Below are 113875 nucleotides of genomic sequence, written 5' to 3'. Positions count from 1 at the left end.
GCGATAGAGCACGGTCAGCGTGTTGCTGTTGGCGGCAGTGGGCACCAGTTCGAAATCGAGCTTGGCCGAGGGCGTGGCGCGGCCGGCGCGGGCGTAGTAGCTCACCGTCTCGAAACCGCCGGCTTCGCCCTTCCACGGCTCGAATACGCTGTCGTCGCTCAGCCAGGCATCGCCGGTGCCGGACAGCGGCGCGCTGAGGAACTCGCTGCCGCGCTGCAACGCACCGGCCTTGCCGGCCGTGCCGAACACGGTCGGCTTGACCACGCGCTTGATCTCGTCTTCGCCGTGGTCGAGTGTTTCCTGCGCCGGCTCGCCGAAGAAGATCCGCACCGGGCCGCTGCCGTCGCGCTCGATCCAGATTTCATGGGCCTGGGCAGACAGACTGATGCTGGCCAAGGCCAGGCAGGACAGCAGAAAGGACTTCATCGCGGCGACTCCTCGTAAGCGGGACCAGGCGAGGCGAGAACCGCGTCACCGTGGGTTGATGGGAATGATACGCAATTCCACGAAACGAGACCAACGCGCCATCCGGCACCTGCGGGGTTCGACCAGCGCCTGGTCATCACGCGGGCAAGCGGGTTCGGCCGCGGAGGGGGTAGTGCCAAGCGGCCCCGTCATGCGGCATCGCGGCAATTTGCCGGCGGCACGCCAGGTGCCTGCGCACAAGACGTACAGCCCGCCAAGCTGCAGGACGCATCGCGGCGATAACTGTCATGCACAGTGGCCAGACTGGCGCGAACTGTGCTCTATACTCCGGCGCTAGCAGAGGTCTTCGACCAACAGCCAGGGGTGAGCGCGTGCGGAATTACGACCTCGAGTTCCTGAAAAAATTCTCGATGGTGATCGGACTACTGGTAGTGATCACCCTGGGCCTGATCGCCCTGGCAGCCTATTTGCAACGCGCCATTCCCGACGAAGTCTCGCCCACTGCGGCCAAACGCGTGCAGCAACGCATCGCCCCGGCCGGTGCGGTGTATGCCGGCACCACCGGCGCGTCCGCACAAGCGGCGGCTCAGGCAGCAGCACTGGCCAAGGCCTCCTCGCAGTCCGCCTATGGCGGCAGCACCGACGGCAAGACCATCTTCGACAATCTGTGCACCGCCTGCCATACCACCGGCGTAGGCAAGGCGCCGACGCTGGATCACTCGCATTGGGACGCGCGCATCGCCCAGGGCAAGGACACCTTGTACAAGCACGCGATCGAGGGCTACACCGGCCCGGACGGCGGCATCATGCCGGCCAAAGGCGGCAACCCGGCGCTGACCGAAGAACAGGTCCGTGCCACGGTCGATTGGATGCTGGGCAATCTAAAGTAGGCGCCTCAAACAAGCGCCTCCACGCACCATCTGGTCGCAGTTCGCAGCGGTTTGTTAGCCTGTTGCAACGCTCAGCCGCTCATGCGCCGCCTTCCGGGCGGCGCTTGCATTTTGGTCTACGTCTTTTTGGAGTGTGTCGATGTCGCGTTGCTCGCTTGTTGTGCTCGGTGTGATCGGTCTGCTGGCTCCGCTGCTGGGCAGTGCCGCCGATGGCGCGCCGCAACGTCTGTCGATTGCCGATGTGCAGGGCGAAGACACGCGTAGCCCTTACGACGGCCGCGTGGTGGAGGTCGAAGGTATCGTCACTGCCGATACCCGCATCGGCCTTGCCGGCCTGTTCGTGCAGCAGCCCGGGTTTGAGCCGCGGCGCTCGCACGGCCTGTTCGTCACCGGCACCGGCGATGCCGAGGTGGCAGTGGGTGATCGCGTGCGCGTCATCGGCACGGTGCGCGAAGTGTCGGCAGGCGGCGAGGCGAGCCTGACCACGGTGGATGCCAGCAGCATCGAGCGGCTCGCCAGCGGCCAGCCGGTACCGGTGCGTATGCTCAGCGGGCCGCCGGCCAACTGGGAAGCGCTCGAAGGCGAGCATGTGCGCATTGCTGCGTTGACGCTCAACGGCAGCGATCGCCTGGAGACTTATGGCGAGCTGGTCGCCGCCTTCGGTGGGCGCTTGTGGCAGCCGAGCGAAGTGGCCGCGACCGGCACTGCGGCTTTCACGCAGCTGGAGGCGGAGAACACACGCCGCCGGGTGCTGCTGGACGATGCACGCAATGGCCGCAGCCCCAAGACGGTGGCCTATCTGCCGGCAGATGCGGTGTTGCGCACCGGCAGCCTGCTCAAGTCGGTGGATGGCATCGTCGACCAGCGCTACGACGGCAACTACCGCATCCAGGTGCTGAATCCGCTGACGCTGCCGGCGATGCCGACTGCGGTAGCGCCGCAGGTCGGCGGCGATCTGCGCATTGCCTCGTTCAACCTAGAGAACTTCTTCAACGGCAATGGCCGAGGCGGCGGGTTTCCGACCAAGCGCGGTGCGCGCACGCATGAGCAGTTCCAGGCGCAGCTGGCCAAGCTGGTGTCCACCATCGTGCCGTTGCGCGCCGACGTAGCCGCGTTGATGGAGCTGGAAAACGACGGCAACGGCGCCGATGCCGCAGTGGCGCAACTGGTGGCTGCGCTCAACGCTGCCGGCAATGACAAGGACTGGCAGTTCGTCGACACCGGCAGCGGCCCGGGTGATGACGCGATCCGGGTTGGCATCGTCTATCGCAGCACCCAGGTCACCCCGGTCGGCAAGCCGGCCACTTTGACCGGCGGGCCGTTCGACAGCCACAGCCGTGTGCCGTTGGCGCAGGCGTTTCGCAGCACCCGCGGCGCGACCTTCGTGGTGGTTGCCAACCACTTCAAGTCCAAGGGGTGCGGCACCGCCAGCGGCGCCGATGTCGACCAGCGCGACGGCCAGGCTTGCTGGAACGCCACCCGCACCGAGTCGGCCAAGCGCCTGCACCAGTGGCTGCAGACCGACCCCACCGGCGCGCAGACCAAACTTGCCGTGCTGCTGGGCGACTTCAACGCCTACGCCATGGAGAGCCCGATGCGCAGCCTGCGCGCCAGCGGCTGGCAGGATGCGTTCGCGGTGGCCGGAGTGAAGCAGCCTTACAGCTACGTCTACGATGGTATGAGCGGCCGGCTGGACCACGCCTTGCTAAGCCCGGCGATGGCCAAGCAGCTGCGCGGCGCGGTGGAATGGCATATCAACGCCGATGTCATGGACGATGCCGGCTACGCCAAGCGCAACCTGGCCGGTCCGTGGCGCAGTTCCGACCACGACCCGGTGCTGCTGGGCTTTTCGCTGTAGCGCAAGCTGGCGTTCGAATCCCGATGCAGGCGCGTGCGCGATACGTGCTGTCTGCAACGTGTTTTCGCGCGCTGCTGCGCTGCCATGGAAAAAAGCAGGCCGCGAGCGCGCGCGGGGCTTGCACCTAGCTCGCGCAATGCCCCGCGCGGCGACGTAGCCGCAGATTGACCAGATGCGTGCTGGCCAGCAGCATGCTGCCGGTCACCGTGATCGGGGTTTCCAGCGTGCCGCCGGCCACCCCGCTTGCGCCGAGCACCAGGCCGGCCAGTCCGAATGCTGCCAATGCCCACACCGGCGCGGGCAGTGCGTGTCGGCGATGGCTGCTCCACAGCGCGTAGCCGCTGAGCGGCACGGCGGCGGTGGCGAACACCACATGCACCCATTCGGCCCGGCTCCAGGCGCCTAGCAGCGGGAGTGCGGCGGCCAGCAGCGGCAGGGCCAGACAGTGCAGCAGACACAGGCTGGACAGCGCGATGGCCGAGCGATCCAGCACAGAAGCGGTAACGCGCATGGAGCATGTCCTGTCGAGTAAGTGTTATATAGTAACACTTCACTCCAGCCAGGCTCTCAGGATGTCCCTGTCCCCCAAGCGCGATTCACGTCTTCCCGTCACCGTGCTGTCCGGCTTCCTCGGTGCCGGCAAGACCACCTTGCTCAACCGCATCCTGCATAACCGCGACGGCCTGCGCGTGGCGGTGATCGTCAACGACATGAGCGAGGTCAACATCGACGCGCAGCTGGTGCGCGACGGCGGCGCGGCCTTGCGACGCACCGAAGAGACGCTGGTGGAATTCAGCAATGGCTGCATCTGCTGCACGCTGCGCGACGACCTGTTGCAGGAAGTGCGGCGGCTGGCCGAGCAGAAGCGCTACGACTATCTGTTGATCGAATCGACCGGCATCGCCGAGCCGATGCCGGTGGCGGCCACCTTCGCGGTGCGCGATGCCGATGGCTTCAGCCTGTCGGATATCGCGCGGCTCGACACCATGGTGACGGTGGTGGACGGCAGCCGCTTTCTGCAGGATTTCGGCTCGGCCGCCACGCTGGCCGAACTTGGCCAGCAAGCCGGCCCGGACGATACGCGCGGGCTGGTGCAGTTGCTGGGCGAACAGGTGGAGTTCGCCGATGTGCTGGTGATCAGCAAATGCGACCGTATCGATGCGCAGCAACTGATGCGGCTGCGCGCGGTATTGCGTGCGCTCAATCGCGAGGCGGCGATTGTGGACGCCACGCATGGCGAGGTGCCGCTGCGTACCTTGCTCGACACCGGGCGCTTCGATTTCACCCGCGCGCAACTGGCGCCGGGCTGGATGCAGGAACTGCGCGGCCAGCACACGCCGGAGACCGAGGAATACGGCATCAGCAGTTTCGTGTACCGCGCGCGCCGGCCTTTCCATCCGCAGCGCTTCGCGCGCATGGTGCAAAGCGGTCTGCCGCAGGTGATTCGCAGCAAGGGCTTTTTCTGGCTGGCCAGCCGGATGGATTGGGTGGGCGAGTTGTCCAGCGTGGGCGGTGCCACCCAAACCAACGCCGCTGGCTTCTGGTTTGCCGCACGCCATCGCGTGGATGCACACGCGATCGGCGAGCCGCTGCAGACCAGCATCACTCCGCTGCCGTACACCGACATCGGCTGGCAACGTCAGCAGGCCGACTGCTGGACTGCGCCCTTGCCGCAATTGCACGAAGTAGGCGATGCCCGCGAATACGCCGCGATGCAGCGGCTATGGCATCCGCTATGGGGCGACCGCCGCCAGGAGCTGGCGGTGATCGGCGTGGACATGGATGCGCCGGGCACGCGCGCTGCGCTGGACGCGTGCCTGCTCAGCGATCACGAACTGCGCCAGGGCCCGGCGCAATGGCAGCTGCTGGATGATCCGTTTCCGCATTGGGAGCGTTGAAGCGACTTGGTCATACTGCCAAAGTCAGCCCGCCGGCAGACCGTATGTCATCGGCTACACGCTGTGCAAAACCTTTCGTGGCGTGCAGGATGCAAACCACATGGGCGCCTATTGCTGGCGGCATCTGCGCTGACCGCGTGGCTGCAGGGGCGTGCCGAGTTTCGACTCTCACAAATAACCATTGTCGATTGCCTCTTGATGATCGTTACGTTCTATGTCGTAGGACCGCTTACGCTCTTGCGCTGTGGTTGGCATCAATGACATCTGTCGCGGCGCTCCAATTTTATGCAGATGGTTGTCTGTTTGCTCGGTGATATTCTTCAGAGAAACCAGATTCTTGTAGCCCTGCATCATGCGTCGAAGACGCGCTATCCCGGGGGAGGGCATGGCGCCTTCTTCAAGGGACTCCAGGTACCGCTCGGCGAGCGCATAATTCTTCTTTAACATATCTCCATCGATGTTTTTATTGATGAACTCCCATAACTTGGCGCTGTTGAAGTTCACCGCGACTGCGTTGTCTTTGACCCATGAATTGGCGCTGTTGAAGGGAAGAGTGATGGGTTTCGGTGCAGGAATGTCTTCAACTGGTGCGAGCGCGGCCAATAATGTTTCGAGCTGAGGAACGCGGCCTTGCGATAGTGTGGGTGCGACCGGTACGAGCTGTGGTGTTGGCACGGTATGCTGCGGATGCTGCCTCTTATCAGGGCGCACGTTGTTGGAAGATGCCAGTTGCACTTTCCCCGCTTCCTTCAGGGCAAGCATGTTCTGGTAACCCTGCATCATGCGCTTCAGTTGGCGCATCTTAGCAGGCGGTGCGCCGCTTTCCTCCAGACTGTCTAGGCGCCGCGCTGCGCGCGTGTAATATTTTTTCAGCACCTCTTGGTCAACAAACTGGAGTTCTTTCTCAAGCGATTTCAACTCGCGCTGATTATGTTCCCTGGCAAACTGCGGTATCGCGCCGGTCGTGGCGTGTGGTGCAGAGATGTCTTGCATCGGTGCGAGTGCGGCCAACAGTGCATTGAGCTCGCTGTCGCGGACTTCATTGCGCTTGGCGAGCAGCGCATAACGCTGCTCTATCACCTGCTCTTCTGCTGGCGTTGCATCGCGATCCTCAACAAACAGCTGTTTGCTGATCTCGTTGTAGCGTTTGTTGATCTCCGCAAAATCCTGAGTCAAGCGGCGTAGCGAGGGTTGCCGTTCCATGTGCGCGCGCGGAGAGGCCACTGTCGACGACGCTGGCTCTACTGCAGGCGGCACAGATCGCGCACTCCCCGCGTTGTGTCGCGGCTTCGGCTGCTGCGGGGTTTCGCGATGCCTTGCGTTGGAAATGGGTCCTTGCAATCCGTGTTCGGTGCGAGGTTGCCGCTGCTGTGCCTGCTGCACATGCCCGGGTCCGGGCATGACCGGCGATGTCGCCAGTGGCGGAGAAACTATCGGGATAGGTGCCTGCCTGATCGGAGCTGGCCGCGGTATCGGGGCAGTCCGCTGTGGTTCGGGCCCTTTGACGCGCGCCGGCCCGGTGGCCTGTGGAGCAGGCTGCTGCCGGTGTGCATCGACAACGGGCTGCGCGCCATGCCTTTGCGGTGGGCGAGCTGGCGTGGCCACCTGCGTCACGTAAGGCCTGGGCGCAGCTGAGGTGCGCGTTGGCCGTAGCGCTGAGGAATTCATGTGCATTGACGGCAGCTGCTTGCGCAAGGACTCGAATGATTTGCGCGCGGACGCAAGAAGGGCTTGGGTAGACGTTTTCGCCGTGCCCTGCGGTTTGCTGCGCTTGTGCCCTTGAGACAGCAGATGCTGCGTGGTCGTCTCAAGGTTCTTTGTAGTAGTGGTCGAGGCGGGGCTGAGCGGTTCTGGAGCGATCTGACTGCGGCTGCTCGAAAACAGTTTCAGGCGCATGACGAACTCCTGTCGGTCGTATGTGCCCACAGTAGCGACCGCCTCCGATGGCGTGATGCGGGCTGCGAACCGGCGTCGCGCAAGCCGAAATGTCACTCTAAATCGATGTGCACGCCGCAGGCGATCGCCGTGCTTGCAGGTGCCGCCCTCCGCTCGGCATCAAGCTATCCAACAACGTGGTCATGCATGTCCGTCGCCTTGCTTCCGCTGTTGGCAGACTTCCTTCAGGTCATTTATCGGAGCCGACAGTCGTAGCCGCCAGGGTGCGGTAGCGCTGCATGAGCCGTTGCAGTTTCAGGATCCGCTCGCACGGCGCAGCGCTTTCCTGCAAGCCATCCAGCTGCACTTCGGCATGCCTGAAGACCTCGGCCAGGCAGGTTGAGTGAGCCATCGCGTGCAGTGCCAGCGATCGCACGTGAGCGCGCTGTATCGCATCGTTATGCGTATTCGTCAGCTGGTCGGCTGTCGTGGTCGGGGCATCCACTTGCTCCAACGGTGCAAGTGCCTGCAGCAGAAACTCCAATTGACTGTCGCGTACCTGATTGCGCCGTGCCAATAGACGATTGCGTTGATCGAGCACGCGTTGTTCCTGCGGCATTGCCTGGCGCTCCTCAAGAAACAAGCGCGTGGTAATGGCGTGGTATTGCGTGTTGAGTTGTATCAGACGGCGGTTCATGCCTTGCAACAGCGACCGCATTCCAGCGCGCGGCAATCGTGCATCGCCTGGCGGTGATGCGTGGGACGCAACACCAGCCAAGCACGGCGATGATGGAAACCAGGCCTGCGCTGCCTGTTGCTGCGTCCGTTGAAGCGCGCAGGCAGGTGCTTGCTCCTGTCGTGCGGCAGCCGCATGCCGCAAATTTACGCCGCCAGCTGACGCAGGCAGCCTGCGCGGTTGGGCAAACAGCCGTGACGTGCCTGAGCCGGAGGCACCGGTTGCATCTGCGGCAGCGCTCGTTGCCTGCCGTTCTTTCAACCAGGGATTCAGCCGCATGACCCACTCCAACCGGACGACAAGCCCTGTGTGTGGTCGCTACGGTATCGAGCTTGTTTTACCGAACCCGGTACGCTGCGAACAAACGGCCCACTAACCGAACGGCTGATGTTTTCAAGCGGTGTACATGCCCCATGCGATGGCGGCGATCGCCGGGACCGCCAGCAGCAGACCCACGCGTACGCGTGTACCGAGAGGCTCCTTGAACCCGAGCGCGCCCACCAGCACGCCAAGGACGACCACGCCGATGTTCATGCTCGCAAAGACCGTAGCGGGGCTGTGCGGCAATGCTTGATGGGCGCGCACATAGCAAAAGATGTTGCCGAAATTGAGCATGCCCAGCAGCACGCCGGCCACGACGTTGCGGCCGTCCATCCGCACACCGCGTGTCCAGCGCAGCCCCTGCAGCAGCGACATCAGGACGAAGGCGATGGCGAAGCACAGCGTCAGCGAGGTCAGCGACGACGTACCGGCCTGCGCGATGGTCTTGAGCAACAGATCGATCAGTGCAAAGCCCATCCACACACCCAGTAGCCACAGCCACGCAGCCGAGGGAGCTGGCGCAGCGCGGTCGCGCGGATCTGCGCGTTGCACGATGCATACGATGGCCAGCAGGCCCATGCCCAGTCCAGTCAGCTTCCATCCGTTGAACGGCTCGCCGAACAGGGTGAAAGCCGCCGCCAACGACAGCAGCAACGACAAACGTTGTGCCATCTCGGTACGCACGATGCCGGCGGTGGTCACGGCGCGCGCCAGCACCATGAAGATCGACGGCAGCGCAACCGAAAGCGCCAGCAATGCTGCCCACGGTGTGGACGGCGCATGCAGCGTGTCCAACGCAGGATCCAGCAACAGCCACGCCAGGACGGCAGCGGTGGCGTAGTTCCAGGTGATGGTCTGGGCAGCATCCAGGCGATAGCGCGGCACCAACTTGAGAAGCACCGACACCAGGACACTGCAGACAACGGCAAACAGCAGGAAATACATAGGCAACGCAACGAAGTGTGCAGGCAGGGCGATGAACGCGGCCGGCGGGACGGCTATTATGAGGGCATGTCCAATCTCCCATTCCCCACCGAATCGGCTGCGTTGACGTTGGAGGGGCCGGTCGGCCCGCTCGATATCGCGGTCGATCTGCCCGAGCCGGACGTCGCTGTGCAACCGGTCACCGCCATCGTCTGCCATCCGCTCTCCACCGAGGGCGGCAGCATGCACAACAAGGTCGTCACCATGGCCGCGCGCGCGTTGCGCGAGCTGGGCATCACCGTGGTGCGCTTCAATTTCCGCAGTGTCGGCAGCTCGGCCGGCAGCTTCGATCATGGCGACGGCGAGCAGGACGATCTGCGCGCGGTTGCCGCGTGGGTGCGCAGTCAACGCCCGGGCGACACGCTGTGGCTGGCCGGTTTCAGCTTTGGCGCCTACGTGTCGTTGCGCGCTGCGGGCTCGCTCGAACCGCAGGTGTTGATCTCGATCGCGCCGCCGGCCGGGCGCTGGGATTTCAGCGACATGCAGCCGCCTGCGCACTGGTTGGTGATTCAGGGCGATGCCGATGAAATCGTCGACCCGCAGGCGGTCTACGACTGGCTGGACACGTTGGAGCAGCAACCCGAGCTGGTGCGCATGCCCGACACCAGCCACTTCTTCCACCGCAAATTGATCGACCTGCGCGGTGCGATCCAGCATGGTGTCCGGCGCTGGTTGCCGGCCGCAGTCTGACCGCGGCATGGCCCACGCATAGGCGTATCGCTCTGCGATGCGCCGTTAAGCGGGCTTGGCAGCAGCCGGCCCGCGGAGAACACGATGACTGAGATGACCCCGTCGCAGCGCTACGCCGCCGGCGTACAACGCGGCGACTGGCGCGCCGATCCAGCGCAGCAGGCGGCGTTGGCGGAGCTGGACCGTATCCACGAGGCCTTGGTGGACAGCGCGCAGGATGGCTGGCTGGACCGGCTGTCGGCCTTCTGGAAAAAGCCCGAGCCGGTGCGCGGCTTGTATTTCTGGGGTGGGGTGGGGCGCGGCAAGACCTTCCTGGTCGACCTGTTCTACGACGGCCTACCGATCAAGCAGAAATATCGCACGCATTTCCATAGGTTCATGCGCGGCGTGCACGAGCAATTGCGCGAGCATGCCGGGCAAAGCGACCCGTTGGCCAAGATCGCCCAGCAGTGGCGCGAGAATCTGCGCGTGCTGGTGCTGGACGAATTCTTCGTCACCGACATCGGCGATGCGATGTTGCTGGCGCGCTTGCTGGAACGTTTGTTCGCCGAAGGTGTGACCCTGGTGACCACCTCCAATACCGCGCCGGAAAACCTCTACGCCAATGGCTTGCAGCGCGACAGCTTCATGCCGGCGATCGGCTTGCTGCAGAAGTTCTGCGTCGAGCTGTATGCCGAAGGCACCGAGGATTACCGCATGCGCGCATTGACGCGTTCGCCGGTGTACCGCGCGCCGCTGGATGCGAAGGCCGATGAGTGGCTCAGCCAGCGCTGGAGCGAATTGAGCGGAAATGCCGAGGCACGTGGCGGCAATATCGAAATCGAAGCGCGCAAGATCGCGGTGCGCGCACGCGGCAAAAGCATCGCCTGGTTCGACTTTGCTGCGCTGTGCGAAGGCCCGCGCGGCCCGGGCGACTACATCGAGATCGCGCGCGAATTCACCACGGTGCTGCTGGGTGGCATTCCGCATTTCGACCGCATGAACGAGGACGCGGCGCGCCGTTTCGTCAATCTGATCGACGAGCTGTACGACCGCCACGTCAATCTGGTTTGCACCGCGCAGGACGCCCCGCCGGCGTTGTACAGCGGCCAGCGCCTGGCCGGCGCCTTCGAGCGCACCGCCTCGCGTTTGATCGAGATGCAGAGCGCCGAATATCTGGCCACTGCGCATCGGGCATAACATGCAGACGCGTCCTGGCCCCGGATTCCACAGGATTGTTGTCAGCGATTCGGACTGCGGCCTGGGCCAGTTTGGCGGCGGTGCATGGCTGGACGATGTAGCGCTATGGCCAACGGACCCATCGACTGGTCAGCCGATGCTGCCCATCGTCATGCTCACCGCGTTGTTTTTGCCGACTCCCTATCTGCCCGACGACATGGCGATGACTGTCTTTGCATCTGTTGAACGGTCGGGAGATGGATACAACCGCTCGTCGCTACGCAGGCTCGCCGTCAATCAGCAAAGCGAATGCGACAAGACTGCGCTGGGGCATAGCAAGGTGCTGCTGCATCGACATGCGACACAGGAGGTGTGCGTCGGTGACAGTGCGCTGTTGCTCGGGCGTCACTGCGTTGGTCTGCAGCCGTTCGATGACGTCGACACGGCCGAAGAGCTGGAAGATGAGGACAACGGCGCAGGGATGAGCAAACAACTCGGCCGACCGTGCTGGTTGCAGGACCCAATCCATACGAATCAACGCTATTACTTCCTTGCCCAGTTCGTCGAGTCGGAGCTGCGCCGGATAGATCCCGACTATGACGGCATCTTCGGTGATGGCACCGGCTATCTGTTTGCAGACCAGCGTGCCAGGAAACTGGGCGAAGGCGATGCGGCGGGGCATTTCTTTATCCAGTTCACCTGAGTCGCTGCGCAGTGCGGTTGCATGCGAGCGTATTGCAGCCACTTCCCTTGGAGAGCTAGCTCCGTTCAAAATATAGCTTGCAATTAAATAGTGCACTATGTAAATTGCAGCCATGGACACCGCCACAGCCACTACCGCCCGGACCAACGCGCTGCTGCAGCTCGACAACCAGCTGTGCTTTGCGCTGTATTCGGCCAACCTGGCGATGCACAAGCTCTACCGCGGACTGCTGAAGGCGCTGGACCTGACCTATCCGCAGTACCTGGTGATGCTGGTGCTGTGGGAGACCGACGGGCGCAGCGTGTCGGAGATCGGCGAGCGCCTGTACCTGGACTCGGCCACGCTGACGCCGCTGCTCAAGCGCTTGCAGGCCGCTGGCCTGGTGACGCGCACGCGCGCCGTCAGCGACGAGCGTCAGGTGATCATCGGGCTGACCGACGCCGGTCGCGCCTTGCGCAGCAAGGCGGGCGCGGTGCCGGAGCAGGTGTTCTGTGCGTCGGCGTGTTCGTTGGACGAACTGCGTCAACTCAAGCAGGAACTGGAAAAGCTACGCTCCAGCCTCGGAGCGGCGTGAGTCGATCCACCCGTGCCTACGTTCTTGATTTACATGTCGCACGCGATTCAATCGTCAACGATTCAACTACATCCTGCGCCGCGAGCGCTCACTCTGGAGAACCACCATGGCCTCACCTGAAAAGATCCTCTACACCGCCCACGCCACCGCAACCGGCGGCCGCGAAGGCCGCGCCGTATCCTCGGACAAGGCGCTGGACGCCAAGCTGTCCACCCCGCGCGAGCTGGGCGGCGCTGGCGGCGACGGCACCAACCCGGAGCAGCTGTTCGCTGCCGGTTATGCGGCCTGCTTCATCGGCGCGATGAAGGCCGTTGCAGGTCAGGACAAGCTCAAGCTGCCGGGCGAAGTGAGCATCGACAGCAGCGTCGGCATCGGCCAGATTCCGGGTGGCTTCGGTATTGCGGTGGAGCTGCGCATCGCGGTGCCGGGCATGGACAAGGCCGAACTGCAGGCGCTGGTCGACAAGGCCCACCAGGTCTGCCCCTACTCCAATGCCACGCGCGGCAACATCGACGTCACCCTGACCCTGGCCTGATTGATCCACGCCAGTGCTGCCGCGCACATCGCGTAGCAGTGTCAGAAGCGGCCCGGCGCATGCGTCGGGCCGCGCTCGTTTGGACGTGCTGGCGATGCCCGCAGTCGCGCGGCACACTACGGCGATGACAGTGCTTGTTTCGCCGGCGCCGACCGGAATCTTCTGCGCATGAGCGCGCCGCGTCCCACCTTGTTGCTGCTGCCGGGCCTGCTCAACGATGCGCAGCTGTGGCAGGCGCAGCGCGTGGCATTGGCCGACGTTGCCGAGTGCGTGGTCGGCGACATCACCCAGGGCGAGAACATGCGCGCGCTGGCGACGCAGGTGCTGGCGCAGATGCCGCCGCGGTTTGCATTGGCCGGTTTCTCGTTGGGCGGCTATGTGGCGCAGGACATCCTGCGCATCGCGCCCGAGCGTGTGGAGCGCCTGGCCTTGCTTGATACCTCCGCACGTGCCGATTCGCCCGAGCGTGTTGCGCAACGGCGCGCGCAGGAAGCGAGCGTGCGTGGCGGAAAAACGTTTCTTGGATTCGGCGAACGGCTGATGCGGCACTACGTGCATCCATCGCGCTGGCAGGACGAGGCCTTGCTGGAACACGTGCGCGGCATGACCCAGCGCCTCGGGGTGGAGGTCTTCGTGCGCCAGAACCGGCTGGAGCGGGAAGATGGTCGCGCGTTGCTACGCGCTTACACCGGTCCGCTGCTGGTGCTGTGCGGCCAGGACGATGCGATCACCCCGCCTGCGTTGCACGAGGAAATGGCTGCGCTCGCCGTGCAGGCGCAGTTGGTGCAAGTGCCTGCGTGTGGCCATCTTTCGCCATTGGAGCAGCCGCAGGCGGTATCGGATGCGCTGCGGGAATGGCTGCTGGCCTGATACGCGCTCTCAGTGCGCAGCCGTCACCACCACGCTGTTGGAAGCCGGCGCATCGTCTTGCTCGTTTTGCTGATGCGTCTTGAGCTCCAGCATCTGCAAGCGCTCGCCTTGAAAGCGATAGTCCAGTGCCTGTTGCACCGCGTACAACGCTTCTACCTGTGTGCATAAGGTGTGCGCTTGCGCCTCCAGCGCTTCGCTGCGTGCCTGCATCTGTTGTTCCATCCGCGCGTCCAATTGCTCCCCGCGGCGCTCCAGCTGCGCGGTGCGTCCGGTCATCACCGTCCACATCACGCTGTGGGTTAGGCCGCCGGCCAACTCTTCTGCGGCCTGTTCGACATTGGCTTCGAAGTGTTCGTCGAACGGCTCCTGCTCCCAGCGCCCGCGCCCCAGGGTGGTATCGACCTGCGCAAGTGCGGTGACGCGCAGCCGCTCCACCTTGCGCTCCTGGCGCGTGCTGCCGGTGAGCATCTGCACCACGCCGGCCAGCGCATCGAAGGTGATGTCGACCACCGACCGGGCGATGTCGGTCACTGCCGGCATCAGCGTGCGGGCGCCGTACTCGATGTCGCGCAGACGTTGCGCGTCTGCAGCGCTGACCGGTTGCGGTTGGCGATCCACGTTGAGCTCGCCACCGTGGAAAAAGATCTCGCGCGGCACGCCCTGTTTGCGCCGTAGCCAGATGCCGCCGCTGTCGGCCAGCACGTCGTAGGACGTACGGACCTCGCACTGCTGCGAAGACACCTGCGGTTTGGCGGTTTCGGCCTGCGCGCTACAGGCCGCCAGCAGTAACAGCGGCGCGAGAAAGGCAGTGGGGCGCATGGCGGCGGCCTGGGAATCGGAGGACCCCAGCATTACGCGTGGCGATGCGCACCGCCATGGGCAGGAAGTCAGGGTGCCGCACCCCTTTATCCGAACAAACGGCAACTGCAAAAGCGTGAAACGGGTCGAGCACCTGCACGCTGACATCTTTTTAGCGGCTGGCTCACTTGACTCTCACGGCGTATGGTGTGAATTATGTTGCACAGCAGCATCGGAGCTCCGCAATGCTCGACTCACGCATCGAAAAGGTTGATCTGGCGCTGACCGAGATCGCCCAGAATCCATCGGAAAAGGTGGCGCTGTGGCAATGGGCTTGCCGCGAGATGTTGCACGAGACGCTGATCGGCATGCACCAGCTCTCGCATCTGGCCGGCATCGCCCGGCAGGTGGCCAACGACTGGCGCGAACCGGTGGATGTGATCGCTCCGGCAAAGCCCTATCTGGCTGCCTCGGCGTTGGCCGATCGGCGTCTGCCGCAGGTGCTGGACGGCCTGGGCAGCACCCACGACGACAACGACCGCGCCAACTTATGGCGGCTGCGGTATGCCAGCCTGATCGCTGCCACCCTGCAAGGCATGCAGGCATTGGCCGAAAAACATCGCATCGATCGCCAGGCGATGGCGATGGGGCAGTTGAACTAAGCGTTTATTGCGGCACTGCGTGGCTGAGCGGCTGCGCAATTGTTCGAGCCGCCGCTTCAGTGCCGAACGGCCGCCTCTTCCATATGCCGCCAGGCATGCCGCACGATCCAGCGCGCCTCATCCCAGGGCACCGACAGCATCGGTTGATAGTGGTAAAAGCCGTCCTGCAACACGCGGTAGAGCTGCGCCTCGGTAGCGCGCGGGTAAGCCAGATAAATGTCGTAGCCGAGCTTAAGCAGCCGGGCATAGTCGGCAAAATCGTAGCCGCCCAGATGGCCTTCGGCGTGGACATCGCGCCAATAGGCGATCTCTGCGTCGAGGTTGACGACGCGGCGGGTCAAGACGGATGCGGTGTGCATGGGTAGGACTCCGTTGTCGAGACTTACCCCCCTGTGGCTGGCACCGTAGCAGCGCCTGTCACGTGCAACCAGCACGCGACGACGAGCGGTCGTCGCGGCGGTTATGCCCCGTACCGGGCGATGCCGATACGAGAAAAAACCGAGAACTCAATCCCAGTCGGGTGCAATCGCCTTCGGATTGGCCAGGCGCTGACCGCGGTCGAGTGCGGCAATCTCGCGCATGTCCTGCTCGCTCAGCTGCAACGACTGCGCCTTGAGATTGCTTGCAAGATTTTCGCGCTTGGTCGAGGACGGAATCACCGAATACCCCTGCTGCAACGCCCAGGCCAAGGTCACCTGTGCCGCAGTGGCGTCGTGGCGCGCGGCAATCGCCTGAATCACCGGATCCTTCAACACCTCGCCGACCGCCAGCGTCATATACGAGGTGACATGGATGCCTTGCTCGCGCAGGAACGCGATCAGGGTGCGATTCTGCAGGTAGGGATGCACTTCGATCTGGTTGGTGGCGATGGCGTCGGCGCCCAGGATCTCGATGGCCTGCTTGATCAGTGCGATGGTGAAGTTGGATACACCGATTGCGCGGGTCAGGCCCTGCTGCTTTGCCTGCGCCAGCGCTTCCAGATACTCGCGCATCGGCACCTGATCTTTCGGCGAGGGCCAGTGAATCAGGGTGAGATCGACATGCTCGGTGCCGAGCTTGCGCAGGCTTTCCTGCAGGCTCGGCAGCAAGGCATCGCGGCCGAACTTGTCGACCCAGATCTTGGTGGTCAGATACAGCTGATCGCGCGGCACGTTGGAGGCGGCAATGGCCTGGCCGACCTGTTCTTCGTTGTCGTAGATCTGTGCTGTATCGACGGCGCGGTAGCCCAACTCCAGTGCATTGCGCACCGAGTCGATGACGATCTGGTCCTTGAGACGAAAGGTGCCGAGGCCGAATGCGGGGACTGTCATGGTGTTCCTTTGTTAATCGGGAATAGGGAATGGGGAATCGTAAAAGCGGGGGTATGCGAGGCGCTGTGAGTTATTTAGTCGAGCGCGACGACGGCCTTGCCGAAGTTTTCGCCACGTAGCAGGCTGATCAGGCCTTGCGGTGCGCTGTCCAGGCCGTGCAGCAGGTGTTCGCGATACTGAATCTGGTCTTCGCGCAGCCACTGGCCCATTTCGCGCAGGAAGGCAGGCATCAGGCGAATGAAATCGTGCTGGATGAAGCCGCGCACGGTCAGTCGTTTGCGCAGCACCTGACCCATGAACTCCGGCAGACGGTCCGGCCCCGGCAGCGCCTGGCCACGGCTGTTGTAGGTGGCGATCACGCCGCACACCGGGATGCGTGCGAACGCGTTCAATTGCGGCAATACCGCGTCGAACACCTTGCCGCCGACGTTTTCGAAATAGATGTCGATGCCGTCCGGCGTGGCGGTGCGCAACTGCTCGGCAAAGTCGTCGGCGCGGTGGTCCAGTGCCACATCCACGCGCAACGTCTCGCGCAGGTAACGCACCTTTTCTTCGCCGCCGGCAATGGCCACCACGCGCAACCCTTGCAGGCGTGCCAGCTGCGCCACGGTGGCGCCGACCGGGCCGCTGGCCGCCGCAACCACCAGGGTTTCGCCCGCCTGCGGCTTGCCGATTTCATGCAGACCGGCGTAGGCGGTGAAGCCGGGCATGCCGTATACGCCGAGGGCGGTGCTCAGCGGCAAGGCATCGTCCTTGGGCAACTTGCGTAATGGCGCGTCAGGGGTGAACAGGCTATGCGTCTGCCATCCGCCCGGCAGCACCAGCAGATCGCCGGGTTGATAGTCGGGATGATGCGATTCGAGCACTTCGCCCACGGTGCCGCCTTCCATCACCGCGTCGATCTCCACCGGTGCGGCGTAGGACGGGCCTTCGTCCATGCGTCCACGCATGTACGGATCCAGCGAGAGAAAGCGATTGCGCACCAGAATCTGTTCGTGCCCGGTGGGCGGCAAGGCGACCTCTTCCAGGCGGAAGTTGTCGGCGCTTGGCTCGCCGTGCGGGCGTGAGGCCAGCACGATGCGGCGGTTGGTGATCGATGTCATGCGGAATTCCTCGCGGAAAGGACCACGCGTGCGCGGTCGAGGGAGCACAGCCGCACGGCGGCTGCGCGAGGGAGTGCGTGCGATGGGTTACATGCGCTGTAGAGGCGAAGCGTCAAGCAGCTTCGGAAGGATCCGGCGCGCTTGCGCTATCCAGCTGCGCAATCTGATCGGCGCTCAGCGACACGCGCGCTGCCGCCAGTACGTCGTGTAGCTGGGTCACGCTGGTGGCACTGACGATCGGTGCGCTCAGGCCCGGCCGCGCGATCAACCAGGCCAATGCGATCTGCGCGGGCGTGGCGGTGTGCGTGGCGGCCAGATCGTCCAGCGCCTGCAGGATGCGCAAGCCACGCGGATTGACGTACTGCTTGACCACCGACGCACCGCGCGCGCTGCTCTTGCTGGCATCGTCTGCACTGCGGTACTTGCCGGTGAGAAAGCCGCTGGCCAGCGAGTAATAACTGATCACACCCACCTCGCGCTCGCGTACCAGCGGTTCCAGCTCGGCTTCGTAACCGACGCGGTCGTAGAGATTGTATTCCGGCTGCAGGCTTTCGTAGCGCGGCAACGTGTACTGCTCGGAAATATCCAGTGCATCGCGCAGGCGTGCGGCGCTGTAGTTGGAGGCGCCAATCGCGCGCACCTTGCCTTGTTCGATCAAGCGGCCAAATGCGGCCAGCGTGGCTTCCAGCGGAACCGATTCGTCGTCTGCGTGGGCCTGATATAGATCGATCACATCGGTCTGCAGACGCGTGAGCGAATCCTCCACAGCTGCGACGATGTTTTCCGGCGACAAGCCCGGATGCTCGCTCCACTTGCCCACCTTGGTGGCGATCAACACTTTGTCGCGCTTGCCACTGCGCGCGAGCCAGCGCCCGATGATGGTTTCCGATTCGCCGCCATGGTTGCCAGGCACCCAGCCGGAGTAGGCATCGGCGGTATCGATCAGATTGAAACCGGCGTCGACGAAGGCATCGAGCAGCGCAAACGAGGTTGCTTCATCGGCGCTCCAGCCGAATACATTGCCGCCGAAGACGATCGGTTGAATCTGCAGGCCGGAGCGGCCCAGCGCGCGGGAGTGAGTCATGGTGAAAGCTCCTGATTCCAAACTGCCCAACAGGATAGTCATGCGCGCCGGCGTTGCGTGTGACACCAACGTGGATTCAGCGTTCCGCCCAGCTGCCGCAATGCCTCACAGAATTTGAACATGTGGTGCGTCGCGCGCAGTGCAGCATGCGAAGTCCTGCACATGGCAGGCTCCAAATCGCATGCTAGGCTCGCGCTACTTTTTCCCGTAAAGGGCGCTGTGATGATCCGCAACAAGCTGGTGTGTGCATGTGTGGTGGGGATGGCAGTGGCGATGAGCGCGCCGCTGGCAATGGCAATCAAACCGGCCGATAGCGCAACCCTGCCGGCGCCCGATGCGGCGCTGCAGGCGGCCATCGACGGCAACTGGCGCGACCGTGTGTATGTGCAGCGCGACGTGTATCGCCATCCGGGTCAGACGCTGGCGTTCTTCGGCATCAAGCCGACCCAGACCGTTATCGAGATCACACCGGGCGGCGGCTGGTACTCGGAAATTCTGGCGCCGTATCTGCGCGAGAAGGGCAAGTACGTGGCAGCAGTGGTCGACCCGGCGGCGGTCCCGGAAGGCCGTGGCCGCGACTCCGCGCAGCGCGGGCGCGACGAGTTGGAAAAGAAGTTCCAGGCCAAGCCGCAGGTGTATGGCAAGCCCGCGTTCGTGTCGTACGTGCCGAAGACGCCCTCGTTCGGCGTGGACAATTCGACCGACCTGGTGCTGACCTTCCGCAACGTGCACAACTGGCGCATGGCCGGTAATGCCGAGGCGATGTTCAGTGGCTTCTACAAGGTGCTCAAGCCCGGCGGCGTACTCGGCGTGGTGGAGCATCGTGCCAAGACCGACGTACCGGCGGACGACAAGAGCGGTTACGTGGGCCAGGCGCAGTTGATTGCGATGGCCGAAGCGGCAGGTTTCAAACTGGCCGGCAAGAGCGAGGTCAATGCCAACCCGCGCGACACCAAGGACTATGCCGGTGGCGTGTGGACGTTGCCGCCGAGCAACAGCCACGACAAGGCCGACGATGCCAAGTACAAGGCGATCGGCGAGAGCGACCGCATGACCTTGAAGTTCGTCAAGCAGTGAGGCAGTGCCTGCATGCCGGCGCGCAGTGCGCGTTCGGCATGCAGCTGTTTGCACACCGCCAACCAACGCATGACGCCACGTACGCACATTGCGTCTTGCCGGCGTTGTGCATCGCTCTGACGCAACAGGATTGGCATGTTGGTGTTGTTGAATAAACCTTATGGCGTGCTGTCGCAATTCAGCGACCGCTCGCAGCCGCCCAAACGCACGCTGGCCGAATTCGGCTTGCCGGCCGACGTGTATGCGGCAGGCCGTCTGGATCACGACAGCGAAGGCTTGCTGCTCCTGACCGACGATGGCGCATTGGCGCATAGCTTGACCGACCCGCGCCACAAACAACCCAAGACCTACTGGGTGCAGGTGGAAGGTACGCCTGCGCCTTCGCAGTTGCAGGCCTTGCGCGATGGCGTGGTGCTCAACGACGGCCCCACTCGTCCGGCCAAGGTACGCAGCATCGATCCGTCACCGCAGGTGTGGCCGCGCGATCCGCCGGTACGCGTGCGCAAGACCGTGCCCGACGCATGGCTGGAACTGCAGATCACCGAAGGCCGTAACCGTCAGGTGCGGCGCATGACCGCGTCGGTTGGCCTACCCACCTTGCGTCTGATCCGCGTGGCGATTGGTGACTGGACGTTGGACACTCTGGCGCCTGGGCAGTGGCGCGCGGATGAAACCCATCACGCGCGGCCAAGCAGAACGCGGCGCTAAATCGTCGCGGATGCGGTTGAATCCAGATCCACAAACGACAACGCCACGGCGCAGGGCCGTGGCATTGTCTGATTTACCTGAAGAGATGGCTTATTCGATGCCGTCGCTCGGGGTCACTGCACCGCGACGCTGGTAGGCCGCGCGACGTGCGCTGGCGTTGCCGGCGTTTTCGCGATCGAAACGATGCACGTTGCCGCCTAGCACCTGCTGATCACGCTGGCGCTTGCGATACACCGCATAGCCGATCAGGCCGAGGCCGGCGACGGCCGCTGCCACGGTGATGGCGGGGTTGCGCTTGACCGCCTTGCTGACGACCTTGCCGCCGGTACGCACGGCACCCAGCGCGGCGCCGGTCTTGAGCCATTCGCTGGCACCCGGGCTGAAATGACGCAGGCTGCTGCCCGCGTTGCGTGCCTTGTCGCCCGCATCGGACGCAGCGTGACGCAGGTGGTCGCCGGCAGTGCCAGCCAGTTCCAGGGCACGCTCCAGGGCGCGTTCGGTGATCACAGTCAGCTTGCTCATTGGAGGCGTTTCCTTTCTGAGTACGTGGGCCGCAGTGTGTGGGCTGGTGCGTATAGACCGTGTTAGCGGTGGTGGAGCTTGTTTGGGTTGCGGTTAAGTAATGCTGCGGGGTGTCGGTGCATGGGAGTTTGAGGTAGCGATAAAAACAGATCTGATGGGCATGTGCGGCACTTCCCTTCTCCCATCGGGAGAAGGTGCCCCGAAGGGGCGGATGAGGGTACGTGCGAAGCCGCGTGCAGTTGAGCAACGCGAGTGCTTCGCCCGTACCCTCACCCCAACCCCTCTCCCGACGGGAGAGGGGCTATTACGTGCCGCGCGGTTTTGCTCTGTGCGTTGCGGTGGCGGTCCACGGATCGTCGGGCCATGGGTGTCTGGGATAGCGCCCCTTCATCTCCTTCCTGACCTCCGGATACGTCGTCACCCAGAAGCTTTTCAGATCCTGTGTGACCTGCAACGGTCGCCCACCTGGTGAGAGCAGGTGCAAGGTCAATGGGACGCGGCCGTCGGCGATGCGCGGGGTTTCGGCCAGGCCGAACAGTTCCTGCAGCTTGACCGCCAGCACCGGCGGCAACGGTTGCCCGGCGTGATCGACGGCGTAGCTGATCTGCCGCTCCATGCCCGAGGGCACGCTGATCCGGGTGGGCGCGTGGCGGTCGATGGCCTGGCGGCGGTCCCATGGCAAGGCGGCCTTGAGCGCTTCGCCCAGGCTGCTTTCGTCGAGTGCGTCGAGCCGGGTCTTGCCGACGAACGCCGGGCGCAGCCAGGTCTCCAGCGTGGCCATCAGGGCTGCATCGGAGAGATCGGGCAACGCAAGCTCCGGCATCCAGGCGCACAGCGACTGCACGCGTGCGCGCCATTGGCGCAGGCCGTCGGTCCAGGGCAGGGCATCCAGACCCAGTTGGCGCACCGCCTCGGTGAGTGCGCTGGCGGCTTGGGCGGGATCGACGCGGCCGGCCGGGCGGCTATCGAGCACGATGCGGTCGAAGCTGGATTGCCGGCGCGCGACCAACGCGCGCTTGTCCGCATCCCACTGCACCAGATCCTGCTGCACGAAGCGCTCGGGCACGCTGCGGCGCAGATAGCCTTCGTCCACCGGCGCGGCGCGCAGCAGCAGCGCGTCCTTGGCTTCGTAACGCAATTCGCTGGCGACCAGCCAGGGTTCGCCGCGCAGGTCGCTGTGGTCGAACAGGCGCGCGCTGCGGCCGTTGGCGAGCAGGTAACGCAGCGGGTCGGCAGGATGGCGCGCAGCGATGCGGTCGGGGAAGGCGTGCGAGAGCAGATCGCCGAGTGCATGCGCCTCCACGCTGGCGGGCGGTGCGCTGTCGCAACGCAGCCGGCGTCGCCATTGTTTGGCGGCGCTGTCGATCGCGGCCAGGGCGCCGCGGTTCGCGTCGTGCCCACTGCGGCCCTGGCGGAATGCGGCCAGCGCACGCCAGCGGGCAGCCAGCCCATCGCCGCCCTGACGCAGCGGGTCGCGCGCTTCCAGCAAGGCGGCCAGGTCGCAGGCCAGCGCTACGCGCGGGGCATCGCCGGCCTGCGCCAGCATCGCGGCCAGACGTGGATGCGTGCCCAGCGCGAGCATGCGCCGGCCCACGGTGGTGATGCCGCCGCTGTCGGTGAGTGCGCCCAGCCGTTGCAGCAATTCGTGTGCGGCGGCGAGCGCGCCGGCGGGCGGTGCATCGACAAAACGCAGCGCGGCGCTGCCCCAGGCGGCCAGTTCCAGTGCCAGGCCGGCCAGTTCCACCTGGGTGATCTCGGCACGCCGCTGCGGTTCCAGCCGTTGCGATTGCGGCCACAGCCGGAATGCCCAACCGCTGGCCACACGCCCGGCGCGGCCGGCACGTTGGTCGGCCGAGGCTTGCGCAATAGTGGTGATGTCCAGCCGCGAGAAGCCGCTGTTGGGGTCGTAATGCGGCTCGCGCGCCAGCCCGCTGTCGATCACCACGCGCACGCCGGGCAGGGTCACCGAGGACTCGGCCACGTTGGTGGCCAGCACCACGCGCCGGCGCCCTGATGGGTCGGGCTGCAGTACCTGGCTTTGCGCCTCGACCGGCAGTTCGCCATGCAGCGGCAACACCTGCACCGCCGGGTCCAGCACCTCTTGCAACGCGCTGTGCACGCGCGCGATCTCGCGCTGGCCGGGCAGGAACACCAGCACATCGCCAGGATGGGTGGCCAAGGCCTGTTCCACCGCGCGCCGCGTCTGCGGCTCCAGCGCTTCGTCGTGCCGCGCGGGAAAGTGCGCGATCTCCACCGGGAAACTGCGCCCGGCGCTGCTCAGGCGCGGTGCGTCGAGAAAGCCGGCCAGGCGCTCGCCATCGAGCGTGGCCGACATCGCCACGATGCGCAGGTCCTCGCGTACCTGTGCCTGCACATCCAGCGCCAGCGCCAGACCGAGGTCGCCGGCCAGATGGCGTTCGTGGAATTCGTCGAACAGCAGTGCGCCGATGTGTTCCAGCATCGGGTCGTCCTGGATCAACCGGGTCAGGATGCCCTCGGTGACCACCTCGATGCGGGTGCGCGGTGAGGTCTTGTTCTCGAAGCGGATGCGGTAGCCCACGGTCTCGCCGACCGGCTCGCCGAGCTGGCGCGCCATGAACATCGCCGCGCTACGGGCGGCGACGCGGCGCGGTTCGAGCATCACGATCTTGCGACCGGCCAGCCACGGCGCGTCCAGCAAGGCCAGCGGCACTTGGGTGGTCTTGCCGGCGCCGGGCGGGGCTTCCAGCACCAGACGCGGATGGGCCGCCAGGCTGTTGCGGATTTGCGGCAATAACGGGGAGATCGGAAACGCGGGGTCGGTCATGCGCGGGAAGGATACGGGGCGGCCCGAATCGGCGCGATGGTCGGGTTGCTGGGTGAAGGCTGTCAGGGAATGCCGATTGGCGAAGTCTCTGCCAAGGCATACCTGACTATTTTGAAGGCCGGGCTTGCTTCAGACCCGGGCAGGGGTGTCGATAACCGGTGTAATCCCCTCTCTGGATTCACCATGTCTGCTGCCACCCCGAAGTTCGTCAGCCTGCAAAGCAAACTGCTCGGCGCCCTTGCGCTTGGCCTGGCGGTCATCTTGCTGTGTGCGCTCGGCGGCTTGGGGACGGCGTGGCTGAGCCTCTCGGGCAAGGTGCCGCCAGAAGTGGCGCAGGCCTCCAGCAGCGAGGAGATCAGCCGTGATTTCCGCTTGCAGGTACAGGAGTGGAAGAACGTGCTGATCCGCGGCCGCGATCCGGCGCAGCTGGACAAACACCTGAGCGCCTTCCGCAAGGACGGCACCAAGGTACAGGCAGGCACCGAAGCGCTGATCAAGGCAACCCAAGACCCGCAGGCACGCGCGCTGGCGCAGGACTTCGCCAAGGCGCATCTGGCCTTGCAGAGCAATTACGAAGCGGCGCTGGGCAAGTTCGCGCAGGCCGGCTACGACACCCAGGTTGGCGACCGACTGGTCAAGGGCATGGACCGTGCGCCCAGCCAGACGCTGGAAGCGCTGGTAACGCGCAGCAAGACCCTGGCCGATGCCGCCGTGCTCGCCAGTTCGCAGGCGGCGCAGCACAAGCTGGTGCTGTCGGCGGTGGCCACGATGTTTGCGGCGCTGTGTCTGGTGGTCGTGTTGGGTTGGTGGATCCGCCGCTCGATCGTGCGCCCGATCGAAACCGTTGCACGTGCGGCACGCTCGGTGGCCGCCGGCGATCTGTCGGCACGCGCGGTGGTCAGCAATCGCGATGAAATCGGCTTGCTCGGTCAGGCCATGGGGCAGGTGGTCACCACGCTGACCGACGTCTCCACCGCACAGGCCGACATGGCGCAGCGCCACGAAGCCGGGCAGATGAGTTACCGCATGGACGCGCACGCCTTTCAGGGTGCTTACGGCCGCATGGTCGACGACACCAATGGTTTGATCGGCGCGCAGGTGGAATTGATCGGCAGCATGCTGCAGGTGATGCAGCGTTACGCGGTGGGCGACATGTCGGTGGATATGCCGCGTTTGCCGGGCGAAAAAGCGCAGATCACCGAAGCGATGGACGCCACCAAGCGCAATCTGGCAGCGATCAATGGCGAAATCCGTGGCCTGGTCGAAGCCGCTGCGGCGGGCGACTTCGCCACGCGCGGCAATGCCGAGGCCTACCAGTTCGAATTCCGCGGCATGGTCACCGGCCTCAATGGCTTGATGCAGAACGTGGACCAGAATCTGGCCGAGTTGTCGCAGCTGCTCAAGGCGATTGCCGAGGGCGACCTGACCGCACGCATGCACGGCAACCAGCAGGGCGTGTTCGCGCGCATGCGCGACGATGCCAATGCCACCGTGCAGCGCCTGACCGATATCGTCGGCGATATCACCGTGGCCGCACAGACCATTCGCACCGCCTCGGCAGAGATCGCCGCCGGCAACAACGATCTGGCGCAGCGCACTGAACAGCAGGCCGCCAATCTGGAAGAAACCGCCGCTTCGATGGAAGAACTCACCTCCACCGTGCGGCAGAATTCGGACACCGCGCAGCAGGCCAGCCGCGGTGCGCAAGCCGCCGCCGAGATCGCCGGCCGCGGTGGCGAGATGGTGGCCAGCGTGGTCGACACCATGGGCGAGATCGAAGTTTCGTCCAAGAAAATCGCCGAGATCATCAGTGTCATCGACGGCATCGCGTTCCAGACCAATATCCTGGCGTTGAACGCAGCGGTGGAAGCCGCACGTGCGGGCGAACAGGGCCGTGGTTTCGCCGTGGTCGCTTCGGAAGTGCGCGCGCTGGCGCAGCGCTCGGCTGGCGCCGCCAAGGAGGTCAAGCAGTTGATCGAGGCCTCGGTGGCCAGCGTGGAGCGCGGCAGCGCACGCGTGGATCAGGCCGGGCAGACGATGCAGCAGATCGTGCAATCGGTGCAGCAGGTGACCACGTTGATCGCGGAAATTTCTTCGGCGTCGCGCGAGCAGTCATCCGGCATCGAGCAGGTCGCCCGCACGGTCAACGACATGGACGAAACCACTCAGCGCAATGCCGCGCTGGTGGAAGAAGCCTCAGCGGCAGCACGTGCGATGGAAGAGCAGGCGGTGGAACTGAGCGAGGCGGTGTCGGTGTTCCGCCTGGATGCACGCCGGCCGCGGTTGGCGGCTGCGGCGTAAGGCTCCAGATCGCCGTGTCACTGCTTGCCGAAGCACTGACGCACCACTCTTGCACTCACGTTGAGTGCAAGAGTGGTGCAGCACAACGTTTGGGACAGCGCGGCGCGCAGTCGATATCCGTCTAGATGCAATCAAGAGCTGAGTTCGTCGAGGGCGCGGTGCCCTCACCGCTCGCGGGACACGCCGTGAATCCGTCCGTGGAGGCTCGGTGGCGGCATCCATGCCGCCACACGGTCCCGCAATCGGCGAGGACACCGCACCAGAATGTTGGTCGGTCGCCGGGTAAAAAGCTGAGCGTCTCGGAAGTGCGTGGGCTTGCTGGTACGGGTCGCAGAACGACACGATAGCTAGCCAATCAGAAGAACGTCCTGCATTGCTTGCACTATGCATACCGACACTCTCGCCTGGTCCTTGCCCGCCCACCGTCGCGGGACCTTATGCGGCATGGATGCCGCAGAAGAGCCTACACGGACGTACTTGCGGCGTGTCCCGCGATGGTGGGCGGGCAAGGGCCCTGCAGCCAAGCAGCAGATCATCCGCTCTGCAACTGATCTATCCGTGCTAAGCAATCACTTCGACACACTAGAACTGAGTCGTAGCGCCGTTTAGATGCAATCAGAAGCTCAGGTAAAAAGCCTTGTCGGTCGAGTGCACGGTGCCCTCACCGCACCAGAGAATTAGTCGGTTGCTTTGTTGAAAGCTACGCAGACCGACCATTTCGACGAGTCCTTGTCCGCCCACCGTCGCGTAAGAGCCTACATGGACGTACTTGCGGCGTGTCCCGCGATGGTGGGCGGGCAAGGGCCCTGCAGCCAAGCAGCAGATCAGCTGCTCTGCTACTGACCTAGCCGCACCGCGTTGAAAAGTTCCAAGCTGCACCGGCAACCGGCAACCGGCAACCGGCAACCGGCAACCCGTTGCTCGTGACACGCGGCAGACGGCCAGGCCAGGCCAATCTCACCACCCAGGCATCAACCCGCTTCGCGCATCCGGGCGGTCAGGCCTTTGAGGAAGGCACGCAGCAACTGGTCCAGGCAAGGGCGGAAATTCTTGTGGCCGGGCTGGCGGAACAGCGCAGACAACTCCGGCTTGGACAACGGGAAGCCGGCGCTGGCGAAGATGGCGTGCATGTCCACGTCCTTCAGCTCGAAGGCCACCCGCAGCTTCTTCAACACCAGGTTGTTGCCGACGCGGGTCTCCAGCGGGCGCACCGGCTGACTCTCGTCGCGGCCGCGGAAGCGCAGCACCAGACCATCGAGAAAGCGCGCCATCATCGCGTCGGGGCAGGGTTCGAAGCCGGGCTCGTCTTCCTTCTTCAGCCAGGCCTGCAACTGCGCCTTGTCGAGCGCGAACTCCGGGTCGGCCAGGTGGGTGATTTCCACCACCTTGTCGTCGCTGAGGTCGAGCATGTAACGGATGCTGCGCAGTACATCGTTGTGGATCATGACAATTCCGGGGCCCCGGCCTGTCGCCGGAAAGGCGTCATTCTACGGGGCCGATGCGCAACGCGGCATATGCCGACCCTGTCCGTTGCGGACCTGAAGTCGCTCAGCTGCCGCGATAAGTGGAATACCCGTACGGCGAAAGCAGCAGCGGCACGTGGTAGTGGCCCTCGTCGGCGATGCCGAAGGCGATCGGCACCTGCTCCAGAAACGGCGGGTCGGTCAACGCTACGCCGGTTGTGCGCCAATACCCGGCTACCTCGAATTCCAGCCGATACCGGCCCGGTTGCAGCGTGAGCGCGGCCAGTTCCGGGCAGCGCCCATCGGCATTGGTGACACCCTCGAAGCGCAGCGTCTCGCCAGCGAACAGGCGCAACGCGATACCTGCGGCGGGGCGGCCGCTGGCGGTATCCAGCACATGCGTAGAGAGCGTGCTCATGCCACCGCCTGGGTCGGTTGCGGCCATTGGCCGATGAATTCGGGCTGGTCGTAGGCCAGGTAGCTGTCGACGATGGCCTGGCGATCGTCCAGGAACAGCTGATCGGCCACCGCGCGTGCCAGCCGCGGTAGCGCGACCTTGAGCCCGGACAATGCCGCCGCCGAAGGGCCGTGGTTGATCAGCGCCGAATAGTTGAAGGCGAAAAGCCCGTGCAGCAACGCCGCATCCTCGGGCGTGCGCGGCAGCAGTTCGAAGCCAGGCCCAAGGTAGGGATGCGCATCCAGTACCGGATTGGCCTGGCCCGGCGGCGGCTGGTAGCGGTCGGCCCAGCAGGCGATGCGCCCGGACAGCGCGGCCAGTTCCGGGCGCAGCTGCGGGTCGGTGACCAAGCCGGTGGCCACCGCCAGAAAATCGAAGCGATGTTCGCCCTGCGGTGTGCGCACCACCACCTCGCCTTCGCGCTCGGCCACCTCCAGCCATGGCGCGCCCAGATGCAGCGCAAAGCCGGCATGCGCGCAGGCGCGCTGGAAGGTGTCGTTGGTCGGCGGCTGGTTGTGCGCGAAGAAGCTGGCCATCATGCGGTACTTGTCCGCATCGGGCAGCGTCAGAAAGCGCGGAATGATGCCGGCCTGCTCCATGTGGCGGAACGGATTGATGCGCGGCAATTCGCTGCGGCGCACGAACACTTCGGCAGTGGCAACGCCTTGATCCAGCGCGAAACAGGCGTTGTCGAATGCGGAGGCGCCGCCGCCCAGAATGCCCACCCGCTTGCCGGCCAGTGCAGCGAAATCGATATGGCCGGAGGTATGCGCATAGCGCTGCGCGGGCAGGGCGCGGCTGATCCACTCCGGCACCATCCATTGCCCGCCGCCCTGGATGCCGGTGGCCAGGATCAGTTTGCGCGTCAACAGCGGTGCGCCCATCGCCAGATGCAGGCGATGGATGCCAGGCGCCACGTCCGGTTCCACCCGCGCCAGTTGCGTGGCGTTACGCACCGGCAGGCGCAGCACGGCGCGGTACCAGCGCAGATAATCCATCCAGCTGCCGCGTGGAATCTTGTCGAGTGCGTCCCAGCCGGCGACGCCGTGTTGCGCCTCCCACCAGGCGCGGAAGGTCAGCGATGGCACGCCCAGGTCGATTGAGGTGATCTGCTTGGGCGTGCGCAAGGTCTGCATGCGCGCGTAGGTCACCCACGGACCTTCCTGTCCGGCCGCGTTTTCATCGATGACCAGCACGTTGTGCACGCGCTCGCGTTGCAGCGCGAACGCCGCGCCCAGGCCGCTCTGGCCGGCGCCGACAATCACCACGTCATACACATGCCCGGCCGGATGCACGTGCGGCTGCGTCCATGCGTCGCCGCCGTGGGCCAGGCGTTGCAGATCGTGGTGGAGCTCGCGTTCGAGTTGGGCCAGGCTCATGGCAGTGCCTCCAGGCGCAGGTGAACGATCTTGCCGATCTCGGCGAGGGCGGTGGAAATTTCTTCGCTGCGCGATGCGTCCAGCCGCCGTTCCAGCGCGGCAAAAATGCCGGCCTTGTCGTGCAGCCGCACGCAGATCACGAATGGAAATCCGAAACGATGGCGATACGCCTGATTGAGTGCATGGAAGCGCTTGAACTCGGCTTCGCTGAGCCGATCCAGCCCGGCCGAGGCCTGTTCGGCGGCCGATGCTGCCGTGAGTGTGCGATCGATCGCGGCCTTGCCGGCCAGCTCCGGGTGCGCGCGGATCAAGGCGATCTGATCCACCTGCGAGGCTTCCAGCACCACCTGCATCAGCCCGCGATGTACATCGTCGAACGGGCGCCGCTGTGCGGCGCGTTCGACCACCCACGGCGAGTGCTCGAACAACTCGCGGTAGCGCGCCACGAAGGCGGCATTGTCCAGCGCGTTGGCATCGACCACGCTCATGCGTGCGTGCCTTGCAGGGAGACATGCGCGGCCACCACTTTCCAGCCATCGGCAAAGCGCACCCAGCTCTGGCTCTGGCGGCCGCGCGCGCTGCTGCCGTCGCGAACGAATTCCGCATGCGTGGTGGCGAAATCGCGGCCGAAGCCGTGCACTTGCACATGCGCGAGCCGGCGCTGCGGCGAACCGCCGCGGCCGATGCGAAACGCGCGGATCGCCTCGATGCCGTACAGCACTTCGCCTACGCCATAGCGCACCGTGCTTGGCGCGGCGTGAAACAGCGCATCCATCGCGGCGATGTCATCGCCCATCAAGGCATCCTCGTAGGCATGGAAGGCGGCAGTCACTTGCGCGATCACCTCGGGCAGATCGACGTCGGAGGCGTGGATGCTCATGCCGGGTTTACCTGCAGCCAGTGGCGTGCGATGTCGATGCGGCGCGCCACCCACGCATCGCCGCTGGCCAGCACGTGATCGACAAAGCGCGCCAGTGCGGCCGCGCGTGCGGGCTTGCCGACGATGCGCGCGTGCAGGCCGATCGACAGCATGCGCCCGCCTTCGCTGCGTAGTTGCTCGAAGCTGTCGCGCAGATAGCGGAAGAACGGCTCGCCATCGGCAAAGCCGTTGTAGGCGACGAACTTCATGTCGTTGGCATCCAGCGTGTACGGCACGATCAACTGCGCACGGCCATGTTGATGGGCGTAGTACGGCACATCGTCGGCGTAGCTGTCGGCGTCGTAGACAAAGCCGCCTTCTTCGGCGACCAGGCGCGCAGTGTTGGGGCTGGTGCGGCCCTGATACCAGCCCAGCGGGCGACTGCCGGTGACGCGGGTATGCACGGCGATAGCCTCGGCGATATGCGCCCGTTCGGTGGCTTCATCCACGTGTTGATAGTCGATCCAGCGCAGGCCGTGGCTGGCGATTTCCCAGTCTGCTGCCTGCATCGCGGCCACTGCCTCGGGATTGGAGGCCAATGCCTGCGCCACGCCGAACACGGTCACCGGCACGTTGCGCGCGGTGAACAGCCGATGCAGCCGCCAGAAGCCGGCGCGGCTGCCGTATTCGTACAGGCTTTCCATCGCCATGGCGCGCGTACCATGCTGCGATTGCGTGCCGACCATTTCCGATAGAAACGCTTCCGAGCCGGCATCGCCGTTGAGCACGCAGTTCTCTGCGCCTTCTTCGTAGTTGATGACGAACTGCACCGCGATGCGCGCGCCACCGGGCCACTGCGCCGCAGGCGGGGTGGCGCCATAGCCGATCAGGTCGCGCGCTGTGCTCATGCATGCGGCTCCGCATGCCAGGCCGCCAGTGCGGCTTCCACCGCCAGCCCTGGTGTGCACGCATAGCCTTCGGCGCGCAACACGGCTTCCAGCGCGGCCAGGGTGATCAACACCTTGTGCTTCATCGCGTTGTAGCCCATCGCGCCGATGCGCCAGATCCCGCCTTGCAACGGCCCGAACGCGGTGCCGATCTCGATCTCGAAATCCTCGCGCATGCGTCGACGCACCGCATCGCTGTCGATGCCTGGCGGAATCACCACGCCGGTAACATTGGTCATGCGGTACGCATCGTCGCCGAACACCTCCAGCCCCAATGCACGGATGCCGGCACTCACCGCGCGCCCGGCCGCAGCATGGCGGGCGAAGCGTGCATCCAACCCTTCCTGCAGGGCCACACGCGCGCATTCGCGGGCGCCGTAGAGCATGGTGGTGGCTTCGGTGTGGTGGTTGAGGCGTTTGTCGGACCAGTAATCCATGATCATCGCCAGATCGAAATAATTCGAGGCGATGCGTGGCCCGCTGCCGTTGACGATGTCGTCGCGCACGATGCCGCGTTCGACATGGCGGCGCGCGAAGATCGCCTCGGCCGCACGTTCGGACACGGTGATCGGTGCCGAGCCGGATGGCCCGCCCAGGCATTTCTGTAAGCCGCCGGTCACCACGTCCACATCCCAGCGATCGCTGGCGATCTCCATCCCGCCGATGGTGGCGGTGGCATCCACGTAACTCAGCGCGCCGGCCGCGCGGCACAGCGTGCCGAGGCCGTCGAGCGGCTGCGCCATCGTGGTGGAAGTGTCGCCGTGCACGGTGGCCACCAGCTTGGGTGCCACGCGCTCGATCGCTTCGGCAATCGCGCTCAGCGGCACCACCTCGCCCCAAGGCGCATCCACCGTATGCACCTCGGCGCCGAGCCGGCCCAGGATTTCGGTGAGCAGCAGGCCGAAGCGCCCGAAGTTGATGACCAGCACGCGGTCACCCGGGGTGACCAGCGAGACCAAGGCCGCTTCGATACCGGCGCGCGCAGTGCCATCGACCAGAAACGTCCAGCGATTCTCGGTGCCGAACAGCGGCCGGTACAGCGCCATCACCTCGTTCATGTAGGTGGTCATTTCCGGATCGAACTGGCCGAGCAGATCGGCCGCCATCGCGCGCAGCACGCGCGGATGTGCGTTGACCGGGCCCGGGCCCATCAACAGCCGCTGCGGGGGATCGAGTTCGCCGAAGGTGTGCAGGTGACGCAGATCAGGTGACAAGGGGATCTCCCAGGTGTTCGATGAAGTGGCGCATGACCGCCAAGGCAACCTCGGCATCGGCCGGGGCGACGTGTTCGTCCGGATGATGGCTGATGCCGCCGGCGCAGCGCACGAACAGCATCGCGGTGGGGCACAGCGCGGCCATCACCATCGCATCGTGGCCAGCACCGGAGACCAGTTGGCGCGGCGCGATGGCTTGCGCGGCGACTGCGTGTTCGAGCCGTGCGATCAACGCCGGTGCACAGGGGCTGGCGGCGAGGGTTTGCAACGGGTCGATGGCGATGGCGATGCCGCGTTCTTTGCTGATCTGTGCGAGTGCGTGTTCGATCTGTAGCACGGCCGCATCGCGGCTGGCATCGTCGCCTGCGCGCACGTCCAGCGTGCAGTCCACCCGGCCCGGCACCACGTTGGTGGCGCCGGGCGCGACCTGCAGTTTGCCGACGGTGGCGACCAGATCGTCGCTGCCGGCGCGGGCGATGCGCTCGATCGCCAGGAGTGCGTTGGCCGCTGCGCTCAACGCGTCGCGGCGCAAGCCCATCGTGGTGGTGCCGGCATGGCCGGCGCGGCCGTCGAAGCGCAGGGCGAAGCGGCGTTGCGCGGCGATGGCGGTGACGATGCCGACCGGCAGGCCTTCGGCTTCCAGCACCGGGCCTTGTTCGATATGCGTTTCCAGATAGGCCAGCACGCTGCCCGGGGCGCGTGCGGCGTGGCCGATCGCTGCGATATCCAGGCCCCAGTTGGTGAGTGCCGCCGCCACCTCGACGCCGTCGGCATCGACCACGGCCAGTGTGGCCGGATTCAATGTGCCGGCCACCGCGCGGCTGCAGAACATCGATGCCGGGAAACGCGAACCTTCTTCGTCGCCGAAGGCGATGACTTCGATCGCAAACGGTAGGCGCCGACCCTGTGCATGCAGCGCGGCCACGCATTCGATGCCAAGCAGGATGCCGAGCGGGCCGTCGTAGCGCCCGGCATCGCGCACGCTGTCCAGATGGCTGCCGATCAGCAGTGCCGGCGCATCTGCATGTGCGCCGTCGTAGCGGCCGATCAGATTGGCCGCTGCGTCCAGTCGCACCTGCATGCCGGCCTGGCGCATCCACTCGCTCACCTGCGCGGTGGCCGCGCGATGCGCCGGGCTGAGCCAGGCGCGGAACAGGCCGCCGGGTGTGTCGCTGTACGGTGCGACGCCCAGTGCATCGCAGCGCGCCACCGCGCGTGCGCCGGAGCAATGGTCGGTTGCTGCGGTGATTGGAGCGCTCAGCATGCGGCGCCGTGCAGGTACTTTGTTTCACAGGCGCTGCGCGGACCGCAAGGCGAAAGATGCTGACGCATGGAACCTCCGCAGGCGGCGTGGAAAGGGGGCGCGCCGACAGTTGGTCGCCCTTGCAGCAATGGCGACAGGAGCGTGCACGGCAGTCGGCAGCCGTCCAATCGACTATACGAACCACCCCCGTCACCCCAAAGCGGTTTTTTTAGGGTCAGGCGTTGCAAAAAATGCGACGGGCGGTGGCGGCTGCGGTTTTTCCTTCTCCCATCGGGAGAAGGTGCCCCGAAGGGGCGGATGAGGGTACGGCAGCGTCGAGAATGCTGGGCGGCCGTACCCTCACCCCAAGCCCTCTCCCGCAGGAGAGGGGCTTTGGTATCACCTCTCCTGACGGAAGAAGGCACCGCAGGGCGGACGAGGGTGCGCCGCAGAGAGCTGTCAGGCCTTGCAATGACAAACGCGTCGCCACCCGCCTTCAGAAGTGAATCACCGACTGCTTCGTTCCGCGCCCAGGCCTGCGCTGGCGGCGCGGGCGCAACATGCACGCACGCCAGTGGCGCGCAAGCCGTGCCTTGGCGCCCCGCAGGATCCTTCTCCCATCGCGAGAAGGTGCCGAAGGGCGGATGAGGGTACGGCCGCATCGAGACTACTGAGTACCCGCACCCGTACCCGTACCCCAACCCTTCTGCCGAAAAAAGGAGAGGGGCAGAAGCGCCGCCGCCTCGCATCCGAACGGCTGCTACAGTCGCCTACATTCCATGAATCGGATTCACCAATGGCCCGCGACAGTTTCAAGGACCTGCTGGCGCTGATCGCCATCGTTCGCGAGGGCAGCTTCACGCGTGCTGCAGCCAAGTTGGGTGTCTCGCAATCGGCGCTGAGTCACACCATTCGTGGGCTGGAAGCCAGCCTCGGGCTGCGGTTACTGACCCGCACCACGCGCAGCGTGGCGCCGACCGAAGCCGGCGAGCGCCTGATCCAGACGGTGGCGCCGCGCTTTGCAGAAATCGAAGAGGCGCTGTCTGCACTCAGCGAAATGCGCGACACGCCCGCAGGCACGGTGCGCATCACCGCCACCGACTACGCCGCGCGCGCGATCCTGTGGCCCAAGTTGTCCAAGCTGCTGCGTCAGTACCCAGACATCAAGGTCGAGATCGTGGTCGACAACGGGTTGACCGACATCGTGGCCGACCGCTACGACCTGGGCGTGCGCCTGGGCGACCAAGTCGAAAAAGACATGATTGCCGCGCGCATCGCGCCGGACATGCGCATGGCGATCGTCGCGGCACCGTCCTATCTCGCACGCCGACCCATCCCCAAGACACCGCAGGATCTCACCGCGCACAGCTGCATCAATCTGCGCATGAAAACCGCCGGCGGCATCTACGCCTGGGAACTGGAAAAGGACGGCCGCGAGGTCATCGTGCGCGTGGAGGGCCAGCTGACCTTCAACGGCACCTACGAAGCATTGGATGCAGCGGTGGACGGCTTCGGCATCGCGTTCGTGCAGGAAGATCTGGCGCGTCCGCATCTCAAGGCCGGGCGCCTGCGCTGGGTGATGAAGGATTGGTCGCCCACCTGGCCGGGCTTGCACGCGTTCTATCCCAGTCGCCGGCATTCCTCGCCGGCGTTCAACCTGGTGGTCGATGCGTTGCGCTACAAAGGCTGATGGATGCGCGGCTTGGATAGGCGTTCGATGCAAGCACGCCGTTGATGAGCGGGCTTCATAAGCCCGTGCGGATCAGACATCTTTATCGCCGCCCGCTACCTGCGTAAGCTGCAGCACCTCCAGACACGCGCACGCCCGAGCCGCAGCATCCGTTGCTGCATTGCGCCCGTCGTGCGTCGCTGCAGTGGTATGTCGATGCGTCGCATCGCTGTCTGCAGCGCATCCCTCTCGAACGCCAGGTTCGCTCTCGAGCGGCGCTACATCGCGCGCTTGCGGCGTGGCGTTCTTACCGCATCCACTCTTCGCGCAAGGCCCCCACATGCCAGCCAGTTCGCTCGCCACAGACACACCATCCCGTGCCGCACCCGCAGCAACACGCCAGACCTGGAGCGCAGTCGGCTCGATGTCGCTGTGCGTTGCGTTGTTGATCGCCTCCGAATTCATGCCGGTGAGCCTGCTCACGCCGATCGCTGCGGATCTGCACGCAAGCGCTGGCATGGCCGGGCAGGCGATTTCGATCTCCGGCCTGTTCGCCGTGGTCGCCAGCTTGCTGATCGCACCGCTGTCGTCGCGCTTCAATCGGCGTCATGTGCTGCTCACGCTGACCACGGCGATGTTGGTGTCGCTGTTGTTGATCGCCAACGCGCACAGCTTCGGCATGTTGATGGCCGCGCGTGCGCTGCTCGGTGTCGTCATCGGTGGGTTCTGGGCGTTGTCCACCGCCACGGTGATGCGCATCATGCCCGAGCCCGCAGTGCCAAAGGCCTTGGGCATCATATTTATCGGTAACGCGGTCGCTGCCGCATTCGCCGCGCCGTTGGGCAGCTATCTGGGCGCGACCATCGGCTGGCGCGGTGTGTTTTGGGGCATGCTGCCGCTGGTTGCGCTCACCATCGTCTGGCAGTGGCGCAGCCTGCCGTCGATGCCAGCGCAAAGTGCCACTTCGCTGAGCGGTATCGTCACCTTGTTGAAGCGTCGCTATGTTGCGCGCGCCATGCTGGCGGTGATGCTCGGGTTTGCCGGCGCGTTCTCTGCATTCACTTACTTTCGCCCGTTTCTGGAAACCATTGCGCGGGTCGATGTGTCGCAACTGTCGTTGTTGCTGCTTGGCTTGGGTTTGGCCGGGTTCGTCGGGACCTATGCCGCCACCGCGCTGGTGCCCAAGCGCTTGTTCACCCTGCTCACGGTGCTGCCGGTCGCGCTGGGCGTGGCGACCATGTGCATGCTGCTCGCCGGCCATGTTGTGTGGGCTGTGGCAATTGCGATGATCGCCTGGGGCACGCTCAATGCGGCGATGCCGGTGGCGTGGTCCACCTGGCTGAGCCGCTGCATCAAGGATGCACCGGAAAGTGGTGGCGGCTTGATGGTTGCCGCGATCCAGCTCTCCATCATGCTGGGCGGCGCGTCAGGCGGTGTCCTGCTGGATCATGTCTCCATTGGTGCCACGTTCGTGGGTGCAAGCGTGTTGCTGCTGGCATCGTCCTTGGTGGCAGGGCGGGGCGATCGTTTGCAGCCCTGAGTGCTGGTGATTGCACGATGCAGCGCTCATCGCATGGAAGGCAGCTCGCGCCACGCTATGCCGCCAGAGCAAGGGTTCGATCAAGTCATCAGCTCAAACGCCAGCGTAAAAACCCAGATCCTGCCGCAGGGCATCCACGCAATAATCGACAAACGTGCGTACCTTGGATGAGCCCCGGCGTCCTTCCACGTAGACCACGTGCACCGGCTCTGGTGCGATCTCGAACGCGTCGAGGATGCACGTGAGCTTGCCGCTCTGCAGGTGTTCGCGGATCTGGTAAGACGGCACCTGCGTCAGTCCCCAGCCCTGCACTGCGGCGATGATGGCGGCGTTGAACGAGGTCACATTGAGGCGTGAGGCGACCTCTACCAGATGCTCACGGCCATCGATGCGGAACGGCCATTTGGGAGGACGCTCGGAAGATGCGGTGGAGATGGTGGCGTGCTGCAATAAATCGTCCGGCCGCTGCGCAGTGCCGTGCCCTGCCAGATAGCCGGGCGAGGCGCAGACCATGCGACGCACGCTGCCGACCGGGATGGCAGTCAGCGACGAGTCGGGCAGTACGCCGATGCGTACCGCCACATCGATGCCTTCGTCCAGTAGCGGCAGTACGCGGTCGACCAGCATGGTGCGCGCAGTCATCGATGGGTATTGACTCAGAAAGCGCGTCAATAGCGGTGTGACATGCAATGCGCCGAACATTTGCGGCGCGGTTACTGTCAGCAAGCCGCTGGGAAGTGCATGCAACCCGGCCGCTCTATTTTCGATGTCGTCCAAATCGGCAAGCAGGCGCCGGCAATCGATGGCGTACTGCTGCCCGGCTTCGGTGAGCCGCATGTTGCGTGTGGTGCGCACGACCAGCAGCACGCCCAGGCGGCTTTCCAGTTGCGCGATGGTGCGGGTGACCGTTGCGGTGGAAATGCCAAGACGCCGCGCAACGCCGGCAAAGCTTGTTTGCTCTGCAAGCGCGGCAAACAGTGTCATTTCCTGGATGCGGTCCACGTGCGTCCCAAGGTCGGAGGTGGCGGCAGGGTAGCAGCCTGCCGATGCGCGCTACGCGACCCACGCAATGACTGGCGATCGCACGCACTGCGCACCTGCGCGCAGCATTGCAGCAACGGCAATGGTGAATTGACACCCTTGGCGGTTCTCGACAGCTGCCTGTGTACCTAGCATGGCCGCCACGTCATCGATCTGGGAATTTCCATGGCGCATACCGATGCGCTCATCGCAGCCACTACCGACAACGCCACAACAGGGATCAGCCGCCGCACCCTGCTGCTGGCATCGTGCATAGGCACCGCGTACGCACTTGGCGCCGGCGCGCTCGGCGCTGCCGAACTTTCCAATACTGCAATTGCAACCAAAGGGACCACTATGCCGATCGACGACACATCCCGCGTCACTTTCCACACCCAACAGGTCGGTGATGTAGAGGTGTTCTACCGCGAGGCCGGGCGTAAAGATGCGCCGGTGTTGCTGCTGCTGCACGGGTTCCCCAGTGCCAGCCATATGTTTCGCGATCTGATGCCGCTGCTGGCAGATCGATACCGCCTGATCGCGCCGGATTTACCCGGTTTCGGCAATACCAAGGCACCGCCGCGCGGGCAGTTCGATTACACGTTTGAGAACCTTTACAAAGTGATCGAAGGCTTCACCGAGGCGTTGGGACTCGCCAGCTACAGCATGTATGTGTTCGATTACGGTGCGCCGGTCGGTTTTCGATTGGCTGCGGCAAATCCGCACAAGGTGAGCGCCATCATCAGCCAAAATGGCAATGCGTATCTGGAAGGTTTCAGCGACCAATGGGGGCCTTGGCAGACGTATTGGCGCGAGCCAACTGCGGCCAATCGCCAGGCTTGCCGCGGGTCGCTGTCGCCGCAAACCATCCGTGACTGGCAGTACGGCACCGGTGCCGACCCGAGCAAGCTGTCGCCCGATGGCTACACGTTGGATATCGCGTACATGGCGCGCCCGGGTGCCGAAGAGATCCAGCTCGATCTGATCCTGGACTACCGCAGTAATGTGGCCGCCTATCCGCGATTCCACGCGTATTTCCGCAAGCATCAGCCACCGTTGCTGGCGGTGTGGGGCAAGCACGATCCAGCCTTCATTCCGCCGGGCGCGCAGGCGTATCGCAAGGATCTGCCGAAGGCCGAAGTGCATCTGCTGGATGCGGGCCACTTCGCGCTGGAAACGCATGCGCCGGAGATTGCGCGCTACATCGGCGAGTTCCTGTCGCGCACGTTCAAGGCATCGGCGTAACTGCGTCGTTTGCACGCGTCCTGCGGACGCAGCGACAGGGCTGCGTTCGGGCGCATATGAGCCGTTGTGTCGGCGTGCTAGGTTGCTGTGATCATTCCCCGGAGAACTACCGAGATGCTCACCGCGTACCGATGGAGCGGGTTACTGGTGCTTGCCAGCCTTTTGCCGGTGTCTGCGGTTGCCGGCACGCCCGATGGCGGTTACCGGCAGCCACCGGAGCCATTGTTGAGCGTGTTGCGCGCACCGCTCAATCCGTCGCCGCGGTTGGACCCCACCGGCAAGACCTTGTTGCTGGTGCAGCGCACCCAGTACCCGCCGATCGCGCGCGTGGCCGAGCCGTATCTGAAGCTGGCCGGCGTGCGTGTGGAGCCGCGCACGCATAGCCGCCACGACATGTCCAACGGTTACGGCATTCGTTCCTGCCTGCAGGGCTTCAGCCTGGTGGATGTTGCAAGCGGCAAGCAGACCGCCGTGAACCTGCCGGCCGGTGCCTGTCCGGCAGCGCCGGTATGGTCGCCGGACGGGCGCCGCTTCGCCTTCAACAACACTGCGGCCGATCGCGTCGAGCTGTGGGTGGGCGAAGTGGCCACTGGCAACGTGCGCAGGATCGACGGTGTGCAACTCAACCCGGTGCTGGGCGGCGAGATCCAGTGGCTGGGCGGCAGCGACACCCTGCTGCTGAAGACGGTACCGCAAGACCTGGGCGCCGCCCCGCGCAAGGCCGCGGTGCCGCCAGGCCCGGAGGTCAAGGAAACCATCCAGGGCAAGGGCGAAAGCAGCACCTATGAAGCGCGCGATACGCTCGCCAGCCCCGAAGACGAGGCCTTGTTTACCTACTACGCCACCTCCCAGCTGCTCACGGTGGATGTGGCCAACGGCAGCCAGCGCAAGCTCGGTACGCCTGCGGTCTACAGCAACGTGGATGGCGCGCCCGATGGCCGCCACGTGCTGGTGCAACGGTTGAAGCAGCCGTACTCCTACGTCACTACCTACGCACGTTTCGCTCACGCTGTGGCGGTGTTGGATCTGGCCAATGGCAGCGAGCGCGTGTTGGCCGATCTGCCGGTTGCCGACCGGGTGCCGGTGCAAGGTGTGTCGATTGGCCCGCGTGCGTATTCCTGGCGCGCCAACCAGCCGGCCACGCTGGTCTGGGCCGAAGCGCTGGATGGTGGCGATTGGAAAACCAATGTGCCCGCGCGCGACAAATTGATGACGCTGGCTGCACCGTTCACCGCCAAACCGCGTGAAGTCACCCGCGTGCAGCAGCGTTATTCCGGCGTGTCGTGGTTTGCCGAAGGTGGGCAAGCGCTGCTGGACGAATACGACGAAAACCGCCACTGGCGGCGTACCACCTTGCTGGATGCCGACCGCCCCGGCACTGCCGGACGTGTGCTGTTCGACCTGTCCACCGACGACCTGTACGCCGATCCTGGCCTGACGGAGATGCGTGTGCTGGCCAACGGCCAGGCCGTGCTGCGCGAAGAGCGTGGTGCGTTGTTCCTGAGCGGGCAGGGCGCCTCGCCGGCGGGCGACCGGCCGTTTCTGGATCGCTATGAGGTGGCCAGTGGCAAGACCCAGCGGCTATTCCGCAGCGATGCCAATGTGGACGAGCTGTTCTTCGGTTTTGCCGGCGACGATGTGTCGCGCCTGTTGACTTGGCACCAGTCGCTGACCGACCCGCCCAATGTGTATCTGCGCACGCTGGGCCAGCCGCTGCCGACGGCGGCCACGGGCGAGGCGGTCCTTGCTTCGACCGCCTCGCCGGTCACCCACTTTCCGGATCCGACCCCGCTGGTGCGGCAGATCAAGAAGCGGCTGGTGACCTACAAGCGCAAGGACGGCGTGGAGCTGTCGTTCACCCTGTACACGCCGCCCGGCTATCAGGAAGGCACGCGCGTGCCGGCGATCCTGTACGCCTACCCGCTCGATTATGCCGACCCCTCCAAGGCAGGCCAGGTCAGCGGCGCCAGCGAACGCGACTTCACCCGGCTGAGCTACTACCAGGTGCTGCTGCTGGCCGGTTACGCGATCATCGACGATGCCGCGTTCCCCATCGTCGGCGACCCCAAGACCGCGTACGACACCTACCTGCAGCAACTGGTGGACGACGCCACCGCTGCGGTGGACAAGGCAGTGGAACTGGGCGTGGTCGATCGCCAACGGATCGGCGTCACCGGGCATAGCCACGGCGCGCTGATGACGGCCAACCTGTTGGCACAGACCGACCTGTTCCGCGCCGGCGCCGCTACCAGCGGCAGCTACAACAAGACGCTGACGCCATTCGGTTTCCAGAACGAGCGCCGTTCGTTCTGGGCCGCGCCGGAAGTCTACGCACAGGCGTCTGCGTTCTTCCACGCCGACAAGATCAACGAACCGTTGTTGATCGTGCACGGCATGGACGACGCCAACCCCGGGACCGAAACCACTCAGGCACCGAGGTTGTTCCAGGCGATCCGTGGCAACGGCGGCACTGCGCGGCTGGTGTTGCTGCCGTTCGAACCGCATTGGTACACCGCACGCGAATCCACCGAAGACGTGGTCGCCGAGATGCTGGACTGGTTCGACCGTTACGTGAAAAACGCCCCGCCGCGCGACGCGGCTAGCAAGCCAAAGCAGGCGGCTGGCAAGCCAAAGCAGTAAGTGGCGTGCCAATGCAGCGTGTTATTCAAAGCTGGCATTGGCATCAGCGCGGGGTTGGAGTGTTCTTTGCAGGCAGATGCTGTCTGGTAAAGCGCGCTCCGGCCCCGTTTGGTGAGTGGCTGCATTGGCGGCCACAGCGCTGTGCACGTATCACGCAAACATGCCACGCACCACATCGGCATTGCTTTGCCCGTTGGGGTTGCCCACCGTGCTGTCGGAAGCAAGGTTCCAGCAACTCAGATGCGCCAGCGCGTTGACCAACGGATAGGACAGATGCAGCTGGGTGACCGTGCCATAGAGCGGAAAATCGTCCACGCTTTGCAGATCCAGCTCAATCTGCGTTTCATCCGGCAATTGCTTCCACCATGCACGCACCAGATCGTTGTACACCCACAGCACCTCGACCGACTGCTGCGCCGGCACGTTGAACCAGCTATTTGCCAGCACGCGCAAGGTCTGCCGCACCAGTAACGCGCCACCGGATTTTTTGGCTGCCAGCAGCCCCTGTTTCAAGGCATCGAATGCGGCGGTGTCGAACACCTGGTTGTGCCGGAACATGCCGTTGGCGTCTTCGCACAATTGCTCGTTGGCGTATGCCGGATAGCTGCGCGTTTTCTCGCAGAACGGCTGTAGCCCGAACAGCGGCGGCAGGTCGTCGGCAACCACGGTTTCGCCTGATTCCGGGTCGATGTTCACCCCTTGATCGGAATTGACGAACACCAGCAGACGCGCAATACCGCGTGCCAGCAGCGGCATGATGCCCAGGTTCTCCAGGTTGCCGCCGTCGGCGAAGCGGTAACTTAGCGTCGGTTGGCTCTCACGACCATCGACCGGCCAGTACGGATAACGCGGCACCAGGCCATTGATCTCGGGAAACTTCTCTTCGAAGTCCTGCGCCGGCGCCATGCTGCTGCAACCGGCGATGTCATTGAGACTGAAGACGCGCAGCGGCACGCTGGTAGTGACTCCGTCGGCACCAGCGTCGGCGATGTAATCGCTGCCCATCGCGAACGACTCGATCAGACCTCCACCCATGACACCGAGTTGCTCAGGCTGGTTGAAAACGCCACGCACGCCAAGCAACCAGTTGGCTTCGAACGGCACCAGATCCGAGGTCACGCTGTCGTTGATGAAGACAGACGTATTGAAGATCGGTAACGGCCGCCCGTCGCGGATGGTGTAGAAGTTGTCGCTGCTCAACTGCGGATTGCGCAGCAGCGGGCCTTCCGCCAGATACTGCGTCGTGCCGGTGAAATAACGCGGATCGACGCCTGTGGCATCCGGATTCCACAAGCCGAAATCCTTCAATACCAGCTTGCCGATCACCGCCTGCCACATATCCGCCGGCGCGTAGCGTTTGCTCAGCCGGTACTCGGCGAGTTCAGCGACGATCGGCAACGTGCCAAGACGATACGGCACCTGGCCGAGATTGTTGCTGCCCATCTTCCCCAGCTCGTCCAAGGTGAGTTGCGCTGGATCCAGCACCACCGGCCCGAGGAAGTCGTCATCGCTGATCGACGTCGGCAGATAGGTGAACAACACATTGGCCCATGTCCCGCCGGACACCGAAGAGATCGCCGCCACCTTGTCCAGAAGCCCCAGGGAGCGCAGCCCGCGCAGTTGACCCAGCGCACACGACAGCGCACGACTGCCGCCGCCGGAGAGACAGATGCCGACCGCGTCCGACGAGGTCTCGCTTGGGGCTGCGCCCAGTGGATCGATTGCCACGTTGAATGTCGCCATGGTGTTCTCCCTGTGTGGCGTTTGGCCCTTTCAAAGCGCCGTCAGAAGCCTAGCGTCTGCGGATCCAATCGCCACGTGGCGTTGCGCACAGATCGCGTCGCGCAGCGGAGGGCGCTCTTGTCGATCTTTCAGATAGTCCGGTGTGAGATGACGGGCACATCACCCGAAGACCGAGCCTGCCAGCCCTAATCTGCCGAGAGCGACCCCAGGGTAAAGCCGGAGACGGCATTCACTTTGCCGCGCCACAGCACACCACGGTTGCTGGGCAATGGCTGGCCGCCGGGCGAGAAGCAACGCGACTCGATCAGGTGAAGGAACTGCGGAGGCGTGCTGCTCTGCTGAGCGTCCTCTTCCGTGTCGTAGATGCTGGCATGGCTGGCAAACGCGCGACGGATATCTTCTTTTTCTTCGACGCTGCCGGGATAGGCCGCAGAAAATTCCTGCGCGAACGCCTCGAAATACTGCTTGCCGCTGACCAGCTGGCCAGAAACGATGATGCCTTCGACAAACAGCGTAATGCCGAACTGCACGTTCGAACTATTGACGGTGGCGACCAGCTTCTGCAGATACCAATCCAGGCTCTGGCCGTCGAACGCCAGCTTGATGTCTTCCAGGTTCGGTTGATTGTCGTCTTGATCTGTCATGTGGCTCTCCTTGGTGGAAGGTGTAACGCGTATGTTGAAGTAAGCGCAGCGACGTGCCTACGCATCGCCCCGCATGCCCAAGAAAGCAGGTGCGTCCTGTCCAGTGATCGGCGCGGTTGGGTCCGCTATCGTCGCCTTGGAGAGCATGCCCCAGAGTCTATGACATGTTTGCCTTGTTGGCCTGCCCTGGTTGGAGTCTTGATCCTCAGCGCTAGCTTGTGCTGTTGCACAAGCTCCTTGCTCGCGCGGGTGCTCGATTGGGGCTGTCAGTCAACGTTCGTTCCGAGCCATCGGGGAGTAGCGGCGCAGCTTGGCGATGTCCTTAGCAGTCCGTCACGGCCCGGTATAGGCCTCAAGGGATGAAATTTTCTGATGAAATTTCGCGACTAGATATGGTTTTTCTGACACTTGTTAGCCTTGATCGCTCGCCACTCACGCCCGTCTCTTCATTAGAGGGGCACCGATAAAATCAAACCGCGTCGAAGAGAAGGCCAATCGTAGTGGCTGTGATAGGCGATGGTCGCCCAAAGAACACATTGGTTGCGCGTTGCCCAGCGAACCCCCGAAGATATATAGCCATTTGCCAAGATGTTTAGCGAGCTAAGAAAGGGATGCCATTGCAATGACTTGGCTCGGTCTCGATCAAGATTTACCCATATCGTGTAGAGAGAAGCTCGCTACCAATGAAGACCGTAGAAGACTGCAAATTGCTGGTTCGAGAGGGGTTTCTATCTCCAGAGAAGTGGGAGGTAAATCTTGCACTAGCCGAGCGACTGCTTTCGGAAGCGCTGTTGGACGATCCAAACAACCCGCTCTTGCTCACCTGCCTGGGTGCAGTCCTTTGTGATCAAGGTCAACACAAAGCCGCCGCAGTGCAGTTGCGCTACGCGATAGCGCACGGGTCACAGGACAGAAATACCTTCTTCAATCTTGGTGTTGCATTGCTTAACTCTAGAAGCAGTGATGCCATGACATTCTTCAACAAGTCAAAGGCATTCAAGTCATCGCTTCAGTCCTGGCAGGCGTACTTCGATCCTCAGGCGCACTGATAAGGATCGCCAGGCTGCTGGGTGGTTCTACCATATATAAGGTGCACCCTAAGATATCTAAGCCCGAATTGGGTTTTGGCCGTACCCAAGATTTCTCTTGAATCCCAGAGAGGACTTATCCACAGAGTTGTGCATGGCTGCCGAGGCCTGCCCCTCGTACACTCAGCCCAACTCACAAACCTGGCTGGTCAGATGGTTGTTCAAACTAAGCGTCGTCGCTTCTCTGCTAGGCTCGAAAAGCGAGGCCCACTGATTTTTGACGACGCACCGTTATCTCTGCGCGTTGGATATATAAAGCTGTTGCTACCAACTTATGTTGGTGAAAGCCGTTCCACGCGAATAGCCAGGCGAGAGCCCTTAGGAATCGATGAGGTGCATGAGCTGTTTTTGGCTCGATGCCGTATAGACGGAGATCCGCACGAATGGGGCGAGTGTAGTTCTTGGGAAGCACTGACGACACACCTCAAAGGTAGTTGTTGGCCTCAGTTTTTTGACTTTGTCGAGTTGCTCGCCGAACTGCTTATTGAGAAGGATGATCACTTTTCGTTTGATAGCCCTGCTAAGTTTGAAGTTTATAGGATTCGTCTGAACGATCTCCTGGATGAGGAGAACATCGGCTGGCAAATGGATGCGCATGGGGAACTGAAGCGCAAGATCCGTGCAATGAATCGATCAATCTCTTCAGCCAATGCTGCGCTCGATAGCCGGTTTAAAAGCGCTCGCGAGCACTACAAGCGTTCATTGAGCTACCTGCTAACTCATCCGGTCGACGAGGCAAACAGTGTTCGAGAGATCATCAGCGCATTGGAAAGCGTCATCAAGGTCATCGCTCCTAAGGTAGCTACTCTTGGTGCCGGAGTAAAAGAGCTTCGAAAGAGAGGTGATTTCAACCGCTGGAGTTTGGACATCATAGAAAAGCTATATGCCTATTCGAATGACTCTCCGTTCGTTCGTCATGGACACATCGATGGAGTAGCTCCTACGAGAGCCGAGGCTGAAATGATTGTACAGACTGCCTTATCAATGATTTGCTACCTCATTGAGGTGGGCGGAGAGGGTGCCGAGCGACCTTAAATTGAAGTTTTTTCCTTTCAGAGGTGAAAGTCGTATATCAGGCTGACCTCAACTCAATGAGGGTATGGTCGGATACGTATGTGCAGACCTATGTGGAAAACAGCTTGGTCGTGGCATACCTCATCGTGTCGGTCCGCTTGGATTAGCGTCATTCACCCCACGCGCGAGTTCCTGTTGTTGCGTGAGCTGCCTTTCCTGCGCAATCGCCTGATTAGCTGCCAGCAACGTCTGGTCTGATTGCTCAAGCGGAATGTTGATCGCCTGGTCAATTTGCACATGCACGCGTTTGCTCGCCGGGTCGTCTAGGGATGGTCTGATCAACGGCATCGGAGGATGAGCCTAACCACATCGACCAGGCTGACGGCGCTCAGATCCTCGATTTTTTTGCCGTTTCCGGCGCGTTTGCAGGGTGTTGCCCGGGTTACAGGCGCACGTTCCCCATCGTCGGCAGTAACTGCTTTCGCTTCATCCACAGGTTCGATAGCGCAAACAAGGTCAGCACCTGCGCGGTGTTCTTGGCCAGGCCGCGATAGCGGACCTTGGTGTAGCCGAACTGGCGCTTGATCACCCGGAATGGATGCTCCACCTTCGCGCGCACGCTGGCCTTGAAGTGTTCCCAACGTCTTTCCCGAGCACGCTCGCGTTTGTTGCCGAGGGCTTGCATCGTCGAGGGCCTGGCGGCGATGAAGAATGCAGCCTTGCAGGCCTGCAGTTCTTCGCGTTTGTCCGCACCGGTGTAGCCGCTATCGCCGAACACGCTGTCTTCTTTGCCATGCAGCAACGTGTGCATCACCGTGACATCGGCGACGTTGGCGGCTGTGCAATGGACGTGGTGCACCAACCCGGAAAATTCATCCACGCCGATGTGCGCCTTCATCCCGAAATACCACTGATTGCCCTTCTTGGTCTGATGCATCTCAGGGTCGCGCGCGTTGTCGGCGACGTCCCCCCGCCCTGAGTAGCGGCTTGGTTTAGAGTCCGGGGGTAATGATATCGGTGTTTGCCAGATGTTGGGCATAAGCAGCCGGGGTCATGCCGCCGATTGCATTCTTGGGTCGCTCTTCGTTGTACGCGCGTCGCCAGCGTTCGATTTCGGTGCGCGCGTGCAGCAGTGTCGGGAACCAGTGCTCGTTGAGGCATTCGTCGCGTAGTCGGCCGTTGAACGATTCGACGTAGGCGTTCTGGTTCGGTTTGCCGGGTTGGATCAGCCGCAACTGCACACCACGGGCATGTGCCCAGGCGACCATCGCCCTGCCGCAAAACTCCTTGCCGTTGTCAGTGCGGATCACCTTCGGCAAACCGCGACTGTGTGCCAACCGATCCAGCACGCGCGCAACGCCATGTCCCGAGATCGCGCGCTCCACGTCGATGGCGACCGCTTCGTGGGTTGCATCGTCCACGATCACCAGACACTTGACCACCCGACCGTCGGCAGTGCGGTCGAACACGAAGTCCATCGACCACACCTGATTGGCCTGCGCTGGCCGCAGCAGCGGCTGACGCTCGCTTATTGGCACCTTTTTGCGTTTGCGCCGTCGGACCTGTAGCTGCTGCTCGCGGTACAACCGCTCCACCCGTTTGTAGTTCACGATGCGCCCTTCCTGTCGCAGTTTGAGATAGATCATTCCCACGCCATAGCGGCGATGGCGATGCGCCAACGCAACGATGCGCTCGCGCAGTTCGCCATTGCGGTCTTCGCGTGGGCAATAGCGCAGCGCACTGGCGCTCATGCCGATCGCTGCCAAGGCGCGACGCTCGCTGGCGCCACGCCCGATCCACTCGCGCACCAGCGTACGACGCGCCGGTGCGCTTACCACTTTTTTCGCAGCGCATCCTTGATCAGGTCGTTCTCGAACAATTGCTCGGCCAGCAACTTCTTCAGCCGCGCGTTCTCGGACTCGAGGTCCTTGAGCCGCTTGGCATCAGGCACGCTCATCCCGCCGAATTTGCTGCGCCACAGGTAGTACGAGGCCTCGCTGAAGCCATGGCGCCGGCACAGGTCCTTGATCGCCACGCCGCTTTCGGCTTCGCGCAGAAAGCCGATGACCTGCTCGTCAGTAAAACGTTTCTTCACGTCCAATCTCCTCGGGGTAGGGAATTGGACTCCAAACTGAGGCGCTACTCAAAATCGGGGGGACGTCGTCGGCATTCTTGGTCGAACTGGGCGCCGCGATCAGCGTCGCATCGACGATCGTGCCCGACCGCAGGCTCTGGCCCTTGCGCGCCAGATGCGCGTTGACCGCTTCCAGCATCCGCGCGGCAAGGCCATGGGTCTCCAGCAGGCGCCGAAAGTTGAGAATCGTGGTCTCGTCCGGAACGTTGTCCAAGCCACCGAGCTGGGCAAACCGCCGCAAGGTCGGGATCTCGTGCAGTGCTTCTTCCATCGCCGGATCGCTCAGCGCATACCACTGCTGCAGCAGATGAATCCGCAACATCGTCGCCAGTGCGTACGGCTGCCGACCTGGCCGGCCCGATACCGGATAGTGCGGCGCGATCAGACCGAGCAGTTGCTGCCACGGAACCACCTGCTCCATCTCGGCCAGAAAGATCTCCCGCCGGGTCTGCTTGCGCTTGCCCAGGCCCTCAGCGTCACCGAACGTCAGTTGCATGGATCACTCCTCAACATGAGGCGGGTAGTGTCGCGTATCTGTGGTGCGTTGTTCAGAGGTTCCCTAGCCGCCCTTCCACCGCAAACAGGTTGCCGGTCTTGCTCATCACCACGTGATCTACGCGGGTCAACGCGTTGCTGGCCATGGAGCGATCTGCCGCTTCTGGGTAACTCTCGCGGTTGTCTTTACATGCGGCCAGTAAGCATCGGCTGGCCCGCTCACTCATTTCGTCATAAGGCTTGCCAACACTTTCGTCGATCTTACGCATGCCATCGCGGATCTGCTCAAGCATGGCGTGGTCGGGATGATCTGGGTCGTCTGGACCGTGCTGGGCTGGAGTCGAACTGGATGTGGGCGAGACTGGTACATATTTATGGTCATGTGCCGGATTTACGCTTCCATCCTGGGTGTGATCGAAGTGATGAAGGACTGGTGGTGTTGTGCTGCTGTCGTAGTAAGCAAAGGGAGCCTTGTTCTTACCAAAGTCCAAACCCTCACCTTCAATGATCGGCTCTTTCATTCCGACAGAGGCCATATTGACGGTTACAGCAGGCATCACACCCTGTATGGGCCTTGCATACTTCCTTTCGTACTCAACTATATGCTCTACCCCTGAAGTCGCGTAATAGTTTGGATAGTCTGATGTACCTCTATCCCCGATTCCAATTGGGTTTCGACCTGGGATAGGGTGTGTCGGATCTGGTCTATTGAAGTAATGTTGTCCCATTGCCGCAACATTTGTCGGCGACATTTGTAGCTGACCATCCGGGTCGAATTTTAGTCCTGGCCGTGGCTGAATAGTTGCGCCGGCACCCTGTGGCTTGACGATAAAATCTTCAATCCTGCGGTTTCCTAGGGATGGTCTGATCAACGGCATCGGAGGATGAGCCTAACCACATCGACCAGGCTGACGGCGCTCAGATCCTCGATTTTTTTGCCGTTTCCGGCGCGTTTGCAGGGTGTTGCCCGGGTTACAGGCGCACGTTCCCCATCGTCGGCAGTAACTGCTTTCGCTTCATCCACAGGTTCGATAGCGCAAACAAGGTCAGCACCTGCGCGGTGTTCTTGGCCAGGCCGCGATAGCGGACCTTGGTGTAGCCGAACTGGCGCTTGATCACCCGGAATGGATGCTCCACCTTCGCGCGCACGCTGGCCTTGAAGTGTTCCCAACGTCTTTCCCGAGCACGCTCGCGTTTGTTGCCGAGGGCTTGCATCGTCGAGGGCCTGGCGGCGATGAAGAATGCAGCCTTGCAGGCCTGCAGTTCTTCGCGTTTGTCCGCACCGGTGTAGCCGCTATCGCCGAACACGCTGTCTTCTTTGCCATGCAGCAACGTGTGCATCACCGTGACATCGGCGACGTTGGCGGCTGTGCAATGGACGTGGTGCACCAACCCGGAAAATTCATCCACGCCGATGTGCGCCTTCATCCCGAAATACCACTGATTGCCCTTCTTGGTCTGATGCATCTCAGGGTCGCGCGCGTTGTCGGCATTCTTGGTCGAACTGGGCGCCGCGATCAGCGTCGCATCGACGATCGTGCCCGACCGCAGGCTCTGGCCCTTGCGCGCCAGATGCGCGTTGACCGCTTCCAGCATCCGCGCGGCAAGGCCATGGGTCTCCAGCAGGCGCCGAAAGTTGAGAATCGTGGTCTCGTCCGGAACGTTGTCCAAGCCACCGAGCTGGGCAAACCGCCGCAAGGTCGGGATCTCGTGCAGTGCTTCTTCCATCGCCGGATCGCTCAGCGCATACCACTGCTGCAGCAGATGAATCCGCAACATCGTCGCCAGTGCGTACGGCTGCCGACCTGGCCGGCCCGATACCGGATAGTGCGGCGCGATCAGACCGAGCAGTTGCTGCCACGGAACCACCTGCTCCATCTCGGCCAGAAAGATCTCGCGCCGGGTCTGCTTGCGCTTGCCCAGGCCCTCAGCGTCACCGAACGTCAGTTGCATGGATCACTCCTCAACATCAGGCGGGTAGTGTCGCGTATCTGTGGTGCGTTGTTCAGAGGTTCCCTAGAGCATTCATTTCTGGTAAGCCTGCAGCTGGATTGCCCTGCTTTTGTCTACTCAGTAACGCGTTCCAACCTGCAATTTCTGCTTTCGCTTCGTCGTCTCTGCTTGCTTGAATGGAAGTGGCGAAGACGCGCGTGTAATCGTGAACAGGATTTGTACTTTTAGCTATGGAAACGGCATCGTTGTGGAACGCCGCGTTCGCTAGCCTTCTTTCGGGGGCATTGAAACCGTGTTGAATCTCGTGTCCGAGGACAAACGTCATGTCATTGGGATCGTACCCGTTAGGATTTGCCGCAGACCTTCCCTGTAATCTGGCAGCAGGCATGTTCATGGAGTGACTGCTAGCGCTGTAGGTGCCACCAGCAGTGAATCCTGGAGGTATAAAGTCGAAGTGTTCTAAATGCTTATGCGGCGGATCACTCTTGTCGGTCGTCATTACCGCTCGTTTAATCTCATCTGCAAGCACTGGCGAGCCATTGATGGTCGATTGGAGGTTGTTGACCATATCTTGCGTCACTGGATGAGTCGCCCTCGATGCATCCAGATATGTCTTCTGGGAAAATTCGATCGACATATGCTGCAGCCTGAGAGTTGCTTGTAGATCCGGGTTGTGTCTAGGGAACCTCTGAACAACGCACCACAGATACGCGACACTACCCGCCTGATGTTGAGGAGTGATCCATGCAACTGACGTTCGGTGACGCTGAGGGCCTGGGCAAGCGCAAGCAGACCCGGCGCGAGATCTTTCTGGCCGAGATGGAGCAGGTGGTTCCGTGGCAGCAACTGCTCGGTCTGATCGCGCCGCACTATCCGGTATCGGGCCGGCCAGGTCGGCAGCCGTACGCACTGGCGACGATGTTGCGGATTCATCTGCTGCAGCAGTGGTATGCGCTGAGCGATCCGGCGATGGAAGAAGCACTGCACGAGATCCCGACCTTGCGGCGGTTTGCCCAGCTCGGTGGCTTGGACAACGTTCCGGACGAGACCACGATTCTCAACTTTCGGCGCCTGCTGGAGACCCATGGCCTTGCCGCGCGGATGCTGGAAGCGGTCAACGCGCATCTGGCGCGCAAGGGCCAGAGCCTGCGGTCGGGCACGATCGTCGATGCGACGCTGATCGCGGCGCCCAGTTCGACCAAGAATGCCGACAACGCGCGCGACCCTGAGATGCATCAGACCAAGAAGGGCAATCAGTGGTATTTCGGGATGAAGGCGCACATCGGCGTGGATGAATTTTCCGGGTTGGTGCACCACGTCCATTGCACAGCCGCCAACGTCGCCGATGTCACGGTGATGCACACGTTGCTGCATGGCAAAGAAGACAGCGTGTTCGGCGATAGCGGCTACACCGGTGCGGACAAACGCGAAGAACTGCAGGCCTGCAAGGCTGCATTCTTCATCGCCGCCAGGCCCTCGACGATGCAAGCCCTCGGCAACAAACGCGAGCGTGCTCGGGAAAGACGTTGGGAACACTTCAAGGCCAGTGTGCGCGCGAAGGTGGAGCATCCATTCCGGGTGATCAAGCGCCAGTTCGGCTACACCAAGGTCCGCTATCGCGGCCTGGCCAAGAACACCGCGCAGGTGCTGACCTTGTTTGCGCTATCGAACCTGTGGATGAAGCGAAAGCAGTTACTGCCGACGATGGGGAACGTGCGCCTGTAACCCGGGCAACACCCTGCAAACGCGCCGGAAACGGCAAAAAAATCGAGGATCTGAGCGCCGTCAGCCTGGTCGATGTGGTTAGGCTCATCCTCCGATGCCGTTGATCAGACCATCCCTAGCGCCAGAGGATTGAAAATCAGCTGCCGGTAGAGTGACGGTCCCGGACTGAATATCGTAACTCCCAGCAAGATTTTGTTGTCCTGTAGAACCTTGCAGTGCAAATGCTTTCAAGTGCCCATTCTGGGCATCTTGATTGAGAAGCTCAAGCTGTTGTGAGTCAGCAACTACGGCTGAGCGAAGTTGCGCAACTTGCTCAGGCGTAACACCTGATTGACTTGCGAACTGCTTCAAAGCCGCTTCAAGTTGAGCATTTGGACTAGCCATGTCGGTAGGTGCTCCTACTCATTCACGGTGGAAATCGACGTTACGCAGGCGCGATATTTCTTGCCATCAAGCGCTGTTACTTCAGGCCTGGAAGCAATAGAGACCGTCATGCCGTCTTTGTGATAGTGCCAATCAATGAGCTGGCCAAGTTCGCCGTAGTTAGGCGCATCGCCAAAGCCCATTGCCTTCATGGCATTGTGGTAATCCTCGAAACTGAGCTGACAAATATCCGTCATGGCTGCATATCTATCGGACTTGTGCACGAAGTCCAGCGACACGCCAGGACTACGCATAGCAGCTGCTGGCAGGTACTGAATTTCGTACGACCAATCGCCTCCTAATAGCTGGCTATAGGCGAACGATTCGACTCGCTGCCCCGGAATCGCGTTGAAGTGTTCAAGGCGAACTCCGACCACTTCATTCACACGCTCAGGGCTGAGATCGCTGGAGGATTTCAGAGCACCGATCAGTTTCAAGAACCGCTTGCCGATCTCGTCGGCGCTGAGTTCAGAGGTGCTAGCCGATGTACTGTCAGTCGAGGTCATGGTGGCATGTTCCTTCGCGGGTGGCTGTATTGCATCGGCCGAGGTGTGTGCGCAAGCACAGAGTGTCGTTCCGCATAGCGCGAGTATCGAAAGCAGGACGGTTCTTGAAAATCTCATTGACTCGTTCCGTGCAAATGATCAGGGGAAGTTATTTTTCCTAACATGAATCATCAGTTAAGTTTTTCGCTGAAATTATCAGTCACAGCATTGACGGATCTAGGCCCGAACCATCACCACCCAGCCACCGCACCATCGGAGCGCGGATCGCTTGCTCCACTGATCACGCCATCCACCTCGCGGACCAATGCGCCCGCGTGTCCCATGATCGAGGTATATGCGGGCAACAGTTCCACCGCATGTCCGGCATCGCGCAGTGCTTGCACGACTGCTGGATCAAAGCGGTCTTCCAACTTCAGTGAAGTGCTGTCTTCGCCCCATGTGCGGCCGAGCAACCAACGTGGTGCCGTGATCGCTTGCTGTAGCGGTACGCCGAAGCGCGCGTAGCGGGAGAAGAGGGCGGCCTGGGTTTGTGGTTGGCCTTCGCCGCCCATGGTGCCGTAGGCCATGACGCGGCCGTCGTCGAAAGTAGCCAGCGCCGGGTTGAGGGTGTGGAAGGGTTTGCGCCCAGGGGCGAGGGCGTTCCAGCCGTCGGCGGCGAGGCGGAAGCTGCAGCCGCGGTTTTGCCAGGTGATGCCGGTGCGCGGCAGCACCAGGCCGGAGCCGAATTCGAAATACGTTGACTGGATGCAGCTGACCGCGCGGCCGTGCGCATCGATGGCGCCGAACCAGACGGTGTCGCCGGCCTGCGAGGGCTGCGGCCAAGGCAGAGCGGTGCGCATATCGATGCGTGCGGCCAGCGCGTCGAGTGCGGCCTTGTCGTCGAGCAGGGTCTGTGCGTCGAGCGTCATCCAGGCGGGGTCGCCGATGTGTGCGTCGCGGATCAGGAAGGCCTGTTTGGTGGCTTCGATCAGGCCGTGCAGGTGTGCGTAGCTGTCGGGGTGTTCGGCGTGCAGGCGATCGAACAACGCGAGGATCAACAGCGATGCCAATCCTTGCGTGGGCGGTGCGTGGTTGTAGAGGCGCGCGCCGTGGATGGCGACCGAGAGCGATACGCTGGCGTCGGCATGATGGCTTGCGAGGTCGTGTGCGTTGAGCGGGCTGCCGAGGGCTTGCAGGTCGGCGGCGATGTCGTCGGCCAGTGCGCCGCGATAGAAGCTCTCCAACCCATTGTCGGCGAGCCGTTGCAAGGTGCGTGCGAGGTGCGCTTGTTGCAGCAGCGCGCCTTCGTGCAGGGGCGCGCCGTGTGGCTCGAAGATGCTGGCGTAGGCGCCGGGTTGCACGCGCAGTTCGGCGCTCTTGCTGGCGGCGATGTGTGCGCCGCCTAACGTGACCGGTACGCCATCGCTGGCATGGTGAATGGCGTCCTGCAATAAGCGGTGCAGCGATAAGCTGCCGCCTGCGTGCTGCAGCGCGAGTGCCCAGCCGGAGACGGTGCCGGCCACGGTATTGGCCGCACCGGGGCCGCGCCACGGAATGCTGCTGTGGCCGCGATAGAAGTCCAAGGTTGCCGCCTGTGCAGCGCGGCCGCAGGCATCGATGGCGTGTACGCGGCCGTCGGGTTCGTGGATCAGCCAGAAGCCGTCGCCACCGATACCGGTCATGTGCGGGTACACCACGGCCAGGCAGGCGGCGGTGGCGACGGCGGCTTCGATGGCGTTGCCGCCGTCGCGCAGGACATCGCGCCCGGCCTGTGCGGCCAGATGATGCGGGGCCACGACCATGCCGCGACGCGCGCGCAAGGTGTGCAGCATCAGTGCGTCTCCGCCGGTGGGCTGAAGGCGAGCAGGCCGTCGCGTTCGAGTTGCGCGGCGAGTGCGAACAAGCGATCTTCGCGGCCGGGCGCAGCAATCAATTGCACGCCCAGCGGCAGGCGGCCGGGGCGCGGCAACGGTGCGGCCAATACCGGGCAGGCGGCAAGCCCGAGCGGTTGGGTGAAGATGCCTAAGTTGGCGCGCGCAGACACCGGCAGGCCGTCGATCTGGATGGTGTCTTGATCGATGCGTGGTGCCACGCACGGTGTGGTTGGCGCGATCAGCACATCCACCTCGTCCCACAGCCGTTGCATGGCGGCGCTGAACCAGTGCGCGAAGCGGTGTGCATCGGCCACCGCGCTGGCAGGCAATTGTAGGCCGGCGAGCAGGCGGTCGCGGGTGGCCGGGTCGAACTGTTCGGCATGCGTGCTCAAACCGGCGCGATGACGATGGCCGCCTTCGGCAGCGGTGAGCACGAAGGCGGCGGCGCGGGCGCGTTCTGCTTCGGGTAATTCGAGGAGGGTGGTGCTGTTGCAGGCGGTGAGCAATGCGCTGAGGCCGGCATCCAGGTCGGGGTCGAGATTGCGTTGGAACCAGCCGCCAAGGCGTGCGATGCGCAAGCTGCCGGCATTGCAGGAGGCAACGGCGTGACCAAGCATCACTTCATAGACGCGGCGTAGATCGGCGATGGAGGTGGCGAACGGGCCGACCACATCCAGCGCATCGACGAAGCCGAACACGCCCTCCAGCGGCAACGTGCCGTGCGTGGGACGCAGGCCGTACACGCCGCACAATGCAGCCGGCACGCGGATGGAGCCGTTGGTGTCCGAGCCCAGCGCAAACGGCACCAGCCCGGCAGCGACTGCGGCAGCCGAGCCGCCCGACGAGCCACCAGCCAGATGGCAGTGATCATGCGGGTTGGCGGTGGTGCCGTAGTGCGCGTTGACGGTGGCAAACCCGTAGGCAAACTCGTCCATGTTGGCGGTGCCCACCAGCACCGCGCCGGCATCGCTCAGCCGTTGCACCACCGCTGCATCGCGGGTGGCAGGTGCGCACTGCGCACGCACAACGGCGCCAGCAGTGGTGACCTGGCCGGCGACATCGAACAGATCCTTGACCACAAACGGCACACCGGCCAACGCACCGCCATCGCTGCCACCGGCCAGCGCGGCCTGCACGCGCGCGGCATCGGCTGCGGCGCGTGCGGGCAGCAGACGGGTGATCGCGCGCAGGCCGTCGTTGGCCTGGTGGATGCGCGCGAGCGTCTGGGTGGCATGGCGTGCGGCCAGCGTGGGCTGGCTGCGCGTGGTGCTGACGATGGAGGCGATCTGGCCGCGCGGCGTGGTTGTGTCCGGTGATGCGGGGCGCGGGATGTGGAAGTTGGCTAACAGCTGCGCGTGGACGCGCAGGACCTCGGTATTGCGATCGATGCCGGCCTGCCACTGCGCTGGGAGTTGCATGGGGTCACCTTGGGTTGCTGGGAGTGGCGGGTGTGGGTGTCGCTCAAGCCCCTCTCCCGCCGGGAGAGGGGTTGGGGTGAGGGTGCTCCGCTAGGTGGGGATATATCAGGTACACATTTACCTTGCTTGCACCCTACTCAACTGGCGCAGCATTTTTCTCAGTTGCCGCACCCTCATCCGCCCTTCGGGCCTCTTCTCCCGACGGGAGAAGGGGTAACGGCAATCCCACTGCCGGCGGCTGCGGCGCAGTGAGGTGATCGACCAGTAATTGCTCGAACGCTTCCACATCCACCGCATGCACCACCGTCTGAGCTTGTTCGCCCAGTCCAGGCTGATAGCCTGGTGCCCACGACAGAATGTCGCCATACCCTGCATCGAAGGCGGTATTGGTATCGACGTAGAGCGTCTCGGTGTGCGTTGCCAATTCGGGGCGCAGCCACACTGCAGTGGCCAGCTCATCCCACATCGGAAAGCCGGGTTCGCGACGGCGCAATGCGTGGCCGATGCTGGTATCGGCAGCGCTCATGCGCGCCAGCAACACTGGCGTGAGTTCGGTGGCAGTCGATGGGTCCACCGGCACCATGGTGATCTTGCGCCAGGGCGCGCGCATGACGATGCTGGCCGCTTCCGGATCCCAGCGGATGTTGAATTCGCGGCGTGGCGAGTTGACGAATTCGCGCGCGAATTGCTGCGCGCTGATGCTATTGCGTTGCTGCCGTGGGTTGAGGCTGCCGCCCATATAGACCAGCTCGCGCGCCAGTGTGGCGAAGGCCGGATCCAGCGATTGTGCAAGCGCCAGATTGGTCAGCGGCCCCGTCGCAATGATGCTCACCTCGCCTGGATACAGGCGCACCATGCGCAGCATGAACAACGCAGCCGGTTCGTCGGATGCGCGCACCACGCTGGGATTGCCCAACGCCAGGTCGGGCACCACGTCGTGTGCGTGATAACGCGGCGCGCTCTGCACGGTGTCGCCATCCACCCAGTGTTTGGTCCATGCACCTTTCCAGACCAGCTTGCCGTACAGCGCTTCCCAACGCTCGGTGGCGAGCTCGCTGTTGAGCAGCGGATGCACCGGGCCGGGTAGCACCGGGATCTGCGGCTGGCCGGCTAGTTCCAGCAGACGGCAGCTATGCCCCAGCACTTCGTCGCGCCAGATGTTGCCGCTGACCGCGCTGATGCCCAGCACCTCGACCTCGGGCGATTGCAACAGCAGCAACTGCGCGGGCGTGAAGCCGTCGATATCGTCTTCGAGAATGACGCGGCGTTTTGATGGAGCGGCGTGTGAGTGGGTCATTGCGCTTTGGTCATGGGGGTGGAATGCATCGCGGCGAAGATGGAATGGAGGCTGCGTTGATGGAGGTTGTGTTTGTAGGAGCGTGCTTGCGCGCGATGAGGCGTTATCGGTGATGCCTCTTCGCGCGCAAGCGCGCTCCTACGGGTTATGCGTCAGCTGGTGTTGTCTGCACTTTGCGTTGCTCCAGCAGCATGCGCTCGTATTGCGCCAGATCGGTTTCAAGCTGCCATTGCAGCCGTGCCTTCTCGCTGCTCTGGCGGAATGCTTGGCACGCAGCATCATCGGTTTCGCGCTGCAATGCAGTGGCGCAGGCCTGCGCGGCTGTACCGTCGGCGCTCCACACGCTGGTGCCCGGCAGGAAGCTGTGAGTCAGCCCGTTGCGAGCGAGCTGTTTGAGCGTGGGGTAATCGATGCCTTGCTCCTGCATCGCGCGTTGATACTCGTGGGTCATGTCCGCGCGCGAGACGCCGGCATCGTCGGTGGACAGTACCACCGGCACACCGGCGCGCAGATACATCGCCAGCGGATGCGCGCCACCTTTGACGCCCAGAATCACATCGTTGCTGGTGAGGTTGATCTCCACCGCGATCTGGTCGCGGCGCATGCGTTGCAGCAACCCATCCACGTCGTCTTCGTAAGGCAGATCCACACCGTGACCGATGCGGCGTGCACCCACGTCCACTGCCTGGCGGATGTGCGAGCGCAGTTGCGCGGGCGGCACCAGACCCAATGTCAGCTCGCCGGCATGCAGGGACAGCGGCACGTTGGGATAGCGCGTTGCGAAGAAACGGAACATCGCCATGTGGCGCGCGTAATCGGCCAGCGCCACCGGGTTGTCTTCGGGCGCAACGATGTTCAACGCCACCGCGCGGCTGCCGCCGGCAGCGATCAGCGCGTGCGCAAGCGCCATCTGCCCGAACACCATCGGTTGCGGCAACACGCGCAACACGTAAGGCACGTAGCGATACGCGACCCGGCAGCCGGGACGCGCATCGGGCTGGTCGCACTGCAGCACGCGGCGCACCTGGGCATCGGTGTCGGCAAGGTCGCGTTGCGCAGCCTGCACCAGCGGCGGCAAGGCATCCTTCAGGGCGCGCAGATTGGCTGCGTCGTCATCGGCCTTCCATGGCAGAGCCTGCATCTGTTTTGCGGCCTGATCCATCTGCGGCGGGTTGGCGATGATTTCCACATAGGGCACGCGGTCGCGTGCGGCCTGCTCTAGCACCGCGGCCACGGTGTCGGCGACGCGCGCACGCACCACCGCGTCGAACTTGCCGAAGGTGCTGAAGAACTGATCGTGTCCGGTGGGTTGCGATGAGCTGGGCAGGAACTTGCGCATCGACAAGCTATCCACCACCCGGCCATACAGCGCGGCATTGCGCGTTGCCAGGTCGCGTGCAGGCTCCTGGCCTTTACCGCACGGCGGCGCGCGCAGGCTCAGGTCGTCCAGCTGCACGCAGGCGCCGTCGTCGCTGGCCCATTGCAGATAGTTCTCGGCATAGACCGAACCGGAGAGATGGTTATGCAGGTCGCCGCCCTTGGGCATGGCTTGCAGCCACGCGCGCAATTGCGCAGGTTGCGCGGCCGCGTCGTGAAACAGCTGCGCCACCTGCTGCTCGCGCTGTTGCACAGGCGCCTGCGCCGGGCGTGCGAGCGTCATGCCCGGTAACAAGGTGCACAAGCTGAGGATCAGACAGCGATAACGATGTGGCATGTGGTGAGCTCTGGGAATGAGACAGTACCGTCGTGGCGCTGCCGGTTGCGGTGCAGCTTGCCGCGCGACGCGGTGGGTGACCAGGGGGCAGGAGCTGAAATAGCTACGGCGATACGCTCACTCCAAGGCATAGCGCAGCACGAACAGGCCGGCAATCGCCCAGGTGGCCGGATGCACGGCGCGCCAGCGGCCGCTGCCCAGCTTGAGTGCCGCATAGGTGATGAAGCCGAAGGCCAGGCCGGTGGCGATGGAATAGGTGAGCGGCATGGCCAGCATGCAGATCGCGGCCGGTAGCGCGTCGCCGCCATCGTCCCACTGGATCTGCGTGCACTCGCGCAGCATCACCGATGCCAGGTAGATCAGCGCCGGTGCGGTGGCATACGCCGGCACCATCGCCGCCAATGGCGAGAACAGCAGCGCCAGCAGAAACAGCGCTGCCACCACCAGCGCGGTGAGCCCGGTACGCCCACCCACCTGTACACCGGCAGCGCTTTCCACGTAGGCGGTGGTGCTGGAAGTGCCAAGCAGCGAGCCGGCCAGGATGGCGGTGCTGTCGGCGAGCAGGGCGCGGTCGAACTGGCGACGGTGCGCCTGTGTGTGCAATAGGCCGGCGCGCTGGGCCACGCCCATCAAGGTGCCGGTGGCATCGAACATTTCCACCAGCACGAACACCAGCACCACGTGCAGGACGGCGGTCAGTGCGCCGCTGCCACCATGGCCTTGCAAGGCGCCGGCAATATCCAGCTGCAGCAGCGTCGGCGCCAGGCTCGGCGGCAGCGACAGCACGCCCTGGTAGTGCACCAGACCCAGCGCCAGCGCAGCGACGGTGACCGCCAGGATGCCCAGCAACATCGCCCCGCGCACGCGGCGCACTTCCAGTACGCCGATCAGCAGCAGCCCAGCCAACGCAAGCAATGGCTCGGGCCGATGCAAGTCGCCCAGGCTCACCAGCGTCTGCGGGTGCGCCACCACCAGCCCGGCTTTTTGCAAGCCGATCAACGCCAGGAACAGGCCGATGCCCGCTGCAATCGCACTGCGCAAGGTGGGTGGGATGCCATCCACCAGCCAGCGTCGCGCGCCGGTGACGCTGAGCAGCAGGAACACGCAGCCGGACACGAACACCAGCCCCAGCGTCTGCTGCCAGCTGTAACCCAGCGTGCCCACCACGGAGAAAGCGAAAAACGCATTCAAGCCCATGCCCGGTGCCATGCCGATGGGATAGTTGGCCAGCACGCCCATCAGCAGCGAGCCAAGCGCGGCGGCCAGACAGGTCGCCACGAACACCGCGCCGTGGTCCATGCCGGTGGTGGCCAGGATGTCGGGGTTGACGAAGACGATGTAGGCCATCGTCAGGAAGGTGGTGGCACCGGCCAGGACCTCGGTACGCACGCTGCTGCCATTGGCGGACAGCGCAAATCCGGGCCAGCGCATCAGCGTGCGCCCCGGCACGGGCGGGCGAAGGCGATCGCACAAACAACCATCGGCAGGCATCTCATCGGCACAGAGGGGCACGCGCGATTGCGGTGGACGCGCGCGGGCCGAATATCTTGCACTGTGCGACGGCGGTTGCCACGGACCTTGGGCACCGATTGCGCTGCAAGTGCAATGCGTGTTGCGCGGCGTAATGGCATGACCGCACGCTTTGTCTGTATCTGCGCCGGTGGCGCCTTGTGCGCCCATCGATCAAACCGTGAAGGAAGATGCGGAGGCTCACGTCCGTCCACAGGTGTCGTGCGACGTTGGCGGCCGCTTCGCGCTGCAGCGTGACCGGCGTCAGCCACCTGCGCGCCCGCCGTCGTCCTGTCTGCGCAGGCGCACGACATACGGAGCGCTCAAAGATCCAGCACCAGGCGTGGCGAACGGCTGCGCGAGCAACACAGCGTGATCTGGGTATTGGCGGCGTGCGCGCTGTCGCTGAGCACGCTGTCGCGGTGATCCGGCGTCCCGGCCAGCACGCCGGTGAGGCAGGCGCCGCACATGCCTTGCTCGCACGACAGCGGCACCTCGATGCCGGCATCGAGCAAGGCGCTGGCGATGCTGCAATCGGCCGGCACCTGCACCACGCGGCCACTGGCGGCCAGCTCCACTTCGAAAGCGCTATCGGCATCGTGCGCAAGGCCGGCATCGATGGCGGCGAAGTGTTCGCGATGCAGTTGCTCCGGCGCCCAGCCGTGCGTCCTGGCAAGCACCGTAAAGTGGTCCATGAACGCGGCAGGCCCGCACAGATACAGCTGATCGCGCGCACGCGCCTGGCTCAGTTCCTCGGGCACATGCACGCGCGGGCTTTCGCCGTCGTCGCTCAGATGCACGTGCACCTGCCCATGGGTGAAGCCTTGTTGCAGCCGCTGCCCGAACGCCACATCGGCATGCCGGCGCGCGTAGTAATGCAGCACGAAGGTCTCACCGCGCGCTTCCAGCGCCTCGGCCATCGACAGCAGCGGGGTGATGCCGATGCCGGCGGCCAGCAGCACGTGGCGCTCGCCCGGATGCAAGGGAAACAGATTGCGCGGTGTGGAGATACGCAGGCGGTCGCCGGTACTCAGCTGTTCGCACAGATGCCGCGAGCCGCCGCGCGACGCATCGGCCAACTTCACGCACAGCAGATAGTGATCACGCACATGCGGCGCACTGGCGATCGAGTATTGGCGGATCAAGCCGTCGGGCAGATGCAGATCCACATGCGCACCGGCTTCGAATGCCGGCAATTCCGCGCCCACCGGCTCCAGCCGGATCGCGCGTTGGCGATGGCCCTGGTCGAAGACGTCGGCGACGCGGACCTCGTGCAGTTGCATGGCGTGCTCCTCGGCCGTCAACGCAGAAAGAAGTCGCTATAGCCCTGGCTGCGCAGGCCACGGCGGTAGGCGATCGAACTGCGATCGGCCGGGATATGCACTTCCAGCAGCGGATCCAGCGGCAGGTATTCGGGGCGCTGCGCCTCCACCATGGCGCGGTCTTCCTCGAACACGCGCAGGTTGAAGGCGTGCACGTCTTCCACTGGCAGATGGGTGTCGAAGTTGCGCGCGATCGGCACCAGCAGGCGGGTCTTGTGCTTGGACACCGGGCTGGCGGCATTCATGATCACCAGCCGCTTGCCCGGCACCGGGAAGTGGATGGTGAGGGTGGCGGTGAACGGCAGATGCACCTCGAAATGGCGCAGCCACTGGAAGTCCGGCGCCACGTCCGGCAGCGGCATGTCCACCGAATAATTGGCCACCGAGCTCAGGTAATCGGCATTGAAGCCGGTGGGCGTTTCGGTGGTGGTGTAGGCCGGTACCTCGCGCTTGTCCGGCTGGGCGAAGGTCGCGGTGTGCACGAAGGCGAAATGCGCCACGTCGATGAAGCCTTCCAGCTGGCGTGCGGCGCTGCCGCCGATATCGAAAGCCGGGCAGACGATCTGTTGAAAGCCGTCCTCGTCCCAGCCGGGCATCGGCGGAATCTGCACCTCGGCCTCGCTCACCCCGGCCGGTTTGGACAGACACACCCAGATCAGCCCGTAGCGCTCGGCCACCGCGTAGGTATGCAGCCGCATCTTGGCGGGGATGTTCTGGTTGGGACTGGCGGGGATGTGATTGCAACGCCCGCCCGCGCCGAAGCGCAGCCCGTGGTAGGCGCAGACCACGCCGCCGCCATCGGCGGTGCCCATGCTCAGCGGCACGCCGCGGTGCGGGCAGACATCGCGCGCGGCCACCAGCTCGCTGCCCAGCCGGTACAGCACCAGGGGCTCGTCCAGCAGGGTGGCCTTGAACGGCGCCTCGCTCACTTCGCTGCTCAGCGCCACCGCGTGCCAGTGCTGGGCCAGGCGCCGCCAGTCGGCGGCCTCGAAGGTGCAGTGCAGCGGCAAGGCGGGGACGGCGACATCCATGGGTCCAGTCTCTGGCGTAGGGCGGGAGCGGTGCCGGATTGACTCTAGGAAGCCGGGGGTGTGTTATCAAACATCGATTTTCAGCCAAGCCATTGCAAAAAATGCAACGCCAACCGAGCCCCACCGCATGCTGACCTTTTCCCGCTTCACCCGTTACTTCATCGAAGTGGCCCGCTGCGGCAGCATCCGCAAGGCCTCCGACGTGCTGCACGTGTCGGCCTCGGCGATCGACCGGCAGATCCTCAAGGCCGAGGAAGAACTGGGCGCGCAGCTGTTCGAGCGCCTGCCCGGCCGGCTGCGCCTGACCGCCGCTGGCGAGCTGCTGCTGGTGGACGTGCGCGGCTGGGAGAAGGCCTACGCGCGCACGCTGGAGCGCTTCGACGAGCTCAAGGGGCTGCGCCGCGGGCATGTGGAGATCGCCATGATCGACGCGCTCAGCGAGGGCGTGGTGCCGGCGGCGGTCGCCGCGTTGGTGCAGGAGTACCCCGGCATCACCTTCAACCTCTCCACCGCGCGCAACCAGCGGGTGATGGAGATGGTGACCTCGGCCGATGTGGACATCGGCCTGCTGCTGGACCCGGTGAGCAGCGTGGACCTGGAGGTGCGCGCATTCGCCGACATCCCGCTGGGGATTGCGATGCCGGTGGGCCATCCGCTCAGCACGCGCACCGAGCTGCAGCTGAGCGAGACGCTGGAGCACCGGCTGCTGCTGCCGGCCGCCCCGCTGATCGTCGGCGAGCACGCCAAGGTGCTGTACCAACGCCAGCATATCGACGTGAAGCGGCTGACCCACTGCAACGATGTGCGCACCCTGCGTGGGCTGGTGCGCGCCGGCGCGGGTGTGGGTTTGATGTCGTGGCTGGATGCCGCCCCGGATGTGGCGGATGGGCGGCTGGCGTTCGTGCCGTTCCGCCGTCATTTGACCAAGCCGATGACGCTGGCACTGTGTGTGGCTCCGCAGCGGCAGCTTTCACGCTCGGCGCAACTGGCGATCCAGGCGCTGGCGGCGCGCATCGAGGCGATGGCGGTGCCGGTGGTTGGTTGAACCCCTCTCCCTCTTGGAAGAAGGGAGCAAAGCCCCTCTCCTGCGGGAGAGGGGTTGGGGTGAGGGTACGGCGGCGCAGCAGTCGGTGCAGCACTTCTGAAGGCGCGTGGCGAAGCGCATACAACCCCCACTCGTTACACTTGCCCAGCTCTTTCCACACGACACCCGCACCATGCAGTTGATCGATATCGGCGCCAATCTCACCCATGACTCTTTCGACCGCGATCGCGATGCGGTGCTGCAGCGCGCACGCGAGGCCGGTGTTACGCAACTGGTGATCACCGGCGCCAGCCGTGAGCACTCACCACTCGCCCTGCAACTGGCACAACAGCACCCGGGATTTCTCTACGCCACCGCCGGCGTGCACCCGCACCACGCGGTGGAATTCACCGCCGAATGCGAGGCCGAAATGCGCACGCTGCAGGCGCACCCGCAAGTGGTGGCGGTAGGCGAATGCGGGCTGGATTACTTCCGCGATTTCGCCCCGCGTCCGGCGCAGCACAAGGCCTTCGAACGGCAACTGCAGTTGGCTGCCGACAACGGCAAACCGTTGTTCCTGCATCAGCGCGATGCGCACGACGACTTCCTCTCGATCATGCGCAGCTTCGACGGCCGTCTGGGTCCGGCGGTGGTGCATTGTTTCACCGGCACGCGCGAAGAACTGTTCGCGTATCTGGATCGCGATTACTACATCGGCATCACCGGCTGGCTCTGCGACGAGCGCCGTGGTGCGCATCTGCGCGAGCTGGTGCGCTCGATCCCGGCCAACCGGTTGATGATCGAAACCGACGCGCCTTACCTGCTGCCGCGCACGCTCAAGCCGATGCCCAAGGACCGCCGCAACGAGCCTATGTTTCTGTCGCATATCGTGGAAGAACTCGCACGCGATCGTGGTGAGGACGTGGCGCTGACCGCGGCCAACAGCACGGCAGCAGCGCGTGCGTTTTTCCGTTTGCCCGCGCCTGCGGTCGTGGCGTGAAGCGAGCGGCGTGGGCGGTCACGCCGCCAGCAATTCCCACCCTTGCGCGTCGCGTAGCCGCAGCCATCGCGGGTGATCAGCTCCAGCACAGCGCCATCGGGGCCGGCGAAATACACCGACCGCGATTGCCACACCCTGGCCAGCGTAAAACGTTGGAGGCCCTCCGGGTCGGCAAGCAGCGTGCTGCGCGCAGCGATCCATTGCGCGGTGGCCTCCAAGCGCGAAGGGGCGACGTTGAAGGCCAGATGCCTACCGGGTGCTGCGCCTGCACGCAGTCCAGCGTGGTACAGCCGATGCGCAGTGTGTTGCCGTGTAGCGGTAGCTGCAGTGCATCGCGATAGAAACGCCGGGTCAGGTCGGGGTCCAGGCAGGGCAGCAGTAGATGGCGGAGATGCATGGCACTGAGTTCGATGGAAGAGGCGTGCATTGAAAAACCTCAATCCAAGTTGAGGTCAAGCGCCTATCCGGATAGGCATCAGCTTGCAATGTGCAGTATCCAGGCAATGCGCATTGGTTAGGAGAGTGCAGCAGCGCATCATGGCCGAAGAACGCGCAACAACGTGCAGGGCATTGAGATGCATGCTTCAGAGCTCATGCATCGTCGCTGGTCGATGTTGCCGTTTACGTGCATCCACCTTGTGCGCTGATTGGCTTGCGTCCGTAACGCTGCCTGATGACCGCTGGAGAAACTTCGCATACGCAAGCGGGTCTTCCATCGGCACGAGCGTGTTTGCACAAGTACTGCCTATGCTCCTCATACAAACTCGGAGACCTCAAATGGGAAATTGCATCATCGGAGTCTCTTCGGCACAGCCAGCTCTGGCGCCTGAATTGCAAGCACACCCTGCCGCCGAAGCATCCACCAGCAGCCACACCATGCACGCACAAACGCACCTGTCGCCACTGGGTCGGGCGCCTGCCAGATCTCCCTCGCGTACAAGCCAGGCAAGGGCCAGCGAGCCACTGCAACCGGAGCTCCGGCGCGCCACGCAGCTCTGTGAGCGCTGGAATTCCCTGATCCCTTCGCTGGAGACAAGGGGCGAGATGGATCTGAAAGATGCCTTGGTTGACAAACAGCTCGTGCTTGAAAACATCAAACAGGTGTTGGAAGACATGAGCAGTGCGAACGCCATTGCCGATGACAGAGATGTTGACGCGATAGGCAAACTGCTCTCCAACATTGAGGGTATCGTGGCGATGCTCGAGCGCATGCTCAAGAACCGGGACGTCAACGTGTTTACCAATATGCGCGCGCCGCCGCTTGCCCAGCTGAAAGGCCTCAAGGCTCCTGTGCTTCATCGGCCATGAGGCATGCTGTTTGCAGGAGTGAGTTGAGCGTGACAGCAGACGTGCTTCCCGACACAAACATTGGCCAGGTGACATACGCAGCTTTGGGGCACGCTCACAGCAACTCCGCCAACGTCCACAAGTGATGCACCAATGGCGCGGTCTCCAATGCGCCGGGCGAGACCGCCAACGCAAGCCTTGCCAGCGGCATTTGTCCTTCGATGTCCAGATAGCGCACGCCGGGCAGTTGCAGTTGCGCAGTGGAGGCGGGCACCACCGAGACGCCCAATTCGGCGGCGACCAGATTGACGATGGACGACATCTGCGGCGCGTCCTGGGTGATGCGCAAGGTCACGCCGGATGCGCGGCAGGCGGCGAGAATCTCGTCGTACAGGCTCGAACCGAAACTGCGCGGAAACAGGATGAACGGCTCGCCCGCCAGTGCCGCCAACGGCGCGCTGCTGCGTGCAGCGAGGCGATGCGCGGCGGGTACGGCGATCTTCATCGGCTCGTCGGCAAAGCGCAGCAGCTGCAGATCGGGCGGCGTGCTCAGGCCGTAACGCACAAACGCTGCGTCCAGGCGGCCATCTGCCAGTGCCACCAGCAATCCGGCGGTGTTGGTTTCTTCCAGCAGCAACTCGACCTGCGGCCATTGCCGGCGAAAGTCGCGGATCAGATGCGGCACCACCGGGTTGAACGCCGCCGAGGCGGTGAAGCCCAGCCGCAGCCGGCCGGATTCGCCACGCGCCACCCGGCGCGCCGTTTCGGCAGCGCGCTCCACATCGGCAAGCACGCGGCGCACCTCGACCAGGAATGCCTCGCCGGCGGGGGTCAGCTCGGCGCCGCTGTGAGTGCGCCGGAACAGCGGCGTGCCCAGATCGCGTTCCAGCGCCTGGATCTGCTGACTCAGCGGTGGCTGGCCGATACCGACCCGCGCTGCTGCCCGAGTGAAGTTGCCTTCTTCGGCAACGGCCAGGAAATAGCGGAAGTGACGAAGCTCCATGCTATCTGTTCTGCATATGGCAACTGCCAGCATCATATATTGGACAGGGGGTAGTGGCAGGCGAATACTCGTCGTCCCATGTCTCATCATCGCCCCCGTGTCCTGTTCTGATCGCCCTTCCGGCACCTCACCGGATACCGCCGCCAGCCGTGCAACCCAGGCGCCTGCCATCGACGCGCCCGCCAGCGGCCGCATCCGGTTGGCATTGTTTCTGGCCGGCTTTGCCACCTTCTCGCTGCTGTACAGCGTGCAGCCGGTGCTGCCCGAATTTGCGCGCGCCTTCGGCGTGGACGCGGCCACCGCCTCGCTGCCGTTGTCGCTGGCCACCGGTGCGCTGGCGCTGGCGATCTTCTGCGCCGGCGCGGTGTCGGAAAATCTCGGCCGGCGCGGGCTGATGTTCGTGTCGATCGCACTGGCCGCAGTGCTCAACCTGGTCGCTGCGTTCCTGCCGCATTGGGGCGCGCTGGTGCTGGTGCGTACCCTGTCCGGCATCGCGCTGGGCGGGGTGCCGGCGGTGGCGATGGTCTACCTGGGCGAAGAGCTGCCGGCCAACAAGATGGGTGCGGCCACCGGGTTGTATGTAGCCGGCAACGCCTTCGGCGGCATGAGCGGGCGCATTGTGATGAGCGTGCTGACCGATCACTACGACTGGCGCACCGCGCTGGCGGTGTTGAGCGTGTTCGACCTGCTGTGCGCGCTGGCGTTCTTCTGGCTGCTGCCGCCGTCGCGCAACTTCGTGCGCCGGCACGGTATCAACCTGCGCTTCCATCTGCGCGCCTGGGCCGGGCATCTGCGTGATCGCAATCTGCCGTTCCTGTTTGCGTTGCCGTTTTTGTTGATGGGCGTGTTCGTATGCCTCTACAACTACGCCGGCTTTCGGTTGGGCGGGCCGGAGTTCGGCTTGAGCCAGAGCCAGATCGGCATGATCTTCAGCGCCTATGTGTTCGGCATCGTCAGTTCGTCGGTGGCCGGTGCGGCGTCGGATCGTTTCGGTCGCGGCCCGGTGGTCACCACCGGCATCGTGTTGTGCGTGCTCGGCGTGGCATTGACCCTGGCGCATGTCCTGGCGCTGGTGGTGGCCGGCATCGTGTTGTTGACGATCGGCTTTTTCATCGCGCATTCGGCCGCTAGCGCCTGGGTGAGCCGGCTCGGCGGTGCGCATCGCAGTCATGCCGCGTCGCTGTATCTGCTGGCGTATTACGCAGGCTCCAGCGTGATCGGTGCGCTCGGTGGCTGGTTCTGGCAACACGGTGGCTGGGGCGCGTTGGTGGGCATGTGCCTGACGTTGCTGGCGCTCGCCTTTGCAGCGGCCTACGTGCTGCGCCAACGCGCCGACGACACGCGGCCTTACGGCCGGTTTGCACCGCACCCTGCGCGGGGCGAGTGATGCAGATCCACCAACGCATCTAAGCGCGACTGACAACACGACTGCACGGCGTTTGTCAGCCGCTCTAGGGCGCCGGCTTGCTGCGTTTGATCTGCGCTGCAGGCGATCGCGTGGTCGCTGTATCCGCCGCACCCTGCGCCAGGGTTTCCAGCAAACGCGCACGTCGCCGCTCCAGGTCGGCCAGCTGGCGCTCGATCAGCTGCAGGCGCGCGCGATGCGCCTGCGCGGTTTCCGGGCACATCTGCGCGCCTTCCACCAGGCGCATGCAATCGGGGAAGCCGAGAATGTCGTCCAGGCTGAAGCCGGTGGCGATCAACCGCTGGATCTGCCGCACCTGTGCAACGCAGGCGGCGGGAAACACCCGGTAGCCATTGGCGCTGCGCGAGGACGTCAGCAGGCCATGCGCGTCGTAGTGGCGAATCGAGCGCACGCTGGCGCCGGTCTGCAGCGCCAGTGCGCCAATGCTCAGCGATGGGTCGGACGATCTCGTCATGCGCCAAGCATACGTTGCACGCAACGCTTGACCCTCACATTGGTGTGAGGCTCCAGGATGGCGGCTCCCATTGTCCGGAACTCACTCCGATGTCTGTTCGCTTCCTCCCTGTCATCGGCATGCTGCCGATGCGCTACGCGCTGGCTTGCCTGCTGCTGTTCTCTTCAACGTTGGCTGCGGCGAGCCCGGCGGTCACCCCTGCTGCCCGCAGCTACACCGTGACCGCGCCCGATGGCGTCACCCTGGCCGTGCAGGAACATGGCGCCACCGATGGTCCGGCGATCGTGTTCGTGCACGGCCTGCTCGGTAGCCGCATCAATTGGGATGCGCAGCTGGCCGATGCACGCCTGCAAGGCTATCGCCTGATCACCTACGACCTGCGTGGGCATGGCTTGTCCGGCAAGCCGACTGCAGCGTCGGCCTATCGGGATGGCATGCGCTGGGCTGACGATCTTGCTGCCGTGTTAAAAGCCGCAAACGCGCGCGACGTCGTGCTGGTGGGCTGGTCGCTGGGCGGCGCGGTGATCACCAACTACCTCACGCGCCACGGCGATGCGGGGCTTGCGGGTGTGGTGTATGTCGATGGCGTGATCGAACTGCGTGCGGAACAGCTGGGCGCGCATCCGGCGATCTATCGCGATCTGGTCTCCGATGACTTGCGCACGCATCTGCAGGCGGTGCAGGACTTCCTGCGGCTGTGCTTTGCCACTCAACCGCCTGCACCGGTGTTCGACACCTTGCTGGCCAACGCATCGCTGGCCTCATGGGACATGCAGCATGCCGTGCAGGGCATGTCGATCGATGTCGCCGGCCTGCAGCGCACGCGCCTGCCGGTGCTGCTGATGTACGGTGCACGCGATGCGCTGGTGACCACCGAGCCGACGCTGGCGCGTGCGCGGCAATTGCAGCCGCGTGCGCAGACGCGCGTTTATCCCGATGCCGGGCATGCGCCATTTGTGGAAGACAGCGTGCACTTCAATCAGGATCTGCTGCGTTTTGTCGAACAGGCCGACGCGGCCCACTGACGCCGCGTGACGGCATGCCCGATCTGGATTGCCCGCTGCGCTGCCGACAGGCGCGCAGCGACCATTGGCCGACGCGCACCTCGGCACGCCGCTGGCGGCACATGCCGCCAATGGTGGTTACAAGGTGGGCGAGGTGCCTGCAGGCGCGGATCCGGTGGCCGGGTCGTACTGCGGATGGCTCGGGTCCATGCTGCGCGGCAGCGTGGATGTGCCCGGCTGCAGCGCGCTTTCGTGCCAGGCGCGCACCAGCAGATCGCGCAGCATCGCCGCGCCATCGCCGGCAGTGAGATAGACCATCGCGCGGCCGTCGTTGCGGGCGGCATCGTCGAAGGCGCCGGCTTTTTCCAGGCGATACACCTGCTCGACACGGCCGGTACCGGTGTCGAGAAAGCCCAGGATCTGTTCGAACACATCGCCCTGCTGATGCGCCAGGGCCGGCATGCGGCTCAGCAGGTCCTGCGGGGTCAGCGCAATCTTGTCGACGTAGTCGCTCTCGAACTTGCCGTGCACCTTCGGGTCGATGCTGTAGCCGTTCGGGTTTGGCCCTTGCCAGCCATCGTGATGGATGCTGTCGTGTTGCGGCTGCGCGCCATCGCCGATGTAGTGCGCAAACCAGCTGACGAAGAACGCGCAGGTGCGTTCGAGCTCGCGCGTGTCCTGGCCCTTGGCGCGCAGCGTGCGGATCTGACGCATGGTGGCGACGATGCGCTCGTAACCCTCGGTAGCCGCGTACGGCAGGGTACCGGCCCAGCGCACATTCATGCGCTGCGCCAGTTGCGGGTTGCGCTTGGCGATGCGGCGCTGCTCGTCGTAGAGCGCCAGCACGAAGGCGTAACGCGAACGCGGCGGGTGTTGCATGAAGGAAAATTGCTCGCGGAACCAGCCGTGGTTGGGGTCTTCTTCGATCTTGAGAAACGGCTCGCTTTCGCTGCGCCAGCCATCCGGCAGGGTGGCGCCGTCGGCAATCACCTGCGCGTACTGTTTGAGAAAGGCCGGGCCATCGTCGGGCAGGGCCTGCACCGCGGCGCTGTTGATGGCGGCATGCGCGCGGTGGCCCCAGGCGGCGGCATTGCCGGAACACGTGGCTGCTGCAAACAGCAGCGCATAGGCAAGACGGGAAGGCGTCATGAAAGTCCTTTGTGGCCTGCAGCGCGTATGCCACGCTGCAGGCGATGCATCGGGAGCGTGAGGCGCTGACATCGAGCGATGCGGCACTCAACGTCAGCGCGCTCAGAAGTGGTAAGTCACCACCAGCCGCGAATTGCGTTCGTAGATCGGCCGGCCGTAGATCGGCTCGCGCGTGCCCTGGCCGGAGATGGTGTCGGTGCGTGGGTTGCCTTCGGTGAGCGCAAACGTGTTGGTCAGATTGTCCACCGACAGCTGCACATCCCACGGCCCGCTGCGTACCAGGATATTGGCTGCCAATGTGTCGTAGGCGGCCAGCTCGGTGGTGTTTTCCAGATCGGCGTAGCGCTTGCCCACATAGGCGTAGCGCAACGAGGTTTCCCAATCGAACTTGCCGGTGGTGAAGAACACCGTTGGCCCCGCGTTGCCGTACACCTTTGGCTGGCGGTTGGGCATGTTGCCGTCCACATCGACCACGGCCACCGCGCCATTGGCCACCACTTCGGTCAGATCGGACACCTTGGTGTCGTTGTAGGTCAGATTCGCATCGAAACGCAGCCACTGCTCCGGCGTCCACACCGCAGCCAATTCGATACCCGGGTTGGTGACGCTGCCGCGGTAGTCCTTGGATTCGGCTGCGCCGGTCTGCGGGTTCACCGCACTGGTGCCGATGTTGTACGGGTCGTACTTGGTGTAGAAGGCGGTGGCGAACACGTCCAGCGTGTCGAAGTTGAGCTTGGTGCCGAGCTCGAACTGATCGGCGGTGGGGATGTTGACGTTGCCTTCGTTGGCGCCTTCGCTGGGCGCGCGGTGCGCACGCGAGGCGCGGCCGTAGATGCCGACCATCGGGTTGATGTCGTAGTTGAAACCCGCCGTCCAGTTGGTCACGCCCACGTCCAGCGCGGTATGCGCGCGGGCACCGGTGAACAGGCGTGCGGCATCGTCGGCCAGGGTGTCGGCCATGCCCAGGTTGCCGGTGCTGCGCAGCATGCTCCAGGCGCGATAGCGGTAGCGCTCGTAACGCACGCCGCCTTCCAGACGCAGCTTGTCGGTCACCTGCCAGGTGTCTGCGATGTAGGGCGCCAGCATGCTGGTGTAGGCCTTGCCCTGGGTGCGGTCTGCGCCGTAGATCACCACGCCGTCCTTGGTCACGCCACCGACCACGTTGCCGGCCGCGTCGTAGCCGAGCAGGTCGATCGTGCGCGGGTTCTGCCGCATCTCGAACAGATAGCTCTGGTAGCGCGAGTTGTAGGAGCGGGCGTAATAGGCGCCGTAGAGGCCCAACGTGATGTCATGGGTGTCGCCGCCCCAATCGAAGCTGCGATGCAGGCGCAGATCATCGGCAAACGAATCGGCACGCACGTTCATGGCGCGGTACTGGCCCTGGATCACCAGGCCGTCGGTGCTGGCCGGGTCGAAGCGGCTGCCATCGTCGGTGTAGACGTAGCCCAGTGAGCTCAGGCCGGGAAACGCAGCGCTGGCGGCGGCGCGGCGGCTGTTGGCATACGCGGCGGCGTCCTGCGGCGCATTGCTGGAATACAGCGCGTCGAAGGTCATGTCCAGGCGATTGACGATGGCCTTGTTGGACAGGCTCCAGCCATTGTCGAAGGCCAGGTCCAGGTTGGCGCCCAAATGGTTGAACTTCATGTGGCGGCCATCGGAGAGATCGCGCAACTCGCGCTGCGGCGCGCCGTTGGCATCGCTGGAAATAATCGTGGCGCGTTCGAGTTGCGCGGTGCTCAAGGTGCCGGTGAAGCGGTCGATCAATGGGTCCAGCGAGCGCGTGGTGTCGCGCGGGTCGTACAGCGGGATCGGCATGTAGAACGCGTTCTTGTCGTCCAGATGCTTGGCGGTGAAGGTGATCTTGCCGTTGTCCAGCGTGTGCGTGAGGTTCATGCGGAACTGTCCGCCCTCGTCGGCCGGAAAGCCCACATCGCGGTAGCCGTCGTTGCGCCGCACGAAACCGCCGGCAGCCAGATACCAATCCTGCGCCAGCTTGCCCGACCAATAACCATCGAGCCGATACAACCCGGTGTCGCCAACGGTGGTGCGCACCGCGCCTTCGGGCGTGTCGCCGCCCTGGCGGGTGACGAAATTGACGATGGCCGCGGCATTGGAGGCGAAGATCGGCGAGGGCCCGCCGCGCACGGTTTCCACCGATTCGACCATCAAATCCGGGCGCACCAGGCCTTCGGTCTTGTAGAAGTAGCCGTTGTTGTCCGGGTAGGGGCTGATGCCGTCTTCCTGGATCACCGCAAACGAGCCTTCGTCGGGAATGCCGCGGATGCGGTAGACGTTCTGCACTTCACCGCCGGTGGACTCGGCGTAGATGCCGGGCATCGAGCCGATCAGGCTGGCCAGGTTGAGCGGTGCCAGTTTGTCGATCTGTTCGGCGGTCAGCGCGGTGATCGCATACGAGGCGTCGAATTGATTCTGGGCCTGGCCGGCGCCGGTGACGATCATCCGGTCCAGCGAGAAGATGCCGTCCTCGCTCTTGCGTGTGGCAGGCGTGGAGGGCGCGCCGGTTTCCTGCGCGAATGCGGGTGTGGCCAGGGTCAGTGCGAGGATGACGACGAGCGGACGACGCGACACGGCACGACGCACTCCGGAGCGTGTCCGGATGTGGGTATAGGGCATGGCAAGGAGTGGGGCAGCGGGGGAGTTGCCCACTGTCGCGGCGACATGTTTCCGCAGCGTTGCGTGTGCACCGGATCACGCTAGCTTGGCGGACCCGCATGCCGATCTGTGACGTGGTGCCTTTTTTCAAGCGGTTTCAACCGTGCGCAGCAGGTTTCCGGCTGTGCGTCGTTCGGTGCGCATCACCAAGCCAGTCGTCCGCTCCAGTGTCATCGCGTCGGTGCCAAGCTCGGACATCGCAAGCTGCGCCACGCAGCTCTCTTGCCAGCAGCACGGTGAAGGCATCAGGCGCGGTCGGCACCGTCGCGCAGCGCAACAGGCGCGGAGCTGGACAGAAGACGCTTCCTTGGAATCACCAAGAAGGCCCCCCAGACTAGGTGTCATCCGACAGTGTGTACATTCGCATTCGTGAGCACCTCCTTGCCGCTGCAAAAAACGCGTAAATCCCCGCAGCAAGCGCGTTCGCGCGCCACCGTGGATGTCATCCGCCAGGCCAGCATTCAGGTTTTGGTGGCCGACGGACTGCAGGGTTGCACCACCACGCGGGTGGCCGAGCGCGCCGGTGTGTCGGTGGGCAGCGTGTACCAGTACTACCCGAACCGTCAGGCCATGTTGACCGCCTTGCTGGACTGGCATCTGCAGGCGGTGATCCATGCGGTGGAGCAGGCTTGCGCGCAACACCATGGGCACACGCTCGCGCAGCAATGCGAGGCGCTGGTGCATGCCTTCGTACAGGCCAAATTGCAGCACGTGGATGTCTCACGCGCCTTGTATGCGATCTCCGAACTGCATGGTGGCGCCGCATTGGGATCGCAGGCGCGCAAGCGCTCGCAGCACGCGTTTGCGGCTGCGCTCGCCACCGCCTCGGATGTGCGCTTCGACGACTGCGAGGCAGTAGCCGAGATCGGTATGGCCGCCATCACCGGGCCGCTGAGAAGCCTGCTGGAAGATGGTGCGCCAGCCGCGCGTGTTGCACCGCTACAGGCGCAACTGGTGCTGTTGCTGCACAGTTATCTCATTGCCACCGGAGTTGCACGATGACTGCGGCACTCGTTCAGGACAGCTACGTGCTGCAAGACTTCATCGAGCGCCATCGGCGCTTGTTCGTGCTCACGGGCGCCGGTTGCAGCACCGATTCGGGCATCCCCGATTACCGCGATCTGCAAGGCGGCTGGAAGCGTCCGCAACCGGTGACCTTCCAGGCCTTCATGGGTGAGCTGTCCACGCGGCAGCGGTATTGGGCGCGCAGTCTGGTCGGCTGGCCGCGCTTCGGCCTGGCGCAACCCAACGCCACCCATCACGCACTTGCCGCGCTGGAAGCGCGTGGCCAGCTGGAGCTGCTGCTGACGCAAAATGTGGATCGCCTGCATCAGGCCGCCGGCAGCCAGGCGGTGATCGATCTGCACGGCCGGCTGGATGTGGTGCGCTGCATGGGCTGCGAGCGGCGCATGCCACGCACCGAGTTTCAGGTGTTGCTCGAACAGGCCAACCCCGGTTGGGCCGAGCTGGAGGCCGCGCAGGCGCCCGATGGCGATGCCGATCTGGACGATGTGGCCTTCGACCGTTTTGTGGTGCCGCCGTGCCCGGTGTGCGGCGGCGTGCTCAAGCCGGATGTGGTGTTCTTCGGCGAGAACGTGCCGCGCGAGCGGGTGGAGCGCGCGTTTGCGCATCTGCAGGCGGCCGATGCGGTGCTGGTGGTGGGCTCGTCGCTGATGGTGTATTCGGGATTTCGTTTCGTGCAGACCGCCGCGCGCAATGGCTTGCCGATCGCCGCGCTCAACTTCGGGCGCACCCGTGCCGACGAACTGCTCAGTTTGAAGGTGGAGCAGTCGTGCGCGCAGGCGTTGGCGTTCCTGCATGCGCCGGTCGACCCGCCGCGTACGCGCGGCGTCAATGACGTCAGTGCGCGCTCGGCATGACGCAGTGATCCATCGCAGCGGTTGTGCGCACGCGCGCGGCGCAGTGCAATGGGCATCCCCGTGTCATGTGTGGATGTCCTCTTGAGCCAGCTGTTCTCCCCCATCCGCTTCGGTCCGCTTGCGCTTGCCAACCGGATCGTCATCGCCCCGATGTGCCAGTACTCCGCACAGGATGGCCGCGCCAGCGACTGGCACCGCATCCATCTGGGCACCTTGTCGCAATCCGGTGCCGGCCTGCTGATTCTGGAAGCGGCCGCAGTGCAGCCGCAGGGCCGCATCTCCTACGCCGACCTGGGCTTGTACGACGACGCCACCGAGCAGGCATTGGATGAGGTGCTGCAATCGGTACGGCGCTGGTCGCCGATACCGATCGGCATTCAATTGGCACATGCCGGGCGCAAGGCCTCCACCGATCTGCCGTGGAAAGGCGGCGAGGCGATCGCACCGGATCACGCGCATGGCTGGCAGACCGTGTCTGCGTCGGCCGTGTCGTTTCGCGAGGGTCAGCCGTTGCCGCAGGCGCTGGACGAGGCCGGCATCGATGCAGTGGTCGATGCATTTGTCGCCTCGGCACAGCGCGCCGAACGTCTGGGCCTGGAGTTGATCGAGCTGCATGCCGCGCATGGCTATCTGATGCATCAGTTCCTGTCGCCGTTGAGCAATCAGCGCAGCGATGCGTATGGCGGTTCGTTGGAGAACCGCATGCGGCTGACCTTGCGCATCTTCGATGCGGTGCGTGCGGCGGTGTCGGACAAGATCGCCATCGGCGTGCGGATTTCTGCCACCGATTGGGTGGAAGGCGGTTGGGATCTTGCGCAGAGCATCGCCTTGTCCAAAGCGCTGGATGCACGCGGTGCGCATTACATCCATGTCTCCAGCGGCGGGCTGGATCCGCGCCAGCAGATTCCGGTGCAGGCGGGCTATCAGATTCCGTTTGCGCAGCAGATCAAGGCGCAGGTCAGCACGCCGGTGATCGGCGTGGGCCTGATCACCGAGCCGGCGCAGGCCGAGGCGATTGTGCAAGACGGCCAGGCCGATGCCATCGCATTGGCACGCGGCATTCTGTACGACCCGCGCTGGCCGTGGCATGCGGCCGCTGCACTCGGTGCCTCGGTTACGCCCGCGCCGCAATATCTGCGCTGCGAGCCACGTGAGGCGCGCGGCGTGTTCGCCAGCTGATTTACGCTGGTGGTGGTAAAGAAGCAGAGCGGGCCGGTGTTTGATCGCCGCTCTTGACGCAAGATCGCATAAGGAAAACAGATGCCGATAGGATTTCTGGGCTTGGGCACGATGGGCCTGCCGATGGCACACAACCTGCTGCGCGGCGGGTTCGAGCTGAGTGTGTGGAATCGCTCGCCCGAGCGCGCGCAGTCGCTGCGGCAGGCCGGTGCAACGGTGGTGGACGCACCACGCGACGCCGCGCACGGCCCGCTGTTGTTCTCGATGCTGGCCGACGACAGCGCGGTGCGTGAAACCCTACTGGAACGCGGTGTGCTGGACGCGCTGCCGGCCGGCAGCGTGCACGTCAACATGGCCACCATCTCGGTGGCATTGGCGCACGAGTTGACCGCCCTGCATGCCGAACGTGGCGTGGCCTACGTGGCCGCACCGGTACTCGGCCGCGTCGATGTGGCCGAAGCCGGCAAGCTCAACATTCTGGCGGCCGGCGACGAGGCGGCATTGGCGCGCGTGCAGCCGATGTTCGATGTGCTTGGCCAACGCACCTGGGAGATCGGCCGCACCCCCGAGCAGGCCAATGCGGTCAAGCTGGCGGCCAACTTCTGCCTGGCCAGTGCGATCGGCGCCATGGCCGAAGCCAGCGCGCTGGCACGCGGCCACGGCGTGGAGGCCACCCAGTTCCTGGGCATGCTCACCAGCACCTTGTTCGCCGCGCCGGCGTATCAGGGCTACGGCCGCTTGATCATGCAGCGCGAGTATCTGCCGGCCGGCTTCACCGCCACGCTGGGCTGCAAGGATGTGGATCTGGCGATCCAGGCCGGCGCCGACAAGCAGGTGCCGATGCCGCTGGGCGAGTTGCTGCGCGCCGGCCTGGACGAGGCGATCGCCCATGGCGACGGCAACGCCGATTGGGCGGTACTGGCAGAGGTGTCGGCGCGCCGGGCAGGGCAGGTGGCCTGATCGCAGCGCCGGGGCGCAAGTGGGTTGCGCGCATCGCGCTTCGCTTGAAGGCGATGCGCGATGCATCTTGCTCACCCCAACATGCAGCAGACCTTCTAAAATGCCGGCTCGTTATAGCCGCCGCTCCAGGGAGGATGCGATGCGACACCTGCATATCACGCTCGGTTCGACCGAGCGCACACCGCGCGCACTTGCCTGCGCCGGTGCCACACGATGACCGCCGCACCGGTCGTCGACCAGGGCCCGGTAGGCCCGGACCATCCCGAGCATCCGGACCATTATCTGTTCGCGCAGATCCGCGAAGCGGTGGCGGTGCTCGATGCCGAGTTGAACAAACCCACCGACGAGGCCAGCGTGCGCATGGCCGCGCGTCTGTTGCCGCTGGCCAAACAGCACGGCTTCGATCAGGTGGACTACGTGGTGCTCAGCCGGCATGTGGGCGAAGTGGGCGAGAACGTGTTCCTGGTGCGTGGCGAGCTCTCCGACCCCGCGCATCTGCGCGCGCACATCACCACGCACGAAGCGATGGAAACCTCGGTGGAGGCATCGATGGCGCAACTGGACGAGATCAATCGGCGGCTGATGCTGCGTCTGCCGCCGCGCTGAGTCGGATGGAAAAGTTACGGGCGCAAGCACCGCGCCCGCAGCTGCGCGCATTGGCTATCATTGTGCAGATGCGCTCCGACTACATCCTTACCCTGTCCTGTCCCGACCGTACCGGCATCGTCTATCGCGTGACCGGGCTGCTGTTCGATCTGGCCTGCAATATTCTCGACGCACAGCAGTTCGGCGACGACGAAAGCGGCCGCTTCTTTCTGCGCGTGCACTTCAACAAGCCGCAGGCCACCGAGATCGCCGGTCTGGAGCGGCGCTTTGCGCTGCTGGCCGACGAATTCCAGATGCAGTGGCAATTGCACGACGCGCGCCGTCGTGCGCGCTTGCTGGTGCTGGTGAGCAAGCAGGGGCATTGCCTCAACGATCTGCTGTTCCGCATGCATAGCCGGCAACTGCCGGTGGACATCGCCGCGGTGGTCTCCAACCACGCCGACTTCGCGCCGCTGGCGGCCTCCTACGGCATTGCCTTCCATCATCTGCCGGTGAGTGCAGACACGCGCGCTGCACAGGAAGCGCAGCTGCTCGCACTGGTCGAGACCTTGCAGATCGATCTGGTGGTGTTGGCGCGCTACATGCAGATTCTTTCGCCGGAACTATGCCGCGCATTGGCCGGGCGCGCGATCAATATCCATCACAGTTTTCTGCCCAGCTTCAAGGGTGCGCAGCCGTACCACCAGGCGCACGCACGCGGGGTCAAGATCATCGGCGCCACCGCGCATTACGTCACCGAAGACCTGGACGAAGGCCCGATCATCGAACAGGACGTCGCCCGCGTGGACCACGCGATGACGCCGCGCGATCTGGTGCGGCTGGGCAGCGATACCGAATCGCTGGTGCTGGCGCGTGCGGTGCGCCGCCATGTCGAACATCGCGTGGTGCTCAATGGCCATCGCACGGTGGTGTTTCGCTAGCGGTTGACGCATCTCATCCCATCGGCCAGGGACGGTTGCAGCAAGCGTGGTGGAGCAGTGGTCATGCCACGTCCCAACCAGCGAGCGCCGGCTTGGCGACCCCGTTGCCGTTTCTGTTCGCCGCTCCTATTGGAATTGTTTGCATGTCGCTTGCACCTGCCTCCAGCGCTCGCGCGCAACAACACGCCACGCGCGCAGCGTTCTTCATTCCCGGCTTTGCTGCGGCCATCTGGGCGGTGCTGGTGCCGTTCGCCAAGGCCAGGACCGGCGTGGACGATGGTGCGCTCGGGTTGATCCTGCTGTGCCTGGGCGCAGGCTCGTTTCTGGCGATGCCGCTGGCCGGCGCCCTGTCGGCGCGCTTCGGCTTTCGCACGGTGATGGCGGTGACGACTGCATTGATCTGCATCAGCCTGCCGTTTCTGGCCGTTGTCGCCAACCCGTGGATGCTGGGTGCGGTGCTGTTCGTGTTCGGCGCCGGCGTGGGCGCGATGGATTGCGCGATGAACATGCAGGCGGTGGTGGTCGAACGCGACGCCAAGCGCGCGATGATGTCCGGATTCCATGCGTTTTTCAGCATCGGCGGCTTTGTCGGTGCCGGTGCGATGACGCTGCTGTTGTCGGCGCACATTGGTCCGCTGAGCGCTGCGATCGCCGGTGTGATTGCCATGCTGCTTGTCGGTGCACTGTCCGTTCGGCATTGGCGTGCCGAGCGCATTTCACAGCAGGGGCCGTTGCTCGCGCTGCCCAAGGGCATCGTGCTGTTTATCGGCATTCTGGCGTTTGTGGTGTTTCTGGCCGAGGGCACCATTCTGGACTGGAGCTCGGTGTTCCTGGCCGATGTGCACCAGGTCAACCCGAGCACCGCCGGGCTGGGCTATGTGGCGTTTGCGTTGACCATGACGGTGACCCGTCTGTTGGGCGACTCGGTGGTGGAGCGGCTGGGGCGCATCCGCTCGATCGTGCTTGGCGCGCTGCTGGCCAGCGCGGGTTTTCTGGTGCTCACGCTGGTGAGCCCGTGGCAGGCCTCGTTGGCCGGTTACGTGTTGGTGGGGCTGGGGTGCGCCAATATCGTGCCGGCGTTGTTCTCGCTGGCCGGCAACCAGACGCGCATGCCGGAGAGCATCGCCATCACTGCAGTCACGACATTGGGTTACGCCGGCATTCTGGCCGGGCCGGCATTGATCGGGTTCGCCGCCCACGGCATCGGCCTGGTCGGTGCCTTGATCGGCGTTGCGGTGTTGATGGTGGGCGTGGCGATTTCCACGCGGTGGTTGAAGGTGTGAGTGGTGGGTGTCACCCGCCTATCGTTGATGGGTGATCGGTAAAGCGTCGCGCGCGGGCGCGCTCCTACCAAGAGCGGGGCAGGGACTACGCCTCGGTGGGTAAATATTCGAAGCGATAGCCCACGCCGTACACCGAGCGCACCCACTCTTCGCCGCCCACATCGGCCAGTTTGCGGCGCAGATTCTTGATGTGGCTGTCCACGGTGCGGTCGGTGACGATGCGGTGGTCCACATACACGCGGTCCATCAGCTGTTCGCGCGAATACACACGGCCCGGCGATGCGGAGAGCGTACGCAGCAGGCGGAATTCGACCTGGGTGAGATCCAGATCGCGTCCGGCCACGCTGGCGCGGCAGGCGGCGTCATCGATGACCAGGCCGTGCGTCGGCTCGCTGTTGGGATCATGCCGGTGCCGGCGCAGCACCGCGCGTACGCGCGCGATCACCTCGCGCGGGCTGAAGGGTTTGCAGATGTAATCGTCGGCGCCGATCTCCAAGCCGAGCAGGCGGTCGATCTCTTCGGCGCGCGCAGTCACCATGATCACCGGTACCGCGCTGAGGCTGCGCAGTTCGCGGCAGATGTCCAGACCATCGCGATTTGGCAGCATCAGATCGAGCAACAGCAGATCCGGCGCCTGCGCGCGAAATGCTGCGATCGCCTGCGCGCCATCGGCCACCCAATGATGCGAATAGCCGGCCGCGTGCAGATACTCGCCCAGCACGGCGGCCAGTCGCGGTTCGTCTTCGACGATGAGCACATGTGCGGCCGGTGCGGTCTGGGTGTCCATTACGCCTCCAATGCCGGCAGCCGCAGCGTCACGCGCAGGCCGCCCAACGGCGAAGCGGTCGCGTGGATCTCGCCCTCGTGCGCGCCGACGATATTGCGGCAGATCGCCAGGCCCAGCCCGCTGCCACCGCTGGCGCGATTGCGCGAGCCTTCCACGCGATAAAAGCGCTCGAACAGGCGATCCAGCTTGTTTGCCGGCACACCGGGCGCGCTGTCTTCCACCACGATTTCCACTGCATGCCCGCGTCGTGCGCAGTGCACAACGAGTTGGCCGCCGGCATCGGTATAGCGCAACGAATTTTCCAGCAGATTGGAGAGCAACTGCTGCAGGCGGCGCTCATCGCCGTTGACATGCAGCGGCGCATCGATGCCGTCGGCGCGTAGCGTGAGCCCGGCTGCAGCGATGCGCATCTGCATGCCGGCCAGTGTGGACTGCAACACCACACTCAGATCGATCGGCGCGCGCCGATACGCCAACGCCCCCACATCTGTCAGCGACAGGTCGTAGAGATCTTCGATCAGCTTGCCGAGTTGGCCGACCTCCTGATGCAGCGAGGTCAGCGACTCACGCGTCATCGGCCGGATACCGTCCTGCAGCGCTTCCAGTTCGGCGCGCAGTACCGCCAGTGGCGTGCGCAGTTCGTGCGAGACATCGGCCATGAAATCGCGGCGTGCGCGTTCGTTGTTGTCCAGTGCCTGTGCCAGTTGGTTGAAGTCGCGCGCGAGCTGGTCGAGTTCATCGCGCATGCCCGCGTGCAATCGCGTGCCGTAGTCGCCGGCGGCCAGGCGATGGGTTGCCACTGTCAAGCCACGCAGGCGGCGCAGCAAGGTGCGCGACAACAACCAGCCAAACAGCGCAGCGACACCGATCGATGCCGCGCCCACTGTCCACCACACACGTTGCTGGGCTTGAAAGAAGCGTGCGTCGTTGGCGGTCAGCACCCTCTCGAACGGCAGCATGCCCATCCAGCCCACCGTCTGCCCGCGCACCACGACCGGGCGCAGCGTGTCGGTGCGGCTGACATCGGGGTTGCCGATGATCACGCGGTAATCGCGATCCAGCAGCGCGAAGCGAAACACCGCGCCGGTCTGGTCGGAGATCGGCGGTGCGCGCGGTGGCAGATTTTGCGCCAGCTCCGGGCGCATCAGCACGAACCAGGCATCGGGATTGTCGCGGATGAAGTTCCAGTCGCCATGCTTGGCGTAATCGGCCTGCACGCGCGGCAACACTTCCATCATCCGCTCGATGCCTTGCTCGCTGAGATAGTCGAGAAATTGCTTTCTGAGCAACAGCTGCCCGGCCAGACCATTGATCAGCAGCACTGCGATGCACGCGCTCAGGATGGCGAGAAAGAGTTTGGCGGTGATTCCGAGTTTCATCGACGTTGGGAAAACCTTGTTGCGAATGAGGTCACGCACGTGCGCTTGCTGTCATGACTGCCTGCATTGAATGGCGACTGCAGCGGCGTCGACTGCAGACGCCACGTGCGCCGCCTGTCTTGCACACCCGTATTGGGACTTCATTAAACCCCGAAAGCAAGCGCCTGCTGTCTGTCAACGCAAATCTTCAAATTTGCTCCATATTCGCAGCGTAGCGTGCGCATCCTCCGATCATTCCCGAGTGCGCCGCATGCGTTCCGTCGCTTCTTCCCGTTCTGCCATGGTGCCGCGCCAATGGCTGCTGGCCGCCATGATCACCGTCGCGCTGGCGGCCTGTTCGCCTGCACGAGCGCCGCAGCAGCGGCAAATGGAAGTGGGCGTGCAACGCGTGGACGTGCAGCGCCTGGCGCTGGACCAGACGCTGCCCGGTCGCACCGTGGCCTATCAAAGCGCGCAGGTGCGCCCGCAGGTGGGCGGCATCCTGCGCAAGCGGCTGTTTACCGAAGGCGAGCAGGTGCAGGCCGGCCAGGTGCTGTACCAGATCGAGCCGGCCACGTTCCAGGCCGCGTATGCCTCCGCGCAGGGCGAGCTGGCGCAGGCGCAAGCGGCAGTGCTCTCGGCCAAGCCCAAGGCGCAGCGGTATCAGACGCTGGTCAAGCTGGATGCTGTGAGCCAGCAGGATGGCGATGACGCCATCGCCACGTTGCGTCAGAACGAGGCCGCGGTGACCGCCGCAAAGGCCGCGTTACAGACCGCAAAACTCAATCTGGATTTCACCCGCATCACCGCGCCGATCAGCGGCCGTATCGGCACCTCGAGCTTTACCCCGGGCGCACTGGTCACTGCCGACCAGACCGATGTGCTGACCACCATCAACCAGCTCGACCCGATCTATGTGGATGTCAGCCAATCCAGCGCGCAGCTGCTGCAGTTGCGCCGCAAGCTCGACGCCGGCCAGGTCAAGGCGGTGGACGGCAAGGCGGAGGTCAAGCTGCTGCTGGAAGACGGCAGCGCTTACGCGCGTACCGGCACGCTGGAAGTGGTGGACACCGCGGTGGATGCCACCACCGGCACGGTGAAACTGCGTGCGGTGATTCCGAATCCGGACCATCTGCTGTTGCCCGGCATGTACGTCAAGGCGGTGCTGTCGATGGCCGTCAACGAGCAGGCGATCCTGGTGCCACAGCAGGCCGTCACCCGCAACAGCAAGGGCGAGGCGGTGGCGATGGTGGTCGGTGCCGACGGCAAGGTGGCGCAGCGCGTGCTCAAGACAGGCGATGCAGTGGGCGATCGCTGGGTGGTCAGCGAAGGATTGTCTGCGGGCGAGAGCGTGATCGTGCAGGGCCTGCAGAAAATCCAGGTCGGCATGCCGGTGAAGACGCGCGAAGTAAAGGCCGCTGCGGCCAGGCCAGTTGCAGCGGCGCCGGTTGCACCCACAGCAGTGACGCCGAGTGCACCCGCCGCAGCTACGCCCGATGCCAAGCCAACGCCCGCAGCGCCGGCCAGCGCCACGCCCAAGGCCGACTGAGGAACTCTTATGGCTCGTTTCTTTATCGACCGCCCCATCTTCGCGTGGGTCATCGCCATCGTCATCACGCTGGCCGGCGCCATCTCGATCTTCTCGCTGCCGCTGGAGCAATACCCGGACATCGCACCGCCCTCGGTGACGGTCAGCGCCACCTATACCGGCGCTTCTGCAGAGACCGTGCAGAACTCCGTCACGCAGATCCTCGAGCAGCAGATGACCGGCCTGGACAATCTGCTCTACATGTCCTCCAGCAGCAGCTCGGCCGGCACCGCGCAACTCACGCTCACCTTCGACTCCGGCACCGACCCGGATACCGCGCAGGTGCAGGTGCAGAACAAGGTATCGCAAGGCGAGGCGTTGCTGCCTGACGAGGTCAAGACCAACGGCATCACCGTGACCAAATCGGCCAGCGGCAGCATGTTCATGGTGCTGGCCTTCACCTCCGAAGACGGCAGCATGGACAGCACCGACATCGGCGACTACATGGTGTCCACGTTGCAGGACCCGATCAGCCGCCTCAATGGCATCGGCAGCGTCAACGTGTTCGGCGCCGAATACGCGATGCGCGTATGGCTGGATCCGGAAAAACTGCACACCTACGCGTTGATGCCCTCCGATGTCAGTACAGCGATCGCCGCGCAGAACGCCGATGTGTCCTCCGGCGCCTTGGGCGCATTGCCGGCACTGCAGGGCCAGCAGTTGAATGCCACGGTGACCTCGCGCAGCAAGCTGCGCACGCCGGCGCAGTTCGAGAACATCGTGCTCAAGTCCGATGCCAGCGGCGCCACCGTGTACCTGCGCGATGTCGCGCGGGTGGAGCTGGGTTCGGAATCCTACGGTTCCAGTTCCAAATTCAACGGCAAGGCCGCCTCGGGCATGGGCCTGCAGCTGGCGACCGGCGCCAATGCGCTGGACGCCGCTAAACTGGTGGAGGCCAAGCTCGACGCGCTCAAGCCGTACTTCCCGGCCGGGCTGAAATACGAGGTCGCCTACGACACCACACCGTTCGTGCGTATCTCCATCGAGGAAGTGGTCAAGACCCTGATCGAAGCGATCGTGCTGGTGGTCGTGGTGATGTATCTGTTCCTGCAGAACTGGCGTGCCACGCTGGTGCCGGTGATCGCGGTGCCGGTGGTGTTGATGGGCACCTTTGGCGTGTTGTCGCTGCTGGGTTTTTCGATCAACACGCTGACCATGTTCGCGATGGTGCTGGCGATCGGCTTGTTGGTCGACGATGCCATCGTGGTGGTGGAAAACGTCGAGCGGTTGATGGCCGAACAAGGCATGTCGCCGCGCGAGGCCACGCATACCTCGATGGGCCAGATCACCGGCGCGCTGGTCGGCATCGCGCTGGTGCTCACCGCGGTCTTCCTGCCGATGGCCTTCTTCGGCGGTGCCACTGGCGAGATCTATCGGCAGTTCTCGGTGACGATTGCCGCAGCGATGATCCTGTCGCTGGTGGTCGCACTGACCTTGAGCCCTGCGCTATGCGCCACCTTGCTCAAGCCCATCGACAAGGGCGGCCATGTCTCGCGCAAGGGCGTGCTGGGCAGGTTCTTCACCTGGTTCAACACACGCTTCGATCGCGGCACCGAGAGTTACGGGCGCGGTGTGGAGCGCATCGTCAGCCATCGCAAGCTCGGCTCGCTGATCTATGTGGTGCTGCTGGTGGTGCTGGGCGTATTGTTCTGGCGTTTGCCCAGCGCGTTCCTGCCCGAAGAAGACCAGGGCATGCTGATGGTGATGTTCAGCGCACCGGCCGGCGCCACGCAGCAACGCACCCAGCAGTCGATCGACCAGGCCACCCAGTTCATCCTCAAGCAACCGGAAGTGCAGGGCATCATGACCATCTCCGGCTTCAGTCTGGCCGGTAGCAGCCAGAACTCGGGCATGGGCTTTATCCGTCTGAAGGACTGGGCCGACCGCGACGGCTCGGTGCAGGAAGTGGCGCAACGCATCACCGGCGCGATGATGATGACGCTGCCCGACGCGCAGGTGTTTGCGTTGACGCCACCGGCCATCAACGGCTTGGGCACCAGCTCCGGTTTCACTCTGCAGCTGCAGGATGCCGCCGGCAACGGCCACGAGGCCTTGGTGGAAGCACGCAAGCAATTGCTGCAGCTGGCCAACGGCAATCAGAGCCTGAGTGCGGTGCGCTTCAACGGGCTGGACGATGCGCCTACCTACCGCGTGCAGATCGACGATGCCAAGGCCGGTGCGTTGGGCGTGGCCGCCGCCGACATCAACACCACCTTGTCCACGGTGATGGGCGGGCGTTACGTCAACGACTTCCTCAACAACAACCGGGTCAAGCGTGTGTACGTGCAGGGCGAAGCAGCCGCACGCATGTTGCCCAGCGATATCGACCGCTGGTACGTGCGCAACAGCGATGCCGCGATGGTGCCGTTCTCGGCCTTCGCCAGCAGTGCGTGGGCCTACGCACCGCAGGTGCTGACGCGCTTCAACGGCAGCGAATCGATGGAAATCACCGGCAGCGCCGCACCGGGCATCAGCTCGGGCGATGCGATGACCGCGGTGGCCGGCGAAGTCGATGGCATGGGCAAGGGCGTGGGTTACGCCTGGTCGGGCATGTCGTATCAGGAACAGGCCGCCGGCACCCAGACCTGGATGTTGTATGCGGTGTCGCTGGTGTTCGTGTTCCTGTGTCTGGCGGCGCTGTACGAGAGCTGGTCGATTCCGATCTCGGTGATGCTGGCGGTGCCGGTAGGCATTGTCGGCGCGTTGCTGGCGACCTGGATGCGCGATCTGTCCAACGACATCTACTTCCAGGTGGGCCTGCTGGCGACGATGGGGCTGGCCGCCAAGAACGGCATCCTGATCGTGGAATTTGCAAAAGAACTGGAAGAAAAAGGCCAGCCGTTGATCGAAGCCACCTTGCATGCCGCCCGCATGCGTTTGCGCCCGATCCTGATGACCTCGCTGGCCTTCATGCTCGGCGTGCTGCCGATGGTGATCAGCAGCGGCGCAGGCTCCGGTGGGCGTCATTCGCTGGGCACCGGCGTGCTCGGCGGCACCCTGGCCTCCACGTTGCTGGGCATCTTCTTCGTGCCGCTGTTCTACGTGATGGTGCGCAGCCTGTTTCCGGGTAAAGCCGCCGATCACTCCACCGTCGTCCGTACGTCCGAGGTGACCCCGTGAAGCGCAACCTGTCCGTAAGTCTGGCGGTGGCCTGTGCCATCGCATTGAGTGGCTGCGTCAGCATGGCGCCGCGTTATGCACGCCCGGATGCGCCGGTGCCAAGCGTTGTCGGCGACACCGGTAGCGCGGATAGCACTACGTCCAATGCAGCTGCGCTGGATTGGCGGCAAGTGCTGGTCGACCCACGCCTGCAGCAAGTGGTCGCACTGGCGCTGGACAACAATCGCGATCTGCGCGTGGCGGTGCTCAACATCGAACAGGCGCGTGCGCAGTACCGCATTCAACGTGCGGACCTGTTCCCGGCGGTGGATATCACCGTCTCGCACAGTGCGCAACGTGCTGCGGCAGCGACCAGTTTCACCGGTGCGCCGCAGATCATCCGCAGCGCCACCGGGCAAGTGGGCATCACCAGTTGGGAGCTGGATCTGTTCGGGCGCATCCGCAGCCTCAAGAACGAGGCGCTGGAAACCTATCTCGCCAGCGAGCAGACCCAACGCAGCACGCGCCTGAGCCTGGTGGCCGAAGTGGCCAGCGGCTGGCTTACCGTGGCTGCCGATCAGCAGCGGCTGGCGCTTGCGCAGCAAACGCTGGAGAGCCAACGCAAGACGCTACGCCTGACCGAGTTGCAACACGATAACGGCATCGTCTCCGGGTTGGATCTGGCCCAGATCCAGACCAGTGTGGAAAGTGCGCGTGCCGATGTGGCCAGTTTCACCACCCAGCTGGCGCAGTCACGCAATGCCCTGAATCTGGTCGCCGGCACACAGGTGCCAGCGGCGTTGCTCCCGGCTGCCGATGCGATCGATACCGGTGTGGCATTGGCACCGCTACCGGCCCAGCTGGAATCGCGCGTGCTGCTGCAGCGCCCGGACGTGTTGTCGGCCGAGCACACCTTGAAGGCCGCCAATGCCGACATCGGCGCCGCGCGTGCCGCGTTCTTCCCCACCATCTCGCTCACTGGCAACGTCGGGCGCGGCAGCGATGCCTTGTCCAGCCTGTTCGAGGGCGACCACACCTGGTCGTTCTCGCCCAGCGTCAGCGTGCCGATCTTCCGTGCCGGCGCCTTGAAGGCCGAACTGGACGTGGCCAAGCTGCAGAAAGACATCACCATCGCGCAGTACGAACTGGCGATCCAGACTGCCTTCAGCGAAGTGGCCGATGCACTAGCTGAACGCACACAGCTGGACGAGCGCATGGCCGCGCAGCACGCCCTGGTCGATGCCGCACAACGCGGCTTCACCCTCTCGGATGCGCGCTACCGCAATGGCGTGGACAGTTATCTGGTGGCGCTGGACGCACAACGCACGCTCTATAGCGCGCAGCAGACCTTGATCAGCTTGCGACTGACCGAGGCGAGCAATCGGGTGAGCCTGTACAAGGTACTCGGTGGCGGCGCCGATGCGCAGTCGCAATCGTTGGCGCAACAGTAGCCATGCATGAATGCGCGAGCGTCGGTGAGTCGAGGGCGCGGTGCCCTCACCGCTTGCGGGACACGCCGCAAGTACGTCCATGTAGGCTCGGTGGCGGCATCCATGCCGCCACACGGTCCCGCAATCGGTGAGGACACCGCACCAGAGAGTGAATCGGTTGCTTTGAGAAGAGCTACGCACACCGACCATCTTGACTAGTCCTTGCCCGCCCACCGTCGCGGGACCTTACGCGGCATGGATGCCGCGTAAGAGCCTACATGGACGTACTTGCGGCGTGTCCCGCGCCGGTGGGCGGGCAAGGGCCCTGCAGCAAACCCGCAGATCAACCGCTCTAAAAGCCGACGCACCCACACCGTTCAATCAACTCTCAAGCCAACCAAGATCCGTGAACGTATAAGTTGTGTTGGCCGCGCTTAGGCGAGCAAGAACTAACTGCATGCAACACGCAAAGAGCGGCTATCAAAACTACTGCGCACCTACCTGACGACTACTCGCTACGTTTTGTTAATCGCTCTAAGTGTTCCCACGCGTACTGCGATGGCCGACGCAAACGCCGGCCATCGCATTGCACGTCGCTAAAAACGCATCACTTCGCAGCGTTGGCGTTCATCACCGCATTGCGGCTGGCATCCAGATACTGCGCCGGATCACGCATGCCGGTGGTATGGCATTGCCCCGTGGTGTGGCCGCGATTCACCCCGCCCGGCAGCTGCGCATTGACCTGCTCCACGGTGCCGTCTTCCGGATCATTCAACACCAGATCCGAGGCCGCGTTGCAGTAGTCGTTGGTGTACCAGTTGGTCTTGGCGAACGAGGTCGTGTAGTAGTTGACCTTGGCCCGCGCATCGGTCGGAATGCCGGCCAGCCACGCCTTTGCACCGTCGTAGGTCATGTCGGTATTGGTGCCGCAGCCCACCCCGAACCACGAACCCACCGCCGCCAGAATGCCCGACAGGTTGGTGCCCTGATACGGCGTGCCCACCGACTGCATCACCCGCCCACCGCTCGCGTTATCCAGCCCGCTCCAGTAGTAGGTATACAGATGCAGCGCGGCCATGCCGCCCTGGCTGTGCGCCACCGTGGCGAACGAAGACCACTGGCTGGCGAACTGCGCCAACCTTTGCGCGAACTGGTCGTTGCTGCGGTTCTGTTTGGCATCGATAAACGACGAAGCATTGGTGAATTGCGCCTGCGGCCACACGCCGTTGGAGCAATAGCCGTGCACCAGCACCAGTTGCGAGCCGGCGGCCTGCGGCTGCGCCATTGCACTGGCACTGGCCAACGCAGTCGGGCGCGGCCCCATACGCATGCTTTCGTCGATCGCACCGGCAGACCGCGCGATGCTGGCACGCCGTAACGCGGGCAGCTGCAACGGCAGCATGTCGGCCTGCACCAGCGGGATGTAATGGTCCGGATCTTCGATACGCAGCCCACGCACGCTAAACGGCGCACGTGCACCGGCACGCGCAATCCAGCGCTCGTCCAGGCTCAGCGGCAACTGGCCTTGTTGCGGCGTCAGCATGCCGCCGATCCATGCTACCGGCACCTCCTTGCCTTTGGCATCGGTGCCCCAGACCTGGCCGAACACACGGTAGTGCGACGGCGCCCTGCCGCGCGCGGCGATAGGCAACGCAATGCTGAGCCGCGTGCCATCGGCAGCACGTGCGCTCAGTGCATTGCCGAGCAGACGCAACGAGGTGTCCAGCACCGGCAACACATGCTCGCTGGTGCGCACGAACGGCTGCCCGGCCTGGTCGTGACCACGCACGATCACCTGCGCGATCCAGGTGCCCTCGCTACTCGGTTGGAACGTACCGCCATACACGCCATCGCCGGCAGCACCATCGTCGTGTTGCCCGTCATCGGCCATCGGCAGCGTGCGGATGCCGCCTTGCGGATCGATCACACGCAGGCTGGCTGTCTCGATCTGCCCAGCCTGCGCGGCAAGCAAGGTCGCCCCGCGCGCATCGTTGCCGCTGAGCAATGCGTTGAGCGTCAACGATTGACCCACCTGCTGACGACGATTGCGCGGGTACGAAGCCAACTGCGTGCGTGCATCGCCTTCCATCAAGACATAGCCGCGTTGCGCCACCGGCGATGCCGATTGCAGGGTCAGCGACCATGCACCGTTCTGCGCGGATTCCACTGCGTAGCGCATGCCGCTGGTGCCACTCTCTGCGCTGCCCAGCAGTGTGCGTTGCGCCTGCAGTTGCGGTGCAACGGCAGCGGCACGCGCGCCGGCAACGCGTGGTGCAGTCACTGCCGCATCCCACGGCTGGTCGCCGGCCAACACCATGAAACGCATGTGGCCGTTTTCCACCGGCAAGGTGCCTTGCCAACGCGCGGAGTTACCCGCAGGCATCAACTCCACTGGCAGCAAGGCGCTCTTGGACAGGATGGCCGACTCTGCCGGATCGGGTGCGCGCATCTGCGCGAACTCCTCCGGTGGGCCAGCCAGTTGTTTGGGCTGCAGCTCCGCCGCCGCAAGCGGCAGGGACACGAGCGACAGGCTGCACAGTAACGACAATAGCGACGGCTTCGGCATGGCGACATCTCTCCTTGAACGTTGCGAAGCGATGCCGCTGCGCATGGCAACGACACCGGATGCAGCGCCCCCTCGCCGCGATTCGCCGATGGTTATACCGCGCGCTTGTGACAGGTCTGCTGTGCGCTGCAGCACCTCACGCGCAGCCAACAAATCCACAGAAATGAATAGTACGGACTGTGATCCAGGTCGTGGACATGTCGATTCCACGCACCGCAGTGCCGGATCACACGCACGGTTGGTGGTTGATGTTGAGCGTCGTACTCGGCGGGCATTCGTCCACCCAGACGATCATGCGAAAGCTATTGTGGCCTTCGCGATGCCGAGGTCGACAAGATGTGGGCCGCGCTGCGGGAGCGATACTGCTCTACCCACGCAACAGACTGCGCAATGCCGCCGAAGGGAAAGAAGTGCAGGCTGACGTCTCCATGCGCGTCAGTGAGGCCGGTGGCCAGGCGATCCACAAAACGATCCGGTCCCGCGCTACCGAACAGCTTGCCGATCGAGATGCCGTACTTGGACAGCATCGATGCGCATGCGCCCACACCGCAGCGTGCGGCATAGCGCGCGAGCACCGCGACGCCGGCAGGACCGGGAACGCCCACACGCACGGGATGTGCAATGCCACGCGCGCGCAGCGCTTCCAGCCACGTCAGCACGATGTCGGCATCGAACACGAATTGGGTGACGATCAGCGGCGCCATGCCGCGCTCGGCGATGCTGCGACACTTGCGTTCCAGCACATCCCATTGATCGGTTGCAGGCATGCTCGGATGTCCTTCCGGATGCCCCGCCACGCCGAGGGTGGTGATGCCCGAGCGCTCGAAAACACCTGTATCGATCAGCGACACGCTGTCCGAAAACGGCCCGATCGCAGAAGGCGCATCACCCGCGATCACCAGGCAGCGCTCAACGCCGGCTTCATTGACGGCACGCCCGACGAAGGCGTGCAACGCGTCGAGCGAGGCGATGCGGCGCGCGGAAAGGTGGGGCATGGGCGCGAAGCCGAGGGTGCGCACCCTCTGTGCTGCAGCCAGTCGCGCGTCGTCGTTCTGGCTGGGCAGGTAGGGGATGAAGATGGTTGAGCCACGCAAGATCCGCGGCGCCGCTGCGGTCAGCGCGGGCATGTCGTTTGCGCCGACCTCCAACGAATAGGCGTCGGCGAGGGTGCTGGCGAGGCTGGGCGGATCCGGAGACATCAAAGGGGTTGCCGTCCTCTGGTGGCGATTGGGTGGCTCCCGCACGTCAGCGCTGATCGAGCGGGAAGGCGGCCCGTGCAACACACGCGCCTGGCGATGCTGTCCATCAGTGGGCTCCCGGTGGAGTGGCGCTGCCATTGCCAGGCGCGCGCGCCAGTTCGATGAAGGCGCGCAGGTAGTCGATGGCGATATCCGCCTCGCGTGCCCCCAGGAAGATCTGCTTGGGGATGCCGCGCGCACCCAGCCGCACCGGCACCACGTCCATCCTGGAGGCATATTCCTCCACCAACCAGCGCGGCATGGCGGCCACGCCGCGGCCGCTGGCCACCATCTGCATCATGATGTCGGTGGTTTCGATGGCCTTGTGGCGCCTGGGCGTGACGCCGGCCGGCAGCAAGAACTGGCTGTAGATGTCCAGCCGCTCGAGGTCCACGGGATAGCTGATGAGCACCTCGCGTGTCAGCTGCTGCGGCTTGACGTAGGCAGCCGACGCCAGCGCATGGCCGCTGGCCACGACCAGCACCTGCTCGTAGTCGAACACCGGCTCGAACCGCAGCCCGGGCTTGTACAGCGGGTCGGGTGTGACCAGTAGATCGATCTCATAGCCGAACAGCGCGCCAATGCCGCCGAACTGGAACTTCTGCTTGACGTCCACATCCACATCCGGCCAGGTGGCCAGATAAGGCGCCACCAGCTTGAGCAGCCACTGGTAGCAGGGATGGCATTCCATACCGATGCGCAACGCACCGCGTTCGCCCTGCGCGAACTGCCCCAGGCGCTCTTCGGCAAGGTCCAGTTGCGGCAGCACCCGGTTGGCCACCGCCAGCAGATACTGGCCGGCCTGGGTCAGCCGCAGGCTGCGCCCCTCGCGCAGCCAGACGTCGGTGCCCAGCTGCTGCTCCAGCTTTTTCATGCTGTGGCTCAGCGCCGACTGGGTCAGGTTCAACACGCCGGCGGCGGCCGTCAGTGAGCCTTGCTGCTCGACCTGCTGGACGATGGTGAGGTGGATGCGCTCAAGCATTCAGATGATCCGAATTCATGGATTGTTGAAATAACACCATTTTACTTCATTGAATGCGAGCCCTAGCATCGGGGTTCGTCGTTCTAGGTCCACCTGCATGACTGTCAACGTGCCACACCCCCTCCGCGTCGTTGCGGTCTCCGGCGGGATGCAACGCCCCTCCAAGGCCGTCGCCCTGGCCGAGCATCTGCTGGCGCTGATCGCCGATGCAGTGCCGTGCGAGCAACATCTGGTCGAACTCGGGGCGTTGGCACCGCAGTTCGCTGGGGCGGTCTGGCGCTCGCAGTTGCCCGCAACGGTGGAGCAGGAACTGATCGCCGTGGAGCAGGCCGACGTGCTGGTGGTGACAACGCCGGTCTATCGCGGGTCCTTCACCGGGCTGTTCAAGCATTTCTTCGACTTCATCCATCAGGACGCCTTGATCGACACGCCTGTCCTGTTGGCTGCAACCGGCGGCAGCGACCGCCATGCGTTGGTGATTGACCACCAGCTGCGGCCGCTTTTCAGTTTCTTCCAGGCACGCACGTTGCCGCTGGGCGTCTACGCCACCGACCGGGATTTTCTGGACTACCGCGTGCACAACGAGGCCCTGGCAGAGCGCGCCAGGCTAGCGGTGCAGCGGGCATTGCCGCTGATCGCATTGACGCGGCAGCCAAGTTCCATCGCCGCAGAAAAAGTCGCAGCGGCTTGAGGGCCATCCCGCCCACGGTTGCCTGGCGGGCCACCACGCCGTCTTCGGCCACCGGATCCGTTGGCGATGGCCCGCCGATCCAGAGTTCCGGCTTCCATCCAGCAGGCATCAATAGCTTCGCTGAAAAGTGCGCTCGTATTTAATCTCGAAACAAGGCGTCAGCTTGCAATGACTCAGGAATTGACCTTCAGCATCAAAAGCCTTTGGTTCGATGAGGACTACCGTCCCGCGGCCAATACGCGCAACACGACCAACTTTGCCAACCTGGCCAGGGGGCAGCGTCGTCAGGAAAATCTGCGTAACACGCTGGCGATGATTAACAACCGTTTCAACGACCTGGCGCATTGGGATAATCCCACGCTTGACCGCTACGCGGTCGAACTCGAAATCATCTCTGTCGAGATGAAGATCGGTGGGAGCGAAGCAGGCGATGCATTTCCGTTGATCGAGATATTGAAACCCAGCATCCTCGATAAAACGACCGGCGCGCGCATCGACGGCATTGCAGGGAATAATTTTTCCTCCTATGTGCGCGACTACGATTTCAGCGTGCTGCTGCCAGCGCACAATCAGGACGCGTCCAACTTCAGCCTGCCGAATGATTTCGGCAGCCTGCATGGCAAGCTGTTCAAGCACTTCGTGCACTCGGACGCCTACAAGGCGCGGTTCACCAAGCCGCCGGTCATCTGCATCAGCGTCTCCAGCAGCAAGGTCTATCACCGCACCGGAAACCAGCACCCCATCCTGGGCATCGAATACCGGCAGGACGAAGGTTCATTGACGGATCGGTATTTCGAGAAGATGGGCCTGCAGGTGCGCTATTTCATGCCGCCCAACAGCGTCGCCCCGTTGGCGTTTTACTTTCTCGGCGACCTGCTGAACGACTACACCAATCTTGAGCTGATCGGCACCATCAGCACCATGGAGACGTTCCAGAAGATTTACCGGCCAGAGATCTACAACGCCAATTCTGCGGCGGGGGCCATCTACCAGCCGAGCCTGAAGCATCAGGATTACTCGTCTACCCAGATCGTCTACGACCGCGAAGAGCGCAGCCAGCTCGCGGTGACGCAGGGCAAATTCACGCAGGAGCACTTCATCAAGCCCTACGGGAACATTCTCGAGCAGTGGGCCTCCAGCCACGCTGTCTAATCAACACGAACGCAAGACATCACTCATCATGAATAAGCTGCTCCCCACCTCAACCGCCGGTAGCCTGCCCAAGCCGTCCTGGCTCGCGCAACCGGAGAAACTCTGGTCTCCCTGGAAGCTGCAGGACGAGGAACTGATCGAAGGCAAGCAGGACGCATTGCGCTTGTCGCTGCAGGAACAGCAGCACGCAGGCATCGATATCGTGAGCGACGGCGAGCAGACCCGCCAGCATTTCGTCACCACCTTCATCGAACATCTCAGCGGTGTGGATTTCGAAAAGCGCGAGACGGTCAGGATTCGCGATCGCTATGACGCCAGCGTCCCCACCGTTGTTGGCGCGGTGAGCCGCCCGAAGTCCGTCTTCGTCGACGATGCCAGGTTCCTGCGCCAGCAAACCCGGCAGCCGATCAAATGGGCGCTGCCCGGCCCCATGACGATGATCGATACCCTCTTTGATGCGCACTACAAAAGCCGTGAAAAGCTGGCATGGGAGTTTGCGAAGATTCTCAATCAGGAAGCCAGGGAGCTCGAAGCGGCCGGCGTGGACATCATCCAGTTCGATGAGCCGGCCTTCAATGTCTTCTTCGACGAGGTCAACGATTGGGGTGTTGCCACCCTTGAACGGGCCATCGAAGGCCTAAAGTGCGAGACCGCCGTCCATATCTGCTATGGCTACGGCATCAAGGCCAATACCGACTGGAAGCAGACGCTGGGGTCGGAGTGGCGTCAGTACGAAGAATCGTTCCCCAAGCTGCAGACATCCAATATCGACATCATCTCGCTGGAGTGCCACAACTCGCATGTGCCGATCGATCTGATCGAACTCGTTCGCGGCAAGAAGGTGATGGTCGGCGCCATCGACGTGGCAAGCAATACGATCGAAACACCGCAGGAGGTGGCCGATACGCTGCGCAAGGCGCTCCGGTTTGTCGATGCCGACAAGCTCTACCCGTCCACCAACTGCGGGATGGCGCCGCTCGCCCGCCACGTTGCACGAGGCAAGCTCACTGCCCTCAGTGCAGGCGCAGACATCATTCGTGCAGAACTGTCGGCGCGGTAGCGCGCTGATGCTTGCGTAGCTCATCGGCCGAAGGAATGCGGGCCGACGCGAACGCTATCCGACCGCTGCAACGGGCGACCGAGACCGGCGCCGCACTAACAAACAAGCCCCCGCATGCGGGGGCTTGTTTGTCTTCCATCTGGTTGCAGCGATCAATAATTGACCTGCAACTGCAGCCGCAGCAAGTCGCCTTCCACCACCGGATACGGCGCCGTGGTGACGTCGGTGCGCTTCATCTTCGAATACGCGAATACCAGTTCCAGCGCATCCATCGGTTGCCACTCGACACCGGCTTCCACTTCGTCCAGGCGCATGCGCGGCGCATTGGTGTCGAACTTGGAACCGCCGCGGTAGGTCTGCCACTTCAGGTACGGCAGCAGGGTGCCGTAATTGAAGTCGTGCTTGAACATCGCCTGCACATAACCGCCGCTCAGCGAACGGGTGCGGATGCGGCGCTGTGCGACATCCAGCTCCGGGCCGCGGCCCACCGTCCACTCGGCCTGCAGGCCGAACGGCTGCGGGTAGTAGATGATGTGGGCGGCCACGCGTTGGTCGGTATAGCCGTTCGGGTCAGTGATCGCCGGGGTGAAGCTGCGGCCACCGATATTCACCGCTGCAGCCGTCGGCACGAAACGGCCGCTGTAGGCATCGGCGCCCACTTCAAGATACTGGCCGTTGGCGAACTTGAACGGGTAGGTGGCGTGCACCACCGCATGCATGCCGTCGTTGCGTTCTGCGCGGTTGGCGCCCTGGCCGTTGTAGACGCCGGCGCCGATCACGCCGTAATCACCCGAGCCCTTCAGGCCCGACTTGACCAGATCCTGAAAGCGGCCCTTGGCCACGGTTGGGCTGTAATAGAACACCGCACCGATATCGCGTTCGTCACGCAGGCCGGAGTTGAGCGCGTCGGCACGATCCAGCGTGAGACGGTTCTGGCTGGACTGCAGGTTTTCCCAGCCGTACGGCATCTTCGACTGGCCCACACGCACGCGGTATTCGCGCTTCTTGTCGAAGTAGATATCGGCATACGCATCGCGCAGCTGCGCGAAGTTGGAGGTGGTCGAACCGGTGGGCGTGCTCGCAAAGTCCGGCTGGAAGTACAGCGACACGTGCTCGTTGAGATCGCCGCTCAGCACCAGACGCGCACGCCGAATGCCCAGGCTCTGGTCGTTGCCGATAAAGCGGTCGCCGGGCGCACGCAGATCCTGCGCGTCGCCACCGATGCCCTGGTTGTAGCGGATCTGGGTGTAGCCGCGCAGGCTCAGCTTGTCGTACCACTTCTTGCCAGCTTCGCCGGGCTTGGCCGGCGCTGCTGCCGGCACGGGTGCAGGTGCGGTCTGGGCGATGGCGGTGTCGGCGGCCACTGGCGCGGCAGGCGGTGGCGGCAATGCCGGTGCAGCCGGCAGTGCCGAGGCCGGCAGCTTGCCGTTCTCGTCCACCTGCACGAACTTGCCCAGCTTGTCGCGCCCCGGTGCCGGCTCGGCGAAGATCTGCTTGGTCTTGCGGTCGACGTACAGCTCCAGCTCGGCGGCCAGCGTACTGCCGCTGGCGGTCGCGCTGAGGGCGCACAGAACGGTGGCGAGATTGCGTTTTTTCATGGGTCCGGCTCGTGCAAGGGAAACGGGTCGGCGGCAGCGTCAGGCCTGCAGCTGCCCCCCAACCGGGGCGGCGAACATGGCGTCTGAGCGCCTGCCAGGCGCCCAGGTCGTCCTGACGTAGCGGCAATGGCAGCAGTTATATTTAGATTTGATGTCAGTTTGGTGACATCGACGGCGCGTGTGTACGCAAGCCTGTGTCAGTAGCGTGTCCGTCCGATGGCAGTTATGCGACGAATGCGAGGCGAGCCGGTCCGTGCAGGTGCTGGCTTACCGCTGTCGGGATCGCGTGCGGATCGGGCATCAGTTCGCATCTTGGATGCCTTGCGACTGGGGGCGCGCGTCTTGCACGGCGCCGGTACTGCTGCTTTCCACGCGGCAATGAAGTGAAGGCATGACAGAAGCACGACCCGAGAGGCGACCACGCAGCCTGCCCAGCGCGTTCGGTGCTCGGGTGTGCCTGGAACTGGATTGGGCTTGGAGCACACGGCCGCCGCAGTGCCTGCGCACTGACCGCATCTGCGCCGATCACCGCACGCAAGGTCCACGCGCCGCTTGCACGGCGCAACACCGACCGAAGCGGGCCTGTGCCCGGCTTCGGTCGATCACACCGGTCAGCCTGCCGAAGGCGCAGCCGCCAATGCCGCAGCCACCGCATCGTGCAGCGAGGTGGTCGGGCGGCCGATCAGCTCGCTCAAGGTGTGGCTGTCGTCGAACAGGCTGCCGTCGCGCGAAGACGCCGAGCACTGCGCCAGCATCTGGGCGAACGGAGCCGGCAAGCCGATCTGCACCAGCGCCGCCGCATAGTCGGCTTCGGGCAGATCGTGATAGGCCACCGGCTTGCCGGACTGCTGCGCCAGCTCGGCGGCATAGTCGGCCATGGTGAAGGCGGTATCGCCGGCCAGCTCGTAGACCTTCCCGGCCTGCGGTGTGTCGGCGGCCAGCACCGCTGCTGCGGCGGCGGCATAGTCGGCGCGCGTGGCCGCACTGATCCTGCCCTCGCCGGCGCTGCCGATCACCGCGCCATGCGCCACTTCGGCCGCGATCGAGCCGGTGCAGTTCTCGGTGTACCAGCCATTGCGTAGCAGCACATGCGGCACGCCGCTCTCGCGCAGCAGCGCTTCGGTGGCGACATGCTCGTCGGCCAGCGATAGCGTGCTGCTGTCGGCGTGCAGCACGCTCGTATAGGCCAGCAATTCCACGCCGGCACGTTTGGCCGCCTCGATCACGTTGCGGTGCTGCGGCACGCGTTCGCCCACCGCATTGGACGACACCAGCAGCACGCGGCCCACCCCGGCGAAGGCCTCATCCAGGCTCTGCGGGTCTGCATAGTCGGCGCGACGCACGCTGATGTCGCGTTTTGCGAACTTTGCGAGTGACGCAGTATCGCGGGCCGTTGCTACGATGCGTGCCGCTGGCACACGCTCTAGCAAGGCTTCGACGACCAACGCGCCCAACTGCCCGCTGGCGCCGGTGACGAGGATCAGGGGGGAAGTGTGTGCCATGGTGAACTCCAGTTGGTATTGATAAGAGGTGTGGTCTACTATCTAGACTCTAGGTCCGCGCACTCTTTATCAGGGCCGTTCGATCCTCCACAAGGAGGCAGTTTTCTTCCCCCTGGTTACCGTGAGATACCCCCGTGAACGCGATTGCTCTGTTTCCGCCACCGCCGTCCCTGCAAGGCATGCCCTTCGACGCCACCAAGTGCCCGGTGCGCGATGTGCTCGATCAGATCGGCGACAAATGGACCATGCTGATCCTGCTGACGTTGATCCCAGGCCCCTCCCGCTTCAGCGCCATCCAGCGCGCCGTGCCGGACATCTCCAAGCGGATGCTGACCCAGACCCTGCGCAACCTCGAGCGCAACGGCATGATCACCCGCAAGGTCTACGCCACCAAGCCGCCCAGCGTGGAATATGCATTGTCCAAGCTTGGCGTGGCGCTGCTCGGCCCGATCTCGCAGTTGCTCAACTGGGCAGGCGAAAACCATGCAGCCATTCGCTCCGCACGCGAACGCTTCGATCATGCCCAGCAGCCGGCGGTCGCGCTGGATGCCGACGAAGCGATGGCGTAAGCGCTGCATTGCAGTGCTGACAAGGGAACTGACGGCGCTGGCCTTGATTAGGTTGGCGCGTCGCTGCGTCGCTGCGTCGGTTGATCGTTGGCTTGCGCGCGTGCCAAACATGGATCGACTGTTGCCGCCTGGCACTCGCCAGCGGCTTGCGTCTCCGCAATGGACCCAGTGCAACGATGTGAGCGCATGCTCACAAAATCCCGCGCGGGATAAACGCCTGGTAGCGCAATCATGCCGGCTGCGGCGCGCAAACCCTTACGGCGTAAGCCCTATGCCGCGGCCTATCGCTGTCATCGCAAACTTCAATCGAAAGCCGGCTCAAGCGTAAGCGCTCGCACCCGATAAGGGCTCACCTTATCTCGCGAACCCGCTACGCCATGCCTGTCTTCGGCACCTTGTCCGCCTCAACGCGACGCACCCTGGGCGTTGCCCTGCTCGCGCTGTGGTGCGGCTGGATCGCCGTGGCCTGGTCCACGCCACGCATGCCGAGCAACGACGTGGCCAGTGCCTGGGCGCAGGTGCAGGCCAGCCTGCCGGCCACGCAGCAGGCGCCGATGTTGATCGGCGTCGCAGGCGCTTGCGCCTGTACCGACCTTGCATCCAATCGCGCCTGGGCCGTGCTCAGCAGCGCGGTGCGTGCGCGTGGCGGCCAGGTGCGCATGCTCGACATGCCAACGCTGCGTGGCAGCGGCTATTCGGTGTGGTTGCTCGGCGCTGACGGCCAACCGCGCTATGCCGGTCCGGCCGACGGCGGTGCCGTGTGCGGCACGGCAGGCGCAGCCGATTGGTCGCGCTGGCTTCCCAACGTGCTGGCGCGCACTGCGAGTGCTGCGGTGGCTTTCCCTTGTCCTTGTGCCGTGGAGTCGCTGTCATGATGGAACTGTCCGCATCGGCATCGCCGACCTCCACCTACGCCACCCGCCTGGCGATCAAGGCCGATCGGCTGTTTCTGTGGCTGGCCGTGCTGCAGAGCAGTGGCTCGCTGGGCCTGGCTTGGTACCAAGGCCAGTGGACCACCTTTCTCGCCGTCACGCTGCCCAGCCTGCTGCTGATGGCCTGGCAGGTGCATGCCAACCCCGGCACGCGCCTGACCCGTATCACCAACGCCTTGGTGCTGATGGCCCTGGTCGCTGCCACCATCCAGCAAGCGCACGGACTGGTAGAGATGCACTTCGGCGTCTTCGTGATCCTGGCGCTGCTGCTCTACTACCGCGACTGGCTGCCAGTGGTGGTCGCCGCCGGTGCCATCGCCGTGCATCACCTGGCGTTCTATTGGCTGCAATCGCGTGGCATGCCGGTGCAGGCGTTCACTGTCGGCAGCGGCTTCGGCATCGTGCTGCTGCATGCCGGTTATGTGATCGTCGAAACCGCCTTTGTCTGCGTCATGGCGATTCAACTACGTCGCCAGGTCGATGCGCTCGACCACGAGGCCGAATCGCTGGTGGAACTGGCCGACACCCTGGCAACCGGCGCCACCTTGCCGCCTGCCATCCTGCAGCAGAGCTTCCGCAGCGGATCGCTGGCGCAGGCGCTGGTGCGCATGAGCGTGCAGGTGGAAGAGCGCATCGCCCAACAACAGCAATTACTGCTGGAAAATCGGCGCATCCGCCTGGCGCTGGATGCATCGGCGATGGCGGTGGCCATCGTCGACGGGCAGGGCGCTGCCATCTACCGCAATCAGTCGTTCCAGCAACTGAGCACCCAGGTCGACACCCACGTGCTGCACACCGCGCTTGCCGATGCCGTGCAGTTGGGGCATGAGGCCGGCACCAGCAGAACGCGTGCGCTCGCTGCGCTGCAGCTACAGGAAAACATCACCCCAGTTCGCGATCACGACGGCGCCTCGCTAGGCGTGGTGGTGGAGTGGCAAGACCGCACCCAGGAACTGGCGCTGGAAGCACAACTGGCCACGGTCATTGCCCATGCCACGCGTGGCGAGCTTGGCGCACGGCTGCAAGGGCACGCCAAGGGCGGCACGCTCGGCCAGCTGGCCGATGGCATCAATCAATTCCTCGCCATCACCGACGACAGCCTGCAGGACATGCGCCGCATGCTGGCGGCGATGTCGCGTGGCGACCTGTCGCAACGCATCGATCGTCATTGCGAAGGCGTGTTCGAGCAGATGAAGCGCGATGCCAACGCCACCGCCGACGAGCTGGCGCGCATCATCACGCAGATCCGCAGCTCCAGCACCGCCATCAATCACGCCGCCGGCCAGATCCTCACCCGCAACGATGCGTTGGAGCAGCAGGTGCAGCGCCAATCGGCCACCCTGGGCCGCACTGCCACCCAGATGCAGGCAGTGCTCGGCACCATGCAGCAGCACACCGCGCAGGCAGCGGATGCGGACAAACTCACCGCCGCCGCATCCGAGGCCGCACGCACTGGCGGCGACACCATGCATCAGGCGATGGGCACCATGCAGCAGATGGAGCAGGCCTCGCGGCGTATCCAGGACATCGTCTCGGTCATCGACGGCCTCGCCTTCCAGACCAATATCCTTGCCTTGAACGCCGCCGTCGAAGCCGCACGCGCTGGCCACGAAGGTCGCGGCTTTGCCGTGGTCGCCAGCGAAGTGCGCGCGCTGGCGCTACGCTCGTCCACCGCCGCCAGCCAGATCAAGACGCTGATCGGCGAATCGGTCATGCATATGCAAGCCGGCGTGCAACAGGTCCGCCACGCAGGCGAAGGCATGCAGCACATCGTCAGCACCATCGGCCAAGTCAGCAGCACGCTCAGCAAGATCGCCGTCGCCTCGCAACAAGAGGCCGGCAGCATTGCGCAGGTGCATCACACCCTCGCCGGCGTGGACACCGACATGCGCGACGGCGTCACCCGTATGCAAGACGCCAGCGCCGCCGCACGCGCCATGGGCGACCATGCCGCGCAGCTGGAAGATGCAGTGAGTGCGTTTGTGGCGGAGACGCGCGATGGCAGCGCTGATGTAGTGCAGAGGCTGCGGGTTGCCTGATCGACGCTTGCGTATTAGTTACGCAGCTCCCGCAGCTTGCCAGTGAACCAGGATTGGCTCGATACCGGCGCAGCGTTGCCGCAACGCACCTGATACGGCGTGCCCGACATGCTGCTCTTGGTGGCGGCAAGCTCAATGAAGGACTCGGTAGACGTCACCAGCCCCTTCTTCTGCAGGTACTCGTACTTGCGCTGCAGGTGTTCGCTGGCTTTCGGCGCCGCGTACCACGACCCATTGCGCGAAAATTCGCAGTTGGATTGCGCAAGGACTTTGAAAAGCTGACCAACCTCACGCGTCGTGGCCGGCGAAACACCTTGCGCCGATGCAGAGGCGCTCAGCAGGAGTGCAATCAGAAAAAATTTAGCGTTCATCAGCCGAATCTTAGCGCAACAGGTCACCATCTCAGCAGGCACGCTGATCGGTCGAAGTGACAGTGGCCGACCTTCCTTTCAAAGCTCGGTCCACTGACGCTAAACAGGCTCAGGGACGTAGCGCAACAGCGTCGAACCCTCAAAGTAATTCCCGTAATACTCGCCCTTCCGCAAACCTGGATTTGCCTCAAAATCGATGTAAGGCTCGGAACAATGCGGGCAGCGAAAGGGATTGAGGTAGGCGTAGCGGGACCCATCCGGTGCCAATGGCAGTGCGTCTTCCAGCGCAGCAAGCGCTTCGGCGTCGGGCTCGGACAGCGCTGCAGGGCTGCCCGGCAGATGGCTATCGACCGTGATGGTGTAACTGCCAGACCCCGAGTAGAAGTATCCCGCGTTGCTAAAGCCTGCGTGATAGGAGCGGATCAGGAACGAACGTTTGCAGTGATCACATTCACAAGAAAGCAGCACGTTGCCACCGGTGACTAATCCGCTGAAGTGCAGGCCCCTGGCAAAAAGTCCCTTGCCTGCAAGTGCGGAACTGCTGACGCTGGCGCCCGGCAGGAAGAACGGCTGAAACCTGATCCCGGATGCTTGGCCATTCGCAAACGCGTCTGGATCGAGCTGCTCGGTCTGCGAAATGACACAGTCTGCCTGGCACCCGAGGTTGGGATGCACGCGAACGGAAAAGTGGAACCACCCCGTCGCAGCACCAAGTTCATGCCGATGCACCGCTCCCGCCGAGTCGACAAATTCCAGGACGCTATTGGCCTTCAACCATGCGGAAGGTTTGATCTCACACGGGACATCGCTCTGGGTAACGCGACACAACTCTTGCCCATCGGCTCGAACGATCAGTAACGGAGCGGCTTTCTTCTTGAAGATGGAGAACATGCTTTCCTTGGCGGTGGTAATGCGTGAGTGGCAGATTGGAGCGCTGAGCGATTGGATACATTTTAAGGCTTCAGCTTTGCTTGCGGCGAGTCAAGGACCATCCCCATGAAAAGAGCAAGCAGACGCCAAAGAGCGTAAACAAAAAAGTGGCAAGCCCGGCCCAGGATGTGCCAAACAGCCAAAGGTCAGAATGACACGCGACCGGATCTCTTGCGATGGAGCCAGAAGTGGCGCAGGGCGAGAGCGTTCTGGTGTGATGCCACCAAGTAAGGGTGCCTGAAACACCGAAGAAGACGAGTAGTACAGCGAATAGCCGAAGAGCGCGATCCGCCACTGATGTCTTTGATGATTTCGGATAGGTGCGCATGTGCAAAGCGGCCTAATACTTGAATTAAGCCGATTCGCGAGGCAGGTTCGGCTTGAATGAATTGTTAGGCGGCACCCCTACTTGCCCCAACGCCAGCTCGGTGGCTCACCCTTGATCCAACATACGGCCACAAGGAGCAGAGCGACGGTCCACGTGTAGATTTGGAAAGCGAGCGGGCGACCGACTGGTGAAAAGATGAAGGCGCCGCCAGCAATGAAGGCGGCTGCAAGGCCATAGGCAAGCCATCCTTGCCAAGCAGTGGGAAGACCCCAGCCCCATCCATAAGTCTTGGCAGGAAACCAATAGTCCTTATTTTTTGCCATGAAAATCTCCTGTGCCGCCTAACGCTTTAATTAAACCGCGCGGCGAAGCGGGTTCGGCTTGAATGGATTGCCAGGCGTCGCCATTAGTCACTGCTCCCGGCGCAGCTAGAGTCCCCGGCATCGCAGCCAGAGAACCCAAGGTCTTGAACCTCCGATGCGCTACCATCGGATGATGGATAAAGCGGGTCAATTGTACTGGACGATGTGGGGCCAAGTGCCTGAGAAGCAGCAAACGCGCCACAAACGACCGCGCCAATGACTGGAACAAGCCAGATGAGGGCAAGTTGTAGTACGCGTTGTGATGGCGAGAGCACCGAAACGCGAAGTACTGCTACCGACGCAATGATATTGCCAAGAGCAAGCACCGCACCCAATAGAAGCATCCACTCCATCGAAACCTCCAAGCCGCCTGGCTATCATTGGGCCGCTTGAGCGCGGTGTAACACGATCCTCGCCGAGGCGTTGACGGCCGTCAATCGCTGCAAGCCTGTGAATCGCACGGCCTTCGCAGCAGTGCGGCTGCCCATTACCAGGTGCCATGCCGCATCTTTGCAGGGACATCGCGTTACGTTCGACGACGTGCGACGTAACGAGGCAAGTCGCTGAGATTTCAAGATGCCGTCATGCGACAACAAGTGAGCCAACAGTAGGTCCAAGCCAACCTAGCCGCCATCTTCGGCGTGCAGATACGACCTGCCCGGCCTTTGCTCCACCCGCTGCTCAAGCATCTCGCGCACGGCATGGGCGGCATCGAAGATGGCTTGTCCCAACGTTGGCAGCGTCTGCACCTCCAGGCACTCCGGTTTGCTCATGGCGATCACGTCGCCGTGGGCGATGAGGATGCGTAGCAGGCGGTCGAGCTGGTCGCGTTGGTCCAGCGTGAGATGCAAGACGACGGCGGGGTGGTCCATCTGTGTCCTCCTCGGCGCGGGGAGCTGTGAGCGCGCACGGTGTGCGACATGCGCGTTGCACTCGATGCGGGCGCGCACGTGCATGCTGCGCGTGTGCGGCACACCGGCTCAGTCGGCGGGTGCCAGGCTGACGACCAACTCGCCATCGCGTAGGCGGATGTGGAGCTTACTGCCGATGGCAAAGCCCAGTTGTTCCAGCCAGCGGCCGCGCAGGCGCAGCGTGGGCACGCGTTGGTCGCTGGCGGGGTAATAGCCGTAGCCGACGGTGCAGTGTTGCGGGGCACGCGGGTGGCCGGGACGCGGTGGGCGGGCTTCGGTGCGGGGTTGGGGGATGGGGGTGCGCTCGACGTAGGGCCGTGGCTTGATCGAGGGGTCGAGCGAGTGCCAGCCGATCTCGCGGGGCGGCGGCACCGTGGCGCGCTTGCGTGCTGATGTGGGACGGGACGTGGGTCGACGCATGGCAAAGCCCTCCTTGACGAACAGGCCCCGTCGCCGGATGGCGACGGGATGTCGGGAGGTTAGAAACCGCTAACAGTCGGCGGGCGTATTTCCCCGAGGGGTGTTGTATTAGCCGCCCTCCCGACGCAGGCATCGCGTCGGTTGCACCCACAAGAAACTGCAGGCACAAAAAACCCACCGGTTTGACGGAGGTGGGTACCGCTGTTAGGGAACCTCTGAACAACGCACCACAGATACGCGACACTACCCGCCTGATGTTGAGGAGTGATCCATGCAACTGACGTTCGGTGACGCTGAGGGCCTGGGCAAGCGCAAGCAGACCCGGCGCGAGATCTTTCTGGCCGAGATGGAGCAGGTGGTTCCGTGGCAGCAACTGCTCGGTCTGATCGCGCCGCACTATCCGGTATCGGGCCGGCCAGGTCGGCAGCCGTACGCACTGGCGACGATGTTGCGGATTCATCTGCTGCAGCAGTGGTATGCGCTGAGCGATCCGGCGATGGAAGAAGCACTGCACGAGATCCCGACCTTGCGGCGGTTTGCCCAGCTCGGTGGCTTGGACAACGTTCCGGACGAGACCACGATTCTCAACTTTCGGCGCCTGCTGGAGACCCATGGCCTTGCCGCGCGGATGCTGGAAGCGGTCAACGCGCATCTGGCGCGCAAGGGCCAGAGCCTGCGGTCGGGCACGATCGTCGATGCGACGCTGATCGCGGCGCCCAGTTCGACCAAGAATGCCGACAACGCGCGCGACCCTGAGATGCATCAGACCAAGAAGGGCAATCAGTGGTATTTCGGGATGAAGGCGCACATCGGCGTGGATGAATTTTCCGGGTTGGTGCACCACGTCCATTGCACAGCCGCCAACGTCGCCGATGTCACGGTGATGCACACGTTGCTGCATGGCAAAGAAGACAGCGTGTTCGGCGATAGCGGCTACACCGGTGCGGACAAACGCGAAGAACTGCAGGCCTGCAAGGCTGCATTCTTCATCGCCGCCAGGCCCTCGACGATGCAAGCCCTCGGCAACAAACGCGAGCGTGCTCGGGAAAGACGTTGGGAACACTTCAAGGCCAGTGTGCGCGCGAAGGTGGAGCATCCATTCCGGGTGATCAAGCGCCAGTTCGGCTACACCAAGGTCCGCTATCGCGGCCTGGCCAAGAACACCGCGCAGGTGCTGACCTTGTTTGCGCTATCGAACCTGTGGATGAAGCGAAAGCAGTTACTGCCGACGATGGGGAACGTGCGCCTGTAACCCGGGCAACACCCTGCAAACGCGCCGGAAACGGCAAAAAAATCGAGGATCTGAGCGCCGTCAGCCTGGTCGATGTGGTTAGGCTCATCCTCCGATGCCGTTGATCAGACCATCCTTAGGGGAGTTTCTACGCTCCTTGCCGAGGAGACTGCTACGCGCTGCGTGACATGTCAACCGGTTGATGCTGGCGCTCTGTATAGCGTTGATAGAAGATCTGTGCGTTAGCGCTTCACTCGGCAAAGTCAGAGCTGGGCATTGGTCAAGAGCGGGTTAGTCAATGCACATTCGCTACACTCCGACAAATGCTCCTCACGCTCTATCCATCAATGTTGCGCCCATCAGTTTCGGGCTCGGTAGCGCAGATGTACCAATTGCACGCGTGACTATGAGCCAGTATTGCAATGTCACGCCGGTCAACAGGAACCCAATGAACAGCAATTTCTCCCGAAGCCTGCTTCCTTTGCTGATGATTGCGATAGCGCTGCCGAGTGCATGCACTCGCACGCCTAGTGAAGCAAGACGGGATGCAGGTACGTCATCTGCTGCCACAGTGCCGCCGCCCCCTCAGAAAAAGGGCAAAAGTACCAACAATGGGGCGGAGGTTGTCTCTGCCAATACCACTCTTCAAGAACTGGAGCGCCGGCTGCTGCGCTTCATCGATAGACTGACAGTGCCAGCGGATCTGGATTACCCACAAATGGAGTCAGCACTTGGGATCAAGCTCGGACCCCCGTCTGATCCGGCATACCCGTGGCGTGAACTGAAAGATGCAGCTCTAGGGAACCTCTGAACAACGCACCACAGATACGCGACACTACCCGCCTCATGTTGAGGAGTGATCCATGCAACTGACGTTCGGTGACGCTGAGGGCCTGGGCAAGCGCAAGCAGACCCGGCGGGAGATCTTTCTGGCCGAGATGGAGCAGGTGGTTCCGTGGCAGCAACTGCTCGGGCTGATCGCGCCGCACTATCCCGTGTCGGGGCGGCCAGGTCGGCAGCCGTACGCACTGGCGACGATGTTGCGGATTCATCTGCTGCAGCAGTGGTATGCGCTGAGCGATCCGGCGATGGAAGAAGCGCTGCACGAGATTCCGACCTTGCGGCGCTTTGCCCAGCTCGGTGGCTTGGACAACGTTCCGGACGAGACCACGATTCTCAACTTTCGCCGCCTGCTGGAGACCCATGGCCTTGCCGCGCGGATGCTGGAAGCGGTCAACGCGCATCTGGCGCGTAAGGGCCAGAGCCTGCGGTCGGGCACGATCGTCGATGCGACGCTGATCGCGGCGCCCAGTTCGACCAAGAATGCCGACAACGCGCGCGACCCTGAGATGCATCAGACCAAGAAGGGCAATCAGTGGTATTTCGGGATGAAGGCGCACATCGGCGTGGATGAATTTTCCGGGTTGGTGCACCACGTCCATTGCACAGCCGCCAACGTCGCCGATGTCACGGTGATGCACACGTTGCTGCATGGCAAAGAAGACAGCGTGTTCGGCGATAGCGGCTACACCGGTGCGGACAAACGCGAAGAACTGCAGGCCTGCAAGGCTGCATTCTTCATCGCCGCCAGGCCCTCGACGATGCAAGCCCTCGGCAACAAACGCGAGCGTGCTCGGGAAAGACGTTGGGAACACTTCAAGGCCAGCGTGCGCGCGAAGGTGGAGCATCCATTCCGGGTGATCAAGCGCCAGTTCGGCTACACCAAGGTCCGCTATCGCGGCCTGGCCAAGAACACCGCGCAGGTGCTGACCTTGTTTGCGCTATCGAACCTGTGGATGAAGCGAAAGCAGTTACTGCCGACGATGGGGAGCGTGCGCCTGTAACCCGGGCAACACCCTGCAAACGCGCCGGAAACGGCAAAAAAATCGAGGATCTGAGCGCCGTCAGCCTGGTCGATGTGGTTAGGCTCATCCTCCGATGCCGTTGATCAGACCATCCCTAGCCGATGGCTATGCACTCTACGCGACACATCGTCCAACGAAAGATGGATTCTCGCGAATAGAGATTGCAGTGACTCTGCCTGACCATAGTGATCCCACGCGCCTGCCTACGTCGACCTGCATCTGGGAAGCAGAAGCACTGTCCAAAGCGCTTGAAGCGATGGGATACACGCGCGGCGGCCAGCGGCCGTTCCAGGGTGGCTGGCTACGCCAGCATTGGCGCGCGATCAATGGCGGGAGTCAGATTTTCTCAGTCTCATTGCTTCTCTATCGAACCAATGAACAAAGCAGTCAAAAAGAATGCGTTTACAGCGTGAAAATCGATGGAGGCAAGCCATGATTCGAGTTGACACGCGTATCGAGCCTTTGCTCGCCCAGATGGCAAAGGACCCTGCGCTTCCTGCTGGTGCCGAGGCGAGCATCCGGCAGACAATTGCCGAATCACCCTATCTGTCGAACCTGTTAGGTGATGCAATTGAGAAAGGCCGAATTGGCGCTATTGCTGTCTCGCACGGACAGAACAACGGGGGTCACTTCCAGGATGGTAAGCACGGCAAGGCAGGCACGCTCAATATCAGTGAAGCGGCGTTTAAAGACTTCGCAGGATCAGAGCGTATCGACTATCTGACCGAGGTCATGGGCCATGAAACGATGCATGGTGTGTTGGCCCAGCATCGTGCCGACGCCCTTGCCGAGTTCGGAAAAAGTATGGGCAATCGAATGCAGGAGGCCTATGAAAATCGGGAGCATCAGGTCGACCTGACGGGCCCTACGCGTAGTTACCTGGATTCGACGCGCGCAGACGAAGCGCTGTCGGAAATCTCAGGGATGCGTGCCCTGCACGATCGAATCAAACATCTGAACCCTCAGATGCCCGACGACGTGGTTGAGCGGGAATTGCTAGACAGGTCTAGGGATGGTCTGATCAACGGCATCGGAGGATGAGCCTAACCACATCGACCAGGCTGACGGCGCTCAGATCCTCGATTTTTTTGCCGTTTCCGGCGCGTTTGCAGGGTGTTGCCCGGGTTACAGGCGCACGTTCCCCATCGTCGGCAGTAACTGCTTTCGCTTCATCCACAGGTTCGATAGCGCAAACAAGGTCAGCACCTGCGCGGTGTTCTTGGCCAGGCCGCGATAGCGGACCTTGGTGTAGCCGAACTGGCGCTTGATCACCCGGAATGGATGCTCCACCTTCGCGCGCACGCTGGCCTTGAAGTGTTCCCAACGTCTTTCCCGAGCACGCTCGCGTTTGTTGCCGAGGGCTTGCATCGTCGAGGGCCTGGCGGCGATGAAGAATGCAGCCTTGCAGGCCTGCAGTTCTTCGCGTTTGTCCGCACCGGTGTAGCCGCTATCGCCGAACACGCTGTCTTCTTTGCCATGCAGCAACGTGTGCATCACCGTGACATCGGCGACGTTGGCGGCTGTGCAATGGACGTGGTGCACCAACCCGGAAAATTCATCCACGCCGATGTGCGCCTTCATCCCGAAATACCACTGATTGCCCTTCTTGGTCTGATGCATCTCAGGGTCGCGCGCGTTGTCGGCATTCTTGGTCGAACTGGGCGCCGCGATCAGCGTCGCATCGACGATCGTGCCCGACCGCAGGCTCTGGCCCTTGCGCGCCAGATGCGCGTTGACCGCTTCCAGCATCCGCGCGGCAAGGCCATGGGTCTCCAGCAGGCGCCGAAAGTTGAGAATCGTGGTCTCGTCCGGAACGTTGTCCAAGCCACCGAGCTGGGCAAACCGCCGCAAGGTCGGGATCTCGTGCAGTGCTTCTTCCATCGCCGGATCGCTCAGCGCATACCACTGCTGCAGCAGATGAATCCGCAACATCGTCGCCAGTGCGTACGGCTGCCGACCTGGCCGGCCCGATACCGGATAGTGCGGCGCGATCAGACCGAGCAGTTGCTGCCACGGAACCACCTGCTCCATCTCGGCCAGAAAGATCTCGCGCCGGGTCTGCTTGCGCTTGCCCAGGCCCTCAGCGTCACCGAACGTCAGTTGCATGGATCACTCCTCAACATCAGGCGGGTAGTGTCGCGTATCTGTGGTGCGTTGTTCAGAGGTTCCCTAGGGATGGTCTGATCAACGGCATCGGAGGATGAGCCTAACCACATCGACCAGGCTGACGGCGCTCAGATCCTCGATTTTTTTGCCGTTTCCGGCGCGTTTGCAGGGTGTTGCCCGGGTTACAGGCGCACGTTCCCCATCGTCGGCAGTAACTGCTTTCGCTTCATCCACAGGTTCGATAGCGCAAACAAGGTCAGCACCTGCGCGGTGTTCTTGGCCAGGCCGCGATAGCGGACCTTGGTGTAGCCGAACTGGCGCTTGATCACCCGGAATGGATGCTCCACCTTCGCGCGCACACTGGCCTTGAAGTGTTCCCAACGTCTTTCCCGAGCACGCTCGCGTTTGTTGCCGAGGGCTTGCATCGTCGAGGGCCTGGCGGCGATGAAGAATGCAGCCTTGCAGGCCTGCAGTTCTTCGCGTTTGTCCGCACCGGTGTAGCCGCTATCGCCGAACACGCTGTCTTCTTTGCCATGCAGCAACGTGTGCATCACCGTGACATCGGCGACGTTGGCGGCTGTGCAATGGACGTGGTGCACCAACCCGGAAAATTCATCCACGCCGATGTGCGCCTTCATCCCGAAATACCACTGATTGCCCTTCTTGGTCTGATGCATCTCAGGGTCGCGCGCGTTGTCGGCATTCTTGGTCGAACTGGGCGCCGCGATCAGCGTCGCATCGACGATCGTGCCCGACCGCAGGCTCTGGCCCTTGCGCGCCAGATGCGCGTTGACCGCTTCCAGCATCCGCGCGGCAAGGCCATGGGTCTCCAGCAGGCGCCGAAAGTTGAGAATCGTGGTCTCGTCCGGAACGTTGTCCAAGCCACCGAGCTGGGCAAACCGCCGCAAGGTCGGGATCTCGTGCAGTGCTTCTTCCATCGCCGGATCGCTCAGCGCATACCACTGCTGCAGCAGATGAATCCGCAACATCGTCGCCAGTGCGTACGGCTGCCGACCTGGCCGGCCCGATACCGGATAGTGCGGCGCGATCAGACCGAGCAGTTGCTGCCACGGAACCACCTGCTCCATCTCGGCCAGAAAGATCTCGCGCCGGGTCTGCTTGCGCTTGCCCAGGCCCTCAGCGTCACCGAACGTCAGTTGCATGGATCACTCCTCAACATCAGGCGGGTAGTGTCGCGTATCTGTGGTGCGTTGTTCAGAGGTTCCCTAGCAACCGCTGCGTGGTGCGGCAACCAAACGGCGCCCCGCAATTCGCAGATGGACTGACCTACGATGCACTCACTAAGCACCCCTTTACCCGCAACGATGCGCTGACCAACTCTGTTGAACAATGCTTTTATGACAGCAGCGGCACGCTAGGCCCATATGGCGACTCCGATTACCGGAATTACTATGGCGTCAATCCGATCAGCCACATCGCACAGAACTACGCGCATCTGGCGCATGATCGGCAGCCTC

99 protein-coding genes and 7 pseudogenes (2 of these 106 running past the window's edge) are annotated in these 113875 nt (G+C 63.7%); 47 read left to right on the top strand and 59 right to left on the bottom strand.

All coding sequences use genetic code 11. From position 1 onward, the window contains the following. A protein-coding gene (locus NMB96_RS04320; protein WP_255086350.1) for a DUF4198 domain-containing protein crosses the window boundary here: on the bottom strand, positions 1-426 show its 5' portion. 219 nt of this gene lie to the left of the window's left edge; the window shows 426 of its 645 coding nt (coding positions 1-426); the start codon lies at positions 424-426; its stop codon lies beyond the left edge, outside the window. Positions 427-797: 371 nt separating this feature from the next. Here NMB96_RS04320 and NMB96_RS04315 point away from each other — a divergent pair, with 371 nt between their 5' ends. Next, entirely contained in the window at positions 798-1316 is a 519-nt protein-coding gene (locus NMB96_RS04315) for a c-type cytochrome (RefSeq protein ID WP_074058609.1), read from the top strand. A gap of 139 nt (positions 1317-1455) precedes the next feature. Then, on the top strand, positions 1456-3174 hold the full coding sequence (locus NMB96_RS04310) for an ExeM/NucH family extracellular endonuclease (protein ID WP_255086349.1): 1719 nt from the start codon (positions 1456-1458) through the stop codon (positions 3172-3174). A gap of 124 nt (positions 3175-3298) precedes the next feature. On the opposite strand, the gene NMB96_RS04305 is transcribed toward NMB96_RS04310, so the two are convergent. Further along, a complete protein-coding gene (locus tag NMB96_RS04305) occupies positions 3299-3685 on the bottom strand; it encodes a MerC domain-containing protein (RefSeq protein ID WP_023902190.1) in 387 nt (128 codons plus the stop codon). Positions 3686-3746: 61 nt separating this feature from the next. On the opposite strand from NMB96_RS04305, the gene NMB96_RS04300 reads away from it, so the two are divergent. Further along, complete coding sequence (locus NMB96_RS04300) at positions 3747-5072, top strand: GTP-binding protein (RefSeq protein ID WP_023902191.1); 1326 nt, start codon at positions 3747-3749, stop codon at positions 5070-5072. A 168-nt stretch (positions 5073-5240) separates the two neighbouring features. On the opposite strand, the gene NMB96_RS04295 is transcribed toward NMB96_RS04300, so the two are convergent. The 3 genes from NMB96_RS04295 to NMB96_RS04285 form a co-directional block, all read right to left on the bottom strand. Continuing rightward, the gene (locus tag NMB96_RS04295; protein ID WP_183086611.1) at positions 5241-6968 is read right to left on the bottom strand and encodes a hypothetical protein; all 1728 of its coding nucleotides are present in this window, start codon (positions 6966-6968) and stop codon (positions 5241-5243) included. A gap of 229 nt (positions 6969-7197) precedes the next feature. Beyond that, on the bottom strand, positions 7198-7644 hold the full coding sequence (locus NMB96_RS04290; protein ID WP_043889640.1) for a hypothetical protein: 447 nt from the start codon (positions 7642-7644) through the stop codon (positions 7198-7200). A gap of 432 nt (positions 7645-8076) precedes the next feature. After that, the gene (locus NMB96_RS04285) at positions 8077-8949 is read right to left on the bottom strand and encodes a membrane protein (RefSeq protein ID WP_043888838.1); all 873 of its coding nucleotides are present in this window, start codon (positions 8947-8949) and stop codon (positions 8077-8079) included. A gap of 66 nt (positions 8950-9015) precedes the next feature. Between NMB96_RS04285 and NMB96_RS04280 the strand changes: the two genes are divergently transcribed. The 6 genes from NMB96_RS04280 (at position 9016) to NMB96_RS04255 (ending at position 13518) form a co-directional block, all read left to right on the top strand. Next, positions 9016-9678: an alpha/beta hydrolase gene (locus NMB96_RS04280; protein WP_043889641.1), complete on the top strand. Its 663-nt coding sequence runs from the start codon at positions 9016-9018 to the stop codon at positions 9676-9678. A gap of 84 nt (positions 9679-9762) precedes the next feature. Beyond that, a complete protein-coding gene (gene zapE, locus NMB96_RS04275) occupies positions 9763-10857 on the top strand; it encodes a cell division protein ZapE (RefSeq protein ID WP_023902196.1) in 1095 nt (364 codons plus the stop codon). Between the two features lies 1 nt (position 10858). After that, positions 10859-11539 (top strand): hypothetical protein, encoded by a 681-nt coding sequence (locus NMB96_RS04270; protein ID WP_255086347.1) that lies wholly within the window; start codon positions 10859-10861, stop codon positions 11537-11539. 112 nt (positions 11540-11651) lie between these two features. Then, positions 11652-12113 carry a MarR family winged helix-turn-helix transcriptional regulator gene (locus NMB96_RS04265; RefSeq protein ID WP_104549943.1) on the top strand — a complete coding sequence of 154 codons (462 nt, stop codon included), beginning with the start codon at positions 11652-11654 and terminating at the stop codon, positions 12111-12113. Positions 12114-12219: 106 nt separating this feature from the next. After that, positions 12220-12648 (top strand): organic hydroperoxide resistance protein, encoded by a 429-nt coding sequence (locus NMB96_RS04260; RefSeq protein ID WP_023902199.1) that lies wholly within the window; start codon positions 12220-12222, stop codon positions 12646-12648. Positions 12649-12816: 168 nt separating this feature from the next. Next, positions 12817-13518 carry an alpha/beta fold hydrolase gene (locus NMB96_RS04255; protein WP_255086346.1) on the top strand — a complete coding sequence of 234 codons (702 nt, stop codon included), beginning with the start codon at positions 12817-12819 and terminating at the stop codon, positions 13516-13518. A gap of 9 nt (positions 13519-13527) precedes the next feature. On the opposite strand, the gene NMB96_RS04250 is transcribed toward NMB96_RS04255, so the two are convergent. Beyond that, complete coding sequence (locus tag NMB96_RS04250) at positions 13528-14337, bottom strand: DUF2884 family protein (RefSeq protein ID WP_425520904.1); 810 nt, start codon at positions 14335-14337, stop codon at positions 13528-13530. Between the two features lie 224 nt (positions 14338-14561). Between NMB96_RS04250 and NMB96_RS04245 the strand changes: the two genes are divergently transcribed. Continuing rightward, positions 14562-14978 carry a hypothetical protein gene (locus NMB96_RS04245; RefSeq protein WP_043888840.1) on the top strand — a complete coding sequence of 139 codons (417 nt, stop codon included), beginning with the start codon at positions 14562-14564 and terminating at the stop codon, positions 14976-14978. Between the two features lie 56 nt (positions 14979-15034). Here NMB96_RS04245 and NMB96_RS04240 read toward each other — a convergent pair whose 3' ends face one another. The 4 genes from NMB96_RS04240 to NMB96_RS04225 form a co-directional block, all read right to left on the bottom strand. After that, on the bottom strand, positions 15035-15337 hold the full coding sequence (locus tag NMB96_RS04240) for a hypothetical protein (protein WP_023902203.1): 303 nt from the start codon (positions 15335-15337) through the stop codon (positions 15035-15037). 147 nt (positions 15338-15484) lie between these two features. Then, a complete protein-coding gene (gene dkgB, locus NMB96_RS04235) occupies positions 15485-16288 on the bottom strand; it encodes a 2,5-didehydrogluconate reductase DkgB (RefSeq protein WP_023902204.1) in 804 nt (267 codons plus the stop codon). A 74-nt stretch (positions 16289-16362) separates the two neighbouring features. After that, complete coding sequence (locus NMB96_RS04230) at positions 16363-17391, bottom strand: NADP-dependent oxidoreductase (protein WP_023902205.1); 1029 nt, start codon at positions 17389-17391, stop codon at positions 16363-16365. 112 nt (positions 17392-17503) lie between these two features. Further along, the gene (locus NMB96_RS04225) at positions 17504-18475 is read right to left on the bottom strand and encodes an aldo/keto reductase (protein ID WP_023902206.1); all 972 of its coding nucleotides are present in this window, start codon (positions 18473-18475) and stop codon (positions 17504-17506) included. A gap of 222 nt (positions 18476-18697) precedes the next feature. Between NMB96_RS04225 and NMB96_RS04220 the strand changes: the two genes are divergently transcribed. Together NMB96_RS04220 and NMB96_RS04215 are read left to right on the top strand one after the other, a co-directional pair. After that, positions 18698-19552, top strand: coding sequence for a class I SAM-dependent methyltransferase (locus NMB96_RS04220; protein ID WP_043888841.1), 855 nt, complete (start codon positions 18698-18700; stop codon positions 19550-19552). A gap of 135 nt (positions 19553-19687) precedes the next feature. Beyond that, positions 19688-20260, top strand: coding sequence for a pseudouridine synthase (locus NMB96_RS04215; protein WP_023902208.1), 573 nt, complete (start codon positions 19688-19690; stop codon positions 20258-20260). 90 nt (positions 20261-20350) lie between these two features. Here NMB96_RS04215 and NMB96_RS04210 read toward each other — a convergent pair whose 3' ends face one another. Together NMB96_RS04210 and hrpB are read right to left on the bottom strand one after the other, a co-directional pair. Continuing rightward, entirely contained in the window at positions 20351-20782 is a 432-nt protein-coding gene (locus tag NMB96_RS04210; protein ID WP_168958566.1) for a hypothetical protein, read from the bottom strand. Between the two features lie 304 nt (positions 20783-21086). Beyond that, positions 21087-23588, bottom strand: a complete 2502-nt coding sequence (gene hrpB / locus NMB96_RS04205; RefSeq protein ID WP_255086343.1) for an ATP-dependent helicase HrpB — start codon at positions 23586-23588, stop codon at positions 21087-21089. Between the two features lie 183 nt (positions 23589-23771). Here hrpB and NMB96_RS04200 point away from each other — a divergent pair, with 183 nt between their 5' ends. Continuing rightward, a complete protein-coding gene (locus NMB96_RS04200) occupies positions 23772-25889 on the top strand; it encodes a methyl-accepting chemotaxis protein (RefSeq protein WP_303623040.1) in 2118 nt (705 codons plus the stop codon). A gap of 971 nt (positions 25890-26860) precedes the next feature. On the opposite strand, the gene NMB96_RS04195 is transcribed toward NMB96_RS04200, so the two are convergent. The 8 genes from NMB96_RS04195 to NMB96_RS04160 form a co-directional block, all read right to left on the bottom strand. Further along, positions 26861-27334, bottom strand: a complete 474-nt coding sequence (locus NMB96_RS04195; protein WP_055825363.1) for a YehS family protein — start codon at positions 27332-27334, stop codon at positions 26861-26863. Positions 27335-27437: 103 nt separating this feature from the next. Continuing rightward, positions 27438-27797: a hydroxyisourate hydrolase gene (gene uraH / locus NMB96_RS04190; RefSeq protein ID WP_255086341.1), complete on the bottom strand. Its 360-nt coding sequence runs from the start codon at positions 27795-27797 to the stop codon at positions 27438-27440. Further along, positions 27767-29188 (bottom strand): FAD-dependent urate hydroxylase HpyO, encoded by a 1422-nt coding sequence (hpyO, locus tag NMB96_RS04185; RefSeq protein ID WP_255086339.1) that lies wholly within the window; start codon positions 29186-29188, stop codon positions 27767-27769. The genes uraH and hpyO overlap by 31 nt, the downstream gene beginning before the upstream one ends. Then, positions 29185-29676 (bottom strand): 2-oxo-4-hydroxy-4-carboxy-5-ureidoimidazoline decarboxylase, encoded by a 492-nt coding sequence (gene uraD, locus NMB96_RS04180; protein WP_023902215.1) that lies wholly within the window; start codon positions 29674-29676, stop codon positions 29185-29187. The genes hpyO and uraD overlap by 4 nt, the downstream gene beginning before the upstream one ends. Beyond that, on the bottom strand, positions 29673-30068 hold the full coding sequence (gene hpxZ / locus NMB96_RS04175; protein ID WP_255086337.1) for an oxalurate catabolism protein HpxZ: 396 nt from the start codon (positions 30066-30068) through the stop codon (positions 29673-29675). Before hpxZ ends, uraD begins: the two co-directional genes overlap by 4 nt. Beyond that, positions 30065-30955: an allantoinase PuuE gene (gene puuE, locus NMB96_RS04170; RefSeq protein WP_255086336.1), complete on the bottom strand. Its 891-nt coding sequence runs from the start codon at positions 30953-30955 to the stop codon at positions 30065-30067. The genes hpxZ and puuE overlap by 4 nt, the downstream gene beginning before the upstream one ends. After that, entirely contained in the window at positions 30952-32208 is a 1257-nt protein-coding gene (locus tag NMB96_RS04165) for a pyridoxal-phosphate-dependent aminotransferase family protein (protein WP_255086335.1), read from the bottom strand. The genes puuE and NMB96_RS04165 overlap by 4 nt, the downstream gene beginning before the upstream one ends. Beyond that, positions 32198-33472, bottom strand: a complete 1275-nt coding sequence (locus NMB96_RS04160; protein WP_343237622.1) for an allantoate amidohydrolase — start codon at positions 33470-33472, stop codon at positions 32198-32200. The genes NMB96_RS04165 and NMB96_RS04160 overlap by 11 nt, the downstream gene beginning before the upstream one ends. Before the next feature lie 775 nt (positions 33473-34247). On the opposite strand from NMB96_RS04160, the gene NMB96_RS04155 reads away from it, so the two are divergent. Together NMB96_RS04155 and NMB96_RS04150 are read left to right on the top strand one after the other, a co-directional pair. After that, positions 34248-35141 (top strand): LysR family transcriptional regulator, encoded by an 894-nt coding sequence (locus NMB96_RS04155; protein WP_255086333.1) that lies wholly within the window; start codon positions 34248-34250, stop codon positions 35139-35141. 319 nt (positions 35142-35460) lie between these two features. Further along, on the top strand, positions 35461-36660 hold the full coding sequence (locus NMB96_RS04150; RefSeq protein WP_255086332.1) for an MFS transporter: 1200 nt from the start codon (positions 35461-35463) through the stop codon (positions 36658-36660). A gap of 93 nt (positions 36661-36753) precedes the next feature. Here the strand turns inward: NMB96_RS04150 and NMB96_RS04145 are convergent, their stop codons facing one another. Beyond that, the gene (locus NMB96_RS04145) at positions 36754-37644 is read right to left on the bottom strand and encodes a LysR family transcriptional regulator (RefSeq protein ID WP_255086331.1); all 891 of its coding nucleotides are present in this window, start codon (positions 37642-37644) and stop codon (positions 36754-36756) included. Positions 37645-38037: 393 nt separating this feature from the next. Here NMB96_RS04145 and NMB96_RS04140 point away from each other — a divergent pair, with 393 nt between their 5' ends. Beyond that, positions 38038-38925 (top strand): alpha/beta fold hydrolase, encoded by an 888-nt coding sequence (locus NMB96_RS04140; RefSeq protein WP_425520903.1) that lies wholly within the window; start codon positions 38038-38040, stop codon positions 38923-38925. A gap of 114 nt (positions 38926-39039) precedes the next feature. Then, positions 39040-41565 (top strand): S9 family peptidase, encoded by a 2526-nt coding sequence (locus NMB96_RS04135; protein ID WP_255086329.1) that lies wholly within the window; start codon positions 39040-39042, stop codon positions 41563-41565. 150 nt (positions 41566-41715) lie between these two features. Here the strand turns inward: NMB96_RS04135 and NMB96_RS04130 are convergent, their stop codons facing one another. Together NMB96_RS04130 and gvpU are read right to left on the bottom strand one after the other, a co-directional pair. Then, on the bottom strand, positions 41716-43308 hold the full coding sequence (locus tag NMB96_RS04130) for a hypothetical protein (protein ID WP_255086328.1): 1593 nt from the start codon (positions 43306-43308) through the stop codon (positions 41716-41718). 185 nt (positions 43309-43493) lie between these two features. After that, a complete protein-coding gene (gene gvpU / locus NMB96_RS04125; RefSeq protein ID WP_023902228.1) occupies positions 43494-43952 on the bottom strand; it encodes a gas vesicle accessory protein GvpU in 459 nt (152 codons plus the stop codon). Between the two features lie 683 nt (positions 43953-44635). Between gvpU and NMB96_RS04120 the strand changes: the two genes are divergently transcribed. Both NMB96_RS04120 and NMB96_RS04115 read left to right on the top strand, forming a co-directional pair. Beyond that, positions 44636-45001 carry a tetratricopeptide repeat protein gene (locus NMB96_RS04120; RefSeq protein WP_043888846.1) on the top strand — a complete coding sequence of 122 codons (366 nt, stop codon included), beginning with the start codon at positions 44636-44638 and terminating at the stop codon, positions 44999-45001. A gap of 192 nt (positions 45002-45193) precedes the next feature. After that, positions 45194-46075, top strand: coding sequence for an AbiJ-NTD4 domain-containing protein (locus tag NMB96_RS04115; protein WP_152025489.1), 882 nt, complete (start codon positions 45194-45196; stop codon positions 46073-46075). Positions 46076-46195: 120 nt separating this feature from the next. On the opposite strand, the pseudogene NMB96_RS04110 reads toward NMB96_RS04115, so the two are convergent. The 7 genes and pseudogenes from NMB96_RS04110 to NMB96_RS04080 all read right to left on the bottom strand — a co-directional run. Further along, a pseudogene (locus NMB96_RS04110) lies at positions 46196-46378 on the bottom strand (XVIPCD domain-containing protein); the annotation flags it as partial. A gap of 118 nt (positions 46379-46496) precedes the next feature. After that, a pseudogene (locus tag NMB96_RS04105) lies at positions 46497-47015 on the bottom strand (IS5 family transposase); the annotation flags it as partial. Positions 47016-47046: 31 nt separating this feature from the next. Further along, a protein-coding gene (locus NMB96_RS04100) for an IS3 family transposase (protein WP_183086658.1) occupies positions 47047-48149 on the bottom strand; the annotation gives its coding sequence in 2 pieces (ribosomal slippage) (positions 47047-47891 and positions 47891-48149; 1104 coding nt in all). A 67-nt stretch (positions 48150-48216) separates the two neighbouring features. Beyond that, positions 48217-48684: pseudogene (locus NMB96_RS04095) on the bottom strand (IS5-like element IS1646 family transposase); the annotation flags it as partial. Between the two features lie 67 nt (positions 48685-48751). After that, a pseudogene (locus tag NMB96_RS04090) lies at positions 48752-49528 on the bottom strand (XVIPCD domain-containing protein); the annotation flags it as partial. A 127-nt stretch (positions 49529-49655) separates the two neighbouring features. Then, positions 49656-50636 carry an IS5 family transposase gene (locus tag NMB96_RS04085; protein ID WP_183086593.1) on the bottom strand — a complete coding sequence of 327 codons (981 nt, stop codon included), beginning with the start codon at positions 50634-50636 and terminating at the stop codon, positions 49656-49658. A 52-nt stretch (positions 50637-50688) separates the two neighbouring features. After that, entirely contained in the window at positions 50689-51273 is a 585-nt protein-coding gene (locus tag NMB96_RS04080) for a hypothetical protein (RefSeq protein WP_255086324.1), read from the bottom strand. Positions 51274-51380: 107 nt separating this feature from the next. Here NMB96_RS04080 and NMB96_RS04075 point away from each other — a divergent pair, with 107 nt between their 5' ends. Next, entirely contained in the window at positions 51381-52361 is a 981-nt protein-coding gene (locus NMB96_RS04075) for an IS5 family transposase (RefSeq protein WP_183086593.1), read from the top strand. An 84-nt stretch (positions 52362-52445) separates the two neighbouring features. Here NMB96_RS04075 and NMB96_RS04070 read toward each other — a convergent pair whose 3' ends face one another. The 9 genes from NMB96_RS04070 to NMB96_RS04030 all read right to left on the bottom strand — a co-directional run bounded on the left by NMB96_RS04070 (position 52446) and on the right by NMB96_RS04030 (position 63434). Further along, on the bottom strand, positions 52446-52745 hold the full coding sequence (locus NMB96_RS04070; protein WP_255086322.1) for a hypothetical protein: 300 nt from the start codon (positions 52743-52745) through the stop codon (positions 52446-52448). Between the two features lie 14 nt (positions 52746-52759). Beyond that, positions 52760-53290 (bottom strand): hypothetical protein, encoded by a 531-nt coding sequence (locus NMB96_RS04065; RefSeq protein WP_052334161.1) that lies wholly within the window; start codon positions 53288-53290, stop codon positions 52760-52762. Between the two features lie 230 nt (positions 53291-53520). Next, on the bottom strand, positions 53521-55101 hold the full coding sequence (locus NMB96_RS04060; RefSeq protein WP_255086320.1) for a gamma-glutamyltransferase family protein: 1581 nt from the start codon (positions 55099-55101) through the stop codon (positions 53521-53523). Next, positions 55101-56561: an AtzE family amidohydrolase gene (locus tag NMB96_RS04055; RefSeq protein ID WP_255086319.1), complete on the bottom strand. Its 1461-nt coding sequence runs from the start codon at positions 56559-56561 to the stop codon at positions 55101-55103. The genes NMB96_RS04060 and NMB96_RS04055 overlap by 1 nt, the downstream gene beginning before the upstream one ends. Before the next feature lie 133 nt (positions 56562-56694). Continuing rightward, the gene (locus NMB96_RS04050; RefSeq protein WP_255086318.1) at positions 56695-57858 is read right to left on the bottom strand and encodes a nucleoside hydrolase; all 1164 of its coding nucleotides are present in this window, start codon (positions 57856-57858) and stop codon (positions 56695-56697) included. A gap of 145 nt (positions 57859-58003) precedes the next feature. Beyond that, entirely contained in the window at positions 58004-59572 is a 1569-nt protein-coding gene (locus NMB96_RS04045; protein WP_255086316.1) for an adenosine deaminase family protein, read from the bottom strand. Between the two features lie 117 nt (positions 59573-59689). Continuing rightward, the gene (locus tag NMB96_RS04040) at positions 59690-61003 is read right to left on the bottom strand and encodes an NCS2 family permease (protein ID WP_255086314.1); all 1314 of its coding nucleotides are present in this window, start codon (positions 61001-61003) and stop codon (positions 59690-59692) included. A gap of 401 nt (positions 61004-61404) precedes the next feature. Then, positions 61405-62364, bottom strand: coding sequence for a PDR/VanB family oxidoreductase (locus tag NMB96_RS04035; protein WP_255086312.1), 960 nt, complete (start codon positions 62362-62364; stop codon positions 61405-61407). Between the two features lie 17 nt (positions 62365-62381). Further along, positions 62382-63434 (bottom strand): aromatic ring-hydroxylating oxygenase subunit alpha, encoded by a 1053-nt coding sequence (locus tag NMB96_RS04030; protein ID WP_255086311.1) that lies wholly within the window; start codon positions 63432-63434, stop codon positions 62382-62384. Between the two features lie 127 nt (positions 63435-63561). Here NMB96_RS04030 and NMB96_RS04025 point away from each other — a divergent pair, with 127 nt between their 5' ends. Next, positions 63562-64479: a LysR family transcriptional regulator gene (locus tag NMB96_RS04025; RefSeq protein WP_043888849.1), complete on the top strand. Its 918-nt coding sequence runs from the start codon at positions 63562-63564 to the stop codon at positions 64477-64479. 172 nt (positions 64480-64651) lie between these two features. Further along, positions 64652-65458 carry a TatD family hydrolase gene (locus NMB96_RS04020; RefSeq protein WP_043888850.1) on the top strand — a complete coding sequence of 269 codons (807 nt, stop codon included), beginning with the start codon at positions 64652-64654 and terminating at the stop codon, positions 65456-65458. Positions 65459-65523: 65 nt separating this feature from the next. Here NMB96_RS04020 and NMB96_RS04015 read toward each other — a convergent pair. Further along, positions 65524-65855: pseudogene (locus tag NMB96_RS04015) on the bottom strand (VOC family protein); the annotation flags it as partial. A gap of 647 nt (positions 65856-66502) precedes the next feature. Here NMB96_RS04015 and NMB96_RS04010 point away from each other — a divergent pair. Further along, positions 66503-66766: a hypothetical protein gene (locus tag NMB96_RS04010; RefSeq protein ID WP_006452663.1), complete on the top strand. Its 264-nt coding sequence runs from the start codon at positions 66503-66505 to the stop codon at positions 66764-66766. A gap of 94 nt (positions 66767-66860) precedes the next feature. On the opposite strand, the gene NMB96_RS04005 is transcribed toward NMB96_RS04010, so the two are convergent. Further along, the gene (locus NMB96_RS04005; RefSeq protein WP_043888851.1) at positions 66861-67748 is read right to left on the bottom strand and encodes a LysR family transcriptional regulator; all 888 of its coding nucleotides are present in this window, start codon (positions 67746-67748) and stop codon (positions 66861-66863) included. 97 nt (positions 67749-67845) lie between these two features. Here NMB96_RS04005 and NMB96_RS04000 point away from each other — a divergent pair, with 97 nt between their 5' ends. Then, positions 67846-69135 carry an MFS transporter gene (locus NMB96_RS04000; RefSeq protein WP_255086307.1) on the top strand — a complete coding sequence of 430 codons (1290 nt, stop codon included), beginning with the start codon at positions 67846-67848 and terminating at the stop codon, positions 69133-69135. A 64-nt stretch (positions 69136-69199) separates the two neighbouring features. Here NMB96_RS04000 and NMB96_RS03995 read toward each other — a convergent pair whose 3' ends face one another. Beyond that, the gene (locus NMB96_RS03995) at positions 69200-69628 is read right to left on the bottom strand and encodes a MerR family transcriptional regulator (protein ID WP_255086305.1); all 429 of its coding nucleotides are present in this window, start codon (positions 69626-69628) and stop codon (positions 69200-69202) included. A gap of 89 nt (positions 69629-69717) precedes the next feature. On the opposite strand from NMB96_RS03995, the gene NMB96_RS03990 reads away from it, so the two are divergent. Beyond that, entirely contained in the window at positions 69718-70653 is a 936-nt protein-coding gene (locus tag NMB96_RS03990; RefSeq protein ID WP_255086303.1) for an alpha/beta fold hydrolase, read from the top strand. 117 nt (positions 70654-70770) lie between these two features. On the opposite strand, the gene NMB96_RS03985 is transcribed toward NMB96_RS03990, so the two are convergent. From NMB96_RS03985 to NMB96_RS03975, 3 genes are all read right to left on the bottom strand, one after another. Continuing rightward, positions 70771-71781, bottom strand: a complete 1011-nt coding sequence (locus NMB96_RS03985) for a nuclease (RefSeq protein ID WP_255086301.1) — start codon at positions 71779-71781, stop codon at positions 70771-70773. Positions 71782-71883: 102 nt separating this feature from the next. Further along, positions 71884-74370: a TonB-dependent receptor gene (locus NMB96_RS03980; protein WP_255086300.1), complete on the bottom strand. Its 2487-nt coding sequence runs from the start codon at positions 74368-74370 to the stop codon at positions 71884-71886. A gap of 171 nt (positions 74371-74541) precedes the next feature. Then, positions 74542-74667: a hypothetical protein gene (locus NMB96_RS03975; RefSeq protein WP_255086299.1), complete on the bottom strand. Its 126-nt coding sequence runs from the start codon at positions 74665-74667 to the stop codon at positions 74542-74544. Positions 74668-74835: 168 nt separating this feature from the next. Here NMB96_RS03975 and NMB96_RS03970 point away from each other — a divergent pair, with 168 nt between their 5' ends. The 7 genes from NMB96_RS03970 (at position 74836) to NMB96_RS03940 (ending at position 81282) form a co-directional block, all read left to right on the top strand. Continuing rightward, positions 74836-75456 carry a TetR/AcrR family transcriptional regulator gene (locus tag NMB96_RS03970; protein WP_317061102.1) on the top strand — a complete coding sequence of 207 codons (621 nt, stop codon included), beginning with the start codon at positions 74836-74838 and terminating at the stop codon, positions 75454-75456. Continuing rightward, positions 75453-76334 (top strand): NAD-dependent protein deacetylase, encoded by an 882-nt coding sequence (locus NMB96_RS03965; protein ID WP_255086297.1) that lies wholly within the window; start codon positions 75453-75455, stop codon positions 76332-76334. Before NMB96_RS03970 ends, NMB96_RS03965 begins: the two co-directional genes overlap by 4 nt. 60 nt (positions 76335-76394) lie before the next feature. Beyond that, positions 76395-77513, top strand: a complete 1119-nt coding sequence (locus tag NMB96_RS03960) for an NADH:flavin oxidoreductase/NADH oxidase (RefSeq protein WP_255086929.1) — start codon at positions 76395-76397, stop codon at positions 77511-77513. Positions 77514-77594: 81 nt separating this feature from the next. Next, positions 77595-78473, top strand: a complete 879-nt coding sequence (locus NMB96_RS03955; protein WP_255086296.1) for an NAD(P)-dependent oxidoreductase — start codon at positions 77595-77597, stop codon at positions 78471-78473. A 213-nt stretch (positions 78474-78686) separates the two neighbouring features. Next, positions 78687-79079, top strand: coding sequence for an XVIPCD domain-containing protein (locus NMB96_RS03950; protein ID WP_023902251.1), 393 nt, complete (start codon positions 78687-78689; stop codon positions 79077-79079). Positions 79080-79147: 68 nt separating this feature from the next. Then, positions 79148-79999, top strand: coding sequence for a formyltetrahydrofolate deformylase (gene purU / locus NMB96_RS03945; RefSeq protein WP_176340245.1), 852 nt, complete (start codon positions 79148-79150; stop codon positions 79997-79999). A 143-nt stretch (positions 80000-80142) separates the two neighbouring features. Beyond that, entirely contained in the window at positions 80143-81282 is a 1140-nt protein-coding gene (locus tag NMB96_RS03940) for an MFS transporter (protein WP_255086294.1), read from the top strand. An 85-nt stretch (positions 81283-81367) separates the two neighbouring features. Here the strand turns inward: NMB96_RS03940 and NMB96_RS03935 are convergent, their stop codons facing one another. Then, a complete protein-coding gene (locus tag NMB96_RS03935; protein ID WP_255086292.1) occupies positions 81368-82069 on the bottom strand; it encodes a response regulator in 702 nt (233 codons plus the stop codon). After that, a complete protein-coding gene (gene baeS, locus NMB96_RS03930; RefSeq protein WP_255086291.1) occupies positions 82069-83448 on the bottom strand; it encodes a sensor histidine kinase efflux regulator BaeS in 1380 nt (459 codons plus the stop codon). Before baeS ends, NMB96_RS03935 begins: the two co-directional genes overlap by 1 nt. Before the next feature lie 250 nt (positions 83449-83698). Between baeS and NMB96_RS03925 the strand changes: the two genes are divergently transcribed. From NMB96_RS03925 to NMB96_RS03915, 3 genes are read left to right on the top strand one after another with little or no spacing between them, the layout of a single operon-like run. Further along, on the top strand, positions 83699-84976 hold the full coding sequence (locus tag NMB96_RS03925) for an efflux RND transporter periplasmic adaptor subunit (RefSeq protein ID WP_303623039.1): 1278 nt from the start codon (positions 83699-83701) through the stop codon (positions 84974-84976). Positions 84977-84985: 9 nt separating this feature from the next. Further along, positions 84986-88135 (top strand): efflux RND transporter permease subunit, encoded by a 3150-nt coding sequence (locus NMB96_RS03920; RefSeq protein ID WP_255086290.1) that lies wholly within the window; start codon positions 84986-84988, stop codon positions 88133-88135. Continuing rightward, entirely contained in the window at positions 88132-89565 is a 1434-nt protein-coding gene (locus NMB96_RS03915; RefSeq protein ID WP_255086289.1) for an efflux transporter outer membrane subunit, read from the top strand. The genes NMB96_RS03920 and NMB96_RS03915 overlap by 4 nt, the downstream gene beginning before the upstream one ends. Positions 89566-90151: 586 nt before the next feature. On the opposite strand, the gene NMB96_RS03910 is transcribed toward NMB96_RS03915, so the two are convergent. From NMB96_RS03910 to NMB96_RS03900, 3 genes are all read right to left on the bottom strand, one after another. Next, the gene (locus NMB96_RS03910) at positions 90152-92110 is read right to left on the bottom strand and encodes a choice-of-anchor X domain-containing protein (protein ID WP_255086288.1); all 1959 of its coding nucleotides are present in this window, start codon (positions 92108-92110) and stop codon (positions 90152-90154) included. Between the two features lie 302 nt (positions 92111-92412). Beyond that, positions 92413-93312 carry a methylenetetrahydrofolate reductase gene (locus NMB96_RS03905; RefSeq protein ID WP_255086287.1) on the bottom strand — a complete coding sequence of 300 codons (900 nt, stop codon included), beginning with the start codon at positions 93310-93312 and terminating at the stop codon, positions 92413-92415. Between the two features lie 103 nt (positions 93313-93415). After that, on the bottom strand, positions 93416-94330 hold the full coding sequence (locus NMB96_RS03900) for a LysR family transcriptional regulator (protein ID WP_023903024.1): 915 nt from the start codon (positions 94328-94330) through the stop codon (positions 93416-93418). A 97-nt stretch (positions 94331-94427) separates the two neighbouring features. Between NMB96_RS03900 and msuE the strand changes: the two genes are divergently transcribed. The 3 genes from msuE to NMB96_RS03885 all read left to right on the top strand — a co-directional run bounded on the left by msuE (position 94428) and on the right by NMB96_RS03885 (position 97233). Beyond that, positions 94428-95021 (top strand): FMN reductase, encoded by a 594-nt coding sequence (gene msuE, locus NMB96_RS03895; protein WP_006452645.1) that lies wholly within the window; start codon positions 94428-94430, stop codon positions 95019-95021. 168 nt (positions 95022-95189) lie between these two features. Continuing rightward, positions 95190-96173: a DUF1852 domain-containing protein gene (locus NMB96_RS03890; RefSeq protein WP_023903023.1), complete on the top strand. Its 984-nt coding sequence runs from the start codon at positions 95190-95192 to the stop codon at positions 96171-96173. A gap of 28 nt (positions 96174-96201) precedes the next feature. After that, positions 96202-97233, top strand: a complete 1032-nt coding sequence (locus tag NMB96_RS03885; protein WP_255086286.1) for a methionine synthase — start codon at positions 96202-96204, stop codon at positions 97231-97233. A gap of 152 nt (positions 97234-97385) precedes the next feature. On the opposite strand, the gene NMB96_RS03880 is transcribed toward NMB96_RS03885, so the two are convergent. Together NMB96_RS03880 and NMB96_RS03875 are read right to left on the bottom strand one after the other, a co-directional pair. Beyond that, positions 97386-98831, bottom strand: coding sequence for an OprO/OprP family phosphate-selective porin (locus NMB96_RS03880; RefSeq protein WP_023903021.1), 1446 nt, complete (start codon positions 98829-98831; stop codon positions 97386-97388). Positions 98832-99442: 611 nt separating this feature from the next. Further along, entirely contained in the window at positions 99443-100333 is an 891-nt protein-coding gene (locus NMB96_RS03875) for an SDR family oxidoreductase (RefSeq protein WP_023903020.1), read from the bottom strand. A 134-nt stretch (positions 100334-100467) separates the two neighbouring features. On the opposite strand from NMB96_RS03875, the gene NMB96_RS03870 reads away from it, so the two are divergent. The 3 genes from NMB96_RS03870 (at position 100468) to NMB96_RS03860 (ending at position 103873) form a co-directional block, all read left to right on the top strand. Next, on the top strand, positions 100468-100902 hold the full coding sequence (locus NMB96_RS03870) for a winged helix-turn-helix transcriptional regulator (RefSeq protein ID WP_039513244.1): 435 nt from the start codon (positions 100468-100470) through the stop codon (positions 100900-100902). 377 nt (positions 100903-101279) lie between these two features. Then, entirely contained in the window at positions 101280-101777 is a 498-nt protein-coding gene (locus NMB96_RS03865) for a hypothetical protein (RefSeq protein WP_115037262.1), read from the top strand. Then, positions 101777-103873, top strand: a complete 2097-nt coding sequence (locus tag NMB96_RS03860) for a methyl-accepting chemotaxis protein (RefSeq protein ID WP_255086284.1) — start codon at positions 101777-101779, stop codon at positions 103871-103873. The genes NMB96_RS03865 and NMB96_RS03860 overlap by 1 nt, the downstream gene beginning before the upstream one ends. Positions 103874-103887: 14 nt before the next feature. Here NMB96_RS03860 and NMB96_RS03855 read toward each other — a convergent pair whose 3' ends face one another. From NMB96_RS03855 to NMB96_RS03835, 5 genes are all read right to left on the bottom strand, one after another. Continuing rightward, the gene (locus tag NMB96_RS03855) at positions 103888-104244 is read right to left on the bottom strand and encodes a YfeK family protein (protein WP_255086283.1); all 357 of its coding nucleotides are present in this window, start codon (positions 104242-104244) and stop codon (positions 103888-103890) included. A gap of 99 nt (positions 104245-104343) precedes the next feature. Beyond that, positions 104344-105135 (bottom strand): hypothetical protein, encoded by a 792-nt coding sequence (locus NMB96_RS03850; RefSeq protein ID WP_255086282.1) that lies wholly within the window; start codon positions 105133-105135, stop codon positions 104344-104346. A gap of 444 nt (positions 105136-105579) precedes the next feature. Beyond that, on the bottom strand, positions 105580-105825 hold the full coding sequence (locus tag NMB96_RS03845) for a hypothetical protein (protein ID WP_084217841.1): 246 nt from the start codon (positions 105823-105825) through the stop codon (positions 105580-105582). A gap of 662 nt (positions 105826-106487) precedes the next feature. Then, a complete protein-coding gene (locus tag NMB96_RS03840; RefSeq protein ID WP_023903014.1) occupies positions 106488-106736 on the bottom strand; it encodes a hypothetical protein in 249 nt (82 codons plus the stop codon). A gap of 108 nt (positions 106737-106844) precedes the next feature. Next, on the bottom strand, positions 106845-107195 hold the full coding sequence (locus tag NMB96_RS03835; protein WP_255086281.1) for a SymE family type I addiction module toxin: 351 nt from the start codon (positions 107193-107195) through the stop codon (positions 106845-106847). A gap of 271 nt (positions 107196-107466) precedes the next feature. Between NMB96_RS03835 and NMB96_RS03830 the strand changes: the two genes are divergently transcribed. The 5 genes and pseudogenes from NMB96_RS03830 to NMB96_RS03810 all read left to right on the top strand — a co-directional run. Next, a complete protein-coding gene (locus tag NMB96_RS03830; RefSeq protein ID WP_183086593.1) occupies positions 107467-108447 on the top strand; it encodes an IS5 family transposase in 981 nt (326 codons plus the stop codon). 427 nt (positions 108448-108874) lie between these two features. After that, positions 108875-109237 carry a hypothetical protein gene (locus NMB96_RS03825; RefSeq protein ID WP_255086280.1) on the top strand — a complete coding sequence of 121 codons (363 nt, stop codon included), beginning with the start codon at positions 108875-108877 and terminating at the stop codon, positions 109235-109237. Between the two features lie 52 nt (positions 109238-109289). After that, positions 109290-110270, top strand: coding sequence for an IS5 family transposase (locus tag NMB96_RS03820; protein ID WP_183086603.1), 981 nt, complete (start codon positions 109290-109292; stop codon positions 110268-110270). Between the two features lie 94 nt (positions 110271-110364). Further along, on the top strand, positions 110365-110727 hold the full coding sequence (locus NMB96_RS03815) for a hypothetical protein (RefSeq protein ID WP_255086278.1): 363 nt from the start codon (positions 110365-110367) through the stop codon (positions 110725-110727). Further along, positions 110724-111299, top strand: a pseudogene (locus NMB96_RS03810) (XVIPCD domain-containing protein); the annotation flags it as partial. The gene NMB96_RS03815 and the pseudogene NMB96_RS03810, both read left to right, overlap by 4 nt. A gap of 117 nt (positions 111300-111416) precedes the next feature. On the opposite strand, the gene NMB96_RS03805 reads toward NMB96_RS03810, so the two are convergent. Together NMB96_RS03805 and NMB96_RS03800 are read right to left on the bottom strand one after the other, a co-directional pair. Continuing rightward, positions 111417-112397: an IS5 family transposase gene (locus tag NMB96_RS03805; protein WP_183086593.1), complete on the bottom strand. Its 981-nt coding sequence runs from the start codon at positions 112395-112397 to the stop codon at positions 111417-111419. Positions 112398-112579: 182 nt separating this feature from the next. Further along, positions 112580-113560, bottom strand: a complete 981-nt coding sequence (locus NMB96_RS03800; RefSeq protein WP_183086593.1) for an IS5 family transposase — start codon at positions 113558-113560, stop codon at positions 112580-112582. A 65-nt stretch (positions 113561-113625) separates the two neighbouring features. On the opposite strand from NMB96_RS03800, the pseudogene NMB96_RS03795 reads away from it, so the two are divergent. Then, a pseudogene (locus NMB96_RS03795) lies at positions 113626-113875 on the top strand (XVIPCD domain-containing protein); its annotated part runs 626 nt beyond the window's last position; the annotation flags it as partial.

Source organism: Xanthomonas hortorum, from assembly GCF_024339125.1.
In the GTDB taxonomy this organism is placed as follows: Bacteria; Pseudomonadota; Gammaproteobacteria; order Xanthomonadales; family Xanthomonadaceae; genus Xanthomonas; species Xanthomonas hortorum.
The sequence above is the reverse complement of the archived record's forward strand: the minus strand, read 5'-3'. Positions and strand labels throughout refer to the sequence as shown.

Excerpts from the sequence above, each read along its gene's own strand:
- NMB96_RS04310 (WP_255086349.1), top strand. The coding sequence starts at position 1,456 with ATGTCGCGTTGCTCGCTTGTTGTGCTCGGTGTGATCGGTCTGCTGGCT.
- NMB96_RS04305 (WP_023902190.1), bottom strand. The coding sequence starts at position 3,685 with ATGCGCGTTACCGCTTCTGTGCTGGATCGCTCGGCCATCGCGCTGTCC.
- NMB96_RS04300 (WP_023902191.1), top strand. The coding sequence starts at position 3,747 with ATGTCCCTGTCCCCCAAGCGCGATTCACGTCTTCCCGTCACCGTGCTG.
- NMB96_RS04295 (WP_183086611.1), bottom strand. The coding sequence starts at position 6,968 with ATGCGCCTGAAACTGTTTTCGAGCAGCCGCAGTCAGATCGCTCCAGAA.
- NMB96_RS04290 (WP_043889640.1), bottom strand. The coding sequence starts at position 7,644 with ATGAACCGCCGTCTGATACAACTCAACACGCAATACCACGCCATTACC.
- NMB96_RS04285 (WP_043888838.1), bottom strand. The coding sequence starts at position 8,949 with ATGTATTTCCTGCTGTTTGCCGTTGTCTGCAGTGTCCTGGTGTCGGTG.
- NMB96_RS04280 (WP_043889641.1), top strand. The coding sequence starts at position 9,016 with ATGTCCAATCTCCCATTCCCCACCGAATCGGCTGCGTTGACGTTGGAG.
- zapE (WP_023902196.1), top strand. The coding sequence starts at position 9,763 with ATGACTGAGATGACCCCGTCGCAGCGCTACGCCGCCGGCGTACAACGC.
- NMB96_RS04270 (WP_255086347.1), top strand. The coding sequence starts at position 10,859 with ATGCAGACGCGTCCTGGCCCCGGATTCCACAGGATTGTTGTCAGCGAT.
- NMB96_RS04265 (WP_104549943.1), top strand. The coding sequence starts at position 11,652 with ATGGACACCGCCACAGCCACTACCGCCCGGACCAACGCGCTGCTGCAG.
- NMB96_RS04260 (WP_023902199.1), top strand. The coding sequence starts at position 12,220 with ATGGCCTCACCTGAAAAGATCCTCTACACCGCCCACGCCACCGCAACC.
- NMB96_RS04255 (WP_255086346.1), top strand. The coding sequence starts at position 12,817 with ATGAGCGCGCCGCGTCCCACCTTGTTGCTGCTGCCGGGCCTGCTCAAC.
- NMB96_RS04250 (WP_425520904.1), bottom strand. The coding sequence starts at position 14,337 with ATGCGCCCCACTGCCTTTCTCGCGCCGCTGTTACTGCTGGCGGCCTGT.
- NMB96_RS04245 (WP_043888840.1), top strand. The coding sequence starts at position 14,562 with ATGCTCGACTCACGCATCGAAAAGGTTGATCTGGCGCTGACCGAGATC.
- NMB96_RS04240 (WP_023902203.1), bottom strand. The coding sequence starts at position 15,337 with ATGCACACCGCATCCGTCTTGACCCGCCGCGTCGTCAACCTCGACGCA.
- dkgB (WP_023902204.1), bottom strand. The coding sequence starts at position 16,288 with ATGACAGTCCCCGCATTCGGCCTCGGCACCTTTCGTCTCAAGGACCAG.
- NMB96_RS04230 (WP_023902205.1), bottom strand. The coding sequence starts at position 17,391 with ATGACATCGATCACCAACCGCCGCATCGTGCTGGCCTCACGCCCGCAC.
- NMB96_RS04225 (WP_023902206.1), bottom strand. The coding sequence starts at position 18,475 with ATGACTCACTCCCGCGCGCTGGGCCGCTCCGGCCTGCAGATTCAACCG.
- NMB96_RS04220 (WP_043888841.1), top strand. The coding sequence starts at position 18,698 with ATGATCCGCAACAAGCTGGTGTGTGCATGTGTGGTGGGGATGGCAGTG.
- NMB96_RS04215 (WP_023902208.1), top strand. The coding sequence starts at position 19,688 with ATGTTGGTGTTGTTGAATAAACCTTATGGCGTGCTGTCGCAATTCAGC.
- NMB96_RS04210 (WP_168958566.1), bottom strand. The coding sequence starts at position 20,782 with ATGAGCAAGCTGACTGTGATCACCGAACGCGCCCTGGAGCGTGCCCTG.
- hrpB (WP_255086343.1), bottom strand. The coding sequence starts at position 23,588 with ATGACCGACCCCGCGTTTCCGATCTCCCCGTTATTGCCGCAAATCCGC.
- NMB96_RS04200 (WP_303623040.1), top strand. The coding sequence starts at position 23,772 with ATGTCTGCTGCCACCCCGAAGTTCGTCAGCCTGCAAAGCAAACTGCTC.
- NMB96_RS04195 (WP_055825363.1), bottom strand. The coding sequence starts at position 27,334 with ATGATCCACAACGATGTACTGCGCAGCATCCGTTACATGCTCGACCTC.
- uraH (WP_255086341.1), bottom strand. The coding sequence starts at position 27,797 with ATGGCCGCAACCGACCCAGGCGGTGGCATGAGCACGCTCTCTACGCAT.
- hpyO (WP_255086339.1), bottom strand. The coding sequence starts at position 29,188 with ATGAGCCTGGCCCAACTCGAACGCGAGCTCCACCACGATCTGCAACGC.
- uraD (WP_023902215.1), bottom strand. The coding sequence starts at position 29,676 with ATGAGCGTGGTCGATGCCAACGCGCTGGACAATGCCGCCTTCGTGGCG.
- hpxZ (WP_255086337.1), bottom strand. The coding sequence starts at position 30,068 with ATGAGCATCCACGCCTCCGACGTCGATCTGCCCGAGGTGATCGCGCAA.
- puuE (WP_255086336.1), bottom strand. The coding sequence starts at position 30,955 with ATGAGCACAGCGCGCGACCTGATCGGCTATGGCGCCACCCCGCCTGCG.
- NMB96_RS04160 (WP_343237622.1), bottom strand. The coding sequence starts at position 33,472 with ATGCTGAGCGCTCCAATCACCGCAGCAACCGACCATTGCTCCGGCGCA.
- NMB96_RS04155 (WP_255086333.1), top strand. The coding sequence starts at position 34,248 with ATGGCCCGCGACAGTTTCAAGGACCTGCTGGCGCTGATCGCCATCGTT.
- NMB96_RS04150 (WP_255086332.1), top strand. The coding sequence starts at position 35,461 with ATGCCAGCCAGTTCGCTCGCCACAGACACACCATCCCGTGCCGCACCC.
- NMB96_RS04145 (WP_255086331.1), bottom strand. The coding sequence starts at position 37,644 with ATGACACTGTTTGCCGCGCTTGCAGAGCAAACAAGCTTTGCCGGCGTT.
- NMB96_RS04140 (WP_425520903.1), top strand. The coding sequence starts at position 38,038 with ATGCCGATCGACGACACATCCCGCGTCACTTTCCACACCCAACAGGTC.
- NMB96_RS04135 (WP_255086329.1), top strand. The coding sequence starts at position 39,040 with ATGCTCACCGCGTACCGATGGAGCGGGTTACTGGTGCTTGCCAGCCTT.
- NMB96_RS04130 (WP_255086328.1), bottom strand. The coding sequence starts at position 43,308 with ATGGCGACATTCAACGTGGCAATCGATCCACTGGGCGCAGCCCCAAGC.
- gvpU (WP_023902228.1), bottom strand. The coding sequence starts at position 43,952 with ATGACAGATCAAGACGACAATCAACCGAACCTGGAAGACATCAAGCTG.
- NMB96_RS04120 (WP_043888846.1), top strand. The coding sequence starts at position 44,636 with ATGAAGACCGTAGAAGACTGCAAATTGCTGGTTCGAGAGGGGTTTCTA.
- NMB96_RS04115 (WP_152025489.1), top strand. The coding sequence starts at position 45,194 with ATGGTTGTTCAAACTAAGCGTCGTCGCTTCTCTGCTAGGCTCGAAAAG.
- NMB96_RS04085 (WP_183086593.1), bottom strand. The coding sequence starts at position 50,636 with ATGCAACTGACGTTCGGTGACGCTGAGGGCCTGGGCAAGCGCAAGCAG.
- NMB96_RS04080 (WP_255086324.1), bottom strand. The coding sequence starts at position 51,273 with ATGTCGATCGAATTTTCCCAGAAGACATATCTGGATGCATCGAGGGCG.
- NMB96_RS04075 (WP_183086593.1), top strand. The coding sequence starts at position 51,381 with ATGCAACTGACGTTCGGTGACGCTGAGGGCCTGGGCAAGCGCAAGCAG.
- NMB96_RS04070 (WP_255086322.1), bottom strand. The coding sequence starts at position 52,745 with ATGGCTAGTCCAAATGCTCAACTTGAAGCGGCTTTGAAGCAGTTCGCA.
- NMB96_RS04065 (WP_052334161.1), bottom strand. The coding sequence starts at position 53,290 with ATGACCTCGACTGACAGTACATCGGCTAGCACCTCTGAACTCAGCGCC.
- NMB96_RS04060 (WP_255086320.1), bottom strand. The coding sequence starts at position 55,101 with ATGCTGCACACCTTGCGCGCGCGTCGCGGCATGGTCGTGGCCCCGCAT.
- NMB96_RS04055 (WP_255086319.1), bottom strand. The coding sequence starts at position 56,561 with ATGCAACTCCCAGCGCAGTGGCAGGCCGGCATCGATCGCAATACCGAG.
- NMB96_RS04050 (WP_255086318.1), bottom strand. The coding sequence starts at position 57,858 with ATGACCCACTCACACGCCGCTCCATCAAAACGCCGCGTCATTCTCGAA.
- NMB96_RS04045 (WP_255086316.1), bottom strand. The coding sequence starts at position 59,572 with ATGCCACATCGTTATCGCTGTCTGATCCTCAGCTTGTGCACCTTGTTA.
- NMB96_RS04040 (WP_255086314.1), bottom strand. The coding sequence starts at position 61,003 with ATGCGCTGGCCCGGATTTGCGCTGTCCGCCAATGGCAGCAGCGTGCGT.
- NMB96_RS04035 (WP_255086312.1), bottom strand. The coding sequence starts at position 62,364 with ATGCAACTGCACGAGGTCCGCGTCGCCGACGTCTTCGACCAGGGCCAT.
- NMB96_RS04030 (WP_255086311.1), bottom strand. The coding sequence starts at position 63,434 with ATGGATGTCGCCGTCCCCGCCTTGCCGCTGCACTGCACCTTCGAGGCC.
- NMB96_RS04025 (WP_043888849.1), top strand. The coding sequence starts at position 63,562 with ATGCTGACCTTTTCCCGCTTCACCCGTTACTTCATCGAAGTGGCCCGC.
- NMB96_RS04020 (WP_043888850.1), top strand. The coding sequence starts at position 64,652 with ATGCAGTTGATCGATATCGGCGCCAATCTCACCCATGACTCTTTCGAC.
- NMB96_RS04010 (WP_006452663.1), top strand. The coding sequence starts at position 66,503 with ATGGATCTGAAAGATGCCTTGGTTGACAAACAGCTCGTGCTTGAAAAC.
- NMB96_RS04005 (WP_043888851.1), bottom strand. The coding sequence starts at position 67,748 with ATGGAGCTTCGTCACTTCCGCTATTTCCTGGCCGTTGCCGAAGAAGGC.
- NMB96_RS03995 (WP_255086305.1), bottom strand. The coding sequence starts at position 69,628 with ATGACGAGATCGTCCGACCCATCGCTGAGCATTGGCGCACTGGCGCTG.
- NMB96_RS03990 (WP_255086303.1), top strand. The coding sequence starts at position 69,718 with ATGTCTGTTCGCTTCCTCCCTGTCATCGGCATGCTGCCGATGCGCTAC.
- NMB96_RS03985 (WP_255086301.1), bottom strand. The coding sequence starts at position 71,781 with ATGACGCCTTCCCGTCTTGCCTATGCGCTGCTGTTTGCAGCAGCCACG.
- NMB96_RS03965 (WP_255086297.1), top strand. The coding sequence starts at position 75,453 with ATGACTGCGGCACTCGTTCAGGACAGCTACGTGCTGCAAGACTTCATC.
- NMB96_RS03955 (WP_255086296.1), top strand. The coding sequence starts at position 77,595 with ATGCCGATAGGATTTCTGGGCTTGGGCACGATGGGCCTGCCGATGGCA.
- NMB96_RS03950 (WP_023902251.1), top strand. The coding sequence starts at position 78,687 with ATGACCGCCGCACCGGTCGTCGACCAGGGCCCGGTAGGCCCGGACCAT.
- purU (WP_176340245.1), top strand. The coding sequence starts at position 79,148 with ATGCGCTCCGACTACATCCTTACCCTGTCCTGTCCCGACCGTACCGGC.
- NMB96_RS03940 (WP_255086294.1), top strand. The coding sequence starts at position 80,143 with ATGTCGCTTGCACCTGCCTCCAGCGCTCGCGCGCAACAACACGCCACG.
- NMB96_RS03935 (WP_255086292.1), bottom strand. The coding sequence starts at position 82,069 with ATGGACACCCAGACCGCACCGGCCGCACATGTGCTCATCGTCGAAGAC.
- baeS (WP_255086291.1), bottom strand. The coding sequence starts at position 83,448 with ATGAAACTCGGAATCACCGCCAAACTCTTTCTCGCCATCCTGAGCGCG.
- NMB96_RS03925 (WP_303623039.1), top strand. The coding sequence starts at position 83,699 with ATGCGTTCCGTCGCTTCTTCCCGTTCTGCCATGGTGCCGCGCCAATGG.
- NMB96_RS03920 (WP_255086290.1), top strand. The coding sequence starts at position 84,986 with ATGGCTCGTTTCTTTATCGACCGCCCCATCTTCGCGTGGGTCATCGCC.
- NMB96_RS03910 (WP_255086288.1), bottom strand. The coding sequence starts at position 92,110 with ATGCCGAAGCCGTCGCTATTGTCGTTACTGTGCAGCCTGTCGCTCGTG.
- NMB96_RS03900 (WP_023903024.1), bottom strand. The coding sequence starts at position 94,330 with ATGCTTGAGCGCATCCACCTCACCATCGTCCAGCAGGTCGAGCAGCAA.
- msuE (WP_006452645.1), top strand. The coding sequence starts at position 94,428 with ATGACTGTCAACGTGCCACACCCCCTCCGCGTCGTTGCGGTCTCCGGC.
- NMB96_RS03890 (WP_023903023.1), top strand. The coding sequence starts at position 95,190 with ATGACTCAGGAATTGACCTTCAGCATCAAAAGCCTTTGGTTCGATGAG.
- NMB96_RS03885 (WP_255086286.1), top strand. The coding sequence starts at position 96,202 with ATGAATAAGCTGCTCCCCACCTCAACCGCCGGTAGCCTGCCCAAGCCG.
- NMB96_RS03880 (WP_023903021.1), bottom strand. The coding sequence starts at position 98,831 with ATGAAAAAACGCAATCTCGCCACCGTTCTGTGCGCCCTCAGCGCGACC.
- NMB96_RS03875 (WP_023903020.1), bottom strand. The coding sequence starts at position 100,333 with ATGGCACACACTTCCCCCCTGATCCTCGTCACCGGCGCCAGCGGGCAG.
- NMB96_RS03865 (WP_115037262.1), top strand. The coding sequence starts at position 101,280 with ATGCCTGTCTTCGGCACCTTGTCCGCCTCAACGCGACGCACCCTGGGC.
- NMB96_RS03860 (WP_255086284.1), top strand. The coding sequence starts at position 101,777 with ATGGAACTGTCCGCATCGGCATCGCCGACCTCCACCTACGCCACCCGC.
- NMB96_RS03855 (WP_255086283.1), bottom strand. The coding sequence starts at position 104,244 with ATGAACGCTAAATTTTTTCTGATTGCACTCCTGCTGAGCGCCTCTGCA.
- NMB96_RS03850 (WP_255086282.1), bottom strand. The coding sequence starts at position 105,135 with ATGTTCTCCATCTTCAAGAAGAAAGCCGCTCCGTTACTGATCGTTCGA.
- NMB96_RS03845 (WP_084217841.1), bottom strand. The coding sequence starts at position 105,825 with ATGGCAAAAAATAAGGACTATTGGTTTCCTGCCAAGACTTATGGATGG.
- NMB96_RS03840 (WP_023903014.1), bottom strand. The coding sequence starts at position 106,736 with ATGGACCACCCCGCCGTCGTCTTGCATCTCACGCTGGACCAACGCGAC.
- NMB96_RS03835 (WP_255086281.1), bottom strand. The coding sequence starts at position 107,195 with ATGCGTCGACCCACGTCCCGTCCCACATCAGCACGCAAGCGCGCCACG.
- NMB96_RS03830 (WP_183086593.1), top strand. The coding sequence starts at position 107,467 with ATGCAACTGACGTTCGGTGACGCTGAGGGCCTGGGCAAGCGCAAGCAG.
- NMB96_RS03825 (WP_255086280.1), top strand. The coding sequence starts at position 108,875 with ATGAACAGCAATTTCTCCCGAAGCCTGCTTCCTTTGCTGATGATTGCG.
- NMB96_RS03820 (WP_183086603.1), top strand. The coding sequence starts at position 109,290 with ATGCAACTGACGTTCGGTGACGCTGAGGGCCTGGGCAAGCGCAAGCAG.
- NMB96_RS03815 (WP_255086278.1), top strand. The coding sequence starts at position 110,365 with ATGCCGTTGATCAGACCATCCCTAGCCGATGGCTATGCACTCTACGCG.
- NMB96_RS03805 (WP_183086593.1), bottom strand. The coding sequence starts at position 112,397 with ATGCAACTGACGTTCGGTGACGCTGAGGGCCTGGGCAAGCGCAAGCAG.
- NMB96_RS03800 (WP_183086593.1), bottom strand. The coding sequence starts at position 113,560 with ATGCAACTGACGTTCGGTGACGCTGAGGGCCTGGGCAAGCGCAAGCAG.